Origin of the sequence: Chryseobacterium sp. X308 (assembly GCF_020733145.1) — a bacterium.
Taxonomy (GTDB): domain Bacteria; phylum Bacteroidota; class Bacteroidia; order Flavobacteriales; family Weeksellaceae; genus Chryseobacterium; species Chryseobacterium cupriresistens.
The window spans coordinates 1-107,965 of sequence record NZ_JAJFZH010000018.1 but is presented as its reverse complement, the minus strand read 5'-3'; the positions used below and the strand labels follow the sequence as shown (position 1 = coordinate 107,965).

Annotated in this window: 99 protein-coding genes; 45 read left to right on the top strand and 54 right to left on the bottom strand. The window is 37.1% G+C overall.

The window, feature by feature from the left end:
• Positions 1-233 precede the first annotated feature (233 nt).
• Both LIV57_RS17685 and LIV57_RS17680 read right to left on the bottom strand, forming a co-directional pair.
• Positions 234-1,901, bottom strand: a complete 1,668-nt coding sequence (locus tag LIV57_RS17685; protein ID WP_227943665.1) for a GLPGLI family protein — start codon at positions 1,899-1,901, stop codon at positions 234-236.
• A gap of 185 nt (positions 1,902-2,086) precedes the next feature.
• Complete coding sequence (locus LIV57_RS17680) at positions 2,087-3,292, bottom strand: RsmB/NOP family class I SAM-dependent RNA methyltransferase (RefSeq protein WP_227943664.1); 1,206 nt, start codon at positions 3,290-3,292, stop codon at positions 2,087-2,089.
• Between the two features lie 583 nt (positions 3,293-3,875).
• Between LIV57_RS17680 and LIV57_RS17675 the strand changes: the two genes are divergently transcribed.
• Positions 3,876-4,220 (top strand): zinc ribbon domain-containing protein YjdM, encoded by a 345-nt coding sequence (locus LIV57_RS17675; RefSeq protein ID WP_062675403.1) that lies wholly within the window; start codon positions 3,876-3,878, stop codon positions 4,218-4,220.
• A gap of 249 nt (positions 4,221-4,469) precedes the next feature.
• Here LIV57_RS17675 and LIV57_RS17670 read toward each other — a convergent pair whose 3' ends face one another.
• Positions 4,470-5,405: a sulfate/molybdate ABC transporter ATP-binding protein gene (locus tag LIV57_RS17670; protein ID WP_227943663.1), complete on the bottom strand. Its 936-nt coding sequence runs from the start codon at positions 5,403-5,405 to the stop codon at positions 4,470-4,472.
• 75 nt (positions 5,406-5,480) lie between these two features.
• Between LIV57_RS17670 and LIV57_RS17665 the strand changes: the two genes are divergently transcribed.
• Both LIV57_RS17665 and pheS read left to right on the top strand, forming a co-directional pair.
• Entirely contained in the window at positions 5,481-6,140 is a 660-nt protein-coding gene (locus LIV57_RS17665; RefSeq protein WP_034697022.1) for a YceI family protein, read from the top strand.
• Between the two features lie 126 nt (positions 6,141-6,266).
• Positions 6,267-7,277 (top strand): phenylalanine--tRNA ligase subunit alpha, encoded by a 1,011-nt coding sequence (gene pheS / locus LIV57_RS17660; protein ID WP_227943662.1) that lies wholly within the window; start codon positions 6,267-6,269, stop codon positions 7,275-7,277.
• Positions 7,278-7,684: 407 nt separating this feature from the next.
• Here pheS and LIV57_RS17655 read toward each other — a convergent pair whose 3' ends face one another.
• Positions 7,685-8,455 carry a DUF3108 domain-containing protein gene (locus LIV57_RS17655; RefSeq protein ID WP_227943661.1) on the bottom strand — a complete coding sequence of 257 codons (771 nt, stop codon included), beginning with the start codon at positions 8,453-8,455 and terminating at the stop codon, positions 7,685-7,687.
• 153 nt (positions 8,456-8,608) lie between these two features.
• Between LIV57_RS17655 and LIV57_RS17650 the strand changes: the two genes are divergently transcribed.
• Both LIV57_RS17650 and LIV57_RS17645 read left to right on the top strand, forming a co-directional pair.
• Positions 8,609-9,664, top strand: coding sequence for an NAD(P)/FAD-dependent oxidoreductase (locus LIV57_RS17650; RefSeq protein ID WP_227943660.1), 1,056 nt, complete (start codon positions 8,609-8,611; stop codon positions 9,662-9,664).
• A gap of 12 nt (positions 9,665-9,676) precedes the next feature.
• On the top strand, positions 9,677-10,006 hold the full coding sequence (locus LIV57_RS17645; protein ID WP_034697026.1) for a 2Fe-2S iron-sulfur cluster-binding protein: 330 nt from the start codon (positions 9,677-9,679) through the stop codon (positions 10,004-10,006).
• A gap of 64 nt (positions 10,007-10,070) precedes the next feature.
• Here the strand turns inward: LIV57_RS17645 and LIV57_RS17640 are convergent, their stop codons facing one another.
• The 6 genes from LIV57_RS17640 to LIV57_RS17615 form a co-directional block, all read right to left on the bottom strand.
• The gene (locus LIV57_RS17640; RefSeq protein ID WP_227943659.1) at positions 10,071-10,439 is read right to left on the bottom strand and encodes a hypothetical protein; all 369 of its coding nucleotides are present in this window, start codon (positions 10,437-10,439) and stop codon (positions 10,071-10,073) included.
• A gap of 18 nt (positions 10,440-10,457) precedes the next feature.
• Positions 10,458-11,039 (bottom strand): TIGR00730 family Rossman fold protein, encoded by a 582-nt coding sequence (locus tag LIV57_RS17635; protein ID WP_227943658.1) that lies wholly within the window; start codon positions 11,037-11,039, stop codon positions 10,458-10,460.
• A 1-nt stretch (position 11,040) separates the two neighbouring features.
• Positions 11,041-12,009: a hypothetical protein gene (locus LIV57_RS17630; RefSeq protein ID WP_142018736.1), complete on the bottom strand. Its 969-nt coding sequence runs from the start codon at positions 12,007-12,009 to the stop codon at positions 11,041-11,043.
• Between the two features lie 66 nt (positions 12,010-12,075).
• Entirely contained in the window at positions 12,076-13,518 is a 1,443-nt protein-coding gene (locus LIV57_RS17625; protein WP_227943657.1) for an aminoacyl-histidine dipeptidase, read from the bottom strand.
• A gap of 80 nt (positions 13,519-13,598) precedes the next feature.
• Positions 13,599-14,090 carry a hypothetical protein gene (locus LIV57_RS17620; protein ID WP_110010882.1) on the bottom strand — a complete coding sequence of 164 codons (492 nt, stop codon included), beginning with the start codon at positions 14,088-14,090 and terminating at the stop codon, positions 13,599-13,601.
• Between the two features lie 23 nt (positions 14,091-14,113).
• Positions 14,114-14,719 carry a hypothetical protein gene (locus LIV57_RS17615; protein WP_202843335.1) on the bottom strand — a complete coding sequence of 202 codons (606 nt, stop codon included), beginning with the start codon at positions 14,717-14,719 and terminating at the stop codon, positions 14,114-14,116.
• A 237-nt stretch (positions 14,720-14,956) separates the two neighbouring features.
• Here LIV57_RS17615 and recR point away from each other — a divergent pair, with 237 nt between their 5' ends.
• Complete coding sequence (gene recR, locus LIV57_RS17610) at positions 14,957-15,568, top strand: recombination mediator RecR (protein WP_202843333.1); 612 nt, start codon at positions 14,957-14,959, stop codon at positions 15,566-15,568.
• Between the two features lies 1 nt (position 15,569).
• Positions 15,570-16,403 (top strand): glycosyltransferase family 2 protein, encoded by an 834-nt coding sequence (locus LIV57_RS17605; protein ID WP_227943656.1) that lies wholly within the window; start codon positions 15,570-15,572, stop codon positions 16,401-16,403.
• Between the two features lie 51 nt (positions 16,404-16,454).
• Here the strand turns inward: LIV57_RS17605 and secG are convergent, their stop codons facing one another.
• The 3 genes from secG to LIV57_RS17590 form a co-directional block, all read right to left on the bottom strand.
• Entirely contained in the window at positions 16,455-16,796 is a 342-nt protein-coding gene (gene secG / locus LIV57_RS17600; RefSeq protein WP_227943655.1) for a preprotein translocase subunit SecG, read from the bottom strand.
• 133 nt (positions 16,797-16,929) lie between these two features.
• Positions 16,930-18,975: a M16 family metallopeptidase gene (locus tag LIV57_RS17595; protein WP_227943654.1), complete on the bottom strand. Its 2,046-nt coding sequence runs from the start codon at positions 18,973-18,975 to the stop codon at positions 16,930-16,932.
• A gap of 52 nt (positions 18,976-19,027) precedes the next feature.
• Complete coding sequence (locus LIV57_RS17590; protein WP_047429324.1) at positions 19,028-20,341, bottom strand: M16 family metallopeptidase; 1,314 nt, start codon at positions 20,339-20,341, stop codon at positions 19,028-19,030.
• Positions 20,342-20,632: 291 nt separating this feature from the next.
• On the opposite strand from LIV57_RS17590, the gene LIV57_RS17585 reads away from it, so the two are divergent.
• Positions 20,633-22,963: an ATP-dependent helicase gene (locus LIV57_RS17585; protein WP_110010888.1), complete on the top strand. Its 2,331-nt coding sequence runs from the start codon at positions 20,633-20,635 to the stop codon at positions 22,961-22,963.
• Positions 22,964-23,380: 417 nt separating this feature from the next.
• Positions 23,381-26,149 (top strand): TonB-dependent receptor plug domain-containing protein, encoded by a 2,769-nt coding sequence (locus LIV57_RS17580; protein ID WP_227943653.1) that lies wholly within the window; start codon positions 23,381-23,383, stop codon positions 26,147-26,149.
• 76 nt (positions 26,150-26,225) lie between these two features.
• On the opposite strand, the gene LIV57_RS17575 is transcribed toward LIV57_RS17580, so the two are convergent.
• From LIV57_RS17575 to LIV57_RS17560, 4 genes are all read right to left on the bottom strand, one after another.
• A complete protein-coding gene (locus tag LIV57_RS17575; RefSeq protein ID WP_227943652.1) occupies positions 26,226-28,067 on the bottom strand; it encodes a carbon starvation protein A in 1,842 nt (613 codons plus the stop codon).
• A gap of 196 nt (positions 28,068-28,263) precedes the next feature.
• Entirely contained in the window at positions 28,264-29,298 is a 1,035-nt protein-coding gene (locus LIV57_RS17570; protein ID WP_227943651.1) for an alpha/beta hydrolase, read from the bottom strand.
• A gap of 19 nt (positions 29,299-29,317) precedes the next feature.
• On the bottom strand, positions 29,318-29,701 hold the full coding sequence (locus LIV57_RS17565; RefSeq protein ID WP_227943650.1) for a DUF3037 domain-containing protein: 384 nt from the start codon (positions 29,699-29,701) through the stop codon (positions 29,318-29,320).
• A complete protein-coding gene (locus LIV57_RS17560) occupies positions 29,688-30,461 on the bottom strand; it encodes a HipA family kinase (RefSeq protein ID WP_227943649.1) in 774 nt (257 codons plus the stop codon). Before LIV57_RS17560 ends, LIV57_RS17565 begins: the two co-directional genes overlap by 14 nt.
• Positions 30,462-30,586: 125 nt before the next feature.
• Between LIV57_RS17560 and LIV57_RS17555 the strand changes: the two genes are divergently transcribed.
• Entirely contained in the window at positions 30,587-31,429 is an 843-nt protein-coding gene (locus LIV57_RS17555) for an alpha/beta hydrolase family protein (RefSeq protein WP_227943648.1), read from the top strand.
• 48 nt (positions 31,430-31,477) lie between these two features.
• Entirely contained in the window at positions 31,478-31,987 is a 510-nt protein-coding gene (locus LIV57_RS17550; protein WP_227943647.1) for a hypothetical protein, read from the top strand.
• A 173-nt stretch (positions 31,988-32,160) separates the two neighbouring features.
• Here LIV57_RS17550 and LIV57_RS17545 read toward each other — a convergent pair whose 3' ends face one another.
• The 9 genes from LIV57_RS17545 to LIV57_RS17505 all read right to left on the bottom strand — a co-directional run bounded on the left by LIV57_RS17545 (position 32,161) and on the right by LIV57_RS17505 (position 42,195).
• Positions 32,161-32,985: a flavin reductase family protein gene (locus LIV57_RS17545; protein ID WP_227943646.1), complete on the bottom strand. Its 825-nt coding sequence runs from the start codon at positions 32,983-32,985 to the stop codon at positions 32,161-32,163.
• 60 nt (positions 32,986-33,045) lie between these two features.
• Positions 33,046-33,453: a GxxExxY protein gene (locus tag LIV57_RS17540; protein WP_227943645.1), complete on the bottom strand. Its 408-nt coding sequence runs from the start codon at positions 33,451-33,453 to the stop codon at positions 33,046-33,048.
• 31 nt (positions 33,454-33,484) lie between these two features.
• Entirely contained in the window at positions 33,485-34,732 is a 1,248-nt protein-coding gene (gene fahA / locus LIV57_RS17535) for a fumarylacetoacetase (RefSeq protein ID WP_227943644.1), read from the bottom strand.
• A 52-nt stretch (positions 34,733-34,784) separates the two neighbouring features.
• A complete protein-coding gene (locus LIV57_RS17530; RefSeq protein WP_137905145.1) occupies positions 34,785-35,246 on the bottom strand; it encodes a hypothetical protein in 462 nt (153 codons plus the stop codon).
• 69 nt (positions 35,247-35,315) lie between these two features.
• Complete coding sequence (gene hppD, locus LIV57_RS17525) at positions 35,316-36,446, bottom strand: 4-hydroxyphenylpyruvate dioxygenase (RefSeq protein WP_202843296.1); 1,131 nt, start codon at positions 36,444-36,446, stop codon at positions 35,316-35,318.
• A gap of 237 nt (positions 36,447-36,683) precedes the next feature.
• The gene (locus tag LIV57_RS17520) at positions 36,684-37,475 is read right to left on the bottom strand and encodes a hypothetical protein (RefSeq protein WP_202843295.1); all 792 of its coding nucleotides are present in this window, start codon (positions 37,473-37,475) and stop codon (positions 36,684-36,686) included.
• Between the two features lie 139 nt (positions 37,476-37,614).
• Positions 37,615-38,889, bottom strand: a complete 1,275-nt coding sequence (locus LIV57_RS17515; RefSeq protein WP_227943643.1) for an acetyl-CoA hydrolase/transferase family protein — start codon at positions 38,887-38,889, stop codon at positions 37,615-37,617.
• A gap of 219 nt (positions 38,890-39,108) precedes the next feature.
• Complete coding sequence (locus LIV57_RS17510) at positions 39,109-40,620, bottom strand: succinate CoA transferase (protein WP_227943642.1); 1,512 nt, start codon at positions 40,618-40,620, stop codon at positions 39,109-39,111.
• A 423-nt stretch (positions 40,621-41,043) separates the two neighbouring features.
• Positions 41,044-42,195 (bottom strand): homogentisate 1,2-dioxygenase, encoded by a 1,152-nt coding sequence (locus LIV57_RS17505; RefSeq protein WP_227943641.1) that lies wholly within the window; start codon positions 42,193-42,195, stop codon positions 41,044-41,046.
• A gap of 122 nt (positions 42,196-42,317) precedes the next feature.
• On the opposite strand from LIV57_RS17505, the gene LIV57_RS17500 reads away from it, so the two are divergent.
• The gene (locus LIV57_RS17500) at positions 42,318-44,387 is read left to right on the top strand and encodes a TonB-dependent receptor plug domain-containing protein (RefSeq protein ID WP_227943640.1); all 2,070 of its coding nucleotides are present in this window, start codon (positions 42,318-42,320) and stop codon (positions 44,385-44,387) included.
• On the top strand, positions 44,384-44,845 hold the full coding sequence (locus tag LIV57_RS17495; RefSeq protein ID WP_227943639.1) for a thioredoxin fold domain-containing protein: 462 nt from the start codon (positions 44,384-44,386) through the stop codon (positions 44,843-44,845). Before LIV57_RS17500 ends, LIV57_RS17495 begins: the two co-directional genes overlap by 4 nt.
• Before the next feature lie 199 nt (positions 44,846-45,044).
• Here LIV57_RS17495 and LIV57_RS17490 read toward each other — a convergent pair whose 3' ends face one another.
• Both LIV57_RS17490 and LIV57_RS17485 read right to left on the bottom strand, forming a co-directional pair.
• On the bottom strand, positions 45,045-45,518 hold the full coding sequence (locus LIV57_RS17490; protein WP_227943638.1) for a cupin domain-containing protein: 474 nt from the start codon (positions 45,516-45,518) through the stop codon (positions 45,045-45,047).
• Positions 45,508-46,503 (bottom strand): NADP-dependent oxidoreductase, encoded by a 996-nt coding sequence (locus tag LIV57_RS17485; protein WP_227943637.1) that lies wholly within the window; start codon positions 46,501-46,503, stop codon positions 45,508-45,510. The genes LIV57_RS17490 and LIV57_RS17485 overlap by 11 nt, the downstream gene beginning before the upstream one ends.
• A gap of 92 nt (positions 46,504-46,595) precedes the next feature.
• On the opposite strand from LIV57_RS17485, the gene LIV57_RS17480 reads away from it, so the two are divergent.
• On the top strand, positions 46,596-46,979 hold the full coding sequence (locus tag LIV57_RS17480; protein WP_227943666.1) for a winged helix-turn-helix transcriptional regulator: 384 nt from the start codon (positions 46,596-46,598) through the stop codon (positions 46,977-46,979).
• 284 nt (positions 46,980-47,263) lie between these two features.
• On the opposite strand, the gene LIV57_RS17475 is transcribed toward LIV57_RS17480, so the two are convergent.
• The 4 genes from LIV57_RS17475 to LIV57_RS17460 all read right to left on the bottom strand — a co-directional run bounded on the left by LIV57_RS17475 (position 47,264) and on the right by LIV57_RS17460 (position 51,081).
• Positions 47,264-48,118, bottom strand: coding sequence for a glycine betaine ABC transporter substrate-binding protein (locus LIV57_RS17475; RefSeq protein WP_227943636.1), 855 nt, complete (start codon positions 48,116-48,118; stop codon positions 47,264-47,266).
• Between the two features lies 1 nt (position 48,119).
• Positions 48,120-48,947, bottom strand: coding sequence for an ABC transporter permease (locus tag LIV57_RS17470; protein ID WP_110367868.1), 828 nt, complete (start codon positions 48,945-48,947; stop codon positions 48,120-48,122).
• 1 nt (position 48,948) lies between these two features.
• Complete coding sequence (locus LIV57_RS17465) at positions 48,949-50,199, bottom strand: glycine betaine/L-proline ABC transporter ATP-binding protein (protein WP_227943635.1); 1,251 nt, start codon at positions 50,197-50,199, stop codon at positions 48,949-48,951.
• A gap of 516 nt (positions 50,200-50,715) precedes the next feature.
• A complete protein-coding gene (locus tag LIV57_RS17460; protein ID WP_227943634.1) occupies positions 50,716-51,081 on the bottom strand; it encodes a DUF1304 domain-containing protein in 366 nt (121 codons plus the stop codon).
• Between the two features lie 65 nt (positions 51,082-51,146).
• Between LIV57_RS17460 and LIV57_RS17455 the strand changes: the two genes are divergently transcribed.
• The 3 genes from LIV57_RS17455 (at position 51,147) to LIV57_RS17445 (ending at position 52,666) form a co-directional block, all read left to right on the top strand.
• The gene (locus LIV57_RS17455; protein WP_227943633.1) at positions 51,147-51,719 is read left to right on the top strand and encodes a Crp/Fnr family transcriptional regulator; all 573 of its coding nucleotides are present in this window, start codon (positions 51,147-51,149) and stop codon (positions 51,717-51,719) included.
• Positions 51,720-51,782: 63 nt separating this feature from the next.
• Positions 51,783-52,214 carry a DoxX family protein gene (locus tag LIV57_RS17450; RefSeq protein ID WP_227943632.1) on the top strand — a complete coding sequence of 144 codons (432 nt, stop codon included), beginning with the start codon at positions 51,783-51,785 and terminating at the stop codon, positions 52,212-52,214.
• Between the two features lie 8 nt (positions 52,215-52,222).
• Positions 52,223-52,666: a carboxymuconolactone decarboxylase family protein gene (locus tag LIV57_RS17445; protein ID WP_227943631.1), complete on the top strand. Its 444-nt coding sequence runs from the start codon at positions 52,223-52,225 to the stop codon at positions 52,664-52,666.
• 470 nt (positions 52,667-53,136) lie between these two features.
• On the opposite strand, the gene LIV57_RS17440 is transcribed toward LIV57_RS17445, so the two are convergent.
• From LIV57_RS17440 to LIV57_RS17415, 6 genes are all read right to left on the bottom strand, one after another.
• Positions 53,137-54,105 (bottom strand): cyclase family protein, encoded by a 969-nt coding sequence (locus LIV57_RS17440; protein ID WP_227943630.1) that lies wholly within the window; start codon positions 54,103-54,105, stop codon positions 53,137-53,139.
• A gap of 219 nt (positions 54,106-54,324) precedes the next feature.
• On the bottom strand, positions 54,325-55,308 hold the full coding sequence (locus LIV57_RS17435) for an aldo/keto reductase (RefSeq protein ID WP_227943629.1): 984 nt from the start codon (positions 55,306-55,308) through the stop codon (positions 54,325-54,327).
• 219 nt (positions 55,309-55,527) lie between these two features.
• Positions 55,528-56,280 carry a type 1 glutamine amidotransferase domain-containing protein gene (locus tag LIV57_RS17430; RefSeq protein ID WP_227943628.1) on the bottom strand — a complete coding sequence of 251 codons (753 nt, stop codon included), beginning with the start codon at positions 56,278-56,280 and terminating at the stop codon, positions 55,528-55,530.
• A 2-nt stretch (positions 56,281-56,282) separates the two neighbouring features.
• Positions 56,283-56,570: a putative quinol monooxygenase gene (locus LIV57_RS17425; protein ID WP_110010915.1), complete on the bottom strand. Its 288-nt coding sequence runs from the start codon at positions 56,568-56,570 to the stop codon at positions 56,283-56,285.
• A 2-nt stretch (positions 56,571-56,572) separates the two neighbouring features.
• Positions 56,573-57,457: an NAD-dependent epimerase/dehydratase family protein gene (locus LIV57_RS17420; protein WP_227943627.1), complete on the bottom strand. Its 885-nt coding sequence runs from the start codon at positions 57,455-57,457 to the stop codon at positions 56,573-56,575.
• Positions 57,454-58,071, bottom strand: coding sequence for an NAD(P)H-dependent oxidoreductase (locus LIV57_RS17415; RefSeq protein ID WP_227943626.1), 618 nt, complete (start codon positions 58,069-58,071; stop codon positions 57,454-57,456). The genes LIV57_RS17420 and LIV57_RS17415 overlap by 4 nt, the downstream gene beginning before the upstream one ends.
• A gap of 318 nt (positions 58,072-58,389) precedes the next feature.
• On the opposite strand from LIV57_RS17415, the gene LIV57_RS17410 reads away from it, so the two are divergent.
• Together LIV57_RS17410 and LIV57_RS17405 are read left to right on the top strand one after the other, a co-directional pair.
• The gene (locus LIV57_RS17410; protein ID WP_227943625.1) at positions 58,390-59,136 is read left to right on the top strand and encodes a metallophosphoesterase family protein; all 747 of its coding nucleotides are present in this window, start codon (positions 58,390-58,392) and stop codon (positions 59,134-59,136) included.
• Between the two features lie 40 nt (positions 59,137-59,176).
• Positions 59,177-60,073 (top strand): LysR family transcriptional regulator, encoded by an 897-nt coding sequence (locus LIV57_RS17405; RefSeq protein ID WP_110010919.1) that lies wholly within the window; start codon positions 59,177-59,179, stop codon positions 60,071-60,073.
• Here LIV57_RS17405 and LIV57_RS17400 read toward each other — a convergent pair.
• Both LIV57_RS17400 and LIV57_RS17395 read right to left on the bottom strand, forming a co-directional pair.
• Positions 60,050-60,517: a GNAT family N-acetyltransferase gene (locus tag LIV57_RS17400; protein WP_227943624.1), complete on the bottom strand. Its 468-nt coding sequence runs from the start codon at positions 60,515-60,517 to the stop codon at positions 60,050-60,052. The genes LIV57_RS17405 and LIV57_RS17400 overlap by 24 nt on opposite strands.
• Positions 60,517-60,951: a GNAT family N-acetyltransferase gene (locus LIV57_RS17395; RefSeq protein WP_227943623.1), complete on the bottom strand. Its 435-nt coding sequence runs from the start codon at positions 60,949-60,951 to the stop codon at positions 60,517-60,519. Before LIV57_RS17395 ends, LIV57_RS17400 begins: the two co-directional genes overlap by 1 nt.
• A 341-nt stretch (positions 60,952-61,292) precedes the next feature.
• Between LIV57_RS17395 and LIV57_RS17390 the strand changes: the two genes are divergently transcribed.
• The 3 genes from LIV57_RS17390 (at position 61,293) to LIV57_RS17380 (ending at position 64,085) form a co-directional block, all read left to right on the top strand.
• A complete protein-coding gene (locus LIV57_RS17390; RefSeq protein ID WP_227943622.1) occupies positions 61,293-62,168 on the top strand; it encodes an aldo/keto reductase in 876 nt (291 codons plus the stop codon).
• A 169-nt stretch (positions 62,169-62,337) separates the two neighbouring features.
• Positions 62,338-63,396, top strand: coding sequence for an NAD(P)H-dependent flavin oxidoreductase (locus LIV57_RS17385; RefSeq protein WP_227943621.1), 1,059 nt, complete (start codon positions 62,338-62,340; stop codon positions 63,394-63,396).
• A gap of 74 nt (positions 63,397-63,470) precedes the next feature.
• Entirely contained in the window at positions 63,471-64,085 is a 615-nt protein-coding gene (locus LIV57_RS17380; protein WP_227943620.1) for a hypothetical protein, read from the top strand.
• 46 nt (positions 64,086-64,131) lie between these two features.
• On the opposite strand, the gene LIV57_RS17375 is transcribed toward LIV57_RS17380, so the two are convergent.
• From LIV57_RS17375 to LIV57_RS17340, 8 genes are all read right to left on the bottom strand, one after another.
• Positions 64,132-65,469 carry a UDP-N-acetylmuramate--L-alanine ligase gene (locus LIV57_RS17375; RefSeq protein ID WP_227943619.1) on the bottom strand — a complete coding sequence of 446 codons (1,338 nt, stop codon included), beginning with the start codon at positions 65,467-65,469 and terminating at the stop codon, positions 64,132-64,134.
• 6 nt (positions 65,470-65,475) lie between these two features.
• Complete coding sequence (locus LIV57_RS17370) at positions 65,476-65,913, bottom strand: hypothetical protein (RefSeq protein WP_227943618.1); 438 nt, start codon at positions 65,911-65,913, stop codon at positions 65,476-65,478.
• Positions 65,914-65,929: 16 nt separating this feature from the next.
• The gene (locus tag LIV57_RS17365) at positions 65,930-66,736 is read right to left on the bottom strand and encodes a lysophospholipid acyltransferase family protein (RefSeq protein WP_062675350.1); all 807 of its coding nucleotides are present in this window, start codon (positions 66,734-66,736) and stop codon (positions 65,930-65,932) included.
• Positions 66,737-66,763: 27 nt separating this feature from the next.
• Positions 66,764-67,393 carry an NUDIX hydrolase gene (locus LIV57_RS17360; RefSeq protein WP_110011656.1) on the bottom strand — a complete coding sequence of 210 codons (630 nt, stop codon included), beginning with the start codon at positions 67,391-67,393 and terminating at the stop codon, positions 66,764-66,766.
• A 104-nt stretch (positions 67,394-67,497) separates the two neighbouring features.
• On the bottom strand, positions 67,498-67,965 hold the full coding sequence (locus LIV57_RS17355; protein ID WP_227943617.1) for an OsmC family protein: 468 nt from the start codon (positions 67,963-67,965) through the stop codon (positions 67,498-67,500).
• 187 nt (positions 67,966-68,152) lie between these two features.
• On the bottom strand, positions 68,153-69,712 hold the full coding sequence (locus LIV57_RS17350) for a ribonuclease E/G (RefSeq protein ID WP_110011658.1): 1,560 nt from the start codon (positions 69,710-69,712) through the stop codon (positions 68,153-68,155).
• A gap of 368 nt (positions 69,713-70,080) precedes the next feature.
• Positions 70,081-70,371 (bottom strand): HU family DNA-binding protein, encoded by a 291-nt coding sequence (locus LIV57_RS17345; protein WP_002984212.1) that lies wholly within the window; start codon positions 70,369-70,371, stop codon positions 70,081-70,083.
• A gap of 319 nt (positions 70,372-70,690) precedes the next feature.
• Positions 70,691-71,362, bottom strand: coding sequence for a response regulator transcription factor (locus LIV57_RS17340; RefSeq protein ID WP_047429454.1), 672 nt, complete (start codon positions 71,360-71,362; stop codon positions 70,691-70,693).
• 179 nt (positions 71,363-71,541) lie between these two features.
• Here LIV57_RS17340 and tssO point away from each other — a divergent pair, with 179 nt between their 5' ends.
• The 19 genes from tssO (at position 71,542) to polA (ending at position 96,033) form a co-directional block, all read left to right on the top strand.
• Positions 71,542-72,078, top strand: a complete 537-nt coding sequence (tssO, locus tag LIV57_RS17335) for a type VI secretion system TssO (protein ID WP_110011659.1) — start codon at positions 71,542-71,544, stop codon at positions 72,076-72,078.
• A gap of 11 nt (positions 72,079-72,089) precedes the next feature.
• Positions 72,090-72,614: a type VI secretion system transmembrane protein TssO gene (locus LIV57_RS17330; protein WP_110011660.1), complete on the top strand. Its 525-nt coding sequence runs from the start codon at positions 72,090-72,092 to the stop codon at positions 72,612-72,614.
• A gap of 48 nt (positions 72,615-72,662) precedes the next feature.
• Entirely contained in the window at positions 72,663-73,574 is a 912-nt protein-coding gene (locus LIV57_RS17325) for a PKD domain-containing protein (RefSeq protein WP_110011661.1), read from the top strand.
• Between the two features lie 47 nt (positions 73,575-73,621).
• The gene (gene tssR / locus LIV57_RS17320) at positions 73,622-76,027 is read left to right on the top strand and encodes a type VI secretion system protein TssR domain-containing protein (protein ID WP_227943616.1); all 2,406 of its coding nucleotides are present in this window, start codon (positions 73,622-73,624) and stop codon (positions 76,025-76,027) included.
• Positions 76,028-76,384: 357 nt separating this feature from the next.
• Positions 76,385-76,792, top strand: a complete 408-nt coding sequence (gene tssD, locus LIV57_RS17315; protein WP_110011663.1) for a type VI secretion system tube protein TssD — start codon at positions 76,385-76,387, stop codon at positions 76,790-76,792.
• A gap of 174 nt (positions 76,793-76,966) precedes the next feature.
• Positions 76,967-78,898: a type VI secretion system Vgr family protein gene (locus LIV57_RS17310; RefSeq protein WP_227943615.1), complete on the top strand. Its 1,932-nt coding sequence runs from the start codon at positions 76,967-76,969 to the stop codon at positions 78,896-78,898.
• A gap of 62 nt (positions 78,899-78,960) precedes the next feature.
• Complete coding sequence (locus tag LIV57_RS17305; RefSeq protein WP_227943614.1) at positions 78,961-80,307, top strand: hypothetical protein; 1,347 nt, start codon at positions 78,961-78,963, stop codon at positions 80,305-80,307.
• Between the two features lie 2 nt (positions 80,308-80,309).
• Positions 80,310-80,924, top strand: coding sequence for a hypothetical protein (locus LIV57_RS17300; RefSeq protein ID WP_227943613.1), 615 nt, complete (start codon positions 80,310-80,312; stop codon positions 80,922-80,924).
• Positions 80,925-81,019: 95 nt separating this feature from the next.
• Positions 81,020-81,643: a hypothetical protein gene (locus LIV57_RS17295; RefSeq protein WP_227943612.1), complete on the top strand. Its 624-nt coding sequence runs from the start codon at positions 81,020-81,022 to the stop codon at positions 81,641-81,643.
• A 293-nt stretch (positions 81,644-81,936) separates the two neighbouring features.
• A complete protein-coding gene (locus LIV57_RS17290) occupies positions 81,937-84,435 on the top strand; it encodes an ATP-dependent Clp protease ATP-binding subunit (RefSeq protein WP_227943611.1) in 2,499 nt (832 codons plus the stop codon).
• Positions 84,436-84,495: 60 nt separating this feature from the next.
• Positions 84,496-85,359, top strand: a complete 864-nt coding sequence (locus LIV57_RS17285; RefSeq protein ID WP_110011671.1) for a lytic transglycosylase domain-containing protein — start codon at positions 84,496-84,498, stop codon at positions 85,357-85,359.
• A gap of 344 nt (positions 85,360-85,703) precedes the next feature.
• Positions 85,704-86,117 carry a type VI secretion system tube protein TssD gene (gene tssD / locus LIV57_RS17280; protein ID WP_053328223.1) on the top strand — a complete coding sequence of 138 codons (414 nt, stop codon included), beginning with the start codon at positions 85,704-85,706 and terminating at the stop codon, positions 86,115-86,117.
• A 193-nt stretch (positions 86,118-86,310) separates the two neighbouring features.
• Positions 86,311-88,497 (top strand): type VI secretion system Vgr family protein, encoded by a 2,187-nt coding sequence (locus LIV57_RS17275; protein WP_227943610.1) that lies wholly within the window; start codon positions 86,311-86,313, stop codon positions 88,495-88,497.
• Between the two features lie 33 nt (positions 88,498-88,530).
• Positions 88,531-89,388: a hypothetical protein gene (locus LIV57_RS17270; RefSeq protein WP_227943609.1), complete on the top strand. Its 858-nt coding sequence runs from the start codon at positions 88,531-88,533 to the stop codon at positions 89,386-89,388.
• A 17-nt stretch (positions 89,389-89,405) separates the two neighbouring features.
• Positions 89,406-90,656: a PAAR-like protein gene (locus tag LIV57_RS17265; RefSeq protein WP_227943608.1), complete on the top strand. Its 1,251-nt coding sequence runs from the start codon at positions 89,406-89,408 to the stop codon at positions 90,654-90,656.
• A gap of 1 nt (position 90,657) precedes the next feature.
• Positions 90,658-91,575 (top strand): ankyrin repeat domain-containing protein, encoded by a 918-nt coding sequence (locus tag LIV57_RS17260; protein WP_227943607.1) that lies wholly within the window; start codon positions 90,658-90,660, stop codon positions 91,573-91,575.
• Between the two features lie 272 nt (positions 91,576-91,847).
• Positions 91,848-92,261: a type VI secretion system tube protein TssD gene (gene tssD / locus LIV57_RS17255; protein ID WP_053328223.1), complete on the top strand. Its 414-nt coding sequence runs from the start codon at positions 91,848-91,850 to the stop codon at positions 92,259-92,261.
• A 365-nt stretch (positions 92,262-92,626) separates the two neighbouring features.
• Entirely contained in the window at positions 92,627-93,040 is a 414-nt protein-coding gene (gene tssD / locus LIV57_RS17250) for a type VI secretion system tube protein TssD (protein ID WP_062675327.1), read from the top strand.
• 158 nt (positions 93,041-93,198) lie between these two features.
• Positions 93,199-96,033 (top strand): DNA polymerase I, encoded by a 2,835-nt coding sequence (polA, locus tag LIV57_RS17245; protein ID WP_227943606.1) that lies wholly within the window; start codon positions 93,199-93,201, stop codon positions 96,031-96,033.
• Between the two features lie 75 nt (positions 96,034-96,108).
• On the opposite strand, the gene LIV57_RS17240 is transcribed toward polA, so the two are convergent.
• From LIV57_RS17240 to LIV57_RS17225, 4 genes are all read right to left on the bottom strand, one after another.
• On the bottom strand, positions 96,109-96,819 hold the full coding sequence (locus LIV57_RS17240) for a hypothetical protein (RefSeq protein ID WP_227943605.1): 711 nt from the start codon (positions 96,817-96,819) through the stop codon (positions 96,109-96,111).
• A gap of 12 nt (positions 96,820-96,831) precedes the next feature.
• Positions 96,832-97,287, bottom strand: a complete 456-nt coding sequence (locus tag LIV57_RS17235) for a hypothetical protein (protein ID WP_227943604.1) — start codon at positions 97,285-97,287, stop codon at positions 96,832-96,834.
• A gap of 18 nt (positions 97,288-97,305) precedes the next feature.
• Complete coding sequence (locus tag LIV57_RS17230) at positions 97,306-98,040, bottom strand: protein phosphatase 2C domain-containing protein (protein WP_227943603.1); 735 nt, start codon at positions 98,038-98,040, stop codon at positions 97,306-97,308.
• A 138-nt stretch (positions 98,041-98,178) separates the two neighbouring features.
• A complete protein-coding gene (locus LIV57_RS17225) occupies positions 98,179-98,577 on the bottom strand; it encodes an immunity 22 family protein (protein ID WP_227943602.1) in 399 nt (132 codons plus the stop codon).
• Positions 98,578-98,797: 220 nt separating this feature from the next.
• Between LIV57_RS17225 and LIV57_RS17220 the strand changes: the two genes are divergently transcribed.
• A complete protein-coding gene (locus LIV57_RS17220) occupies positions 98,798-99,445 on the top strand; it encodes an MgtC/SapB family protein (RefSeq protein ID WP_227943601.1) in 648 nt (215 codons plus the stop codon).
• A 41-nt stretch (positions 99,446-99,486) separates the two neighbouring features.
• Here LIV57_RS17220 and LIV57_RS17215 read toward each other — a convergent pair whose 3' ends face one another.
• Positions 99,487-99,972, bottom strand: coding sequence for a copper resistance protein NlpE (locus LIV57_RS17215; protein ID WP_227943600.1), 486 nt, complete (start codon positions 99,970-99,972; stop codon positions 99,487-99,489).
• A 291-nt stretch (positions 99,973-100,263) separates the two neighbouring features.
• On the opposite strand from LIV57_RS17215, the gene LIV57_RS17210 reads away from it, so the two are divergent.
• From LIV57_RS17210 to LIV57_RS17200, 3 genes are all read left to right on the top strand, one after another.
• Entirely contained in the window at positions 100,264-102,402 is a 2,139-nt protein-coding gene (locus tag LIV57_RS17210) for a S46 family peptidase (protein WP_227943599.1), read from the top strand.
• Between the two features lie 71 nt (positions 102,403-102,473).
• The gene (locus tag LIV57_RS17205) at positions 102,474-103,472 is read left to right on the top strand and encodes a polysaccharide deacetylase family protein (RefSeq protein WP_227943598.1); all 999 of its coding nucleotides are present in this window, start codon (positions 102,474-102,476) and stop codon (positions 103,470-103,472) included.
• Positions 103,469-104,545 (top strand): GNAT family N-acetyltransferase, encoded by a 1,077-nt coding sequence (locus LIV57_RS17200; protein WP_227943597.1) that lies wholly within the window; start codon positions 103,469-103,471, stop codon positions 104,543-104,545. The genes LIV57_RS17205 and LIV57_RS17200 overlap by 4 nt, the downstream gene beginning before the upstream one ends.
• Before the next feature lie 79 nt (positions 104,546-104,624).
• Here LIV57_RS17200 and LIV57_RS17195 read toward each other — a convergent pair whose 3' ends face one another.
• On the bottom strand, positions 104,625-107,492 hold the full coding sequence (locus LIV57_RS17195; RefSeq protein ID WP_227943596.1) for a M16 family metallopeptidase: 2,868 nt from the start codon (positions 107,490-107,492) through the stop codon (positions 104,625-104,627).
• Between the last annotated feature and the right edge of the window lie 473 nt (positions 107,493-107,965).

Here is a 107,965-nt window from a genome sequence, read left to right as displayed (position 1 = left end):
ATAAAAAAAAGGTTAAAAATTTTAACTATTTATTTGAATTAAGATGTTTTTGATTAATTTTTTTCGTCGCGACTAAAATTGCATAATCTCTATACGAAATAAAAATGACATATTTATTAATCTATGGTAAGTAATTATATAAATTTTACCCCTTACTTTGTGGCTCGAAATAATTTTTTTTCATCATTTGTGTTTTTACCTTCTTGCAATTCTCATGCAAGAAGGTTTTGTTTTTATTGAACCCCCAGTAATACACCGGAAACATTCCATGAACTGAAGCTTGTTCCTTCGGTAGGACCTTGTGGAATTTTTACCTGAATCGTATGTTTACCTGCTTTCAAATCTCCAAGAGGAATGAATTCAGGATTGGTAACCGTTCCCGGGCACCAGTTTGATCTGCTGAGGTCTGATGACGAAAGACCATCCTGGAAATTTCCGGAGGCCGGATTGTATAAACGGTATGAACCACAGTCTGTTCTCCAGGGTACAAATGAAAATACAGGTTTTCCATCCACCAATATAGAATTGACTTTTGGAACAAATTCATCACCATTTTCCCAACCGCCATGCCCTGTTGTGGTATATCTTAGCTGAGCGTTTTTCAAATCTTTATCCAAAGTGAAATCAACAAGAAGACCTTTGTCCTGACTGAACATGGTAGAATAGTCCTGTCCGGCCATTTCCATAATGTTTAAAGTGTTGAATAACGGGATGGCTACATTATTTTTATTAACGTTTTGATCGCTTTTATGAATCGTAATATCAAGACTTACTTTGTGTCCTCCTTTATCATAATTTCCAATAAAAGTTCCTATCCAAAGCTCTTTTCCGGATAAAGCAGGTTTTAATTCTGTAATATCCTGCCGGTAAGGGCTGATGGTCTGCCAGTCTTTTCCTTTAAGCTGAATATGATTAAATTTCTGAATGCCAAAAGCGGTAAAGAACCGCATCATTTCCATAGCAGGGCTGTAGCTGCCGGTAGCTGTTACCCCGTAATATTGTTTTCCGTTTCCATTGTCGTAGACAGGAAGGGTTTTTGCTCCGTTTTCCAAGCCGTCAAAAAACGACTTTTCTTTATCCTGCGGAATAAAAAATACAGTTCCGGTTCTGTCATAAGCATCTCCGTTCGACTGCTGTTTTAGTTCTGCAAAAATAGCCTCTCCCTCTGTAATAGCAGGAAATTTTACTTTTTTTAGGATAATAGTTCCCTTGGCGTATCTTTTTATCTGGCCGTCAGATTTTGAGGCATCAGAGAAGTTGATGATTTCGTTTTCAAAAACATTCAGCGTGGTAAACCTGCTTTTCCATAAAAGGTCTTTATATCCCAGTTGATCAGTTGTCTGTATTTCTCCTTTTATGATACTTTCAATTCCGGTATTCTTTATTTTTTTAATTGATGCGGCAGTTGTTAAAGAGTTTTTATTTCTTTCCACTTCCAGTACCAATCCTAAATTCTGGCCCAATACAGATGGGCCGCCTTTCAGCTTCAGATCATTCGTGTACCATACTTCAATGGTATTGGAATTGACTTTTGTGACGGCTTTTTTGCAGTTGTATCCCAGAATTTTTTTCGTTTCATTGGTCAGTTCAAAATCCTGTTTTCCTACAGATTCAGCATCTGAGGTTGAGATGATTGAGCCGGGTTTTAAAAAGGCATAAGAAACTATAGTATTGGATGGCTTTTCCACCTTAGTGATTTCATAAGGATAGCTGCTTTTTTGTTCTTTGATCGTGCTGTTAAGAATGAAATTTTCTTTTTCATTGACCCAGATAATTGTAGAAGGCTGATCTGTTAATGCTTTTCCGTTATAAGAACTGGAGTACTGAATTTCATAGGTCTGTGCAGAAAACAGACAGTACACAAAAACAGCGAGAAAATTGAAGACAATTCTTGTATGCATAAATAAATGAGTTTGCTGCAAAGTTACTCTTAACTTCTCACAGCGTCAAACCGGTTTAATCTATACAGTTAGTAGAAAACGTACTGTAAATGTTACAAAAAATGTTACATTTTTTTGAAAGATTTTAAATAAAAAAAACTACTCCAGAAAATAGAGTAGTTTAAATATCGTTTAGTGTATTTGGATTAAGAAACTCTCTCAATCAAAGCCATGTAGAATCCGTCGTATCCTTCACTAGGCATTACTTTTTCATCTTTAATCATCTTGAATCCCGGATTGTTTTTGATGAATTCTTCTACCTGAAGGTTGTTTTCAGATGGAAGGATAGAACAGGTAGCATATACCATTTTTCCTCCTTTTTTAAGCATTTTAGAGTAATCCTGAAGGATCTGTTGCTGTTCCTTTTTAATTCTGTCAATAAAATCCTGATCAATTTTCCACTTACTATCCGGATTTCTTTTCAAAACACCAAGACCTGAACATGGTGCATCAATCAGAAGTCTGTCAGCCTTTTCATGAAGACGTTTGATCACCTTGTTATCAGAAATCATACGGGTTTCAATGTTGTGGGCTCCGGCTCTTTTGGCACGACGCTTCAGTTCTGCAAGCTTCCATTCAAAGATGTCTAATGCTACGATCTGACCTTTGTTTTTCATTAATGCAGCTAAGTGCAATGTTTTTCCTCCCGCACCTGCACAGGCATCTACGACTCTTTGTCCTTCTTTTACATCAAGGAAATATCCGATTTTCTGAGAAGAAGCATCCTGAACTTCAAATAATCCTTCTTTGAAAGCTGTGGTAAGGAAAACATTTTTCTTTTCTTCCAGCTGAACAGCGTCAGGATAACCTTTAACAGGATAAGAAACAACACCCTCATCTGAAAGATCAGAGATAAGCTCTTTGGTGGTTGTTCTTAAAGAATTGGCTCTTAAAACCGTAGGAGCCTGCTCGTTTAAAGCAATCATTTCTCTTTCCCAGCTGGCACCCAGTTCTTTTTCAAGAGTTTCAGCAAGCCATTCAGGAATAGAGTGTTCTATCGCTTTTGTAGGAACAGTGTTCTTTTTAAGTTTGGTAAGAATATCGGCGATTTTGATTCCGTCAAATTCTTCAAATTTTTTATAATTGGTTTTACTCCAAAGTAAATACGCAATAATCAGTTTGTAGATATTGTTGGGTTTTACACCTTCACCCATATAGTATTCAAGGCGTTTCTTCCAACGGATAATATTGTAAAAAATTTCAGAAACAACGGCTCTGTCCTGGCTTCCCCATTTTCTGTTGGCTTTCAAAAGTCTTTCAATAACTTTATCGGCATATTTGTTTTTCTCAAAAAATGTCTCCTGTAAGGCATCGTGAATTCCGATTGCCAAGTTTCTGTGAATAAGTTCCATAAATTTGCTTCGCTGTTTGAATCTGCAAAAATACGACTTTTAATTGAGAGTTTGGAATTTGGGGTGGGGGAGTTGATGAAGGGTTGTGAATTGTGAATGATCAATTCGCTTCGCTTGTGAATTTTTGGTTTCGGGTTGAGGATATGAGTAATTATATATTGTACAGATCGGTTTTCTAATGGAAGGTTGCGCATTCACGATTCACTTTTCAAAGCAAAAACTGACTATTGACAATCTGAGATTCAGTAGTGAATGGCCTGTATGTTTATTAATTTTTATATAGTGGAAATAAATTTTAATGCTGAATTTGTAAAGATTTTCCGATTATTTGTATTTTTTATTTGTTGAAGATAGCCTTTTACTATAAGACGAATAAACCTGTGTTTTTTGCTTAATGAAAAATATTTGTTAACAAAATATACACTGTTCATTATTATACTTTATTTTCTTTGCAGCAAGTTTATTTAATTTGTGTTAATTCACTTGTTTGTGTAAAATTAACAGGCGCTTATGATCTACTATACTGAGCTTTATCTATTGACTTCAACCTCTAAAAAGTTCTACCTTTGCAAAAAATAAAAATATGAGTGACACAGTAATTTGTCCAAAATGCAGCTCTGAGTTTACATACCCGAGCGATAATATGATGGTATGTTCCCAGTGTTTCTACGAATGGGATCCGGCAGAAGCCGCTGCTGAAGCCGCAAATGAAGGAAAAATCCTGGATTCCAACGGAAATGAACTTCAGGATGGTGATTCTGTAGTGGTAATAAAAGATTTACCTGTAAAGGGAGCACCAAAACCGGTAAAAGCCGGAACTAAAGTGAAAAATATCCGTCTGAGACCCGGAAGTGATCACAATATTGACTGTAAAATTGATGGTTTCGGAGCAATGGCTCTTAAGTCAGAATTTGTAAAGAAAGCATAAGAAAACTTTGTTTTTCTATGCCCTGAAAATAAAGAAAAGGAAAAAATTGGACAGTGTAATCTTTCAACAGACTTAATTGCAAGATTGCTAATGTCCGTCTGGAAGGCAGAAAGAGAATTAACCAAAAATTTCCTTATACTTTAGAAGTACAAATGTAAGAAAAAGTTTTAAAACAGCTTCTTACGTTTGTGCTTTTTTTATTGATAAGTATAAGTGAATGTATAAGTTATGTGTAATTTGGTTTTTCGCCTACATAAACGAAATACAGATCGTTCCTGATATTTTCTCATCCGTATACACAACAAGCTCTTTTTCTTTTGCTCTTAATTTATTCCAGTAATAATTTCCTGCAAACCTGCTTTCAAGGACTTCGGCTTCAAGACCGGTTTCTGTGATTTTGATTTCTTTGGGATAATAAGAGAATTTGGTAAGCTGGAAATTTTCAGCTTCTGCTTCACTGAAAATATTCACTTCCCCGAATAGCTTAGCAACATAAGGATTGTAAGGATGTCTGTAGGTTTCCTCCGGACTGTCATTCTGAATCAGTCTTCCGTCCTGCAGAATGACAATCTGGTCCAGCCATGGCATAATATCCTGAAGCTCATGCGTCGAAATAATCAGAGAAACTCCATGCTGTTTTACATATCTGAAAAGTCTTTCCCTCAGTTCAATTTTTCTAGGAAAATCAAGATTACTGAATGGCTCGTCTAAAATAAGAAGTTTGGGAAGTACAGATAATGCTCTTGCAATAGCCACTCTCTGCTGTTGTCCGCCACTTAAGAATTTAGGAAGTACGTTGGCAAATTCCTGAAGTCCCACCACCTCAAGAAGCTCCGTTACGGTTTCTTTTTTCTGTTTTAAATTGATATTAGAAATAAATTTTCCTACGTTTTCGGCAACCGTAGCGTAAGGCATAAGATCAAAATTCTGGGCTACGAATTTCATTTCAGGTTCTCCGGGAACAAGATTTCCTTTCGGTCCCAAAAGCTTTGCTCCGTTAAAAATGATCTCTCCTTTTTCCCAATCCAAAAGACCATAGATAAGGTTAAGAAGAGTAGATTTTCCACATCCGCTTTCACCGGCCAGCGCTATAATCCTGTTTTCTTCAAACCTTAGGTTAAGGTTCTGAAACAGGGGATTTTCTTTGTTGTGAGAGAAAAATAAATTGTTTATTTCTAATAGCATATTACAAATGTAAGGTTTTTATGAAAACATAATTTTTTTTATTATATTAGCGGAACTAATAAAAATAAATCAAAAATGAGAAAAAAACTGTTTTCGTTAGCTATTCCTGCATTATTTATTGCTGCTGTAATGGTTTCTTGTAAAAAAGACAAACCACTTACGAGTGAAAGTAATGAGGTGACAACTACCAAAGAAGGTAGCCAGTTCACTTTGGATACGCTAAACAGTAAGGTTGAATGGAAGGGATATAAAGTATTTAAATCTGAGAATACAAGCCATTTTGGAACCATCAGGTTTGAAAGCGGAGATGTGACGGTGAAAGACGGAAAACTGGAAAGCGGAAAATTCGTTGCTGATATGAACTCTTTAACTTCTGTGGACCTGAAAGACAGCCCTGAAGATTTAGGAAAATTAAACGGCCACCTGAAAAGCGGAGATTTCTTTGAAGTTGAAAAATTCCCGACAGCTTCTTATGAGATTACAAAGGTTACTCCGGCTACAGAAGGTGATTATAATACTCTTTTAGATGGTAATTTAACGATTAAAGGAATTACAAAACCTGTTCAGTTTAAAGCTAATGTTTCTGTAAAAGATGGAGAGGTGAGTGTAGCTACTGAGCCGAAAGATATCAAGAGGGAAGAGTTTGGAGTAAAGTTCCAGGCTCCTGCTGAAAACGGTGTAATCAAAGACGAGGTAACTCTTCAGATCAGCGTTAAAGCTTTAGAAAAGAAATAATTTTTTTATTTAAGTGAAATAAGTGATTGAAGTCTGCCTCCCGAAAAAGAGGCAGATTTTTTTTTGACGGACTTATTATTCAACTTAAAATCGTATTTTTGCAAAACATTTTGAAAGGGTAAAATAATGATAGAAAAGATAGAAGAACTACTGGTCGAAGTAAACGGCTTCAATGCTACCTCTAAGGAAGAGATCGAAAACTTCCGAATCAAGTACAACGGTAAAAAAGGGGTTCTTAATGATTTTTACGAAACATTAAAAGAAGTTCCTAACGACCAAAAGAAAGATTTCGGACAGAAAATCAATACTTTGAAGCAGGCAGTGGCTGTAAAACTGGAGGATTTGAAAAATGCTTCCGCATCGTCTGTTGTGGTTGAAAAAGAAGATCTTACAAGACCTGCATTTCCATTGGAATTAGGTTCAAGACATCCGATCAATCTGGTAAAAAACAGAATTATTGAAATCTTCAAATCTATCGGTTTTGCAGTAGCAGACGGACCAGAGATTGAAGATGACTGGCATAACTTTACGGCGCTTAACCTTCCGGAATATCACCCGGCAAGAGATATGCAGGATACATTCTTCATTGAGCAGAATCCGGATATTCTTTTGAGAACGCATACTTCTTCTGTACAAACGCGTTATATGGAAGAAAACCAGCCGCCTATCAGAATTTTATCTCCGGGAAGAGTGTTCAGAAACGAAGCAATCTCTTCACGTTCTCACTGTATTTTCCATCAGATTGAAGGACTGTATATTGATGAGAATGTAAGCTTTGCAGACCTGAAGCAAACAATCCAGTTCTTTACGACTGAGCTTTTCGGAAAATCTAAAATCAGAATGAGACCTTCCTTCTTCCCTTTTACAGAGCCAAGTGCTGAAATTGATGTGTATTGGGGATTAAACTCAGAAACAGACTACAGAATTACCAAAGGAACAGGATGGCTGGAAATTATGGGATGCGGAATGGTAGACCCTGCCGTATTGAAAAATGTGAATATCGATGCTGAGAAATATTCAGGATATGCATTCGGAATGGGTATTGAAAGAATCACGATGCTTCTTTACCAGATGAGTGACATCAGAATGTTCTTTGAAAATGATATCAGAACACTTGAACAATTCAAAACGCTATAAAAAATCAAACCTCCGGAGCTCCGGAGGTTTTTGTTTTTAATTACTGACCTAAGAAACAAAACGTAATTAAAAACTGATCTTATTGAAAAATTTACACGTGTCTGTTTCTTATGCCCATACTTCGGTTCGGAACCGCCAGGTACCTCAAATGAAGTATTGACATGCTGCAACTGTAGGGCCGCCTCTATAATAAAGACAATTTGTAGCAGGAATATATTACATTGAAAATAAAAAAGCCTGTCTCAAAAGTGTCATTCTGAACGAAATGAAATGGAGTGAAGAATCTCAGGTTATTAATTATCGATGAGATTCTTCCTTCGTCAGAAATCGAAGATTCGACGTAGTCAATGACAAAAATCAAATTATTTGACTTTTGAGACAGGTTTTATCTTTAAAAATAAGGATTGTTATTTAGTGAACTTTAAAGGATACTTCACATTTTTATAATCATCAATACTCGCTTTCAGTGATCCTACTGCAAGTTCAGCTTTCAACAGCATAGGAATGTGGTTGGAATCATTGGAAACCCACATGGTTACGCCTTCTTTTTCCTTAAACACTCTTCCGCTTTTTACAGAAGGAATAATTTTTAAACAGTTAATAGTTCCAAATTTGGTTTTTAAATTTTCTGTTCCTATTACTTTCAGCTGGAAAGGAAACATTTCATCATCAATCCACACATTCATATTGATAACCGTTCCTACTTTCAATTCATCGGGACTTTTACTTCTTAAATAATAAAAGCATGAAAGCATATCCTGAACACCTTTTACTGATTTCAGAACTTTAGAACCATTAGCCGGTGTCTTTTTATCTGTTAAAATTAAAGTGCTGTTATCATGATTAAAAACGGTTTCAAAATGCTGGCGGTAACTTCCTTCACGTACATTTCTGACATAAAAGCTTGGTAATCCCGTCTGTGTATTGATGAAACTTTCATATAAATCTTCTACTTTGAAGAATGCTTTTACGGCACCTGTGGTCTGTCCTGTCCCTTTCACGTAGAGATGTGGTACTCCTTTGTAAGTGGTTTGCTTGGTTGTAAGATTGGCAGTTCCCGCATTAAGGAAACCATAGTGGATTCTAAGAGTAATAGATTCGCCATCTGCGATATTATCAATCTGGGCAGAGCCTAAAAAGAATATAAATACAGCAAAAAGGTTCAAAAGTTTATTCATAACAAGACATTTACAAAAATATTGCCAAATTTAAAATCTTAAATGATAGATATTTGACAAATCTCAGGTTTTTATTTAGAATCAATTAAATATGCTTCGCATTAAAATTAGTAAATTTGCAGTTACATGTATAATTAAATTATCTTAAAGATTATGATAACCACTGATATATTGATCATAGGTGCGGGACCTACAGGACTTTTTGCAGTTTTTGAAGCTGGTTTATTAAAAATGAAGTGTCATATTATTGATGCACTTCCACAGCCGGGAGGGCAATTGGCTGAACTTTATCCTAAAAAACCTATTTTCGATATCCCTGGTTATCCTTCTGTGAATGCAGGAGAATTGGTGGATAATCTGATGGAGCAGATCAAGCAGTTCCAGCCTGGATTTACCTTAGGGGAAACCGCTGTTTCTTATACAAAAATAGATGATGAATGGTTTGAGGTGGTTACCAACAAAGGAACCGTTCACAGATGTAAAGCGATTGCCATCGCTGGAGGTTTAGGGACTTTTGAACCAAGAAAACCTACGTTTGAAAATATCGCTGACTATGAAGAAAAAGGTCTTGAATATTTCGTTAAAGAACCTGAACACTTCAGAAATAAAAAAGTGGTGATTGCCGGTGGAGGTGACTCCGCGTTAGACTGGAGCATCTTCCTTTCCAATGTTGCCAGTGAAGTAACTTTGATCCACAGAAGAAACGAGTTCAGAGGAGCTTTGGATTCTGTAGAGAAAGTTCAGGATCTGAAAAACCAGGGGAAAATCAAATTAATCACTCCTGCTGAAGTTACCGGTATTAAAGGTGACGGAAAAGTAGAAGCCATCACGGTAGAAGTAGAAGGCCAGGAAGCTTACGATATTGAAACAGATTATTTCATTCCTTTATTCGGATTGACACCAAAATTGGGTGAGATCGGAAACTGGGGATTAAATATCGAAAAAAATGCAATCGTTGTAAACAATGCTCTTGATTATCAAACTAACATTGATGGGATCTACGCTATCGGAGATATCAACACATACCCTGGAAAACTGAAGCTGATCCTTTGTGGTTTCCACGAAGCGACTTTAATGTGTCAGAGTGTGTACAACAGGCTAAATCCTGGTAAAAAATTCGTGTTAAAATATACAACGGTAAGTGGTGTAGACGGATTCGACGGAAGCCGTAAAGAAGCTGAGAAGGCAGTTGTGAAAAAAATTGACTAATTTTGCAGAATTATGTCAGACGTTAATATTAAAATCACCGACAGAGAAGGGGTAACCCACGATGTCGTAGCTCCTACGGATATGTCCATGAACTTAATGGAAATTATCCGTTCCTATGAATTGGCAGAAGAAGGTACTATTGGGGTATGCGGAGGAATGGCGATGTGCGCTTCATGCCAGGTATATGTAATCAATGATCCGGGTCTGGAACCGATGGGAGATGAAGAAGATGCCATGCTGGCTGAAGCTTTCCATGTGAAAGACAACAGCAGATTGGGATGCCAGTTACATATTGCCGATGCTATGGAAGGGCTCGAAGTGGAAATTGCTCCTTATCCTTAGAAAATATTTTTTAATCTTAATAAGAAACCCGTCCGGATTTTTCGGACGGGTTTTGTTTTTATATTTATTTCTGAGAACATATATATTCGTGTCTGATTAGAGTGTCTTCTTTAATGATTTCTAAGTAACTTTCACCTTCATTCTTTATAAAGTAATCTCCCGGTTCTATTTCATCTTTATAGGAAATCCACCATTGGCCGTTGTCATAACATTCACAAGGCTGATTGCTTTCAGAAATAGTTCCCTTTAATTTAAGAGATTTTATACCTTCAATACTTTCAACTCTCATTTTACATTTTTGCTTCTTGACTCTTTCCATCGCAGTCTTACAATCTTCCATAAAATAAGAGGAAAGAGCAGGAACAATAACGAATATAGTTACAAATGCTGTGGCAACTCCAAGCATTTCTTTATTAACGTTGTAGTTATTCATATGAAAGACTATAAAAACTTAAATTTCCTCCTTAGAAATCCACTTTCCAACCGTAGGCGCCTGATAATTTCTCATCTTTTCCAGCAGATCATCAATGGTATCGCTGATCAGCAGCATATCTCTGTTTACCTGCTTTAAAAATCCTTTATCTACCATGGTCTGAACCAGTTTGATCAGATCATCATAAAATCCGTCAATATTCAGAATTCCGATCGGTTTTTTGTGAAGCCCGAGCTGTGCCCAGGTGATCATCTCAAAGAATTCTTCTAATGTACCATATCCGCCGGGAAGAACGATAACCCCATCACAAAGGTCATTCATTTTGGTTTTTCTTTCGTGCATGGTTTCCACGATGATAAGCTCTGTCAGGTTTTTGTGAGCAATTTCTTTAGACTGTAAAAACTGGGGTAAGACTCCTGTTACTTTACCTTTTTCACTTAAAGCACCGTTAGCAATTGTTCCCATTAAACCAGTTTCCGAACCACCATAAACCAGTTGTATATTTTGTTTTGCTAAGGTTTGCCCCAGCAGAAATGCTTGCTCTTCATATATTTTATCTGTGCCGAAGCTTGAGCCGCAGAATATGGTGATACTTTTCATATTATTTGCAAAAATCAATTAAATAGTTTCTAACTTCAAAATCTGTTAAACCTCCAGCTTTTTTGAAGTTTGTACATGCCTGTTCAATTTTTCCAACTGCAAGATATGATATTCCTAGTTTAATATAGCCCTCACGAAATCTCGAGATGAAGCGATTATCTTTAATTTGTAATTTGTCCAACTTACTGAGGTTTTCAATCGCTTTATCAAATTGATTGTTATTATAGTATTCAAAACCATTCCCAATAATATGATATAAATCTTTCTCTGATTTATCGCTCAAATCCTGATACCATTTTAAAAAATAGTTTTCTTCAGTTACTAACATATTTATTCCATAAGGATTTTTAAAATATTTTTCTGCCTGCATTAATGCTTGCACAAATTGTGTATCATATTGAGGGGTACGCTTGTCAAGTATTTTAATACTAGTAATCTTATTATCTTTTGTTAAAATATATTCAATTTTAAAATATAAGTCATCCATATCTTTTGAGTTTTCTTGTTTCATTAAGGGTATTATGAAGTCATCAAAACTTTTTTCATGATTAAATATTGGACGAATTACCTGATTAGCAATCAATAAGCTATCGTTGTTTCTTACTTCGATTTTGGGTTTAAATTCCGGAAACTTTTTTATAAAATCTCCTTCCTTTAATAATAAAGATATTTCATTTCCTTCTTGTAGGACTAGATAATTATCTTCAAACCAGTATTTGAAAGTACGATTTTCAAGAATAATCTTGTCAGTATAAAACTTCGCTTTGAATTTTTGCTTAGAAATTACAAATTCATCTTGATTAATTTTGTAAAAAAGACTGAAGGAATACTTGGGATTATTTATTTCTAAATTTTTCCCATCAGGTTGTACAATTTTATCTAAAATCCATTCGCCCATTAATCTCTGTGACTGAGAATAAGTTTTAATACAAACGATCAAATAAAGTAATAAGAGTAATTTTATTTTCATCTTTAAAAAAATTAAAATATCCAAAATCATAAGACTTTGGATATTGAATATAGCAATTTTAATGTTCTATTTCTGAGGAATATTCGCTAAAATATCTTTCAGGAAGCTCCAGAATTTCTGAGTTGAAGGAATATTCGCTCTTTCATCAGGAGAGTGTGCGCCTCTGATAGTAGGTCCGAAGCTTACCATTTCCATTTCAGGATAGTTGGCACCGATGATACCACATTCAAGACCTGCGTGGCATGCTACTACATGAGGTTTTTCAGTGAACTTTTCAATATAAAGTTTCTCCATCAGCTGTACAATCTCTGAACCAGGTTTTGGCTTCCATCCAGGATATGAACCGCTGAATTCAACATTCATTCCAGCAAGCTCTGCTACCGATTTCAATTGTTCTGCCACTGAATATTTGGAAGAATCTACAGAAGATCTCGTAAGGTTTAAGATCTTAAGTTCTCCGCCTTTCAGTTCTACTCTTGCTACATTGTTGGACGCTTCTACAAGATCAGCCACATCAGGGCTCATTCTGTATACTCCGTTGTGAAGAGCCTTTAAAGTAAGGATCACTTTCTTAGAATCTGCTTCTGAAATAGCTTTGTCGGAAGACGTAGAGTTTTCAATATTGATCTGGATTCCCGGTTCTACAGCAGCAAATTCTTCTAAGATCTCTTTTTTAAGAACCGTTACATTTTCAATAAATTCCTGAGCATTTCTCACTGAGATTATAGCAACTCCTTCTCTTGGAATAGCGTTTCTCAAACCTCCGCTGTCGATAGAAACCAGTTCAATATTTTGGTTGTCCAATCCGCTGTAAAGAAGTCTTCCCAGAATGATATTGGCATTTCCGAAACCTTTATGGATATCCATTCCGGAGTGCCCTCCCTGAAGTCCTTTTACTTCAAGTCTTACAATTTGTCCTTTTGATGCTTCTGCAGCGTAAGTCTGAGTGATGGTTACATCTACACCACCCGCACAGCCGATATCAATTTCATCATCCTCTTCCGTATCAAGATTCAATAGGATTTGTCCTGTCAATTGTCCTGGTTTTAATCCTAAAGCACCTGTCATTCCGGTCTCTTCATCAATCGTGAAAAGAGCTTCCAATGCAGGGTGTGGAATATCAGAACTCTCAAGGATAGACATGATGGTTGCTACTCCTAAACCATTATCAGCGCCCAAAGTAGTTCCTTTTGCTTTTACCCAGTCACCGTCAATTTCCATTTTGATTCCTTCCGTTTCAAAATCAAAATTGACATCATTGTTTTTCTGGCAAACCATATCAAGGTGCGATTGAAGCACAATAGATTTACGGTTTTCCATTCCTGCCGTGGCCGGTTTCTTAATAATAACGTTTCCTACTTCATCTACCGTAGTTTCCAGTCCTAAATTTTCACCAAATCCTTTGATAAAAGCTATTACTTTTTCCTCCTTTTTTGAAGGTCTTGGAACAGCATTTAATCTGGAGAAATTTTTCCATATAATCTGCGGTTCTATATTAGATAATTCCATTGAAATTTATTTTTCTCAAATTTACGAAATAAAAAATGCTTCCGTGAGATACAGAAGCATTTTTGTAGGATTTAGCTTTATTAACATCCGCATTCTCCATAGATCGGAGTGGTAAATGTAGTTCCGTCCGGTTTCTCTATAGTCAGAGTTCCTTCAAACAGTAAAGCCTCTTCGCCCTTTATTTTTTTACCTTTTACAGAAATTTTGTAATCATCATTTTCTATTTCTTTGGTCAGCAATTCATCTACTTCCATGTCACTTGATGAAATGAGATTCATCGCCAGTCTTTTACCGTCAAGCATCATGTATGCTGTTTTTCCGGCATCATCCGCATAGATATATCTTTCATTTTCAAAATCAGATTTGCTGGCTGCAAAATAGCAGGAACATTCTTTGATTTCTTTTGGAAACGGAATGGTTCCCACCAGAATATTTCCTGAAGAAGGTCCGATAGAAGCAGTATCTTTAGTGATATGTAAAGAATCAGCAGGAGCAGAACCTGACACAGTTTCTTTTTCCTTTTTACAGGCTACCAATAGAAATGCGGAAAATACAATGATTACATATTTCATGTCTTTGTGGTTTTATTATTTGTTTATCCTCTTGCTCTTTCAAGAAGTGTCATCATCAATAAAGAAAGGATTACCAGGCTTTCTTCCTCATCATCAATATCGATCAGTCTGTCCAGCTGAAATCTTCTTCCGAAGAATGAAGGCATTTTTTTTAGCTTAAAATAAGCCTTTCCATCAATCCCTGTCACAGTATAGGACGGATTAAGGAAATATCCTGTAAACATCCCGATGATAGGAAGTTCTCCTACAAAACTGTCCCAGAATCTTACCCATGCACTATCTTCCTGAATTTTAAACTTAGGCTGATCATGTGCATCCAGGATATCATAACTTGCTTTCCACAGAGAACGCATTCCTTTTCTTGCCAGCCTGCCGAAGTTTTTGTTGTCGATGAGGTCGTTCAAAGAATAAGAAGCGTTGAAATCAATCCATTGGTTAGCTTTAATTCTGAAAAGTTCCTTAGACTTGCTTTCATCATTAAAAACAATAACATCTTCTTTTAACTTGAACATTTTCTGACGGACATATGCCACATAATTTCCGTTTTTGTCAGTAATGTTAAAGTCACTTGCTAAAGTAGTGATTTTGAATTTGAAATCCAGTGGATAATTAAGATTGTTAAGTACCATATCAGTTTATTTTTTTCATATTTAATTTAAGCCGCAAATATAAAGGTTTTTTTAGTGTTCTCAGATACACGGGAAATATAAAATATCATAATGGGACATTAATTTCATGGTCAATTGTCAATTTTTACTGCGCAAAGTCAATAGTCAATAATCACTTTATACAAATTCACAAACGAAGTGAATTGACCATTCACGATTCACTATCAATTATCAACTTTAATCCTTATTTTTGTACTTATGGATTACCCTAGTAAAGTATTGGCAAAGGCAGTAGATGAAATTTCCGGGCTGCCCGGAATTGGCAGGAAAACGGCTCTGAGATTAGCATTACATTTGCTGAAGCAGCCCAATTCCAGAGCTGTAAGCCTTGGCAACTCCCTGATTAATCTTGTCAATGAAATAAAATATTGTAAAGAATGTCATAATTTTTCAGATTTTGACATTTGTGAAATATGCAGCAATGAAAAGAGAAACGGTGAACTGATCTGTATTGTAGAAGATGTAAGAGATGTGATTGCGATCGAAAATACAGGAAAGTATACAGGAAAATATCTGATTCTCGGTGGGAAAATTTCTCCCATGGAAGGAGTAGGGCCAGGCCAGCTGAATATTCCAAGCATAGAAAAGAAACTGAATGACGGACAGGTAAAGGAATTTATTTTCGCACTGAGTGCTACGATGGAAGGAGATACCACCGCCTATTATATTTACAAAAAATTTAAAAATTTCAATGTGAATTTTTCCAGCATTGCAAGAGGAATTTCTGTAGGGGATGAACTGGAATATGCAGATGAAATTTCTTTAGGAAGATCTATTATCAACAGACTGCCTTACAACGAAAAGGACTAATATGAAGTTATCTGTTATTATAGTTAATTACAATGTTACCCAATTGCTCAGAAGCTGCCTCCTGTCGCTCCGGAAGTATATACAGGATATAGATTATGAGGTGATTGTCATTGATAATGCTTCTGCAGATAGCTCATGGCGAGATCTTATTTCTGAATTTCCCAACGTACATTTTATATCTTCTGCAACAAATTGCGGGTTTTCAAAAGCGAATAACCAGGCTGTCCGGAAGGCAAAAGGAGAATATATTTTGCTTTTGAATCCTGATACGGAATTTGAAGGGTTTTATATGAAAGAACTGCTGGATTTTGCAGATGCACAGCCTTCATTCGGATGTCTGGGAGTAAGAATGCATGATGCCGGAGGAAATTTCCTTCCTGAAAGCAAGCGATCGGTTCCGGATATGTTCAATTCATTTGAAAAGCTGTTTACCAATTTTAAAAATAACAACTCGAAATCCTATTACAGAAACGATATAGAAGAAAATGCTATTGCTGAAGTGGAAGTAATCACCGGAGCATTTTTATTGGCTAAAAAAGACGTTTACGAGAGAATAGGAGGATTGGATGAAGCTTATTTTATGTATGGAGAAGATATTGATCTTTGTTATACCTTTTTAAGAAACGGATATCAAAACTTCTATTATGGAAAAGTTTCAATTCTTCATCACAAAGGGGAAAGTACCATTAAAGATGAAGTATACCTCAACAGATTTTACGGAGCCATGCAGATCTTTATTGATAAATATTATAAAGAATCAAAGCCTGTACAGTATTCATTTTTAAAGGCAGGATTAAAGCTTCGGCATCAGATTGAAAAGATCAGGTTAAAATAAAAAAGCAACTCAATCTGAGTTGCTTTTGTTGTATGTAAGATGATATTCTTCTTATTTTGCCGGAGCTACCGGAGTAGTTGTAGTAGAAGAAGCAGGAGCTGACTGTTTTGCCGGAGCTTCTTTCTTAGCAGGCTGTTGTGTAGGAAGTGCCTGAGAAGGCTTACCTGTAATAACAACGCTTAAAAGGATAAGAACGATGATAGTTCCGCCCAGAGTCCATGTTGCTTTTTCCATGAAATCATTGGTTCTCTGTACCCCGAACTGTGCAGATGATGCACCTCCGAATGTACTGGAAAGGCCTCCTCCTTTTGGATTTTGTGCCATAACAATAATTACCAATAAGACACTGGCAATCATAATAAGAACCATCAATAGTGTAAATATAGTATCCATTAATTCTGATATCTTTTTGAATGGGCAAATTTAATCTTTTTTTACTGAATTACAAAAAAAGATATCGCCAAATGTTGATAAAAATAAAAACGGCAACATTTGTTGCCGTTTTTTCTATAAAAATAGGATGTTATTATTTAAAATCAGCATCTGTAGCCTTATTGATCTCATAAGACTTTACAGTCATGGTCATATCCATTCCCATCTGGCTTACAGAGATCGTGAAAGGCATTTTTACGCCTTCTACATCTTTGTAATTAGAGTAGGTTGTCGGAATGGTCATTTCCTGACCTTTAGCTTTTATTTTTTTAGTCTCTCCGGTTTTTAATCCCGTTGCCACACTGTAGTAATAGGTTGTATTTCCACCTTTAATAGCATAAGAATCTTCCCCGCCAATTTTCTCAATTCCTCCTAACTTATAGTCGGGAGATTTTGCAAACCCCAATTCTTCGAAAATCTCAGGATTTTTTTGTTTTTCGGCAATTTCCTCCGGTGTGATGTCAACCTTTTGTCCCATTTGCATAGAATAGCCGGTTTTCCCGTCGAATACCTGCTTCTGAACAACCTGTCCCATTGCCGTTACCGTGGTAAGTTCTTTTCCGCCTTGTGCTTTAACGATTTTAAAATCGATGTTTTGCCCTTGCATAGACATGGAAGCATTGGTTATATAAGACGTGATTTTTGCAAGATTAGCTTTTCCTCCGATAGCATTGATGTATTTGTCAACAACAGATGCAACGGTTACATTGGCATCCACTTTTTGTACAGTTGGTTTTGCAACGGGGTTGGCTTCTGTATCGAAATATTTTACAGGATAACCCAGTTTTTCCAATCCTTCAGAAATATCAGATGCCTTACCAGCGATGAAAATTCTGCTCTGGTTGGGCAAAATTGTAGCTTTTACAGCATTGGAAACATCTGCTGCAGTTACCTTATCAATAGATTTTAAGTAATTGGTATAAAAATCAGCAGGTAAATCCTGAACCTTCAGGTTTAAAGCAAATCTTGCGATATTGGCAGGCTGTTCCAGGGCAAGAATGAAAGCTCCTTTTAATTTAGCTTTAGCGTTCGCTAATTCTTCTGGTTTTATGGTAGAGATCGCATTAAGTTCATTCATGAATTCCTTAACAGCTTTGTCTGTAACCTCATTTCTTACACTTGCACTCGCAGAGAATTGTGGAGAATATTTGCTGGCCACCATTTCTGAGTAAGCCCCATAGGTAAATCCGTTTTTCTCACGAAGGTTCATGAAAAGTCTGGCTTCACCGCCACCACCAAGGATGTAATTGGCGATTGTAGCAGGGAAGTAGTTGGCATCTTTCATTTTCAGGGTGTTCAGGTTGTTTAAAGAAACAACAGACTGTACTGCAGAAGGAACATCTACTACGTTGATCTCTGTTTTGGCAACATTAGAAGCAGGTTCCAATGGTGTGATAGGAGTGTTTGCTTTTTTCCAGCCACTGAAAGCTTTTTCGATCAAAGGCTTTACCTGATCAAACTTTACGTCTCCTACAATTACTAAATAAGCATTATCCGGAGCGTAGTATTTTTTATAAACATTTTGTACGTCAGCAAGCTGGATCTTGTTGATAGATTCAACCGTTTCAAACTCACCTCTTGAAGTATTTTTTCCATACATCAAAGCGTTGGATACTCTTTCAGCAATAGAAGAAGCATTTTTTTCATCAGCTTTTAATCCTTCAATCGTTCTCTCCTTAGAGTTTTGAATTTCTTCAGCAGAAAATTTAGGATTAATAATGGCATCAGCCATTAAACCTAAAACTTCAGGGAAATATTTTGAAAGTGAATTGGCAGAAGCACCTCCCGAAGAGAAATTAAGGTTTGCTCCAAGATAATCTACTTTTTTGTTGAAGTCGTCTTTACTGATGTTGGTAGTTCCGTTTTCGAACTGCTCAGCCATAATGCTGCTTACTCCGGTTACTGCTCCTTCGTTGTATGGAGGTCTGTCCATAGAAAGGCTGGCACTTACTCTTGGTAATTTGTTGTTCTCAACCACCATTACCGTAAGGCCGTTGCTTAGCTGGAAAGTTTTTGGCTTCGCAATGTTAATCGCAGGAGTAGGTCCTGGTTTTGGCATTGCATTAAGATCTATTTTTTGTGCTGAAACCATTCCTGTAAAGAAAAATGCTGCAGCTATATATGTTAATTGCTTTTTCATTTGTAAAAATTTAATTTTTAATAATCATATTATCTCCTAAGAAGCTAACTAATTACTTTTTCTCAGGTACGTAATTGATGATTATTCTTTGGTTGGAATTAAGATACTTTTTAGCAGCATTTTGAAGATCCTGTCTTGTGATAGATCTGTAAATGTCGATTTCTTTGTTGATCAGATTTGTATCACCCATCAATACGTGGTTGGTTGCCAGTGAAGCGGCAATTCCCTGAATGCTTGAATTGGCATTTACAAACTGGTTTTCGTACTGGTTTTGAAGTTTTTGATAATCCTCTTCAGAAATTAAAGTAGTCTGAAGCTTTTTGATTTCAGCATCAATGTCAGTCTGTAAAGCTTGTTTTGTAGTTTGTCCCATTGGAATCGCGAAGAACGCGAAAATACTGTAGTCTTCAAGTCCCTGGTTGAAAGCAGCCACCTGAAGTGCTTTTTTGTCCTGGTCTACTAATTTTTTATATAAAACCGAAGACTTACCGCTGCTTAAATAAGAAGAAAGCATATCTAAAACATAAGCATCTTTCTCTTTGTTAGCCGGAGTTCTGTATGCGAACACATAAGCCGGAAGCTGGATGTTAGGATCTGTAGCAGTTACTTCTTTTTCCTGAGTGATAGGCGTTTCTTTCGGGAAATCTTTTGGATAAAGGGTTCCTTTTGGAATGCCTCCATAGTAGGTTTCGATCCATTTCTTAGTCTGCTCAGGCTTGATATCTCCTGCAACCACTAAAGTAGCATTATTCGGAACATAATATTTTTTGTAGAACGCCTGGAATTCCTCTAGTTTAGCAGAGTTCAAATCCTCCATAGAACCGATTGTCGGCCAGTTGTATGGGTGGTTTGTGAATAAATTTTTCTGAATAGTCGTGAAAAGATTCCCATAAGGCTGGTTATCCATTCTTAATCTTTTCTCTTCTTTTACAACCTCTCTCTGAGTATCTACACCAATTTGGTTGATAACAGCGTGACGCATTCTTTCTGCCTCCATCCAAAGACCAAGCTGTTCATTGTTGGAAGGGAATGTTTCATAGTAATACGTTCTGTCATTGGTCGTGTTGGCGTTGTTCTGCCCTCCGTTTGAAGAAACGATTTTAAACCAGTCTCCTCTCTTGATGTTAGGAGTTCCTTCGAATAAAAGGTGTTCAAAGAAGTGAGCAAAACCTGTTCTGCCTTTTACTTCATCTTTTGCACCTACATGATACATTACACCTGTCGTTACCACCGGTGCCGAATTATCCTGATGAAGAATTACATGCAGACCATTGGGAAGGTCATACTCTTCGAATTTGATTTGCTGTGCATTCAGCATGAGCCCGAAGAAAGCTACGGCAGCAGCAGAAAGAAGTCGCTTTTTCATAAAATTTAGAAATTGTTTACCAATTAGTATGAAAAGTGAATTAAATGTTACAGAATGTGTATAAATATAAAGGTGACGGTGAATAGTGAATGATGAATTCGCTTCGCTTGTCAATTGGTTACGTGATTCGGGTTGCGGGATTTGAGACCAAGAATAATCATTCACCATTCACTTGCGAAGCAAAATTGACTATTGACAATAATATTGATTACCAAAATCCCTAACTTCTACATGAAAGTTTGAATTCTCCTCCGAATACCTTAATTTTGTGTTCCCAAAATTTTTTGCTGTATGGACTATTTGAAAGGACTCAACGAATCACAATATGAAGCTGTTACCTCTTTACAGGGACCTTTGATGGTACTTGCCGGAGCAGGTTCCGGTAAAACGCGTGTACTGACCATGCGTATTGCCCATTTGATACACAACGGAATAGACCCTTTCAATATTCTGGCGCTTACCTTTACCAATAAAGCAGCACGGGAGATGAAAGAACGTATTGCAAAAGTAGTAGGGGACAGCAATGCAAGAAGCCTTTGGATGGGAACCTTTCACTCTGTTTTTGCAAGAATTTTAAGGATTGAAGCCCATTATCTCGGGTATCCTTCCAATTTTACCATTTATGATCAGCAGGATGCCCTGAATGTGATTAAAAAAGTACTGAAGGATATGAATATTGATGCTGATCTTTATAAACCTAAAAAAGTTCAGGCAAGAATTTCAACTTATAAAAACAATCTGATTACCGTAAAAGCTTATTTCAACAATCCGGAACTGATGGAAGCGGATGAAAAAGCGAATATGAAATTCATCGGGCAGATTTATCAGAAATACGTAGATCAGTGTTTCAGAAACGGATCTATGGATTTTGATGATCTTTTATTGAAAACCAATGAACTATTGACCCGTTTCCCGGAAGTACTGGCAAAATATCAGGACAGATTCAGATACATCATGGTAGATGAGTATCAGGATACCAACCACTCTCAGTATCTTATCGTAAAAGCTCTGGCTTCGAAATTTGAAAATATCTGTGTGGTAGGAGACGATGCACAGTCTATTTACTCTTTCCGTGGAGCGAATATCTACAATATCTTAAACTTTAAAAAAGATTATCCCGATGCTATAACGGTATCTCTGGAGCAGAATTACCGCTCTACACAGAATATTGTAAACGCAGCTAATGTTGTTATCGCTAAAAACCTGCAGCAGTTTAAGAAAAATGTATTCAGTGATAATGAAGAGGGAGATAAGATCAAAATATACCGATCTCTTTCCGATGCTGATGAAGCCAATTTCGTGGCAGGAAATATCTGGGAACTTCGTAACCGTGACCAGAGAAAATACAGCGATTTTGCTATTTTATACAGAACCAACTCTCAGACACGTGCTTTTGAAGATGCCCTGAGACGTAAAAATATTCCGTACAAAGTGTATGGAGGACTTTCTTTTTATCAAAGAAAAGAAGTAAAAGATCTTATTGGATACCTTCGTCTGCTGATCAATGAAAATGATTCTGAAGCATTGATGAGGATAATCAATTATCCTGCAAGAGGAATTGGAGAAACGACACAGAATAAACTGATCGTTTTTGCTGATGCCCACAATATTGCTGTTTCAAAAGTATTGGAGAATCTTCCGATGTATGCGCCGCAGCTAGGTTTGAACAATGGAGTTTTAAACAAACTGAATGACTTCTGGTCAATGATCAAAGCTTTTCAGGTATTGCTGAAAACAGAAACGGCTTACAGTGTTGCTATGGAAGTGGCAAAACGAAGTGGTTTAATCAAGTTTTTAAAAGATGATCAGACTCCTGAAGGAATTTCCAGAGTAGAAAACGTACAGGAATTGATGAACTCTATGCAGGGGTTCATTGAAGAACAGATGCAGCTTGAAGATGGAGATCCGAGTCTTTCCAATTTCCTGGAAAATATTGCCCTTTCTGCAGATACTCAGGATAAAGAACTGGAAGATGATATGGTTTCTCTGATGACGATCCACCTTTCAAAAGGACTGGAATTCCCGGTGGTTCACTTAGTGGGACTTGAAGAAAACCTTTTCCCTAGCTTTATGAGCTCTGCAACCAGAGAAGACCTGGAAGAGGAGAGAAGATTATTCTATGTGGCATTGACAAGAGCAGAAAAACAGGCCTTCTTCTCCTATGCTGTTTCCCGTTTTCAATGGGGAAAAATTACGGATGCTGAGCCTTCAAGATTCTTAAGTGAAATTGATGATGAATATATTGAATTCCTTAATCCTGCCCTGGAAAAAAGGTTTATCAATAATTCAGGCGTGAAATCCAATATCTTTGATGAGCATCCATCTGAAATGAGATCTTTCAAAAAGGTTGAGAAAAAGACCATCGACAGAGGAGATACTTCCAAGCCTGCTCCTGAAGTCAGAAAGCTGAAACCGGTAAGCACGGCTAAAATTATCAACCCAAGCGGAGCTTCTTCTCAGGATATTGAAGTAGGAGACAAAGTGAGACATGACCGTTTCGGAATTGGAGAAGTGACTTTCCTGGACGGAACAGATCCACAGAATATCAAAGCAAAAGTAGTTTTCATGCACGAAGGAGAAAAAAATCTGATCCTGAAATATGCTAAACTGACTAAGATTTAATTTCAAAATAAAAATATAAAAGAAACGGATTCAAAGTTTGAGTCCGTTTTTTATTGTTTAAGCGCTAAGTTCACAATGTAACTATTACGGTGTTTAGATCTTTTCGATCGCAAAGGCGCTACACTTAGCAGAGATAATTTTCCTTGCTGAACGAAGTGTCCTTGCGATCGTAAAAATAATTACTAAGTAAGAATTTCTTAGCGTACATCGCGTTTTTCAAAATTTATTTTACTGTTAATCTTTTATAAAACAATGTTTTTTATTGAAATGTTCTTAAATTATCATAACTTTAAATACGGGATAGAAAGAAACGATAACTATTTTTTATAAAAACAAAGTCTATCTATTTTGTAGACTAATAAATAAATTTTACATTTGCACCCTGTAAAAACATAAATGTTATCAAAATTCTAAACTATGAAAAATAAGAAAACTATTCTTTCGGCCTCTGTTTTATTTTTCCTCGGTGTATTTACTTATGGACAGGAAAAAGACAGCATAAAAACAAATAAAGACAGCATAAAGACCAATAATGTTGAAGAAGTAGTCGTACTGGGTTCAAGAGCCGGTGCCAGATCCAAAACAGATAGTCCGGTTCCTGTAGATGTATTTAATGTTAAAGAATCTTCTATTATCCTTCCACAAACCAATATTGGACAAATTCTGAATGCGGTTGCCCCTTCATTTACTTCCACCATTCAGACCAATTCAGATGGAACAGATCACCTGGATCCTGCACAGTTGAGAGGCTTGGGACCTGATCAGGTTTTGGTCTTGGTTAACGGAAAAAGAAGGCATACTTCAGCACTGGTAAACGTAAACGGAACACCTGGAAGAGGAACTGTTGGTACAGATTTGAACGCCATTCCTTCTTTTGCTTTAAACAGAATTGAAGTATTAAGAGATGGAGCGGCTGCACAATACGGATCTGATGCCATTGCCGGTGTTATTAACCTGGATCTTAAAAGAGATACAGGGAAGTTGGCAGGGCAGATCAGCTATGGCGGAAACCTTACGCCAACGGCTAATGATCATACCGGAGATTTTGACGGCCAAAATATCCAGCTGGATTTGAACTATGGAAATAAAATCGGAACCAAAGGAGGATTTTTTAATATTACATGGTCTTCACAATTCAGAAATCCGACGTATAGAGCAGGAACAGAAAGTGGTCCTATTTACAACGCTTACAATGCCATTGAACAGCGTGCATTGAATGACGGAGTGAACCTTTCTTCTCTTTTTACGAATATTAACAATACACCTAACTCACAGCAGCTTGTGAATTATATTCATCAGTATGCACAGAATGTGAGCTATTTTTCTCAGGATTTACAAAATTCAATCCAGGGAGCGAATACCATTTCTGCACTACAGAATGTTTTGAAATCTGCCAATTTTACCAGAGATCAGCTTAATTATTTTACGGATCAGGAGCTGGCTTACCGAGGACAGACCAGAAAGGACTTTAATATGCAGGTAGGGCAGTCTAAACTTAACAATCACCAGCTTTTTGTGAATGCAGAAATCCCTGTAAGTGACAACTGGAAAGTATATACTTTTGGTGGTTATAGTATAAGACACGGAACTTCCGGAGGTTTTTACAGAAGACCAAGTGAAAGCAGAACTTTTACAGGATTGTATCCTAACGGTTATCTTCCACAGATCGGAACAGATATTCAGGATATTTCATTAGCAGCGGGAATTAAAGGAAACTGGGAAGGCTGGAATATTGATTTCAGTAATACGTACGGACAGAATTCATTTACCTATAATATTCAGAATACAGGAAATACCTCTTTGCGTTTTGCTTCACCAAGGGAGTTTAATGCAGGTGGTTTAAGATTTTCTCAAAATACGATCAATTTAGATTTTTCTAAGAAATATGATGTATGGGAAGGAATCAATGTAGCCTTTGGAGGTGAGCACCGTTATGAGAATTTTAAAATTACCCAGGGAGAAGAAGCTTCTTATGCGACCTATGATGTTTCTGGAAATGTCTGGAACGGAAATTCTGTAAGACCTACAGATTTTTTCGGAGCATTGCTTCCGGGAGGATCGCAGGTATTCAACGGGTTTAAACCTGGAAATGCAGTCGATAAAAACAGACAGTCGGTAGCAGCGTATGCAGATGTTGAATTCAACTTTACCAATTGGTTATTGGTAGATGCAGCGGCGAGATATGAAAACTATTCGGATTTTGGGTCTACATTCAATTATAAACTAGCTTCAAGAATCAAGGTTGCCCCTAATTTCAATGTAAGATTTGCGGGATCTACAGGATTCAGAGCACCATCTATCCACCAGATCTATTATAATGTAACCTCTACGTTGTTCACCAATAATCAACTGTTGGAAGTAGGAACTTTCAGCAATGATTCTCAGCTCGCAGGGCTTTTGGATATGCCAAAGCTGAAGCAGGAAACTTCCAAATCAGCAAGTGTAGGATTTACTTACAGAATTCCTTCGGTCGGTCTTAGCTTTACAGCAGACGGGTATTTCACGAGAATTGATGACCGTATTATTCTTACAGACCAGTTCTTAAAAGCAAGCGTTCCTCAGAAAGCACAGGAAGCTTATGATCAGTTAGGAATCAATGCTGCGCAATTCTTTACGAATGCTATTGATACGGAAACAAAAGGTTTAGATGTTGTGATTTCACACAATGCCAGATTCTCAGAATTTAAGTTGGATAACAACTTTGCTATCAATCTTAATAAAACAAAACAGGTTGGGGATATCCATTCTGCAGGTCTTCTGCAGTCGCCACAATTAGAGAAAGTATATTTTTCTGAGAAATCAAGAGTGTATCTGGAAGAAGCTGTACCTAGAGTAAAAGCAAGTCTTTCGCATACGCTTTCATGGAAGAATGCCACTTTCTATCTGAGAAATACTTACTTCGGAAAAGTAACAGGCGCTGATATTATTGATGTAAACGGAGACGGAATCATTGATTTTAACGAACACCAGCAGATCGGAGATAAGATCATTACGGATTTATCTGCTGCTTATCAGTTTACTAAAAATGTAGGACTGACTTTAGGAGTAAACAATTTGTTTGATATCTATCCAACGAAAAACCTTCCCGCTTCTACTAATAATGATCAGTTTATCTATTCCCGTTCCACTTCTCAGTTTGGACAGAATGGTAGATATGTCTTCGCAAGACTTAATTTTAATTTTTAAATAAATCAAAATATAGTGCTTATAAAAAAACAGTTCAGAATTTCTGAACTGTTTTTTCTTTATTTAATGACTGCCTTTATCTTTCCACAAGTTCTTTCACTGGTTCACCATAATGGTCAATTTCAGTTGTTTTGATTTGAAGCAGCTGATACCACTTTCTGAAAGCTCCTGCAAATACAATAAGCATCAGAACCATGGCTGTTACTGCTAAAGTTGCCAGTAAATACTGTCCTTTAGGAATGTAAATGGCGGTCACCTGAATATAACCCGCCCAGAAGGTAATTCCAGCCATGAATACACCCGGAATAGCCGAGCATAAAGCATATTTTCCCCTGTTCATTCTGATCAGCATCGTTGTACAGACGATAAGCCCACAGGCTGCCAGCAGTTGGTTACTGATTCCAAATAACGGCCAGATACTGTTTACATTTCCGGTATATACCAGATATCCCCAGGCAAAAGTGAAAAGAAGACTGCTGATAATGATTCCCGGAATCCAGTTTTTATCATTAAACTTTGGAACTACGGACCCCAGCATTTCCTGTAAAAAGAAGCGTCCGACTCTGGTTCCGGCATCAATGGCTGTAAGAATAAATACCGCTTCAAACATAATCGCGAAATTATACCAATACGCGGTAAGCTGATCCATATACGGGATTTTATTAAAGATATGGGCCATTCCCACGGCCAGAGATACTGCACCTCCGGTTCTGCCATACAGATCAATACCTATTTTCTGGGAGTAATAATCAATATCCACTCCGTGCAAAGAAGGATGCGCTGCCAGAAATGAATCATAGGCTTCTTTGGGCGTGTTGATGGCAAAATAATCACCCGGCATCAGTGTACAGGCTGCGATAAGCGCCATTAATGCGACAAAACCTTCTACCAGCATGGCTCCGTAACCAACAAAAAGAATTTCTCTTTCTTTATTAAGCATTTTCGGAGTGGTTCCCGTAGCAATCACCGCATGGAACCCGGAAATCGCTCCGCAGGCAATTACAATGAAGATAAAAGGAAGTACCGGACCGCCAATAATAGGGCCGCCGCCATTAACAAATGCTGTGATAGCCGGCATCTGTATCGTTGGATGGATAACGATTACCCCTATAGCCAGCATAATAATAGTTCCGATTTTTAAATAAGTTGAAAGATAATCTCTTGGAACCAAAAGAAGCCATACCGGCAATACAGAAGCAATAAAACCATAGAGAGGAATCGCTATAGAAATCGTTTTAATATCCCAGGAAAATAAACCATTCATCGTAGGATTCTGCATCAGAGTGTGTCCACCAATAATCCCTGCAATCAGAAGAATTCCTCCCAAGATACTTGCAAAAAGTACACTGTTCTTTTTATAGCGCATAATCAGCCCCATAATGATGGCAATAGGCATCGTAATGATTACTGTAAAAAGAGACCATGAAGCTTCATGCATCGCGTTGATGCAAGCTAAAGATAGACCTGCCAGTGTAAGAATCAAAATGAAGAGGATCGCAAAACCTGCTACCGTACCCGTTGCTTTCCCGATTTCTTTGGAAGCAATCGTGGCTAGACTTTGCCCTTTATGTCTCACTGAAGCAAAAAGAACAATCATATCATGAACCCCACCTCCCAGTACGCATCCTATCAATATCCATAAAGCTCCCGGAAGATATCCGAACTGTGCAGCAAGAACAGGTCCTACCAAAGGCCCGGCAGCAGCAATAGCTGCAAAATGATGCCCGAAAAGTACATTTTTATTGGTAGCCACATAATCTTTACCATCTGCAAATTCTACAGCAGGTGTTGTATTCCCGTCATTAAGCCGGAGAACTTTATTGGCAATGAAAATACCGTAAAAACGGTAAGCTATCGCAAAAAGAAGAACAGATACAAAGATGAGCGTAAGTGCATTGATATTGTTTAAAGATTCCATACTGCTTATTTTTGTTGATAAAAAATTAAACTATTGGTGTTTTTGTTGTTAATAATTTAAACAATAGCCAAGGTAATTAATTCTCAATGAAAAAGTAATAATATGTATATCAATCTAGCAAATTTGTATTTGTTCTTTATGTTATTAATTTGATTTATAGGATTTTGTGTTGTGCTCTGATAGATAAATATATATCTTATTTCTTTTGTGAAAGAACAAAATCTACCATCTTATCTGTAAGTTGGTCCAGATAAGCTTTATCAGTAGTGCCAAAGCCATGCACTCCGCCATCAACGACGATCAGGGAGTTCTGTATTTTGGCTCTGTTTAATTTTCTGTGGAGCTTTTTAGACTGGCTTAAAGGAACAATTTTATCATTATTCCCCTGGACAATTAAAGTTGGAACTCCTCCGGAAACAAAATAGACAGGGGAAATCGTTTTAAGATAATCAATAGCGCTGTCCTGATCTTTTCTGATATTATATCCGGAAATTCCTTTGACAAGATTTTCCTGTAAACCGACAATTTTTTTAGACATTAATCCGATCATTCCCACCGGAATTGTTCCTAATCTTGTATGGAAAAGTTTGTTGAGGTCTGCAGGGCCATAATGATCAATCACATAATTCACTTTAGCCGAATAAGAGGAAAGTTCAGGATTACCCAGATAAGTATTGTCTGGTGTATAGGCTGCCATCAGAGAAAGATGGGCTCCGGCTGAAGCCCCGAAAAGTCCGATATTGTTGGTGTCAAGGTTATATTTTTCAGCATTTTTTCTTACCCATCTTATGGCATCTTTGGTATCTTCCAACGGCATAGGAAAATGAATGCTGTCACTTAAAAGCGTATAATTGATACTGATCACCGCATACTGTTTGTCTATTAGTTTTTTTACAGTTGTTTCAAGATAATTATCTGCATTTACCACTTTGTCACCTTCTACCCATCCGCCTCCATGAACGTAGATCAATACCGGAAGTTTTTCAGTGGTGGCATTCTTGGGTGTATAGAGATCAAGAGCGAGAGGTTTGCCCTTTCTGTTTGTTTTGTACACGATATCTTCGGAAACTGTTGCAATTTCAGGAAGTAATGTACTTTTTACAGCAGAAGGTTTGTTTGGTCTTAATGGTAGGTCTTGTGAAAAAAATAAATTTGTAAAGCTTAAAAATAAAATAAAAAACAGGTTTGTGAAAAACCTGTATGTTGATATGTTGTTGATGTGTAATTTCATAATAAATTTTTAAGGAGTGTTATTTTACTAACTCCTCAAAAAGCTTACCAAAAGTGGCATTCAGATCCTTTGATTTTCCCGGATGAGGTCTTGAGGTCTGTACGACAGAACTTCTTACCGCTGTCAGCCATCGGAAACGTTCCGGAATATCAAGCAATGCAATAGGACCGCCATCTTTCTCACCGTTAGCAATTTTTTGAAAGCTTTCCAGATTGTGGATGATATCATCGTAATCCAGTTTGCTGTGCATCAGCTTGAATTTGTCCGGACACAAATAGAATTCCACTCTGATGAATTTTTCCTTCTTGGAAAACATCACCAGTCCGATATTGAAAAATTCTTCTCTTTCAACTTTAGGTACCAGGCGTATTACCGCATATTCATATATTTTATCCTCTTGCATTTTTCGCTTCGTTTACAAAGATTTGAGAATTTTCTAATCTGGTTTTCATAAATTGAAAATAGATCTCACGGATTTCTTCCGGTGTTTCGTCGGCATCATTCCAGTGCAGCCAGTCTTCAGGAATCATATTCACAATGTCTCTGAAAAGAGTATCATTCAAAACTTCATGAGCAAACTTATCAGCTTCGTCAAGCATTTTGGCCTTAGGAAGAAGCACATGATCTTTCACATATTTGAAAGGCGTTTTAGCCGCTGCATCAAAATTCTGCCAGGAGTGGTGGAAGTAGAATGAAGCACCATTATCGATGATCCAAAGTTCTTTATGCCACATCAGCATATTGGTATTTTTAAAAGTACGGTCGATGTTGGTAATATATGCATCCAGCCATACTATTTTTGAGGCCAGAAGCGGATCCACACTTACTCCCGGGTCATAGGTGATAGATCCGGAAAGATAATGCAGTCCAAGATTCAGTCCTTCGGAAAACTTAAGAAGATCCTGTATTTCCTCATCGGCTTCCGTTCTTCCGAAATCAGCATCAAGATTAACGAAAACAAGTTCAGGAATTTTAAGTCCCAAAGCTTCGGTAATTTTCCCGCCCAACAGTTCGGAGATCAGCATTTTTACCCCATGGCCTGCACCACGGAATTTTAATACATATTTGAAATCATCATCAGCTTCTGCCAGAGCCGGAAGAGATCCTCCTTCTCTCAGTGGCAGAATGTAACGCATCACGGTTACAGTTCTTAAATTCTGCATGATGCAAAAATATGCTATTTTTAGAAACTTTGACTTGACTTTTAGTAAAAGAAATAAGGAATTAAATACCGGGAAACATAGTTTTTTTCATAAATTACCATTTTAAAAGGAAAGAAAAATTTGTTATGAATCTGATTACCGAAAAGAATGTATACCTGGAAAATAAAGAAACAAAAGGTTTTCTTGCTGATATTTTTTATCCGGCTACGGAAAAAAAACTTCCCCTGATTATATTTGTTCATGGATATAAAGGGTATAAAGATTGGGGCGCCTGGAACCTGATGGCTGAAAAGTTTGCGGAAGCAGGTTTTTTCTTTGTCAAGTTTAATTTTTCACATAACGGAACAACAACAGAAGATCCGTTTAACTTTGGAGACCTCGAAGCTTTTGGAAATAATAATTATTCTAAAGAACTTTCTGACCTTGGAGTAGTGATTGATCATTTCAGTAAAGATCCTCATGTGGATGATGAAAAGATTGTACTGATCGGACACAGCAGGGGAGGAGGAATATCTATTATCAAAACTTTTGAAGATGAAAGAATCAACGGTTTGATTACATTGGCCAGTGTTGACACATTAGATCGTTTTCCAAAAGGAGAAGCTTTTGAGAACTGGAAGAATAATGGAGTGTATTATGCGCTGAACGGCCGTACAAAACAGGAAATGCCTCATTATTATCAGTTTTATGAAGACTATGAAAAGGATATTCACCGTTTTGATGTAGAACGAGCTACAGAAATGGCTAAGGCTCATATGCTGATTATTCATGGAACAGAAGATGAAGCGGTAGAAGTAAAACAGGCAGAACATCTTCATATTCTCCATCCCAATTCTGAATTGTTTCTGATTGAAAATGCCAACCATACTTTCGGGGCAAAAGAACCATGGGAAGGAAATGATTTACCAAAAGATCTCAATACTGTAACTGAAAAATGCATTGATTTTATCAAAGAAAAATTGAAATAAAACGTTTAAAACTACGTTATTATATAGTAACCACCATACAATATAATTATGAAAAAAATTATTGCAGGCGCATTTGCGCTTTCATTATGTGTTGTTTCATGTAAAAAAGAAACAAAAACAGAATCATCTGTAAGCAGTGATACTTTGGCAACGGTAATTCCTAAGGATTCCGCAACAACTCCAAAAACAGATTCAGCAGCAACTGCAGCTCCTTCTGCTCCTGCTCCGGATAATGTTATTACCAAAAACGTTGGGAAATATCCTCATGATATTAAATTCTTTGAAGATAAAGGTATTTCAGAAAGACTTAAAAAGCTTACTGGTGCTCAGTATGATGAGATGGTAAAGAATTTCAATGTGGAAAGTCCTGTTGTATCAGAAAATGGAATCTACAAACTGACAGGATGCAAACAGCACGACTGTCCGGGATACGCGACAAGCATCTATTACGATGCTAAAAATGATAATCTGAACGTTTCCATAGATAAAAACGGCAAGGTAACAGAATTTGCTGAAAAAGGGAAAATTACGGTCTCAGAATCGCTGAAAGCAAAATAAGAAAGTAAGTGAGAAGCTGGAAGATAATAGTATTCAGTATCTATTGAAATCAAAATGGAACTATTTTCCAAAGGGTATTAATTTGGACAAAAAGCTATTCATAAGACTTTATATACTTCCAGCTTCTTACTTCCAGCATAAAAAAATAAGCCTGAAATTTCAGGCTTATTTTTTTATTTAATAGTGAGTAAAACCCACGCTTCTTCCACTTTGCTTTCCAGAAGTAACTTCTGTGCGTTGAGATGAATATTTTCATCAGCATGAAAGTCACCTTCAGGCAACACTTCCGTATTGGCAAGCATTCCAAGGTCATTTCCTGTAAAGACTTTACTGTATTTGATAGAATCTGGCAGCAGATCAAAACCGATTCCTTTTGTTACCAAAGGTTTAGGTACTTCAAAAAGACTGTTTTCATTGCTTCTGGAATACCAGTTGCTGCCTAAACGGGCTACCATATCCAGTTTTTTCTGATCCAGATTTCCGGCTTCATTCAGATATTCTTCCCTGATATGGATTTTCTGAACTTCACAAATTACCAGATTTCCTGCACCGCCCTGATCTCCCAATGATTTTACTTCTAAAACTTTGCATTCAAAGTTAACAGGACATTCTTCAATAAGTTTAGGCTGTACAAGATCTGCATCTTTCATGGTAAGACCGGATTTGATAAACTCATTCACTCCGGTTTCGTATTCTGTAGACGCTAAAGAGATCTGTTGTACAATCGGAAAATTGACTGTTCCGATGACCACTTCCGGTACTTCAAGAACATTTTCCAGCGTATGTTTTGTAGTATTGTCACGAACCCTTCTCGATGGTGAAAAAATCAAAATCGGAGGAACCGTACTGAACATATTAAAAAAACTGAACGGAGATAAGTTATTATTACCGTCTTTATCTACCGTAGAAGCCAATGCAATGGGACGTGGTGACACGGCGGTCTGCATGATGGTCTGTAGTTGTACGGAGGTTATCTCGGAGGGGATTACTGTTTTCATATTCTATTTAACCACAAAAGGCACAAAAGTTTTAAGTAAAATACTTTTAATCATTAAAGTTTAAAAAAGCATATCGTAATATTGATTTACAAAGGTTTCTTGCCCTTCGTGATATAGATTTTTCACATTAAAATTGACTAAAATGCCTTTGGGTTTCTTCATTAAGTTAATATAGTTAAGAAGTTGAGCTCTATGAATATCATTAAGCTTCACAACTGACTTTAATTCTACCACAATTAGGTCTTCAATTAAAAAGTCACAAAAGAAATCACAGTTAATTTCTTTTCCTTTGTAATGTACAGGAACTTTCAATTCAGATTTAAAATTAATATTTCTTAATCTAAATTCTTCTTCCAGACATTTATGATATACGCTTTCCAATAAACCAGGCCCTAAAATTTTGTGAACTTCTATACAAGCACCATTTATTTTATAGGTAAGATCTGTTAAAAATGATTGCGTAATCATAAATTCTTTTGTGACTTTTGTGGTAAAAAAATTAAAGTGCTGGAATAATTTTACCGGAAACTTCACCGAAACCTACTCTCACACCGTCTTTTTCAGCCCAAGCTTTCATGGTAACCGTATCATTGTCTTCAATGAATTTTCTTTCTTCTCCGTTGCTTAATGATAAAGGATTTTGTCCTCTCCATGTAAGTTCAAGCATAGAGCCGAAAGATTTCGGATCACTTCCCGAAATAGTTCCGCTGGCATATAGGTCACCTACTTCCACATTGCATCCGTTTACGGTGTGATGTGCCAGCTGTTGGGTCATATTCCAGTACATGTGTTTGTAGTTGCTTTCGCAGATCAGGTTTTGATCTCCGTTTTCAGGCTGGATATATACTTCAAGGTTGATATCGTAATTTTTATCACCTTCAAATTTTAAATAGTCTAAAACCTCAGGATCCTGCACCGGGGAAGCGGTTCTGAACGGCTCCAAAGCTTCAAGGGTAACTACCCATGGAGAAATGGATGAACCGAAGTTTTTCGCAAGGAAAGGCCCTAGCGGAACATATTCCCAGGATTGGATATCTCTTGCAGACCAATCGTTGAAAACGACCATTCCGAAGATGGCATCTTCAGCGTCTTTAGTAGAAATACTTTCTCCCATCTCTGTATTTTTATTGATGATGAAAGCCATTTCCAGTTCGAAATCCAGTTGTTTAGATGGTCCGAAAACCGGTTTATCTGCATCTGCAGGTTTTGTCTGACCTTTCGGACGATTGATCTCCGTTCCGGAAACTACGATAGAGGATGCTCTTCCGTGGTAACCTACCGGTAGATGTTTCCAGTTGGGTAATAAAGCGTTTGCCGGGTCACGGAACATTTTTCCTACGTTGGTAGCATGTTCGATGCTGCTATAGAAGTCAGTATAGTTCGGGATGTGAACAGGCATCATCATTTTTACTTTATCCAGGTCATAGAAAGCCTCTTCAATAGTTTTCTGATCTTTTGATAAAGTGGATCCTTCCAGTAATAGGGTTTGGATTTTAGTACGAACAGCATTGGTAACAGGCTTACCCAGCTCGATAAATTCGTTAATGGTATACGCTTCAAAAACATTGTCGTCTAATCCTTCAATATCTTCAAAATATCCAAGATCGTACAAGGTAGCAAGATCAATGACCTGATCTCCGATTCTGGTACAGCATCCGATATATTCTTTGTTAAAAACTGCGACTCCGAAAGGAATATTGTGTATAGAAAAATCCGAATTTGAGGAATAGTCTACAAATGATTTCATAAGTTTAGATTTTGGTTAGATTCAATATCATCCGGAGAATTCCCCGGAACATTTATTTGGTCTTTTTTGAGTAAGAGGCTTCATCAATCCATCTGTCTCTGGTATTGACATCGATGAGGTATAAAATATTGTCCTGTTGTGTCAGCAGTAAAGTCTTCGTGACAGGCATTGGGATTTTTTTGTTTTCAAGCATGTCTGCCCGTAAAGAAATAATATTTTTTTTCCTGATGATATCACCGGTAAAAACATTGGAACTGCTTTCTCCAGTTGCTTTATCATCGAAAACTTCTACATACGTGGCATTATTTCCTTTGATGATAATAAAGTCCCGTTCCGTATGATCGGCTTCATCTTTAATGAAAACAAACTTTTTGTTATCAATATTTACATTTTCAAGATGCTGATTGATGCCTTTTCTTTGCTCAAGTCGGTTAAGGATTTCATTCAAAGTTCCATATTGAGCTTTAAGCCCTAAGGTTCCCAGAAGGAAAATCCCGATAAAAAGTTTTCTCATATACTGTGTTTTATAAAAAAGTTTTGCCAGAATACAGTATTCTGACAAAACTTATATTTTATTGTAAAATTAAAGATTACCTCTTCTTTCCTGTTCTCTTTCTAATGCTTCGAATAACGCCTTGAAATTTCCGGCACCAAAACTTTGCGCACCATGTCTTTCAATAATTTCGAAGAATAGAGTAGGGCGGTCTTCTACAGGCTTCGTAAAGATCTGTAATAAATACCCTTCTTCATCATGATCAATAAGTATACCTAACTCCTGAAGTTTTTTAAGATCTTCATCAATATGACCTACTCTTTCAGGAACCATGTCGTAATAAGCTTCCGGTGGAGCAGAAAGGAATTCAACACCACGTTTCTTCAATTCAGTTACGGTGTGGATGATATCTTTCGTCGCTACAGCAATGTGCTGTACCCCTTCTCCTTCATAGAAATCAAGATATTCTTCTACCTGAGATTTCTTTTTACCTTCTGCAGGTTCGTTGATCGGGAATTTTGCATATCCGTTTCCGTTTGACATTACTTTAGACATCAGTGCAGAATATTCTGTGTTGATCTGCTTATCATCAAAAGAAAGGATGTTTACAAATCCCATTACTTTTTCATACCATTCTACGGTCGGGATCATTCTGTTCCAGTCAACATTTCCTACACAGTGGTCTACGTATAATAACCCTGCTTCTTCAGGCTTATAATCACTTTCCCACTTTTCATAACCAGGCATGAAAGCTCCGTTATAATTTTTTCTTTCCACAAACATGTGAACGGTTTCTCCATAGGTGTAGATACCGGACATTCTTACCTCACCCTGCTCATCAGTTAACGTTACAGGCTCTAAATAAGGTTTTCCTCCTCTTTTAGTTGTTTCTTCGAAAGCTGCATAAGCGTCATCTACCCAAAGTGCCAAAATTTTTACTCCGTCACCATGTTTTTTTACGTGCTCACTGATAGGAGAGTCAGATTTAAGTCCCGTCGTTAATACCAATCTGATTTTTCCCTGTTGAAGCACATAAGATGCACGGTCTCTTACTCCTGTTTCAGGACCCGCATAAGCTACAGACTGAAAACCGAAAGCGGTTTTGTAATAATGGGCAGCCTGTTTTGCATTTCCTACATAAAACTCAATATAATCTGTACCATTAATTGGTAAGAAATTTTCTGCTTGAGCTATTTTCTCGGCAAATGTAAGTGTTGACATATTTTCTCTTTTACTTTTATTTTATTGGTATGCAAATTACAAAATTCTTAGACATTGCGAAAATATTCCCCCGGATTCATTGAATATATTTAACATAACGTTAAAGAAGAGTTTACTTAAGTATATTTAAGTTTCATAAGTTTAAAATCGTCTGCCTACATTTGTTATACAAAAAGACAAGTGAAAAAAAAATATTTCGAAACATGAAAGCCGTAGATTTCTCTGCGGCTTCTTATTTTAGATTGTTTCAATTTTTCGGTTGAGCATTCCTGCGTCGGGATTATAATTATCCCATATCTTCCAGGTATCATTTATTTTTCGGATAAAATAGATCTGGGTACTGAGTTGATTCACGAAATGCTCTTCGCCGGTTTCTCCAACTTTGAACAAAAGGTTCCAGAACTCCTGAGACTCCAGTATTTTTTTGTCCGGTTCGTCTGTGACAACGTGAATATCAAATACTTCGTAATTGGATCTGTTGTTTTTTGTAACCAGGTGAAAATCTTTATCACACAACTCTTTACTAAACTGTGAAGCTCTTTCCAGAAAAGGAGAGTTGTCAAATACCAGACCTTTTAAAAGTTCGGTATTGTGAGTCGGAAACAGCTTATAAAATTCAAAAACGGCAGCACAGTAATCATACACCATCTGTGTAAGATAGGATTGGTCATCGGTTCCCTCATCATTCTCTTTTCTGTACCTTACCGTAAGGATGTAATCATTAAGATCTTTATATCCTAAAAAGATACAGATTTTATCCAGTGTTTTTAAAAATCTGAGATCACTGTGGGTTTTATCCTGATAATCGTTTTCAAAAAAGCGTTGAAGGGTAACATGGGAAATGGTATTTCCGATTTCAAATTTTTTTCCTCCCTTCAGTTCTTCAGCCTCAGAGAGTTCATCTTTGATAATTTCGGAAAGAATAATATAGTGGCTTCTCTTCCATTCATTCACATTCCCCAAAACAGAATTCCTTACCTTGGAATGTTTTACAATTTCGTCTCGTATCGAATTATATATAGTTTTCAATTTCCTTGTTTTTGAATGAATTTTATCAAATATACTGCCAAAATATTAATGTTTTTTTATGTTTTAGGGATGTACAGTTCAGAATTTGTTTTAAATAATTAGTTTCAAAAACAGTTTTTTATGCTTTATGATTTGATTCTCAATGTTTAAATCTTTCAAAGGCCGCTCTCTCCAGCATCTCTCTGTCATCAGGATGAGCAATGCTGATAAGCTCCTGTGCTCTCTGGCGAAGATTTTTTCCGTACAGATAGGCAGTTCCGTATTCAGTAACGACGTAATGAATGTGACCTCTTGTTGTTACTACGCCAGCTCCCTGTTTAAGGAAAGGAACAATTCTTGAAACTCCCTTTTTGGTTCTGGCCGTAATGGCAATGATGGGCTTTCCGTCATCACTTAAAGCTGCACCACGCATAAAGTCCATTTGTCCTCCGATTCCGCTGTACTGAAGTGTTCCGATAGAGTCGGCACAAACCTGTCCTGTAAGGTCTATTTCAATAGCAGAATTGATGGCTACCATCTTTTTGTTTCTCATGATATTGATCGGGAAATTGACTTCACTTACATCCCTGAAAGCAAAAACGGTGTTATCATCCACATAATCATAGAGTTTTCTGGTTCCGAAGCAGAAGCTTGTAATGGTTTTATTATCGTTGTACCCTTTATATTTGTTGTTGATTACGTCATTCTGAATTAAATCAATAACACCGTCGCTCAGCATTTCTGTATGAATTCCGAGGTCTTTGTGATTGGTAAGGCATTTCAGAACCGCATCAGGAATGGTCCCGATACCCATCTGAAGAGTAGACCTGTCTTCAATAAGTTCAGCAACATTCTTTCCAACAAGCATTTCCTCAGGCCCAACTTTTGAGCCATAGTCTACCGTTGGAAGTTCCTCTTCATGCCAAACCAGTTTGTGGATTCTGCTGATGTGGATCATCCCGTCTCCATGGGTTCTCGGCATTCTTGGATTAACAATGGCCACAATGATTTTTGCCGTATCTACTGCTGCTCTGGCAATATCTACAGAAGTTCCCAATGTGCAGAAACCATGTCTGTCCGGAGGAGAAACGGTTACCAGGGCCACATCAAGGGGTAAAATATTTTTTCTGAATAAAATAGGAATTTCGCTTAAGAAAACAGGAACAAAGTCTCCGCGGTCAGAATTCACAGCATCGCGCACAGGCGTTGAAACAAATAAAGAATTGATGAAAAAACTGTCTTTGTATTGTGGTTTTGCAATTTCTACATTTCCCTGCTGGGTAATGGAAACCATTTCCACATTTTGCAGCCGGCCGGACTGTCTTGCCAGCTCATCAATCAAATAATTCGGTGTACAGGCACTGCCGTGAAAAAACACACGGTTTCCGCTTTTTATCATATATATTGCTTCTTCTGCGCTGATGTAATTATTCATATTTTGTTTTTTTTAAAATGTGTTCAATGTATTTTAAATCTCATAAAAATACCGCTCTCCTTTCAAAGATAATCTTTATAATGTTATATTCATATAAATATTTTGAGGATATTGAACAGATTTTTGTCATATGAATAAACCCATTTTGATTTAAAATAAGAAGGACCAAATGCATTGGCATTCAGTCCTTTCGTTTTATTTTCTGTTTTGATGTAAATCTTAATTAGCAGTTTCTACAGCTGTTTTCTGTTTCATGCTTCCGGTTTCTACAAATCGTAGATGCCAGCTGAAGGCTTCCTGTAATAAATGAGGAGTATGACCTCCTTTTTCGCAGGCTCTGTCGAAATAAGATTGCAATTCTTCTTTATAATCCGGGTGAACACAGTTGTCAATGATTTTCTGGGCTCTTTCTCTTGGCGCAAGCCCTCTTAAGTCAGCTAATCCAACATCTGTTACCAGAATATCAACATCATGTTCCGTATGATCGGTATGAGAAACCATTGGAAGCACGTGAGAAATATTGTTGCCTTTTGAAGCAGCCTGAGTTACGAAAATACTTAAATAAGCATTTCTTGCGAAGTCTCCGGAACCTCCGATTCCATTCATGATTTTGGTTCCTCCGATATGAGTGGAGTTTACATTTCCATAGATATCGAATTCAATGGCGGTGTTGATGGCGATCACTCCCAATCTTCGGATCAGTCCCGGTGTATTGGAAATATTCTGAGGTCTTAAAACAAACTTGTCTTTATATTTTGAAAGGTTTCCTAATACTCTTTCATAGCATTCCTGAGAAACGGTAATGGATGATGCCGAAGCAAAACTTAGCTTACCGGAATCGATCAGATCAAATGTACTGTCCTGAAGTACCTCAGAAAACATGGTAAGATCATAAAAATTACTGTCTTTGAAACCTGTCAGAACAGCATTGGCTACTTTACCGATACCAGCCTGAAGAGGAAGTAAACGGTCTGTGAGACGACCTAAAAGAACTTCATTTTCAAAGAATGCCAGAAGGTGTTTAGCGATAGCGGTAGTTTTTTCATCCGGTTCTGCAATATCTGCCGGACTGTCTTTGCGGTTAGTAAAAACAATGGCTTCAATTTTATCGGGGTCAACGGGAATGCTTTTTCTTCCGATTTTATTCCAAGGAGCTACAATTGGGATAACATTTCTGTAAGGATAATCTTCTGCCTGGTAAATGTCATGGATTCCATAAACTTCTTCAGGAACTTCGGTATTGATTTCAATAATAACCTTTTTAGCCAAAGCCGCAAAAGTCACAGAATTTCCCACAGAGGTGGTAGGAACAATACTTCCGTCTCTTTCAATATAAGCAGCCTCAATAATGGCCACATCAATGCTCTGAAGGTTTTTAGTGTGAAGAAGCTCTGCACTTTCGCTTAAATGCTGGTCGATGAAGAGAATTTCACCATTGTTGATTTTGTTCCTTAGAATAGGATCTACCTGGAAGGGCATTCTTTTTTTCAGGACGTTGGCTTCTGCCAGTTTTCCATCGGTACCGTGGCCTAGTGAAGCTCCCGTCATTAAAGTGACTTTAAGGTCTTCGGTTTTTCCTCTTTCAGCCAGTGCCGGCAAAATGGCTTTGCTGTCACCTGCCTTTGTAAAGCCGCTGGACCCAATAGTCATACCGTCTTTGATAATTTTTACTGCATTTTCCGCGGTGGTTACTTTGTCGCGTAGACTTTCTAATCTGATTCTTTCTAACATGTAATATTGATTTTGTTTTAAACCACCATTACTTAGGATGCGTCATGAAAAATAATGATGGTCAATATGTTTAACCATACCTTACAAATTTACGAAAAAAGACGCTTTAAATAAAGGATTTAAAGCGTCTTTTGTATGTATTCAGTAATACTTTTTGATATGAACTTAATAGACTTTTTTAATATTAAAATAAATCTATTTGAATTTTTAACCACAAAAGTCACAAAAGCTTGGTTAAATACTTTTGTTTAATGAAAAGGCAGTATTAATACTGCATAAAGTTCACATTAGAGGAAAATCTTCGATTTTCAAAACTTTTGTGCTCTTTATAATTAATAAAGATTCACCTATAAACTTTTAGCATTTATATCTTTTGTGACTTTTGTGGTTGATAGTAAAGTTTAAAACTGTTTTAATTGTAGACTATTCTAACCATGAAGTTTTATAAGATGGATCTTCCACTTTTAAAGCTTCTTCTGTAATTTTTAACGGACGGAAAGGGTCAACCATTACTGCATATTCTTCTGTGAATTTTTTTCCGATACTTCTTTCCATAGCACCAGGGTGAGGTCCGTGTACAATTCCTCCCGGGTGAAGGGTAAAGTCCATCAAATCAATATGGTTACGGCTCATAAAATCACCTTCTGTGTAGAACAATACCTCATCAGAATCAATATTGGAATGATTATAAGGTGCCGGAATCGCCTGTGGATGGTAGTCATACATTCTTGCGCAGAATGAACATACTACGAAATTGTGTCCTTCAAAATTCTGGTGAACCGGTGGCGGTTGGTGAATTCTTCCGGTAATCGGCTCAAAGTTTTTAATATTGAATTTATAAGGATAGAAATAGCCATCCCAGCCCACCACATCAAACGGGTGTGTTGCATAGATGAAATCTGTAATCTGATTTTCTTTTTTTACTTTAATCAGGAATTCTCCTTTTTCGTCAACGGGTTCTTTGAAAGTAGGAGCAATTATGTCTCTCTCACAGAATGGAGAATGTTCCAGAAGCTGCCCGAATTCATTTCTGTATCTTTTCGGAGTATAAATAGGAGAGTGACTTTCCAGTACGAAAAATACAGTATCATCAGACTTCAGTTCCACCTGATAGATAGTTCCTCTCGGAATAATAAGATAATCTCCTGTTACGAATTCAAGATCACCTACAAATGTTTTTAAAATTCCCGTTCCGTTATGAACGTACAAAAGCTCATCACATTCCGCATTTTTGTAGAAATAATCCATCGAATTTCTAGGTTTTGCCAATCCCATTTTCAGGTCGTTGTTCATCAAAAGGATTTTTCGGCTGTCCAGAAAATCGTTTTCAGGAGTTACATTCATTCCCTTAAACATTCTGGGAGTAATGTTTTTTTCCACTGCGATCTTAGGAGTCACATCTTTCGGCTCACCGATAGATTTGATCTGTGTAGGGCGGTGGATATGATATAACAGAGAAGAAATACCATGGAAGCCTTCTGTACCGAAAAGCTGTTCATAGTAAAATTTATCTTCAGGAGACTTAAAGATCGTATGTCTTTTTGGTGGGATATTTCCCGATTGATGATATCTCATTTTACTTTCGTATGTAGTTTCTCAAATTTAATCATTTTTCATGAATTGGCTCAATCTATATTTTTATGCAAAGTTTTGTATTTGAAAAATAATTGTTAGATTTGTCTAACAATTTTAATTTCATGAAGCGAATATTATTTTCTATTACTTTTTTATCTACCTATTGCTTTGCACAGGAGATGGACAGTTTGAGTTTACAGCAGACTAAAAGTCAGGATTCTGCAAAAGTTATGAAGAGGGAATTTAAGACCAGTACCATTGAAGATGTAGTGGTTACCGGAACCATAAAACCGATGAGCAGGTCGAAAAGTCCTGTCGCTGTAGAGATTTATAGTCAGAAATTTTTCCAGAAAAATCCTACTCCCAGTATTTTTGAGGCCATTGCCATGGTGAATGGAGTAAAACCTCAGCTGAACTGTTCTGTGTGCAATACGGGAGATATTCACATCAACGGACTGGAAGGGCCTTATACCATGATCCTGATTGACGGAATGCCGATTGTAAGTTCACTTTCCACCGTATATGGATTAAGCGGAATCCCCAATAGTCTGGTAGACAGAATTGAAGTTGTAAAAGGTCCTGCGTCTTCTATCTATGGCTCTGAAGCGATGGGAGGTGTGATCAATATTATTACCAAAAATGCTTTGACTGCTCCTAAACTGAGTGTTGATATGATGACCAGTACCTGGAGTGAAAATAACCTGGATCTTTCCACAAAGTTCAATGTTGGAAAAAAGGCCGCTTCATTATTAAGTTTAAATTATTTCAGTTTTCAGGAGAGGATAGATCAGAATAAAGATAATTTTACAGATGCTACGCTGCAAAGCAGGATTTCGGTTTTTAACAAATGGAATTTTAAAAGAAAGGAAAACAGACAGGCAAGTTTTGCCATGAGGTATCTGTATGAAGACCGCTTTGGCGGTGAAATGCAGTGGAATAAATCTTTCCGTGGCAGTGATGAAGTATACGGAGAAAGTATTTATACCAACAGGGCAGAGATTTTCGGATTGTACGAATGGCCCATGAAAGAGCATATCGTGACTCAGTTTTCTTATAATTATCATGATCAGAATTCTTTTTACGGATCAAATCCCTTTAATGCCACGCAAAAGGTAGCCTTTGTACAGACGTATTGGGACAGAAGCTTCGGGAAGCATGATGTTACTGCCGGGATTACTTTTAAAAGAACATTTTACGATGATAATACCCCGGGAACACTCGATGCGGACGGAATTACCAATGCACCGATGAAATCTCCTATCTGGGGCACCTTTATTCAGGACCAGTGGGAGATCGACGATAAAAATACCTTGTTACTTGGGTACAGATACGATTATGATAAAGTGCACCATTCCGTACATTCACCAAGGTTTGCATGGAAATTTAACCCTAATCCTTATCACACTTTGCGTTTCAATTTTGGAACAGGGTTCAGAGTGGTTAATTTGTTTACGGAAGATCATGCTGCTTTGACAGGTTCAAGGGAAGTGGTGGTAAAATCTGACCTGAAACCGGAAAGATCCATCAACGGAAATCTGAATTATATCTGGAAAATTCCTGTAGGAAACCGAATGGTGAATCTCGATGCGTCGGCATTTTATACGTATTTCAGTAATAAAATCGTGGGAGATTTTGATTCGGACCCTGATAAAATTATTTATGACAATCTTCATGGGTACGGAATTTCACGGGGAGCTTCCCTGAATGTGGATTTTAGCTTTCAATTCCCTTTTAGTGTCAATCTGGGAATAACGTATCTGGATGTCTATCAGAAATTTGATAATGAAAATCAAAAAACACAGCAATTGCATGCTCCGAAATGGAGTGGTACTTATAATCTGACATATAAGTTCGCCAATAATCTGACCATCGATTTTACAGGACAATTCTACGGACCCATGAGGCTTCCTGTTCTGGTAAACGACTACCGTCCTGAATATTCACCGTTTTATTCTCTGGCCAATATTCAGGTGTCTAAGAGCTTTAAATCCGGATTTGAAGTGTATTGCGGAATAAAAAACCTATTCAATTTCAGACCTAAAGATCCTTTGATGAGACCGTTTGACCCGTTTGATAAATATGTTGATGATCCTGTCAACAATCCTAATCACTATACTTTTGATACGGCATACGGTTACGCCCCGATGCAGGGAATCAGAGGATTTCTGGGTGTAAAATATACTTTGAAATGAAAAAAATAGCTTTATTTTTAATGTTAGTGCCCTGTTTTTATCTGTCTCAGATGAAGACAGGCACTTTTTCTGATCTTGAGGTTCAGCAGAAAGAAAATCCTAAACCGGTTGTGATCCATCTATATACAGATTGGTGTGCGGTCTGTAAGATTGAGTCTTTCCGTATGAATAAAGATAAAGAGTTGGTGAGTATGATCAATGATCACTTTTATTTTATCAACTTTGAGGCAGAGAAAACGAAGGAGACCATTCATTTTCAGAACCAGGATTTTGAATATCTGCAGAATGGAAATTCGGGAATTCATGAGCTGACGCTGGCATTGTCAAAAAATAAAAATCAGCCTGTTTATCCTTTGTGGATATTTCTGGATAAGCATCAGAATCTGGTGTATTATCAGGAAGGGCAGATGACGACTGAAAAAATGAAGCAGAAACTGCTGGAGATTTCTGCTTTGTGAGTTGTCCTTTGTTGGAAAACGCAAAGTCGCAATTTTTTCTTTTTTATCTGTTTTTAAGACGCGAGGATTTTATCTTCGATAAAATTATATATTTCTAATACTTTATAAATAATTCCTGGCTGAAAATCTTTGATTTTCTTGCGCCTTAAAAACAATACATTAATTATTTTTCCTTGCGTCTTTGCGTTTTTCCAACAAATTAAATTTCTGCATCAATCAAAACCGCCAGCTGAATGCAAGGCTCGTCAGAACGGTTGCTCCATGCATGATTCGTTCCTCTTTGAATAACAACGTCGCCAGGTTTCAGAAGCGTTTCTCCTTCTTCCATGATAAGGTAAAGCTCGCCTGAAAGGATGATAATATAATCCAGTGTTAGCGTTTGATGCATCATCGGATGAGGTTCGTTCTTTTTCCATTCTATGCCTAAATTTTTATCGGGAGGAACAACGACATACCGGAAGTAAGTTCCATTTTTAGGAGTCTGTGGAAATCCCAGGTTGGGAATTCTGGCTTCAAAATCCAGACTTGCAGGCATTGTTTGCGTATTCCATATATCTGAAATGATAAGTCCCGGAAAATGTTCTACAGCATTTTCAACCTGCTGGTCTTCTATAATAACGGATTTTCCATCTTTAATTCCTGTAACAATTCGTCGTGGTATTTTATTCATCATTTCTCATGATAAGTTTATGACCCTGAGTCTGATTATTTTTTAATAGAGAATGCGCCTTCAGAACAGTTTCTAAAGAAAGGTTTCCTATGATTTTATGTTGAGGAGGAAGGATCGTTTCGTTTTCAATGAGTCTTTTTATTTCTAATAAACTGTTTTTATAATACTCATATTTTTTAATCATTCCGTAAGTGTAATTGGAAATATTCATAATCAGAGTTCCTTTGTTGAACAGCATTTCATGAGCTTCTTTTGTTACCAAAGCCGTGACATCCACATAAGTTCCGTTGATTTTCAAAACTTCTGCAGTCACTTCCGACATATAGTTTCCAACCAGATCAATTCCATATTCGAAAGGCTGGTTATTATTGGCTTTTAAAATATTTTGGATAAGATTCTCTTCTTTATAGTTGATGATCTGATGTTCTTTTAAACCCAGTTTAAGAAGGATCTGTCTGTTTTCTTCACTGCCCACTGTGGTTGTGATCTGTCGAATATTATGTGCTAATAAAAGTTTGATCAGAAATGAACCGACTCCTCCGGTTGCTCCTGTTACCAAAACTGTATTTTCGGGGTTTAATTTCAAACGGTTAAAGATCTGTAAAGAAGTAAGCCCTGCTGAAGGAATGGCAGCCGCCTGTTCAAAAGAAATATTTTTTGGTTTAAAGGAAACAATGGCTTCAGGAACTGCAATATATTCAGCGTAAGTGCCGTTGCTTCCCATGGAACCGCTGCCACAATAGACTTCATCTCCAATATTGAATTCTTTAACTTCTGAACCTTTACCCACTACAATTCCGGATAGTTCTCTTCCTAATATCGGGGAACTGATCAGTTTCCGTTCCAATTCATTTTCCAGCATCTGATAATCGATGGGGTTGAAACCACTTGCTTTAATCTGAATTAAAACTTCATTGCTTTTGGGTTTTGGCTGTTCTGCAAATCCGTCTTCCAGCTTTCCGTTCTTATTTAAAATAACTGCTTTCATACTTTAAAATTTGATACACAAATGTAAAGCGGGAATAGTTTATATTTGCTACTAGTTAACCAATGGTAACTAGTTACCTTCATGAAACTATTATGGCAAAAATCATTGAAAACGGCATTGAAAGAGAAGCCAGCTGCACAGAGGAATTGTTCGCGATGCGGGACAGTCTGGACGTTTTAGGAGGAAAATGGAAACTGATGATTTTACGATATCTGACGAACAGACCAGATCAGAAGATTCATTTTAAGAAACTGGAGCGAAGTATTGAAGGAATCTCTGCGAAAATGCTGAGCAAAGAATTAAAAGAACTGGAAACGAATCTCCTGATCACCAGAACCATTCAGGATACAAAGCCGATTACGGTAACGTATGCAGTGACTGAGTACGGGAAATCTGTATTTCCGGTCACAGAAACATTGGTGAATTGGGGGATCATTCATCGTGAGAAAATCAAAGAATCAATGGGATCGTTATGAGATATTGAAAAACGCAAAGACGCAACAATTTTCTTTTAAATATGCCTTAAGGCGCAAGGATTTTATCTTTGATAAAATTTAATTCTGTTGAATTTTAACTGAAACAAACTTGCTGAAAATCTTTGATTTTCTTGCGCCTTAAAGCAGTATATTATTAAATTTCTTTGCGTCTTTGCGATTACTAATAATATGGCTTCATAGAGAAAAAATCAACTAATCTATGTCGATAAAAAATCCTCAGCCCATGTTGAGTTGAGGATTTTTAAATAATACCAAACTGTTTATTAATTTTTATCTAGCCAGGACTGTACCAGTTCCGGGTGATCTTTCACCCATTCTTTGGCGGTGGCTTCTTTATTTTTACTCTGTTCCATTTTCATTAAAAGATCAGACATATTCTCATCATCAAAATGGAGTTTTGAAAAGAATTTGGCCAATTCAGGATGATCTTTTGCAAAGCTTTTTCTGGAGTAAGTTTTAATCTGTTCTGCTTCACCATATATCTTTTGAGGATCATCAAGAAATTTAAGCTTCATTTTTCCAAACATCCAGTGAGGCTGCCATCCGGTTACCACAATCCATTCTTTACGTTGGATAGCGTTCTGTAATTCGGTGATCATGGCAATGGTAGAAGAGTTGATCTGATGATAATCCAGTTTATAGTCAATAATTGCTTTATCCGTTCCGGTGGTTAATCCGGCTCCTTTTTCAATTCCAATGATTCTTTGATTGAACTGATTTTTATATTGATTGAGCTCCTCAATGGAGTTAACAGGAACGTAATCAGGAACCACCAGTCCTATACGTCCGTTGTCGTAATTGGTTCCCAGATGAACTAATGCCGGAAATTTGGCCAGTTTTTTAGCATGAGTATAAGGCATCCAGACTCCCATGAAAAGGTCTGTATCTTCATTATTCATCGAAGCCAGAATCATATCCGTAGAGGCTTTTTGGATAATAACGTGATATCCCTGCTCGTCCAGAATGGCTTTTGCAACATGCGTCATCGCAACATCTTCCGCCCAGCCATCTACCATTCCGATGGTAATGTATTTTGAGTTTTTTATGTTTTCACACGAACTTAATGCTGTAAATAGTAACATTAAAACGGGCAAAAACAGATATTTAAATTGTTTCATCTTATTGCTTTTTCTTTACAAATCCCTGGGTAATACGGTCGAGGATAATGGCCAATATCACTACGGATAAACCACTTTCAAATCCTAATCCGATATCCAGATTATTAATTCCTTCCAGTACTTTCTCTCCTAAACCGCCTGCAGCAATCATTCCTGCAATAACAACCATGGATAAGGATAACAATATGGTTTGATTAATTCCCGTTAAAATCGTTTTCATCGCTAAAGGAAGCTCTACTTTGAACAGGATCTGACGGTTGGTGGCCCCAAAAGCTCTGGCAGCTTCCACAATATCTTTCGGAACGGCTTCAATTCCCAAAGTTGTTAATCGAACTGCTGGCGGCATGGCGAAAATAATCGTTGCAAAAGCACCCGGTACTTTACCGATACTGAAAAACAGTACAGCCGGGATCAGATAGACAAATGCGGGCATAGTCTGCATCAGATCCAGTAAAGGACGAATGATTTTGTCAGCTATTTTGCTTTTAGCGGCCAGAATTCCCAATGGAATAGAAAGGATAAGGGCTGTAATGGTGGAGACAAAGATCAGAGCCAGCGTTTCCATGGTTTCTTTCCATAATCCCATTAAAAATATTAAACTTAATCCGGCCGCCGTTACTACAGCAATGCCTTTTCCGGCTTTCCATAGTGCCAGCAGGGTAAAAAAGAGAATGATTACATAAAAAGGAGTGTTTGTTAAAACCCATTCAATCCCCATAATAGAGGAATTTCCCAGATGCTTTATGACATCAAATACAGGTTTTCCGTTTTCTGTGAGCCAATTGATTGCAGTTTCTACATATTGACCTATATCTATAGTTTTATTCATCTTATTGGTTGTTTGCGATTTCTTTTAATTCAATAATCTCTTCTTCGTTAAATTTGGTCGCTTCTATGACCAGTGATAACTGAGTGACAAGACCTAAAAATTTATTGTCTTCATCGATTACAGCGATGGATGATTTATTTTCAGAGATCAGCGGCAGCATTTCTTCTACCGTTACTTCAGGATACACCGAAGGAACATTACTGTTGATAATAGATTCTACCGTAGGTTCTTTCTTTTTGGCAATGCGGACAACATCATTAAGGGTTACAAAACCCAGAAATTTATTTTGAAAATCCACTACAGGTAAGTTTTCCAGCCCCGTAGCTCTCATTTTTCTTAAAGCTCCTTCAGGACCGTCTTTTCTGAAACGTACAACTGTCGCTTTGTCAAACATTAAAGATCTGGCGGTAATAATCGTTTTACGGTCTACTTTCTCTACGAACGCTTTTACATAATCGCTTGCCGGATTGGTTAGAATATCTTCAGCAGTTCCTATCTGTTCTATAACACCGTCTTTCATGATGACGATACGGTCTCCGATTTTAATGGCTTCATCCAGATCGTGCGTAATAAAGACAATGGTTTTTTGTAAGGTATTCTGCAGTTCAAGCATCTGATCCTGCATTTCAGATTTTATCAGCGGATCCAGTGCAGAGAATGCTTCATCCATAAGCAAAACTTCAGGATCATTGGCCAACGCTCTTGCCAATCCTACTCTCTGCTGCATTCCTCCGGAAAGCTGTGAAGGATATTGGTTTTCAAAACCGGTTAATCCTACGATATCCAGCGATTTCTGTGCTTTTTTATCGCGTGAAGCCTTGTCTTCTCCTCTTATTTCTAATCCGAAACCAGCATTGTCTAAAACCGTATGATGAGGCAGTAATCCGAATTTCTGGAATACCATACTCATTTCCGTTCTTCTTACTTGTAAAAGTTCCTTGTTGTTTTTACTGGTAATATCATCGTCATTGATGAATACTTTTCCTGACGTGGGTTCATTCAGTCTGTTCAAACAGCGCAGTAAAGTAGATTTTCCACTTCCTGAAAGTCCCATGATCACAAAGAATTCTCCTTCATAGATTTCAAAACTGGCTTTGTTTATCCCTATGGTGCAGCCTGTTTTTTCAAGAATTTCCTTTTTGGAAAAACCTTTGTCCAGAAGTTCCTGTGCCTTTTCTTTGTTTTTACCAAAGATGATGGTCAGGTCTTCCACTTTAAGTTTTACTTTTCGAGTGTTTTCATTTTTTTCCATATTCAGAATTTTTCAGTTAATAATTTGATATAAAAAATTGTACACCAATTCATTTTATATATTTAGCTTTCGTTGTTCTGCTGTTGGTAATAGGATAAAATAATTTGCCAAGCCTTTGGTGATAAAAGCTTTAAACAAAAAAATAATAGCATAAAGACCAGCTGGCCTTATGTTTATTTTAAATATTTCAATAGATTATACTCTAGAAAAAGAGTGTATTATGTAAAAAGAAACTGATCTTTTACATAGATTCTACAATTAAATTACTGATGAGGTAATTACAGATATGTATACTGAACAACTTGAATGGCTACATTTCATCAAAATGCTTGCCAGCATCAAAAAACTGTATATCAATTTTTTATGACGGTGCAAATTTACGAATTTTATATTAAATGGATTTTTCTGGTTGTAATATATTGATTTCCAGTAGCGTTTTTAAATGAGGTTTCATGTAAATTTTTTCCCTTATCATCAAAGTTAAGAGAAGATTGACTGTCTATATAATCAGGTGAATTATTTCAGCAAAACGGCTATGATGGCTAACAGGGCAGGCAGTGCCTGAACGAAAAATATTTTTTTAGTGGCAGAGATTGCTCCATAGATTCCTGCAACGGCTACACATCCTAAAAAGAATAATGCCACATTGGTCTGCCATTGCGGATCTTTAATCAGGAATGACCAGATCAGTCCGGCAGCGAGGAAACCATTGTAAAGTCCCTGGTTGGCAGCAAGTCCTTTCGTTGGTTTAAACATTTCTGCAGGCAGAGCGGCTTTGAAAACTTCTTTTCCTTTGGTTTCCCATGCGAACATTTCCATCCAAAGAATATAAAGGTGTTCCAGTGCAACGACAGCGATCAGAATTTTAGCAACGATTTCCATGATTCAATATTTTTCTCATTGTAAAACTAAAAAAATAAAGTTAAGTTTGAGTATTAATTCTTACCATGGACTTATTCAAATCACATTTAAACAAATTTATTACGGTAACTGACGAGGAATATACTTCTATTGTATCATTTTTCGAGGTAATGGATGTAAAAAAGAAGCAAAATCTGGTGCTGGAAGGTGAAGTCTGCCGGACCATGTATTTTGTAGTGAAAGGATGTCTGAGAAAGTTTTTTATCAATGAAAAAGGGGTAGAGCAGACAACGGAATTTGCCATTGAAAACTGGTGGATTACAGATACATTTGCTTACGAAAGGCAGATACAAACTAACTTTTCTATACAGGCGGTGGAACATTCTTCCGTTTTGGTGATTGATCTGGAGCGACAGGAAGAATTATTACAAAAGCATCCTGTTATGGAAAGGTATTTCCGCATGATCTATCAGCGGGCATATGCTGCTGCGGAACGCAGAATCCGTTATTTGTATGAGATGTCCAGAGAAGAACTTTATATGCATTTCAGTACATTGTATCCGTGGTTTATCCAAAGGATTCCTCAATATCTGATTGCCTCATTTTTGAATCTTACTCCAGAATATCTGAGTGAAATCAGAGCAAAATTACGATCTTAAACCAGTTTAAGTTTTTTACGGATCAGAAGCCGGAAATTTGTCATGTAATTAGAAACCAATGCAATGACAGATACAAAAAATCATTTTCCGCAACTTTTTTTAAGGCTGGCTCTCGCCGTTACGATGCTTTCTGCAGTAGCAGACAGATTCGGATTATGGAGCAAAGAAAATTCTTCATGGGGAAACATGGAGAGTTTTAAAGAATATACAAGACAGCTTACCTTTTTTCTTCCGGAAGCTTTAAGTACGGTTTCAGCGTATGCCGCAACCTTTTTAGAAATTCTTTTTCCTTTGATGCTGATTTTTGGATTTAAAACAAGAATTGCGGCCTATGGAAGCAGTGCACTGCTGTTAATTTTTGCCATCTCTATGACCATTGCATCAGGTCCCAAAGCCCCACTAAACTATTCTGTATGGGTGGGAAGTGCAGCCGCTCTTTTACTGGCGGTACAGCAGCATTATTCTTTAAGTATAGATCAATTAACCAAAAAATAATACATATTATGAGCGCAAGATTAAATATTGCAACAGTAGATTCAGCAGCTTACAAAGCAATGATGGGATTAGAAGCATACTTACAGACCACTTCTTTAACCCATATTCAGAAGGAATTAATTAAAATCAGGGCTTCACAGATCAATAAATGTGCGTTCTGCCTTGATATGCACACCAAAGATGCCATCAAATACGGTGAAAATCCTCAAAGAATCTTTATTCTGAACGGATGGACAGAAGCGAAAGAATTTTTCACTGAAGAAGAGCAGGTACTTTTGGCAATGACAGAGGAAATTACACTGATCAGTCAAAACGGATTAACAGAAGAAACTTTCCAGAAGGCGAAAAGATTCTTTGATGAAAACCAGATCGCTCAGATCATTATGGCGATCATTACCATCAATGCCTGGAACAGAATTGCAGTGAGCACGCATATTCCAATTGCAAAATAACGGAGTCAGGAAGTTGGGTGATGGAAGATGGACGTTGATGAAGACTGCGTAATTACGGATGTTTACTTTTTATCAAAACGGCCTTTCAAATTTTTGAAAGGCCGTTTTGATGCAAGATGCAAAGTGGCAGTGTAACACGGTTCAGGTATTAATTCTAAAATAAATTCTTTGGTTCATTTTATTTTTTAAACCGGAATTACATTGTCTCTTCGTTTCTCGGATATAAAAGTTGTTTGAATTTTACCAAACCACAAAAGTCACAAAAGGGTTCATTTTAAAACACTTGAGTTCACTTAAGTAAGTTTAAAATGATACTGCAGAAAAGTTCACACAAGATGAAAATCAGAGATTTTCACAAAACTTAGGTGTACTTTATTACGTATGAGGCTTGGTTCTGAAAAAACTTTTGTGCCTTTTGTGGTTAAAATAATAAATATAAATTTTTAAACAACCTACTGTAAGCATTTAAATTAATAAATAGCCACAGGATTTACATTCACCTGCGTAGAACCTACATATAAAGGCTGGCCCAGTACGAATAGAAATTCCCAGACTTTTTGTTTCACCAATGGACGGCTGTCAATCAGCTCCAGGTTATAAATTCCTTTTTTTGCCAGCATGAACTGGTTGATGGGAAATTCTTCCTTACTTTTCGGGTTAGGATATACTTCGGAAGCCCAGGTGTCGCCGCCAAAAGCTACGATTCCCTGATCGGCAAGCCATTTTGCGGCATCCATACCGATTCCGGGTTCTGTTTCCAGGAATTGCTGATTGTTTTTACCGATCAAGTCAAGCCATCCGGTATTGAAAAGAACGATATCACCTTTTCTCAGGGTAAGGCCCTGTTTCTTTAAAACAGATCTGATGTCTTCTACAGTAAATTCTGTTCCTCCGGGTACTATTGATTTACCATAATGGGCAGTCATATCAAGGACCACACCACGGGTTACAAAAGGAGGTACTTTTTCGACACCCAGTTTTTTTACGCCTTCTACCGTTACAAAGTCTGTTGCTTTATTTCCATTGTAGTAAGTATTGTCAATACCAATGTGTCCGATACCGTTCAGCTGTGTTCCTACTCCGGTCCATCCGTTCACCAGTTCATCATTGAAAGTAAATTTATTGGGACCAATACTTTTTCCTCCCTGTTCTCCGGGCTGGATATTGTATAAATTAAAACTCCTGTGTCTGAAAGCAGGCAGGTTTTTATCAATAGGAACGGCAAGCGCTAATGTTTTACCTTGTTTTACAAGTCCCAAAGCCTGTTTGACAACTTCAGGAGTCAACAAATTGGCTGCTCCGATCTCATCTTTCGCACCATAAGCAGAAGGATACCATGATTGGTCTTCCGGATTGACAAGTGTCTGTGCCTTTAAACTAATGTTGTTGATAGTCAATAGAGTGGCTAACCCGAACATTTTGATCAGATTATTTTTCATTTTTATAAGGATTGAGGTTAAAAGAAAGGAAGCTGGAAGCTGGAAGAGGGAAGTTTTATTAGTGTATTGATAATTAGGTGGTTTCTATACACTTTTCTGCATGTAACAAAGAGATTCCTCCTTCGTCGGAATGACAGTTGAAGTTCAATCGTAAACCAATCTATTGGTTATCCAACATCAATAACTTCCTTCTTCCAGCCTCCTTCTTCCAGCTTTGTATTATATTTCGCTTAGCGCTGAATTGATGAAGTTCAATTCTTCCTGTGAAAGGTCGATAGACATTGCCTTTGCGTTTTCGATGGCTTGCTGTGCATTTCTTGCTCCCGCCAGTACTACTGTAATTGCAGGTTGTAGTGTCGTCCATCTTAATACCAGCTGAGAAAGGCTGGCTCCTTTTTCCTGTGCAATAGGCTCAATTTTTTCTAAGAAAGTTTTTACCTTATTCAGATCAAACTGAGAGAAATATCCGTTTCTGTGATCGTTATTTTTCAATTGGGTTTCCTTGAAATATTTACCGGTTAAAAGACCTCTTTCCATCGGACTGTACACGATAATTCCAGAATTGTTTTCCAAAGAATACGGAACAAGATCATTTTCGATTGCACGGTTGAGCATACTGTAAGAAACCTGGTTGCTGGCAAGCTTTAAAGTCCTGTTAGCTTCTTCCATCTGAGTCACACTGTAGTTGCTTACTCCTGCGGCACGGATTTTTCCCTGCTGGATCAATAGTTCCATAGCTTCCATGGTTTCGCAGATAGGCGTAGTACTGTCCGGCCAGTGAAGCTGTAAAAGGTCGATATAATCTGTACCTAATCTTTTTAAACTCTCTTCAACTTCTTTGATGATGTTTTCTTTTGAAGCCAGCTTATAAACCGGAAGAATTTTTCCTTCGTCTTCTGCATCAAAGAAAAATTCTCCTTTTCCGTTGTTGCTTCCGTCCCATACCAATCCGAATTTTGTCAAAAGCTGGATTTTTGAACGGTCTTTTCCTTTGATCGCTTCACCGATCATTTCTTCACTCAATCCGAAACCATAGAATGGAGCCGTGTCGATAGAAGTTACACCATGATCTAATGATGCGTGAATAGAATTGATAGAATCCTGTTTTTCATTACCGCCCCACATGTTTCCACCGATGGCAAAAGCTCCGTGTGTGATTGCTGATAATTCTAAATCGGTGTTTCCTAATTTTCTGTATTCCATTTTGTTTTAAATTGTTATGTGTGAACCACCCCGTCAAAAATTCTTTGAATTTTCGCCACCCCTCAGTAGGAGAGGAATTCTCGCTGTTCCAGTAGTGACCCTTTTAAGAACTTTTCGGATTTAAAAAGAACTTAAGTGTTCTTCTCTGTATTCTGAATAGCATCTTTTTTTACTTAAGTGTCTGAAAACTATTGTGGCTTTGTGGTTAAATATTGTCTGTTATTTATTTAATTCCTTTACGATAGCTTCTCCAACGCTTTTTGCAGACTGTGGATTCTGTCCTGTGATCACTCTCTGATCGGTTACCACATGATTCTGCCAAAGTCCTGATTTTTCAAATTTTGCTCCTCTTTCTTTCAGTTTATCTTCCAGTAAGAAAGGAACAACGTTGGTTAATTTTACTTCAGATTCCTCTTCATTGGTAAAAGCATTGATTTTTTTACCGTCTACAAGATATTTCCCGTTATTCAATTTGATATTTACCAAACCTGCAGGACCGTGACATACAGCGGCTACAATTCCTCCGTTTTCATAAATTTTGGAAGCGATATCTGACAGTTCTTTATTGTCTGCAAAATCCCACATTGCTCCGTGTCCTCCTGCATAAAAGATGGTTGAGTATTCTTTAGGATCGACCTGTGACGGTGTCATAGAATGGTCAATTTTGTTTTTGTATTCTTTATTTTCCCAGAATTCTTTGTTGACAGGATCTTTCAAATCGAAGCCGTCTACCGGAGGAGTTCCGCCTTTCGGACTTACAAAATCTATTTCATATCCTGCCTTGTGAAGAACTTCCCACGGATGAGAAACTTCACCCAGATAATATCCTGTATCTTCACCTGTACTGCCTTTTTTGTCATGACTGGTAACGACGAATAAAATTTTCTTTTTCATATTCTTTGATTTTTTGGTTTGTGCCTGTACGAATCCTATCGTAAAGACCGCAAGCATTAAAAACGCTAATTTTTTCATTGTTAAATAAGATTGGTGGTATAAATCTGTGGTTTTTCCTGAAGTTTCTCCTCAACCAAAGCTCCGAAAGCCTGGATATAAGGCTGCTGATTGTGCTGATCCAGTCCTTCTTTACTTTTCCAGATTTCATAGAAAACAAATTCATTTTTGTCTTCAATTCCCTGATGAAGGCTGTAAAGCTCGCAAGCTTCTTCTTTTCTTGTTTCTTTTACCATATTCTGAAGAACTTCCAGTACTTCTGCCTGATGTTCCTCCTTGGATTTTATAATGGCTGTAAGATGAATTTTCATAACTAAATAAAATTTTCAATAGAGTTATAGATAGGTTTCCAATCCAGTTCTGCTTTGGCTTTATCTGAACTGCATCTGCTGTTGGATGCAAAACCGAAATAACCTCCTGCAGGACCAAATTTGTCAACCGCATCCTGTATGCTTAATGATTTAGCTGACTGTAAATTATATTTTTTACTGATCTTTTCTGCAATGTTTTTCAGAGAAGATGAACCGTTTTCTGCATAATAGATAGAGCCTCCTTTTGCTTTTTCCAATGCAAGCACATACAGATCTGCGAGATCTTCAATATGTAAATTGGACCAGATATTTTCACCTTCACCAAAATAAACACCATGCCCTTTCTCCTTAGAAAAGTTGATAAGAGCCGGAACCTGAATGCTGTCTTTTTTTATTCCAAGGCCTTCTCCGTAAACCATGGTAGGAACAATAACAATACTTCGTATGCCTTTACTGGCAGATTGCAGGACGTAATTGTTGATTAATACTCTTGATGCCATTTCCAGCCTTGGCTGCAAAGGGAAATCTTCTCTGAAGATAAAATCACTTTTTTGACCATTCTCCTTTCCTCCAAAAATGGCAGACCCTGAAGTGAATATAAACTTTTTCTGACTTCCTTCCAGTGCTTTGATAAAGTTATCTGCTGCATACGCATCATCTGCTGAATCTGCGTTATGGATTACAGCGTCAATATCAGAAACCGCTGTTCTGATAAGATCTTCATCATGAATATTTCCCACAATGGTTTTGATTCCTAATGATTGCAGTTCCTGTACATGGGTTTCATTACGAACCAGTCCTGTCACTTCATAATTCCTGTCAAGGAGTCTTTTTGCGATAGTTCCGCCTATATAGCCGGTAATACCTGTGATCAGTATTTTTTTCATGATACCAGTTCAGATCTTAATTCTTTTTCAAAAACATTTCTCACATGTTCTCTGTAAAGCTTCATATCGCGTTCAATGTTGGCGTTTTTCTCCACATCGTGGAAGTGGAAGCTTTCCATTTTTTCCATAGAAACAAAGGCATTCATTCTGTGGAACCCAAATAAAGGACCTTCGTCCACGCTTTTTTCATTAAAGAATTCTCCGGGAAGTGTGAAAGCAGTTGCAGGAGCATTCCAGCTTGTTGTTAACATATATTTTCTCCCGCCAAGCATTCCTCCTGTACCATAGTTGATTTCCGGATTCTCAGCCTTTCTTCCGTCGCTCATATAAATTCCTTTTGCATGACCTGCAGTGAAGACTTCGTCAATATATTTTTTCAATCCGTTCGGAAGCTGGAACCACCAGATAGGAGTGTGGTAAATGATGTAATCTGCCCAGACAAACTTCTGCACTTCTTCGTGTTTGTCATAATTTTCACTTACATTGGTGATCTTTACTTCTACATTTTCAAATTCTTTAAGAACGGCTAATGTATTGTCTGCGATAGTCTGATTATATTTTCCTCCGGAATGTCCGAAATTCTGTCCTCCGTTGATGATTAGTACTTTTTTCATTTTTTTTATGATTGTTTAAATTTTACTCTGCAAAGTTAGATCAGATGATTGTATAATAAAAATAATATAAATTATAGGATGTTATTATTTTTGTGATAGCTTGTTTTTTTGATTCGGGTTATGAGGTTCGGGTTGCGGGTTACGGGTTATGGGTTGTGGGTTTCGAGGTTATTTTAACCAGCAGCTAATCATTCACTATTGACTTTACGAAGCAAAAATTGACGATTGACAATTTCCCATTTCATGGTAAAATATCATATCATTCCTGAGCCGGAATTATTTTCCGACAGGTAAATTTGCCTAACAAATTGAAGGACAATGATACAGATAGCTGTTTTTAGTGATGTGCATGGAAATCTTCCTGCATTGGAAGTGGTGTTGAAGGATATTGAACAGAGAGGAATCAGCCAGAAGTTCTGCCTGGGAGATCTGGTAGATTTTGCGCCCTGGGGAAATGAAGTAATAGAAAAAATAAGAAGTCTGAACATTCCATGTCTGATGGGAAATCATGATGAAAGAATTGCTTTTGATATTCCTGTTGTTCCTTTGCCTAAGCATTCAGAAGAAGAGACGAATGCCAGATTCATTGCGATAGATCATTCTAAAAAATATATTACGGAACCGAATAAAAAATTTCTTTCCGGGTTGCCTTTCCACTTAAAGTTAAATTACAAAACAGGTAAAAAGCACTGGAACATCCAGCTGGTTCATTCCAGTCTTGAAAGCAATGATACTTATTTGTATGAATCAGAAAATGATGAGGTTTTTACATCTATGCTGGAATGGGCAAAAGCCGATCTGATTGTAATGGGACATACCCATTTATCATTTAAAAAACAGTTCGGAAATAATACTTGGGCCGTTAATTGTGGTTCTGTTGGCCGCTCCAAAGAAGAAAACAGACTGGCTTCCTATATGGTACTGACTTTGGATGAAGAAAAAATCACTCCTGAAATTGTACAGTTATCTTATCCGATTGATGAAACTGTCCGACAGATACATGAAAGCGGGATTCCGGATTATTATGCTTCGTTTCTTAAGAATGAAAATGTATTAATATTATAATTATTTTGTAACTTTGCATTATAATATTAATAATTAAGTCATGGTTAATTTAGAATGGTATCGTACTTTTAAGGCGATCTATAAAACCGGGACATTGACGGGTGCTGCTGATGCTTTATTCATATCACAGCCGGGAGTAAGCCTTCACTTAAGTTCACTGGAAGCTTATGTGGGTTACAAGCTGTTTGACAGGACCGGTAGAAAAATGATCCCGACAGAGCGTGGTAAAGTATTGTTTAATGCAGTTGCTGAACCGCTCACTAAGCTGGAAGATGTAGAAAAGAATTTTCAGAAATCTACAGAGAAACATACACCTACCATCAGTGTAGGGATGTGTTTTGAGACTTTTCAGACTACTCTGGAGCAATATGTTTCTTCATTACCTTTTAATCTGATCATCAGTTTTGGAGAATATCCTGAAATGCTGGATCAATTGGATAAAGGAATTCTCGATCTTATCATCACTCCTAAAAAAGGGTCTTCACCCAATATCGAACATGAAGCCTTCTCTTCGGAACAAATTATTCTGGTCGGAGGGAAAGATGTAGATAAAGCAGCTTTCAATAAAGTGCTGAAAACAAAAGATGCAGAGCAGATTGAAGAGTGGTTGAAGAATGAAAAATGGTACGGAACCACCGGAGATATGGAACACCTTTTCCAGTTCTGGACCTTAAATTTTGGTCATAAACCGAATTTCCGCCCTAATTATATCGTTCCCAACCTGAATTCAATTATCCGCTGTCTGAAGGGAGGAACAGGATTAGCTGTTGTACCTGATTTTCTGTGCAGGAATGATATCGAAAGCGGTGAAGTACAGCTGATCTGGGAAGGAAAAAAGAAACTGGAAAACACGCTGTATTTCGGATGTCGTAAGAAAACCAATTACCAGACTGAAATAGAGCATATTAAAGGTTTATTCCGCCAGGTGATGGCTTAAGACAATCATATCGCGCATCTGTAAACCGTTTTCATAGATTGGATCAGGATAATTTTTAATAAAAAAGTCTTTCAGTATTCCACTTCTGATGAATCCGTTTTTCTCATAAAATCTGATCTGTTGGAATCCCGTATCCGAGGTTCCGACAGTCAGTATTTTATAGTGGTTTTCTTTCGCAATTTCTTTAGCCTTGTTCATCAGGATACTTCCGATTCCTTTGCTTCTGTAGCTTTCAATGACAGCAACATTTTTTATTTCCAGTTCGGTATTGCTTTTCTTGTACAATGCCATCACTGCAATGTTTTCAGTACCGCTATGCAAAAGATAAATATCGGAATTGAAAATATATTGATTAATCGCTTCCTTGGTTTCATCCGCCAATAACAGGAGATGATAGGGAATTTCCGAATCGGAATTTAATTGATGAAAAGTGAAATCTTCCATTACAGACTCATATGAATAAGTGGATAATCTTTTCCTGAACCATCTTTTTCAGATCTTCCGACTTTTTTGAAACCCATTTTTTCATAAAAACCGATAGCCTGAGGGTTTTGTTCATTGACATCTACTTTGGTCAGTCCGGTTTTTTCTTTCATAAACTGATAAAGTGTTTTACCATAGCCTTTTCCACGTGTATCGTTGTGGATGAAAAGCATTTCCAGGTTGCCTTCTGCTACGGAAGCAAATCCTTTAGTTTCATGATCTTCAGTAATTAAATACACTTCCAGATTAGGAAGATAGTCTCTTGGAATGGCTTCTTTGAAATAATTGAAATCTTCCTCAGCAAGAAAATCGTGTGTTGCTTTTACTGCTGATTCCCATATTTCCATAATTCTCGGATAATCCTCTGCTGTAGCCAATCTGATATGTTGTGACATGATTTTTAAATTTTGAGCAAAAATAGGGAAAATAGAGGTGAGATGCCAGGAGAAGGGTGAATTTTGAGGCTGGAAGCTGGAAGTTAGAAGTTAGAAGTTAGAAGTTAGAAGTTAGAAGTTAGAAGTTAGAAGTGAACATAGTAGGTTTTATCGACTACAGACATTCCCCTTCTCTGAAGAGGTGGATTTTTGTGAAGCAAAAAGACGGGTAGTTTATACATCATCTTAAACCTTATGAATAAGAATTTTTTAACAGAAACAGTAAAAATGGTAGGCAGAATTTTCAATTTTTTATTGCAAATTTGTTTATCACTTTATATTAATCATTAAAATAAAGATTTATGCAAAAGAAAACCTATACAGGACAGCCTGTGGTAACATTAAATAACGGAGTGGATATTCCGGCCTTAGGATTTGGAGTATGGCAGATGGAAGATCTGAAAGAATGTGAAAATGCAGTAATCAAAGCTATTCAGACAGGATACAGAATGATTGATACCGCTGCTATTTATCAGAATGAAACTGCAGTAGGTGCAGCCGTAAAAAATAGTGGTGTCAAAAGAGACGAGCTGTTTATCACCTCCAAAGTATGGGTTCAGGATCATGGATACGAAAAGGCGAAAAGCGCTTTTCAGAGAACATTAGACAGATTACAGATGGATTATCTTGATATGTATCTTATCCACTGGCCGTATGGAGATTTTCTGGGAACATGGAAAGCTTTGGAAGAACTTTATCAGGAGGGGAAGATCAAAGCAATAGGAGTATGTAATTTTACCGTCGAAAAACTTGAAGAATTAAAAGCAAATTCAACTGTTTTACCGGTTATCAATCAGATTGAGCTGCATCCTGTATTTCAGCAGAAAGAACTGCAGGTGTATGACAGAGAAAATAATATCATAACACAGCCATGGAGCCCGCTGGGAAATGGTAACGCTAATCTTTTAAGCAATCCTGAACTGAAAGCTATTGCCGAAAAATATGGTAAAACAGTAGCTCAGGTAATCTTGAGATGGCACCTTCAGGAAGGTTTCGTTGTGATTCCAAAATCGGTGACACCGTCAAGAATTGAAGAAAACTTTAATGTATTTGATTTTGAGCTGACAGAAGATGAAATGAATGTTGTCCGTTCTTTAGATACTGGAAAAAGATTGTTCTTTGATCCTAAAGATCCTGAATGGGAACAAAAAATGCTAAATTCTGTAGCAGATATTTAATAAAAATAAAGAATCAAAATATTCCCGCAGTTTTCACTAGTTCAGATTACGATCTGTGACATCCGTGTGATCTGTGGGAATTGTATTTTCATTCAGGGTGAGGAATATCATATCCTGTTGAAAATGAGGGGCTCTTATTTTTTGTACCTTTTAATTAAAATAATTTTTTATGTTCTGGCCCGATACAATCAGTAAAAAACTAGGAATACAATATCCTCTTATTCAGGCTCCGATGTTTGGGGTAAGTACTGTACAAATGGCTGTTGCCGCTGCAAAAGCAGGCTGTCTGGGATCACTGGCACTGGCTGATCTTTCTGCAGACCAGTCTGTGGAATTAATCAGGGAAACAAGAAAACTGACTGATAAGCCATTTGCTGCCAATATATTTGTCCATCACATTCCTGAAGTGACGGACGATTTAAAAGAAAAATATAGCAAAACCAAGCAATTTATCGAAGAACTGGCCAGAGAAAATAATATAGAAGTAAATCTCCCCGACATCGAAGAAATCAGTGTCAACAGCTATCATGAACAGGTTGATGCCATTATTGAAGAAGGATGTAAAATTGTAAGCTTTACATTCGGAAATCTTGATGATAAAAGTATTCAGAAATTACATGAAAACGGAGTTACTCTTATTGGCACCTGTACTTCTGTGAAGGAAGCTTTGTTGCTTGAAAAATCCGGTATTGATATCATCTGTGTTCAGGGTATAGAAGCTGGCGGCCACAGAGGTAGTTTTGAAGCTGAAAATATTCCTCAGATCGGAGGATTATCTTTATTGTCACAGATCTACGATCAGGTAAATGTTCCTTTGATTTATGCAGGAGGAATTTATGGAGCAAAAACATTACAAGCCGTTAAAGACTTAGGTGCCCAGGGTTTTCAGGTGGGTAATCTTTTGCTGGCTTCTCAGGAAAGTGCTTTACTGCCTTTTGAAAAAGAAAGATTGAAAAGGGTAAGAGAAGAAGAAATTGTTCTCACGAAGAGCTTTTCCGGGCGGTATGCAAGAGGAGTGAAAAACAAATTTATAGAAACGGTTGAAAATTCAGAGTATATTTTACCATATCCTTATCAGAACAAACTGACCAATGCCTTACGAAAAGCAGCTAAAGCTCTGCAAAATCCAGAGTTTGCAGGAATCTGGGTGGGACAGTCCATTCACCGGTACAGCGAACAGTCTACAGAGGAAATTTTAAAGAAACTGATCAAAGAATGTGAAATGTAGATCCATATGTTTTCCATTTGCTGGTAATTTTCTATTTTCGTGAAATATAAAAACTAAAACCAGCCAATTTATCCATGAAATATTCAGAAGGAATTCAGAGATCACTTCCATTCGGATATCTTTTTCTCGTCATAATGGGAATACTAAAAGAAAGTGTATTCTACTATCAGATCAATATCAATATTCTCAAGTATTCAACAATCATGGACATTCTGATAAGTCCGATTGCTACTTTAACAGCTCATCCTATTATATTGATTGCCCTGATTGGGGTTGTTGTATTTTCATTTGCTTTTCCCTCTTTTTTATCGAAACAAGCTAATAAAAATAAACGTTGGGCATTACAAATGGCATCTCTCAAAGAACATGAAAACATGAGTAAAGAAGCTATTGAGAATCATTTTACCAATATGTTTGTGAGATTTCTTGCCATGATGTTATTGTCTTTCTTTGTAGGAATAGGATGGGGGGAAGGTCTTGGGCTCACCAGGAAGATCAAGGAGAATAAGCTTAAATATGACTATAAATTAAACTATGGAGATGAAAGCTTTGATCAGGTACATCTGATAGGATCCAACAGTATGTATTATATTTATCTTGCTAAAGGAAATAAAACGATAAAAATAGCACCGGTAGGGTCCATAAAAAGTATTGAACTGACCAATAACAAAAAATTGAATGATAATTAGTATACGTAATAAAAAAGCTTCAGATTGAATTTCTGAAGCTTTTTATTTATTTTGTTAAGTCTAATCCACCAAAATTTCCGGAACTCATCATGAGATAAACACCATCTGTTTTATCTAATGTATTCCAGTAAGCATGCAGATCTTCAGCATTGGTGAAAACCCTTAATTTTTCATTTCTGAATTTTTCTTTAATAAATTCAGGAGAGATAGGTTCCATTCTCTTGATCTTCAAGGCATCTTCAGAATAGAAAACAATGGCTTCCTCCAAACCATCCATGGCGTGGTCATACTGCTCAAGGAAAGCAGGATTTAAGCTGGAATAGGTATGAAGCTCCAGGAATCCGTATTTCTTATTATTTTTAAATTGCTCGGCAAAGGCTTTTACCGCAGCCTTTACCTTACTTGGTGCATGGGCAAAATCTTTGTAAAGAATTCCCTTATCTTCTCTTTCCACTTTTTCAAGACGTTTGGATGCTCCTTTGAAGCTCATGATCGCCTCATAGAAATCTTCATCCATAATTCCCAACTGCTGGCAGATATGTCTTGCTCCTTCAAGGTTCAGCAGGTTGTGTGCTCCAAAAACAGAAAGCGGAACATCTCCCATTTCAGTTTTTAAATATACTTTACCATTATTGATTTCATATTCAGGAGTTTTGTAAGGGATTTTTCTGAAATAATTTTCTGCATTTTCCACTACTTTCACTACTTCCGGATCTTCTTCATTATACACAAGAACTCCGCCTGCCGTAATGCTTGCCACAAACTTTCTGAACTGATCAATATAATCATCAAATGTTTTGAATACATTGATGTGATCCCATGCGATGCCGCTCATTAAAGCGATATTCGGCTGATACAGTAAAAACTTAGAACGTAGATCAATAGGAGAGGAAAGGTATTCATCACCTTCCAGTACCATGAAATCATTATCCTGAGTCAGTTTTACCATACAGTCAAAACCTTCAAGCTGCGCACCTACCATGAAGTCCACATCTTTCTGATGGAAATTCAAAACGTGAAGAATCATTGACGTAATGGTTGTTTTACCATGTGATCCTGCAATAACAACTCTTGTTTTGTTTTTAGACTGTTCGTACAGGAATTCAGGGTAAGAATATATTTTCAGACCCAGTTCTTTTGCTCTTGCCAGCTCAGGATTATCCTGGTGGGCATGCATCCCGAGAATAACAGCATCAATATCCGGAGTAATCTTTTCCGGGAACCAGCCCATTTCCTGAGGCAGAATTCCTTTCTTTTCCAAACGGGTTTTTGAAGGCTCAAAAATAGCATCATCAGAACCTGTTACCTGATATCCTTTGTCTTTTAATGCGATGGCGAGATTATGCATGGCGCTTCCGCCAATGGCAATGAAGTGGGTTTTCAATTGTATTTACTGTTTTTTAACATTAATATTAATGATCTGCTGGAAAGCTTCAAGAATATTGTTCCAGTTGGTCTGATAATTCGGAATGATCATACTCGCATCCGATTTACTGCCTTCATTGGGACCTTTCTTGACATTGATGGACGTTGAAATATTGTCGTACAATTTTTTACGGTCTTCCTGTATTCTTCTGAAATTATTCTGAGAAAGAACCTGATCCAGTTTCTTTAAATCTTCATCTGAAATTTTAAAATCCTGTTTATATTTCTTTCCCTGGCCTTCAAAAGAGTAGTGTACATTATTCCCTTTGATCAGAAGATTTTCATATACAGGAGCAAAGCCTCCGCTTTTCGAATAACTGATATCAAAATCCGAATATACTTTCTGGCTGTTGCATGAAACTAATACTATGATTGCGAATAATATTCCAAGTATTTTTTTCATAATTTTTCTATTTACTTTAATTATTTGAATCCTTTTGTTCTAATTTTTTAGCTTTAAGTTCTTCATCATAACTGTGTAATAGATTGAAATCTTCTGTCTGCTCAATGGCAGTCATAATTTTCAATAAAATTTCCGGTGCTTTTTCATTATCATAATCAATATCCAGAGGAGCTTTGAATTCCATCGTAGGTTTTACACCGGTTACCTTTACGCGGAGTCCTTTTTTATCAAAAGCTCTTCTGAATCCGTTTATTTTGATTGGAATTACAATAGGACGCTGGTTTTTTACCAGTTTGGCAGTTCCTCTTCGTCCCTGTGCAAAAGCCGATGTAGTTCCTTGAGGGAAAGTAGCTACCCAGCCATTGTCCAATGCTTTCATAATATTATCTACCTCGCTCATGTCTACCATTCTGTTGACATTTTTCCCTTCAGATCTCCATGTTCTTTTTACCGTTACAGCACCTGCAATTTTGAAAATTTTGGGAAGAATACCTTTGTTCATGGTTTCCTCTGCTGCCACATAGTAAAAATCGATCTTCGGATTCAAAAGATAGATCGGGTTTTTTATTGTATTGAGATATCCGTTGTTCACAGCGCAGAAGGCATGGTACATGGCCGCCACATCTGCAAAATAGGTCTGATGGTTGGATACAAACAGTACGTTAGAGTCCGGAAGATCCACAAGGTGTTCTGTACCGGTTATTTTTAACTTATTAAAGCCATTGAATCTTCTGTAAGAAACAATTCCTAAAATAAAAATAATAAACCTTTTCAAAAAATAAGGAGTTCCGAATGCATCGGTGAAAATATTTTTCTTCGCCATCTCTCAATTAAACACGGTAGTGCAAAGTTACATTTTTTTCAGCAACTGACTGAATTCACTTAATATCATCGCTGTAGCTCCCCAGATAATGTATCCGTTGAAATTAATCACTGGCACTTCATGTCCGCCCGCACTTGGCAAAGCCATGATTTCCGGGGTATCCGACAGATTTAAAAAGGAAGTGATCGGAAATTCTATGGTTTCCACAGCTTCCGTCTGTTGAAGAACGAAAGCAGGATTCTTTATTGTATAAGAAATATAGGGATAAACATAAAAATTGCTTGGCGGAATATAAATCGGCGACATTTCTCGGATGATTCTTACATAATGTTTATCTATTCCGATTTCTTCGGAGGTTTCCCGAACTGCCGTTTCAGCAAAATCCCTGTCCATTTCCTCACGCTTTCCTCCGGGAAGAGATATCTGTCCGCTGTGTCTGTCGTGTTCATTAATCGTCCTTTGGATCAATGGAAAATACCACTCGTTGTCTTTCAGATATAAAACAATATTAACAGCCGCAAATTTAGGATTCTTTGACAATACTTCATCATACGTAAAAACGGGGCGGTAGGGAGGTGAAAATACTCCATGGGCGTGTTCACCGGGAAGTTCCACGCTTTTTATTTTTCTCAATAAATCTTTTCCAAAATTTTCCATAGCTCAAATTTAGCAATATATCTCGAAGAAATAAATGCCTTAACATTAATTAACCTGTGAAATATCAGGATTTAAAGCTTTAAACCCTTAATCTGACAGGGTAATTATTTAACTGAAATAACAGGGAGATGTTGTACCGGAAAATTGACGGAATTGGCAATGAAACAATATTCGTTGGCTTTATGATGAAGTTGTTCTGCTTTTTCTTTCATGGATTCTGCTGCAACAGTTACCTTAGGATGTAAAGTTACTTCTGTGAAGTGGCCGCTGCCACCGGCTGTCTCTGCCATGATGCCCGTTGCTTCGTCAGTGTAATCTGTAACAATAATGCCTGCTTCAGAACAGAAATGAAGGTACCAAAGCATGTGACAGGAAGAAAGGGAAGATAAAAACATTTCTTCAGGATTATATTTCGTCCGGTCGCCACGGAATGCCGGATCAGATGATCCTTCAATCACAACTTTATTCTCTGCTGAAATGGTATGGCTTCTCCCGTAATCTCTGTAATCGCTGGTTCCTGTCCCCTGGTTTCCCGTCCACCGGATGGTAATTTTGTAATGATGGTTTTTCATACTTTAAAGATAAAAGATAAAAGATCTTGCTGTTAAAATTCAATAGGGGTGGGCTTTAGCCCGCCTGATATAATAATCTCATTGTCCATTGGCTTCAGCCAAAACTTAAATTATTAATCATGTTCTATACTTGCAAATATATTATAAAAACGAAAAAACCTCCAGAAAACTGAAGGTTTTAAATTTTTTAATTAGAGAATTCTATCAATTCTTCTTTTTTGGCATTGTAGATTTTGTATTCTAAATATTTAAAAGAATCCCTTGGAACAATGGTTACCCACTTTTTGTATTTGATAAACCATTTCATCTGGATACTTTTAATGCCTTTTGTAAGGTAGGCTTCCACAAATGGGTGCACGTGCAGGTAGATTTTTCCTTTTTCTTTCTGCAGGATATTTCTTAAGGTTTCACCCATTCTTTCCACGATAACAATAGGAGCTACAATTTCTCCGTCTTTGTTCGGGTTTTCTTCTTTGGTGTCGATCTGTTTTTCCGGACGGTTTCTCTGTCTGGTGATCTGGATCAGACCAAATTTACTTGGAGGAAGGATTTTGTGGCGTGCTTTGTCGCGCTTCATTTCCTCTTTAAGATGCTCGTAAAGATCTCTTCTGTGATCAGAATTCGGCATATCTATGAAATCGATAACGATGATCCCTCCCATATCGCGGAGGCGAAGTTGTCTTGCGATTTCTGTAGCAGCCATTTTGTTCACTTTTAGTGCATGCTCTTTGTTGACAGCTGCTCCGGTTGTAATATTGTTTCCGGAGTTGACGTCCACTACGTGAAGTGCTTCTGTGTGCTCAATAACAAGATAGGCTCCTTTGGAACTCGGAATGTTGACGTGTTTTCCGAAGCTCTGTTTAAGCTGTTTTTCAACATTGTAATATTCCAGAAGTGGAATATGGGAATCATAAAACTGGACAATATTTTTCTTTTCAGGAGCAATTACTTCAATGTAATTTTTCATTTCGTTCACCATTTGCTCATCATCGCAAATGATATTGACGAAGTCCTGATTAAAATTGTCTCTTAAAATAGCTGAAGCTTTGTCTTCTTCGCTTAAAACTTTAGACGGAACTTTATTTCTCTGGATGTTTTTGAAAGTACTTTCCCATTTCTGAACCAGCTGGTTCATGTCATTATGCAGGTCAGCTACTTTTTTTCCTTCTGCCACTGTTCTGATGATCACTCCGAATCCTTCAGGCTTAATGCTGTCGATAAGGGTTCTCAGTCTTTCTTTTTCCTCAGAACTTCTGATTTTTTTGGAAATAGAAACTTTATTGTCAAAAGGAATTAACACCAGGAAACGTCCTGTTAATGAAATCTGGGTAGAAATTCTTGGACCTTTGGTAGAAATAGGTTCTTTGGTAATTTGTAACAGAACAAGATCGTCCTTGGCAATTACTTTGTCTACCGTTCCGTTTTTGTCTATTTCGGGTTGTATCTCGAAATTTTTTAAGCTCGAAGTGCTTTGTTTTTTAGAAATAGTATCTTTTAAAAACTTTCTGTACGTAAGATACTGAGGTCCCAGATCCTGATAATGCAGAAATGCATCTTTGTCATATCCGATATTGACGAATGCTGCATTCAGGTTTGGAGCAAGTTTTTTTACTTTTCCTATAAACAGATCTCCAACTATAAAATCGCTTTTGTCTTCTTGCTCATGAAGTTCACATAGTCTTCCGTCTTCCAGCAGCGCAATCTTTGTAAGATCATCTTCATGCGAAACTATTAGTTCTTTCTTCATTTTTTAATAAGATAAAATTGTTAAGATTATAGGAAGTGGATGTTTTTTATCGATTAATTCATCTATTAAATATAAGGATTTTGAATGAAAACCATTATATTTTTATTAAAATAATATTTGAAACCCTCCGTTTTCCGCGGAATCTTATAGTTGCAAACAAAAATATAGTTAGTGAACTTTAAAAATTTAAATCCACCAACTATATTATTATATTGTAAATCTCGAGAAAAAGAGATTATTTTTTCTTATGTCTGTTTGCTCTTCTTCTTTTCTTTCTTTTGTGAGTCGCAACCTTGTGTCTTTTTCTTTTCTTTCCGCTTGGCATAATTTTAATTTTTTAGTAACTAGTTAATATTCAGTTAATGTTCTTATTTTACTGCAACTTTAGTTTTTACTTTCTCAACAAAAGATTTTGAAGGTTTGAAAGCAGGAATGTTATGAGCAGGAATCTCAATTGCAGTGTTTTTAGAAATATTTCTTCCTGTTTTAGCAGCTCTTGTTTTAATGATAAAAGATCCAAAACCTCTTAGATAAACGTTATCCCCATTATACATAGAAGTTCTGATCTCCTGCATAAAAGCTTCTACAACTTTCTGTGTTTCATTCTTTTCTGTTCCCAACTTATTTGAGATGGTGTTTACCAATTCTGCCTTTGTCATTTCCTTATTTTAATTTTAAATTTTAGGTGTGCAAATTTAGTTAAAAAAATTGAATACTAGCAAATTAGTGGCAAAATATTTTTATTCAAAGAGTTGGACTTTTTATGTATACACTATATTAAGGCAGGATGGTGATAATTTAACAATAAAATAATGTAACCGGATAAAGGTACAAAAAATTGATGAACAAAATTTAATAAATGCTGGTTATAACAGGTCTGGCAGCACTTTATGGTCTTTAGCATACTATTTTTGAGATCCGTTATCTGCCCTTGACCATCCGCCCGGAATTGAATTTTTCAATTGAAATCAGATTTTTTTATAAACTGGAATTATAATATCCGTTTTCTACGCAGAAGCGGATAAGATGAAGTTTGGTTTTCAATCCCAGCTTTTCTGTAAGTCTGTTGATATAAGTATCAATTGTTCTGGTACTGAGATTGAGTTTTTCTGCAATTTCTTTATTGCTGAATCCTTCATAGCAGAACCTCATGAGCTGTATTTCAGATGGGGAAAGCTCTTCCTGTCCTTTTTTCTGCCTGTCCATATATTCCTGTACGGCTAGCGGCTGCTGTTCCCATTCTTTGGAATAAGCCTGATAGTCGAAGTCGTCAGACGCAATACTTCCTTTAATAATATCCTTTATAATGGTGCTTTTTTTCTGACAGTAATAGATATTGGGAATCTTTGAAAGGATTTCCGCCATATCTTCCTGATAAGTGCCGGAATACGTAATAATAGGGGTTTCAGTATTGTTTTTTCTGATATACTTAATAGCTTCAATTCCACTTAATACCGGCATGAAGAGCTCAATAATGAACACATCTTCCTGTCTTCTGTAGATTCTGTTTACCAGCTCATGCCCATTGTTACAATCATTCAGAAGCATATAGAAAGGATTTTCCATAAGTGTTTTGATCATTATTTTTTTAAAATAAAAATCACTGTCAGCAATGGAAAAACGTACGGTATTAGATAATATTTTACTCATTCTTAATATCGATTTGGCGAATGATATTTAAAATTCAGAGGTCTAATTTATGAAAAACTTATCAAAGTGAAAATTAATATTAATTTAATCAGGGTTTTCACGAAACAGGGTTGGGGAAATTACGTATTGTGCATAAAATTTTTTTTTTATATTTTCACAGGCCAAACAAATCGCAAATTATGTCTTCTAACAGGGAAAAAAAATTAAACAAATCTGACGTCAGAACGGGCATTTGGAAGTTTATTCTGTCATTTGTCGTTTTGTCGGTTGTATCTTTTGCTTGCTTATTTCTCTTCTTTAAGAGTTATGATATACAGCGGGAAGGAATTAGCCGTGAAGCTGAAGCGTATAAAGAACTGATGCTTCGAAGTGACGTGCTTAAGGATCACATTGATGATATTTACGACAAAATGAACCAGCTTAGCATCAATAAGGTGGAGAATGAGGTATTTCTGAGAACCAGTATTATGGATAATGTGAGAGATGCCAAAAATATTATGGGTAAAGACAGTGTGCAGAGCTTTAAACATTATGCCGTACTGATGAAGCAGATTGTACCGATGATGAATTTAAAAGCAAAGATCATCGAAGTAGAGTATCAGAAAAAAACCGTTTTACGGGATCTTGATGAATGCATGGGTAAGATTAAAGTAACCAATAATGAACTTCGGAAAGACCCTACGAGAAATTTCACAGGAAGTAGAAGAAGAAGATAAAAAGAAAAGATATGCAAGGACAAATCACATTATCGAAGAAAGAAAGGCATTATCAGTTTTTTTATTTAATACTGATGCTGGTGACTGCCATGTTATTTTTGGGAGTGATCTTTTTAAAAGGATTTGAATCCCCTTTTTCTGATGAAGATGTAAGAGGTATTCAGAATCTTGAGCAGAAAGCAGAGTTTGAGCAACACCAGAAAGTTGTTCTTCCCATCATGGACAGTACCTATACCATGATTACAAAACTTACTGATGACGGACCCCAGCCTTTTATCGAAAACAATATCCAGCTGGGTGTAAACGACCTTAACAGCTATTTCAACAGTACCGATGTTGTGGATATCCGTAAAGATGCCTATCCGCAGATCGCAAAATTCTATAAAATGTATTTTGATGACAAAAAAGTCATTTCAACAACCTCTGAAGACATTAAAATTTTCCAGAAACAGGTGGATGAATGCAGAATCGGATTTAAAGATAAGCAGAATAAGCTTTATCAGCGCGAGCAGGATCTGAAAGCAAGAATGCAGTAAGCAAATAAATACTAGGAACATACATAAAACACATCACAATTACTAACTATGAATTATTTTCAAAAGAACAAGAAAAACATTATTATCGGTGTTATTGCAACTTTGCTGATCGCAGCATTGGTTGCTCTGTGGCTGCAGAAAAAGGTAATACATTCAGCAGATGATATTGTTGGGGTGGTTTATCCGTCTTCACTGGCGGTAGGAGACACGCTTTTATTCGAAGATAAAACCCAGTTTGCCAAAACCAAGAGATGGAATTTCGGAGATGGGACAACTTCAGATAAAAACAGTGGTATTCACTTCTATAATAAACCGGGATATTATCAGGTGATTTTGATCGTCGACAACAAGTACACGAAATCTTTCCCTGTAATGGTAAGCGCAAGAAGCGTTCAGAAACCAAAAGATACTGCAACGGCAAAAACAACGATCGAAGCTGTAAGTCAGGCAATGCAAAATGAAAACGTGACCTTCCGTGCTATTTCTGATGCAAAACAGTTTGCATGGAAATTCGGTGAGTCCGGAAATACAGATGCCAAGGATAAATTTACCATCTATTCCTATAAAAAACCTGGAGAGTATCTGGTGACTCTTTACACAGAACAAAGCCAGGATCCTATCTATCACCGTATCAAAATTCTTCCGGCTTATGATGCTCTTGCTGAAGATGAAGTTTCAGTAGAAGACTCTTATGCCAAAGTAGACAATGATTTCAAATATCACCTGCAGCAGATTGCCAACGGAAACAGTTTCAATATGCATTACAATTACTTGCTGAAAACCTATCTGTGTAACAATGAAAATACAGTGGTAAAAGTAAATGACAGCAAAGTGAATAACTTCTACATGTATTGTGCAGGCCTTCAGTTTGACAAGAATACAGTGATTCAGACGGTAAAAGTAAACCTGGACGACACACAGAACTGTGTAACTAAAGTAGATATTAATCAAAGCAAATAATTTTGTCCGGTCTTACGGATGTACCAATCATAAAAAGATTAAATAGGATGAAAAATAAATTTCCTCTAGCAGCATATTATATAGGGTTAACAGTATTATTGACGAGTTGCCAGGTAAAACTGCCGTCAAAGAAAACCCCGGAGCCTTCACAGTATGGGCAGGTGGATGCATCCCCTGTCGTTAACGGATATCCGAAAAAGTCAGTGCCATGGATCGTTATTTCAGACCGGTCAAGAAATACGGCTTATCTGGATAAAGATGATGAGAAGTCTTACAAAGAAGTAAAATTCCTTGAACCTTTAATGGTTTTAAAACATAGAGACGGAATGGTAAAAGTAGCGGAATATGTTCCGGATGCTTTAATGAAGAAAGTTTCGTCAAAATCGATCAAAACATATGGCTGGATTCAGGAGTCTGATCTCCTTCTCTGGAATAACGCTTTAAAAAGTGAAAAGACAGGTTATCCTGTAAGAGTGGCAGTAGTACCTAATAACAGCGAAGTCATCAGAAATGCTGAAAGATACTATAAAAACGACTCTATTATGGTGTTCAACTCACCAAGCCTTATTGAAACAGCCAATGTAAAAATTCCTAACGGACAAATTGTATATGTGTACAAGATGGCCGAAAATAACAAACGTTTTCTGGTAGGTAAAAAACCGTCTATTGATATGGACAGTATCAATAAAGGACTTTACGGCTGGGTAAGCTCCAATGTAATCTCCACCTGGGGAGAACGTTCCGCTATCAGACTTAAAAATACAACAGGAATTACCGATACAACGCTGGGAATTCATGAAGGGCATCCGGGTGGATCAGCATCGGATGCGTCCAACAAAACAGCTATTCTTCTTACCGATGTGAATAAGAGAACACAGCTGGAAAATATCTTTCCGGTAAATCTTCCTTTAGAAGAAGCTCCGACTCCTGATACCAAGACAAAATATTTCACCAATATTTTAGATTACAGCAAGAATTTCGTATCCAATGTACTGGGTGAACCGATTTATTTTGACCGTTACAGAGAGATCACGGAAAAAGATAAAAATATCAATATTGTTTTTGCATTGGATGTAAGTGCCGGTAATGCGCCTTATGCACCTATTGTAAAATCATTGTTACAGGATCTTCAGCTCAGGTTTGAAAAGCCTTCTTATTTTAGCAATGTTAAATATGGAGCGGTTTTATACAAGAACAATCCTTGCGGAGATAATGTTTCTGTCTCCAGCTTAAGCACAGATTACAGTAAGATCTCATCATTTATTGATCAGAAAACGAATGAAATGAACTGTGCCAGCAATAGCGGCTATCAGCCGGTAGGAGAGGCTCTTACGGCAGCAGGAAACCTTCTTTCCAATGTTCCTGATGAAACCAATATTGTTGTTACTGTAGGAACTTCTGCCAACCAAAGCGGAAATATGTACAGTGTAATCAGTTCTCTTACCCAGGCTCAGGCAAGATTGATCATGTTCCAGACCAGTGCAAGATCATCAGATACCTACAATGATTTTGTATTGATGGCGGAAAATGTGGTTACCAATACAGCCAAAAATATTGCTGAACTTAAAAAACAAAAGATCATCAACCAAAATGATGTGCTTACCAAGAATAATTTCAGCCTTGTGGAAGGAGATACAGGATTCTTCTCTTTAGCTTATCCTAAACAGAGTATGTCTCAGGGATTCGTTATTTTCCCTAAGAAAGGAGACATTACAACTCCGGGATTCCTGAAAAAATCTGTTGACAGCCTTATTGCACAGGTTACTCTGGATAATCAGACTATTGATAAATCTCTTAATGAATACTTCCATTCATCCGTAGGAGCAGGTAGAACAGATGTGGATTTAAAATATAAATATCTGTATCCGGGACTTACCAATCCGGTTTCTGCAGGAATTGCCGCACAGCTGATTAACTATGGAAGCCCATTCCTTGTAAAAGGATATATTCCAAAAGATCTGAAAGATTTTACTCCGGCAATAGAAAAGGGAATTCTTATTTCTGAATCGGAATATGATAACTTAAAAGCTTTCTACACGGAAGTATACAGAAATACTCAGGCAGATCGTGCAGATTTTAATCAGGGAAGAGCTATTAAAGAGTATGTTAAATTACTGAAGAAGTACAATCCTACGATAAAATTCTTAGATAAAGGAGCACTTTATGAGCTGCCAATGTCTTATGCGATCGGAATGAGTACCGGATTTGATCTTTCTGAAGAAGAATTGATGGCTAAATATAAGCTGAAAGGTTGGAAAAAATCAAAAGTAGTTCCTAGTGAAACGGTAAAAAATTATTTCCAGCACTATAAAAATTTAGCAGACAGAATGCTTGCCAACAGAAACAACCCGGCTGTAAAAATTCAGCAGAACGGACAGACTTTCTACTGGCTTAATGAGTACTTTACTCCATCCAGAATTCCAACAGAACAACCGGAATACACAAAGCATTAAAAACATTTTTTTATGATATCAAAAGCAGGAGTATATACTTCTGCTTTTTTTGTAGTATAAAGACAGATCAACAAACCTTAAACCTTAAATTTTTAAACTTTGAACCCTCATTATTTCTCTTTGATGTGTGAAATTATTTTTTATCTAAAAAAAGAGAAATAATTTAAAACGCTGTATTTATGGTTGTTATCGTATGGTTGATAAATCCATTGTCGTAGAATTACGACAAGAAATCGTAGAACTACTACAAAATCTCAGATTTATAGGGAAAAGTTTTTTTTAGCGGAAAAGAGCCTCTATATTTGCTAACACAATCACCGAATCACAAAATATTACTAACGATTAAATTTACTAATCATGGCCGAAAGAAATTCAAGAGGAATCTTAAAATTCAATAATGGAGAAGGGCAAAAGCTGTTAAAAATGAATTACAGCGTTTCCAGATCTACAGATGTTTCAGGACGTGTAGCATCAGATCCTTCCAACGCATTAATCAAGGTTACAGTAGAAGCTACTGAAAAATCAGATATCCTTGAAAGCTTGCTGAACGGTAAATATAAGCCAACTGTAGGAGAGATTACTTTTAACAAATCTCACGAAGAAGGAACATTGATTACACTGAAATGGCAGAACGGATATGTAATCCAGCATCAGGTAGATTTCGATGCAATCGACAGCAACAGTATGCTGATCAGCTTCGTAGTAAGTGCAGAGACAATCGATTATGGTACTTCTCAATACGCCGGGCTATGGCCATCCAGCTAAATACTGACACACATTATCAACATTCATAAGAAGAAAGACTGTCCCTATTTAAGACGGTCTTTTTTTGCCTGAAAGAAAAATTATAACCTGAGAATTTTATTTTATAACGTGTTTATATAATGTTTGTTATATAAAATATTGTTATCTTTAATACTAAACACAAACACAAAGCATATGAAAACCGAATCAAAGACCAAAGGATCTTCTTTCCGCCCATCTCAGAATGCAGACGGGATATCCGAGAATCATCACGCAGGGATCAACCGGCTGGTCAAATTATCACTGGTTGTAGAAGGTAAAATTATTAAGTACTATAAGCATTTCACTCTTAAACAGAAGGCGGGTCACCACCACGAATTCAACCTTATTCTTGCTCACGATGCATTGGGAGACCGGCAGAGCCATACCCTTGAGGAAGCCAATAAATTTCTGGGAAAACGTCTTACAGCTGTTATTTCCTACAAAGATATTGAGAAAAGTCCGGAAAGGAATTTTGTTGGGGTTATTACCAAAGTAGGATTCAGTCAGGAAAAAATGAGTCTGGGAAATATTGTGCTTTCCGGATACAGCCCGACGATCCTGCTGGACGGTGCTCCGCATATCCAGAGCTTTGGCGGCAGCCAGCCCGTTAATATGGGAATCATAGCCAAAGAAGTAATACAGCAGGGAATAGATAAAGAACGGTTTGATATAAGAGTCGATACCAATGATTATTCCCAGATCATTTACAGCAGCCAGTATAACGAAACCCATTATAATTATCTGTCGAGAATGGCAGAAGCTTATGGAGAACAATTTTATTATGATGGTGAAGTTTTGCATTTTGGAAAGCTTCCTCCACAAAATAAGCCTATAAAATTATTATATGGGAGCAATGCGGATAATATCAGGGTAGAACTAAAAGCGGTTCATACAAAACCTCAATATTATGGCTATAACAGCAGTAAACATGAAAAACTGACTTCCGGGGAAACTCCGGTTGACCATTTAGGTGATCTGGCCCGTACAGCATATAGCCATAACAATAAAATATATAAAACTCCGGCACTGCAGGTTGCACCTATCAAAGCATCAACACACCTGGATGTGGAGCATTCTCAAAGAAGCGCGTCAGGAAGTGAAGCAGTTAATGTATTTTCGGTTTCCGGATCTACAACCGTTCCTTTTTTGCATCCCGGATGTATTGCTGATATTCATATGAGAAAACCGGACAGCAGTGAAACATCTTATTTTACGAAGGTTATGGTGACAGAAGCCGTTCATGAAATTGATACGATCGGACATTACACAGGAACTTTCAAATCCATTGCCGCAGACACGGGTTTTCTGCCCAAACCGGAATTTACGGTACCGGCTGCCCAGCCACAGATCGCAACTGTTATCTCCAACACGGATCCGGAAGGTCAGGGAAGAGTTCAGGTAAGATTCGACTGGCAGATGAATGATAACACTCACTTTGTAAGAGTAATGAGCCCTGATGCCGGAGGAACCGATCAGATCACACAAAACCGTGGTTATGTTGCTATTCCGGAAGTGGGTGATCAGGTAATGGTCAATTTTGTACACAGTCATCCGGACAGACCCTTCGTGATGGGAGGAATGTTTCACGGAGGAATAGGTCTTGGCGGTGGAGCTGACAACCGGGTAAAATCTATACAAACGCGAAGCGGTCACAGGATCGTTTTCACAGAAGATGAAAGTATCATTATTACAGATAAAAGCGGAAACGAAATTCATCTGGATACAACCGGAAGTAATATCAATATCACGGCACCGGAAACCATGACCCTGAACTGTAAGAATATGAATATTAATGTAGGAGAGAATATGACGACGACGGTGGGAATGAATAAGTCTGATAGTATCGGACTAAATAATACTGAGACTGTAGGCGCTATGAAACTTACTTCAGTCATAGGAAATGTAAGTACATTCATTACGGGTAAACTTACTGAAATTATTGAAGGAGATGTACACAGCGAAACAAAGAAGGAAAGAAATGAAATTTCAGAAAAGGAAATTAACATTACCTCCAATGCTTCCATCAACAAACACGCCCAACAAGAAGTACAGAACAACAGCGGAGAGAGATCTAAAGCCTATTAATTATGAGCAGAACGAGAATTGTAAAAGGCACCTACAACAAAATCTCTCATGAAAATCATAATATGTATTCTCAGGAGAGTATTATTTCACGTGCCATGAAATGGATTTCTGAAAAGGGTAATGCTAAAGGAGTGAGTCATAATACGCCACAATCTCCACCACTACAACAGCTTATACAATTGATTGTACAATTCCGGCCGAATAAAAACTGGAAAGGAGAGTTTGGCTTTGACTGGATAAGATTGGCTGATACTAAACTTTTTAATGATAATTCATTTAAAAATATAGTTGCTTATCAGTATTTTGATTCAACTTATGCAAAAAAGGTAGATAATTCTAACAGTAACTATGTTAATAAATATGATGGATCTTTTAAAGCTGATGAAGCTATGTTTAACAACCTTAAAAAAGAGTATAATCCCTTTTCCATCCCATGGAAAACCTATAAAGATAAATCAGGAAAAGAAATAGCTGAAGAATATTATATTCCATGGCTTTCTCTGAAAAAAGATAAAGAAGCAAAAATTACTTTCTTTGCAGAAATTAAAGATGAAGCAGATTATCTGGAGTTTACAAAATCTGATTACTTTAGTTTTACTCCTGATAAAATTGAGATTAAGGGGAAGAAGAAAATTTCATTAGATGATTTTGAGGTAACTATTAAATGTATTAAAGAATTTACCACAGATCAGACAATAGAATTAAAGGCTTTTAAGGCTGAAAAAGGTACAACTATAGAAGCAATAGTGGGAAAAATAAATGTCTGGGCAAATGATGTAACAAAGCATAAGAAAAAGGATGTTGTATTTGTCAAAATAAAAACTCCTGAAATAAAAATAGGAGATGGTGAAAGGGTACCAAGTGTAACAGATGAAAAAAAAAGAATTAATCAATATCTGGAACAAGCATATATACAACTTTCTGATTCTTCTATTATCGTAGAACTGGATCTTACTGCTGAAAAAGATTTCAATGATTTTATAACGAGCAGTCAAATTGATTCTGATAAGTCTAGTGGAGGCAAGTCATTAGATAGTTATTTAAAAAGTAAACTAGAGAAAGCATATCCGGGTAAATACAATAAGCATTTTAAAGCTTTCTATTTTGCAGAGGACGGTTATAATGCAGGTGGAGGGCATGTATCGGGGTATTCAGCTCCCAGAGCTGATTATGTTGTAGTATTTAAAAGTAAAAATGACCAAACTGCAGCCCATGAATTTCTGCATGCTATGAATTTACCTCATACTTTTACCAATAAAGAAACAACTTCTGATGCATTGTTTACATATGAATTTACGAAGACTGACAATTTGTTAGATTATTCTCACCGTTTAGGGTCAGGTAATAATAGTAACAGGTGTTCATTATTTTATTGGCAATGGAAACAGGCTAACAATTCAATCAAATAGATATGAAAAAATTATTAATAATAATCTCATTTAGTGTTTTTGCAACATGTCAAACCCAAATAAAACAAAAAAAAATGATGCCCCAAATAAATAATAAGTTTGAGAAATTTGATATTAAAACTTTCAATGAGAATATAAACCCAGATGAATCATTTATTTTATTAAAAAGTGCTGACGGTATTCAGCAATTACAGGAACAAAGTTATGGTTTTATTAATAGACTATTTTATCAGGAAAATCAATTTGTTCTTATAAAAAAATTTTATAAGAATTATAATTTAAAAGAAAAAGGGTTACTCTTCAATGAAGGTTCTCCTATTGGCATCTGGTATTATTTTGATGAATCAGGCAGGCTTATTAAAGAGGAAAACACAGATGAAGGGTATAGCTTTACTCCTGAAAAGATAGTGAAGTATTGTGAAAAGAATAAAATTGAGCTTCCGAAAGGGTATCATGAATCCGGGTTTTATACCCGGGTTAGAAAAGATGTTCTTAATGGTAAAAAAGTTTGGGTAATAGAATACCTTATCCCGGATGGAGATATTCAAAAAGTTGTTTTAGATGGTCAATCTGGTGCAGAACTGGAGAAAAAAGTGGTTCCGTTTGTAAGCAGTTAGTTAATGATTAATGGCCTAGCTGTTTACAGGTTTAACATAAATCTACCAGAAAGATTACAAAAAGAAGACAGTATTTTTTTATAACCCATAATTATATGATTGATAAAAGATTTATAGAAAAACTATTTATAGTATTGTTGTTAGGTCTTTTTCTACAATGTCAATATCAGGAATTACAAAAGACCGTGATTCCAAAAATTAGTAATGAATTTGAAAAGATTACCATACAGAATTCTAAGAAAAAAGATGATGACAGATGTATTGAAACTCCGGAAGGAAGAAAAGAAATATTTTCTGCATCTAAAGGTGGATATGGATTAAGTATTTACTATGAGAATTCTTTTTATAAATCAGATAAATTCTATTATAAAAATGGGTACATAAAAAATAAATCATTGTCATTTAACATGGGCCCGCCTGTAGGAATGTTATATTATTTTGATAAATCAGGTAAGCTTATTAAAGAAGAAAATACAGATGAAGGATATAGTTTTGCTCCGGAAAAGGTAGTAAAGTATTGTGAAAAGAATAAAATTGATCTTCCGAAAGGATATCATGATTCTGGGTTTTATACCCAGGTTAGAAAAGATGTTCTTGATGGTAAAAAAGTCTGGGTAATAGAATACCTTATCCCGGATGGAGATATTCAAAAAGTTGTTTTAGATGGTCAATCAGGTGCAGAACTGGAGAAAAAAGTGGTTCCGTTTGTGAGCCGTTAATAAATCTCTGAAAAGGTTAATCTTTTTCTATTTTGGCCGGAAAGAGATCCAGAAAAGTAATTTACTACAATAGTTCACCATCAGAACTACGATTAAAAACAAAAAACACCGTTGTTACTTCTCTATTTGAAGAATTAACTATCTTTATATCATTTAGAATAAAATAATTAATTTTAGCATCACAAAAAGAACGATTTTTTATGTCTTGGTAAAAGGGATGAAAAATAAAGATCAAAATCATCAAATCTGCATAATAAACAGAACGCAAATATATTAATATAAGAAAATTATAAATGGGAGTACTAGTAACCAACGAAACAGTAAAGCAACTATTTCATATTGCTCAGTCGATAGCGAAGGAAAACTATAATGGAACGTATGGAGGCCCGCATATCCTGCAGGCTTTAATGCATAAAGATATCGGCCTTAATGAATTCCTGAAAAGTATAGATAAAGATCCGGGTTATTTCTATGAATGGGCAGATGTCCGTATCGAAGAATATCCGAAAACCAGCCATCTTCCCGATGAAGTAGGACAGGATGATGCAGTGGATACCCTTATTGAAGAAGCTGATGATATCCGTTTAAAGCTTGGACTGGATGAGATTACTCCTATCTGCATCCTTACAGCCATTGTAAAACCACAGGTTGTATTTTCTCTTCAGCAGTTAAAATCACTTCCTTTGAGAGAACATGAGATCTTCAATCTGTACAGAAAAGATACTCCGTTTACTGTTTCAGAAGATGGAGATTTTTCATCATTATTTTCAAATGGTTCAGCAGATTATTCAGACTCTTCCTTTCCTTCCATTAAAAGCTATTGTGTAGACAGAACAGCGCAGGCGAGAAAAGGAGAAATCGAAAATATCATCGGAAGAGATAAAGAACTGAGAATGCTGGTGGAAATCCTTTGCCGAAGAAGCAAACCGAATGTGATCATCATCGGGGAGCCGGGAGTAGGAAAAACAGCTTTGGTAGAAGGTTTTGCTACAGAAATTATTAAAGGAAATGTTCCTGAAATGCTTAAAAACGGGACCCTTTTAGAACTGGACACCGGAGCATTACTGGCGGGAACTTCTTATAAAGGTGAAATTGAAGACCGCCTGAAAAAAGTAATCAATGAATGTAAGAAAATTGAAAAAGCCATTCTCTTCATTGATGAAATCCACACCCTTTTAGACCCGAAAGGAAGTATTGGAAATGTTGCTAATCTCCTTAAGCCTGAACTTGCGAGAGGTGAAATTACCGTAATCGGAGCTACAACGCAGGAAGAATACAGAAAAATTATAGAGCCGGAACAGGCTTTCAACCGTCGTTTTGAAGTGTTAACCGTTCTTGAACCGGATGAGAAAACCTGTGTCAAAATGATTGATGTACTATTGGAAGGCTACAAAAAACATCACGGAATTGAAGTGGAAAAAACAGCCCTTCCGGAATGTGTACGTCTGGCAAAAAGATATGCAAAAGGAAAAAAATTGCCGGATGCCGCTATTGACTTATTAGACAGAACAATGGCAGCCATCAAAATGCTTGATGAACTTTCCGAAAAGGAACTTGAAAGCTGGAAAGAAAGTTATGATGCGATTTTAACAGAAGAATATGCCGACAGCAAAGATAAAGCGGATGAACTGATCTGGACTTACAACCTGCTGAGAGATAAAATAAGCCCGATTCTCTGGGGATCACTGAGTGAGCAGCCGTCCATCGACAACTCTATGCCCGTAGATCAGATCCAGAAGATTATTGAAGATACTTACGCAGAACTTTTACAGCATGCCGCCAAAAAAAGAGAAAAAGTAGACAGATTGGAGCTTGCTGCTGTAATGGCCGCCAAAACCAATATCCCAATCGGGAAAATCCAGGCTCAGGAAAAAGAAAAACTCCTGAATATGGAATCTCTTCTGTTGAACAGAGTCGTAGGACAGAATCATGCACTAAAAATCCTTTCCGATGCTATTGTTGAAAACCGAAGCGGATTGAACAAACCGGGACAACCTATCGGATCCTTCTTCCTTCTGGGACCTACCGGAACCGGTAAAACAGAACTGGCGAAATCAATGGCAGAATTACTTTTCAATGACGAGAAAGCCATGGTACGCTTTGATATGTCAGAATTCAAAGAAGAACATTCTGCAGCTTTGCTATACGGAGCGCCTCCGGGATACGTAGGATATGAAGAAGGTGGTATGCTGGTAAACAAAATCAGACAACAGCCTTATACCGTTGTGTTATTTGACGAGATTGAAAAAGCTCACCATTCCGTTTTTGATGTATTCCTTCAGATTATGGATGAAGGAAAAGTTCATGATAAATTAGGTAAGGAAGGAGATTTCAGCAATGCACTGATCCTGTTTACCTCCAATATCGGAAGTGAAGAAATTGTAAAACAGTTCGAAGAAGGAAAAATTCCGGAATCATCTTCACTGATGCAGATTATGTCAAACTCCGGACGATTCAGACCTGAGTTCCTGGCAAGAATTACAGAGATCATTCCTTTTGCACCGATCACGGAATCCATTGCAGAAAGAATCTTTAACATTCAGCTGAAGTCACTTCATACTTCATTAACAAGATTGGGAATTGCTTTAAAAATTACTGATGAAGCGGTTAAAAATCTTGCATTAGGAGGATTCAGCAGCAAATATGGAGCAAGACAGATCTCTGGAGTCATCCGTGCACAGCTTGCAAGACCGATTTCTAAAATGATTGTCAGAGAAGAAGTAAAATCCGGACAGACGATTCATGTAGACTGGAATAAAGACGAAGAAAAACTAAGCTGGAAAGTAGATTAAGTATAAAGCAAAGGGTATTTGCAGCCAGCTTTTACCCTTTTGCTTATAAATAAAATTAAAATGAAAACAATTGTCAGAAATATCTTTACAGGTTTTCTATTATTAGGATCCGTGATTATGATCAACGGACAGTTTCTTGCTGCTTCCGACACTTCGGAAAGCAGTGTGAAAAAATATAAGGGTATCATTAATGCCAATAAAGATCTTGTAGAATTTATTGAACAGTTACTCCTTCAGAAAGGTCTTCCCAAACATTTGAGAAACCTGGCCCTGATTGAGTCCCATTTTGACAGAAATATTACCTCAGGAGCCGGAGCTGTAGGGATCTGGCAGTTTATGACAGCCCATGCCAACCAATACGGACTTACTGAGCAGGGACGTACCGATATTTATAAAAGTACCAAAACAGCTGCTATTTCACTGAGTAATCTTTATAAAAAGTACAATAACTGGGTAACAGTAGTCGCTGCTTACAACTGCGGAGAAGGGAATATTGCCAAAGCGATGGAAGCTGCAGGTTCTACCCAATACCATGAATTTTATAAATACCTTCCGGGAGAAACCATTAATCATGTGAAGAAATATCTTAATGCATGCTATGCAACAGGAGAACTTCAGAGTGTACTGAATAATTATAACTCTGCAAGAATCAACAAGATTTTCTTTCAGGGAGACCGGAAAGAGACTGCTGCAGCGCTTTCGGAAACAGAGATCAATGCAGGTTTCAACCTGAACATTGTTGCCGCTGAACTGAATGTAGAAGTAGATAAAATTCTTGCCTGGAATCCCGGAATTATGGAAGAGCTTCAGAAAAAAGGAGAAAGCCCCTTCTATCTTCCGATGGATCTGATGCCGGACTTTCTGCTAAGGAAAAATAAAATATTGGTTCGCTCCCTAAAAGAAGGAGGAAAAATTCAGCAGTAAAATATATCAACGATATAAAAAAGCAATCAGCCAAACTGATTGCTTTTTTTATGGTACAATCTGTTAAAAACAGACCGATTTTTTACTAATAAAATCTTAATATTTCTCAATGATGTGGAAAATTATTGATTTTTCATGCTTGTTTTTAATGAGTTAAAATCCTGTGTTAATAAAGTTTGTGGTAGGTTTTTTAAATCCAATGTCGTAGAATTACGACAAGAAATCGTAGAATTACTACAAATTTTCAGATTTCCATTCAAAAGCTTTGTTTAGCGGAAAAGAGCCTCTATATTTGCTAACACAATCACCGAATCACAAAATATTAACGATTAAAATTTACAATCATGGCCGAAAGAAATTCAAGAGGAATCTTAAAATTCAACAACGGAGAAGGGCAAAAGCTGTTAAAAATGAACTACAGCGTATCAAGATCTACAGACGTTTCAGGACGTGTAGCATCAGATCCTTCCAACGCATTGATCAAAGTTACAGTAGAAGCTACTGAAAAATCAGACATCCTTGAAAGCTTACTGAACGGTAAATACAAACCGACCGTAGGAGAGATTACTTTCAACAAATCTCACGAAGAAGGAACACTGATCACTTTGAAATGGGAGAACGGATACGTAATCCAGCACGAAGTAGATTTCGATGCTATTGACAGCAACAGTATGCTGATCAGCTTCGTAGTAAGCGCTGAAACCATCGACTACGGTACTTCCCAGTACGCAGGACTATGGCCTTCAGCAGGTAAATAAGCCTATTCATCATCTTAGTAAAAATAAAATTGGTACAGAACAGCTCTTGTAAAAGTTTGCTGTTCTGTTTTCTGCTTTACAATAAGTTTCAGATAAGCATCACTTACAGAAACCAATATCTGGAATTTACAAAGCCTGTAATGATACCTACAGCATCAATTCAACATTTATTAACTTAAAAACACGTAACACTATGTTTCAAGATGATAAAATTAGAGTAAAGAATTCTCAGCAATCTATCAGCCAGGATACAGAGAGGATAAAAAAAACTGCGCAGGAAAATGCGGTTACGAAAGCAGAGGAAAAGGTAAACCAGGCAGGGAATAAAATAAAAAAGACAGCAGAAGCGGCACAGCATTTAAATTCAGCACAGGAAACAGGAAAGTTTCTGAATCAAACGCTGGTTTCTAACGACCCTTCCGTTGTTGAGACAAAAGTATGGGCCAAACAGCCTACTTCAAAAATACATAATGCAGAAGCAATTTCTCAGAGCTATATAGCAGGAATCAACCGGGTGATCAAGCTTGATGTAATCATAGAAGGTGAGATCATTAATCATTTCAAGCATTTTAAGCTGATACAGAGTGCTACCAGGCACCATGAATTCAGTCTGATGCTGGCCCATGACACTTTGGGTAAACCGGAAAATCACAACCTGGAAGAAGCTCAGAAATTTTTAGGAAAAAGAATCACAGTTGTTTTCAAATATAAAGATATTGAGAAAGGAGCCGAACGTAATTTTGTAGGAGTGGTTACAGAAGTAGGCTTCAGCCAGGAGAAAGGAAGTCTTGGAAATATTATCATCAAAGGCTACAGCCCAACTGTACTTCTGGATGCTGCTCCTCATATTCAGAGCTTTGGAGGAAGCCAGCCTGTAAGTTTGAACAGTATTGCTGATCAGGTAATTAAAGAAGGGCTGGGACAGCATAAATTTGATTTCAGAGTAGATGCCCAGCATGGAAATATATCGTACAGTTCACAGTATGAAGAAACTCATTATAATTATCTCGCAAGAATGGCAGAAGCTTATGGAGAGCAGTTTTATTATGATGGAGAAGTTCTGCACTTCGGAAAGCTGCCGCCACAGGAGAAACCTGTCAGGCTTACCTATGGAAGCAGTGTAAGTGACATAGCCATCAAAATGAAGGCCCAGCATGTAAGTCCCACTTTTTATGGTTATAATAGCAGTAAAAATGAGAAGCTGACAGCTGGCAGTTCGAAAATTAACCATACTTCAGATATTGCAAGACGTGCTTACGAAATATCAGAAAAAACTTTTACCACTCCTTCTTTGAGAGTGGCGCCTATTAAAGCATCTTCCTTTATGGATATCAATGCTTCCCAGAAGGGAACCGCAGGAAGCAAAGCTGCAGAAGTTTTCGTTACTTCGGGAACTACAACAGTTCCTTTCTTATATCCGGGATGTATCGCAGATATCGAAATGCGTAAAACAGAGAGTAATGAAACCTCTTATTTTACAAAACTGATGATTATTGAAGTTTCTCACGAAGTGGATGCCAGAGGCTATTATGATGGCAAATTTGAAGCAATTGCAGCAGATACAGGATTTATTCCTCGTCCCGAATTTCAGATGCCCAAAGCAGAAGCCCAGTTTGGAAAAGTAATTTCAAATACAGATCCTTTAAATCAGGGAAGAGTACGTGTGCAGTTCGATTGGCAAAGCGGACCTGATACTACTGAATTTGTCCGCGTAATGACCCCGGATGCAGGAAGTAGTGATAAAGTAAATAAGAACAGAGGATTTATGGCTGTTCCGGAAGTGGGAGACCAGGTTATTGTCAATTTTGTACATCAGCATCCGGACCGTCCGTTTGTGATGGGAGGAATGTTCCATGGGGGAATAGGTGGCGGTGGCGGAGCCGGTAACAATATCAAAAGCCTGAGCAGCAGAAGTGGAAATAAATTAGAATTAAATGATGGTGAAGGCTCTGTATTTCTGACGGATCAGGGTGGGGCCAACATGAAGTTTGACGGGGCAGGAAATGCCCAGACGAATGCCAATAACAATAAAACGGTTAACGTAGGAAATAATAATACGGTAAATGCCGGCAGTACAAATTCTATTAATGTCGGAGGAAAAGAAGGCGGGGCAGCCAATTCAGTCCTGACAATGGACGCAGCCGGAAATATTGCTCTGGAAGGAAAAACAAAAATTGAATTAAGAGTTGGTGAAAACAGTATCACAATCACTAAAGAAGGGATTACTATCTCTGCAAAAGAAGGAATGCTGGATTTGAATTCATTAAAAAATGCATTACTGGTAACACAGGATAACCTGAGTATTCACAGTAAAGCAGTCACTTCAATGAATGCTACAGGAGATATATTTATTACCGGAAGTACTGTTGATATCAACTGATGTCGCGAATATATTCTAAAAACGTATTAAAACATGACTTTGGAACCGAATAAAGTTGAAAAAAATGACCAGCTGGCAGGATTCAAATATGCCTGGTACAAAAAAAGAGAATATAATATCAATATAAAATCCTATCTTACTTTAGGAACAGGAAAAGCCAACCAGACGGAAATAGAAGAAGACTGGGTAGTAATACCGGGAGAATATAATCATATTACCATACAGTCTTCTACCCAGCGATATATTCAGGCAGACGGGCAGATGCAGCCATTTTATGAAATTCTTGAAAAAATAAATAAAGCGACTGAGGTTGTTGAATTATCTTTAAATACGGATAAAAGTATCCACGAAGTAACCAATAAAAATGAAATTGTAAGCAGGTGGGAAGAGATAAAGAAGGATCTGCATTTTTTTGAGCTGGTAAAAGAAAGTTATAAGGTATTTATTCAGATCTATGATAAAGAGTTTAACAATATAGATCGTAATATCAGACAAAACTTTTTGTATCAGATCATGTTTTATCCTTTACCGGCATTCAGCGGGGGAAGTTTTACAGATGAAATTCCTGTAAGAACAGCTTTGTCAACCCTTTTCCCGGGAGAAGAACTTGAGTATAGTTCCTCGTATAAAATTTTAAAAAACAAAGAAGGAGGTTTCACTGTGAAACTGGATGGAAAAAGTAAAGGAAATCAGTCCCGCTTTGAAAGTATTTATAAAGATAAATATCAGAGAACGCTCGGAAATGCTCTGGAATATAAGTATGCCATTGAGGGAGAATATCTTTATAATGAAGATTCTGTACTATCAGAGGTCATATTTCATGTGAAAGAAGAACTGAATGAAAAGATGATCTATGTATGCAGGTACCACATAAGATTAAGTGAAAAATAACAATTAATACGATCACTATGAGTCAATTATATATCGCACAGGATACTCCGCTTACTTGTAGTAAAGGCCGAAGACTTATAGGAATTGGAGTCAGTTCCCAGTCTTCTGTAAAATTGAAAAAAGGAGCTAAGCTGATGGCCACGGAAAAGGACCGTTTTAAAGACAATTTTATCTGTCCTGAAATGATGATGGCAGGAGCATTAGCAGGGGTAGCAGTAGCGGCAGCTTTCTCTGGTGGGCTTTTTGTTTTAGCGGCAGCCGCCTGGGCAGGAAGTGCCCTCATAGATGACTGCCTCAATATCTGTTCATTTCTATGCAAGGGAAGCGACTGGCAAAATACCCATCCAAAAGTAAAAATTGAAAATAAAAAACCTCTGTTGCAAAATTCCAGTCTACACTGTTTCATAGGAGGTAAAATCACCTTTCATTTACCCGTTGCCCAGCTGCAGGAGGCCTCTATTGCCAGTAGAATGGCCCAGGATTCTTACGAGGATAATAATGGGAAGAATACCAGTATTGATGGGTACACACGAATCAATACAGATGATCAGGCTGAGCTGGATAAGCTGTTCGGTCCGGGAGTGTTAACCAGCAAAGATTTCAATACTAATAAAGATAACGGCTTCTTTTCCTCTTTATATTATAATAAAGAAACAGGAGATTATTTTGTGGCATTTAGAGGTTCAGAACCTAAAGGAATGCAGTTTTATCATGACTGGTTCATCGAAGATGGAGGACAGGCGCTTGGTTTCGCAACGCCTCAGATAGAAAAAACGAGAATGCTTGCGGAAAAAATGGATAATGCGACCGGAGGAAAAGTGAAATTTACCGGACATTCATTAGGAGGAGGAAACAGTGCCATGGCTTCCTATTACACAGGACTTCCGGGATATACCTTCAATGCAAGAGGAGTACATGGCAATACACTCGATTATCTCGATAAAAAAGGAGCCGTAAAATCAACTTCAAGCATTATCAATTACAGTACAAGTAATGATATTCTTAACGGGCTGCAAAATAACAGGGAAGGTTTGCTCTCTACATTAGCTTTATCCAGAATTCCGGGGCTCAATAAAATTGCAATTTTCGGAGGTCTTACAGGAGGTGTTCCGAGAGCGCTGGGAGAACAGAATGAAATCTTCGGGTACATTGATGATAATGAAGGGCTTGGCCTAAAAACCATTGGAAGCGGACATAGCGCATATAATGATGCGTTTCAGGCGATGCTGGCCACTATAAATACTGATGTTGTAGCTAATAATATATAATATGAAACCATTTATTTTAATAATACTTTCTATCATGACACTTTTTTCCTGTTCAGATTTTAATCTTAGGTCGCGTAAAAACGAAAATAGAAATCAATATCCTCCTTCAAGAATGTTTACAGGAGACGGTTTATCAGCTGCCCAGAAAATGTTTGATGGAGATCTGAAAGGCATGGAAGAAATTATTAAGGAAAAAAATATTGATATCAATAAATTACAGGAGAACACAGGGTATACTTTACTGATGTATGCTTCTATTATTGAAGATTTGAAAGCTATGGAAAAGCTTTTAGAGCTGGGAGCTGATCCCAATATTATAATACCTCATGAAGGTTTTGAGTCTCCTCTGAATCATGCTGTAGCACTTAATAATTACGAAATGCTGCAATTACTTTTCAAATATAAAGCCAGTCCTAACCCAGCTGTAGGGAATTCCCCGTTATCTGATGCAATGACCCTTGGAGGTGAGGAAAGTACCGAAAAGAAAATGATTGATTACTTACTTCAGAATGGCGCTGACATCAATAATGTTTCTTATAACGGAAGCAACATTATGGAAAGTGCAGCCAGGGATGATCTGGATATGGCAGAATACTTTCTGTCCAAAGGAGGATTGCCTAAAATAAAAGGAACAGACCTTTGCCCAATGGCAGATTATATTCAGTATAAGGAAAAGCAGAAAAGTGACCGTAATCTGCCAGACTCTCCTTATTATCAAAAATTATTCGGAATTAAAAAACAGCTGGTTGATCAATATAATGTAGCGTTCCCGTATAAGAAAGACACAATAGAAGAAGCAAAACTTAGAATAAGACAGTATGAATCTTTAAGTTCTAAAGACAAGCTATCCGTGAATTTCAAAAAAAATTACGGAGAAAATCTTTATCAGGAAGATTTAAACAGAGTTAAAGGAAAATGACAGTGTTTATAACATGATTATTCCGGACGATTTTTTGTCTTTGACGTATGAAATATTTTAATTTCAAAGATTTTCTGTTTTTGATGTAACGTGTTTATAACTAGTGTGTTAATTTAATATATAAATCCATTGTCGTAGAATTACGACAAGAAATCGTAGAATTACTACACTTTTTCAGATTTATATTCAAAATTTTTTTTAAGCAGTAAAGAGCTTCTATATTTGCTAACACAATTACTGAATAACAATATTAACGATTAAAATTTACAATCATGGCCGAAAGAAATTCAAGAGGAATCTTAAAATTCAACAACGGAGAAGGACAGAAGCTGTTAAAAATGAACTACAGCGTATCAAGATCTACAGACGTTTCAGGACGTGTAGCATCAGATCCTTCCAACGCATTGATCAAAGTGACAGTAGAAGCTACTGAAAAATCAGACATCCTTGAAAGCTTACTGAACGGTAAATACAAGCCGACCGTAGGAGAGATTACTTTCAACAAATCTCACGAAGAAGGAACACTGATCACTTTGAAATGGGAGAACGGATACGTAATCCAACACGAAGTAGACTTCGATGCTATTGACAGCAACAGTATGCTGATCAGCTTCGTGGTAAGTGCTGAAACCATCGACTACGGTACTTCCCAGTACGCAGGACTATGGCCTTCAGCAGGTAAATAAGCCTATTCATCATCTTAGTAAAAATAAAATTGGTACAGAACAGCGGACAAGAGACGCTGTTCTGTTTTTTATTTAACAGGATCAGAATTTTTAAAATCATATCAAAGTAATATATCTCTTGAAGGTGTAATAATAAATTTCTGTTTATGCCCTTAATATATTTGTTATAAGGTATTTATATTCCGTTTTTAAATCTAATGTCGTAGAATTACGACAATAAATCGTAGAACTACGACATCAAATCGTACAATTACGACACTTTTTCAGATTTCCTTTCAATTGCTTTTTTTTCAAAACCAGGGGCTTTATCTTTGTTATATAATTATTGAATTACAATTTATTACTAACGATTAAAATTTACAATCATGGCAGAAAGAAACTCAAGAGGAATCTTAAAATTCAACAACGGTGAAGGGCAGAAACTGTTAAAAATGAACTACAGTGTATCAAGATCTACAGACGTTTCAGGACGTGTAGCATCAGATCCTTCCAATGCATTAATCAAGGTGACAGTAGAAGCTACTGAAAAATCAGACATCCTTGAAAGCTTACTGAACGGTAAATACAAGCCGACCGTAGGAGAGATTACTTTCAACAAATCTCACGAAGAAGGAACACTGATCACTTTGAAATGGGAGAACGGATACGTAATCCAGCACGAAGTAGATTTCGATGCAGTAGACAGCAACAGTATGCTGATCAGCTTCGTAGTAAGTGCTGAAACCATCGACTACGGTACTTCTCAGTACGCAGGACTATGGCCTTCTTCAGGTAAATAATCCCATAAACTTAAATAAAAAAAGGAACAGTGTACCTTCGGGTATGCTGTTTTGTTTTTTTAACCCCATCCCGAACCTCACATCCCAATACCCCGAAACCCTTCCTCAAACTATCAACTTTTACTCCTATTTTCTTATATTTGTTCATTATTCAAAATATGGACGCAACACAAGATAAAAGGCTGTTTCTCATCGATGCTTATGCGATGATTTTCAGAGGATATTACGCATTAATCAGGAATCCGAGACTCACCAGCAAAGGTCTGGATACTTCTGCCATCTTCGGTTTTACCAATTCTCTCATCGAATTGATCAGAAGAGAAAAACCAACACACCTGGCAGTAGTTTTTGATGTTGGACAGGCCAGTGTAAGAACTGATGATTTCTCAGAATATAAAGCCAACAGAAGCGAAACTCCCGAAGCAATCAAAATTGCGATTCCATATATTCACAAAATTCTGGAAGCAATGCACATCCCGATTCTTGGGGTAGAAGGATATGAAGCCGATGATGTCATTGGGACTATTGCATGCAAAGCCGAAAAAGAAGGATACACCACCTTCATGGTGACACCGGATAAAGATTTTGCACAGCTGGTTACGGATAAAATTAAAATTTATAAGCCAGGTTTAAAAGGCGGTGACATTGAAATTTTAGGAGTAGAAGAAGTAAAGGCAAAATATGAGATTGATGATCCTAAGCAGGTGATTGATTTCCTTGCAATGATGGGAGATGCCGTAGATAATATTCCTGGATTGGAAGGAGTAGGAGAGAAAACTGCTATGAAATTCCTGAAAGAATTCGGCAGCATTGAAAATTTATTAGCCAATACGGATAAACTGAAAGGAAAACTGAAAGAAAAAGTAGAAGCTTCCGCAGAACGTGGTATTATGTCTAAAAAATTAGCCACTATCATCTGTGATGCTCCTGTAGAATTCCATCAGGAACAATACGACCTGGAAACTCCGGATTTTGAAAAAGTAAAAGAGGTCTTTGACGAAATAGAATTCAGAAGGTTATACGAAAACCTTTACAGGGCTTTTGCTCCTGCTGCTGTAGAAACAGTAGTTGTAAGCGAGGTAGAAGTTAAACAGACTCCGGCCGGAACCGAAGTAAAAGGACAGGTTATGCAACTTGATCTTTTTGCCAATTTTGAGGAACTGGATCAGGCAACTTCTACAAAGTCTACGATTGAGAATAATGATCATCTGTATCAGTTTATCAATAATCCGAAGGCACAGAAAAAGCTGGTTGACAACCTGCTGCAGCAGAAAGTGGTGTGTTTCGATACGGAAACGACATCATTAAATGAACTTGAAGCAGAACTGGTAGGAATGAGCTTCTCTTATAAAAAAGGACTTGCCTACTACATTCCTCTCTCTGAAAACAGGGAAGAAGTGTTGCAGACCCTGGAGATTTTCAGACCGTTTTTCGAAAAAGAAGACCTGCTGAAAGTAGCGCACAACCTTAAATTTGATTACAAAGTTTTAAAACAATACGACATCACCGTGAAAGGCGCCATGTTTGATACCATGATTGCCCACTACCTCCTGAACCCGGACGGAAGGCACGGGATGGATTATCTCTCAGAAGTATATCTGAACTATAAACCGGTATCCATTGAAACCATTATCGGAAAAAAAGGGAAAAAACAGGGGAATTTCAGAGATGCTGATCTGAGAACACAAACAGATTATGCAGCAGAAGATGCAGATGTAACTTTCCAGTTGTATGAGCTATTCGCACCACAGCTGAAAAAGGAGAACCTGGAAGAGCTTTTCTTTAACATTGAAATGCCTCTTATGGAAGTACTGGCAAAAATGGAACTTGCAGGAATTTCTCTGGATGAAAAATGGCTGGCGCAGGAAAGTGTTGACCTTGAGAATGATCTGAAACAGCTTGAAACAAAGATTTTTGAACTTTCAGGAGAAGAATTCAATATGAATTCACCGAAGCAGCTGGGAGAGATTCTGTTTGAAAAATTACAGCTCGATCCAAAAGCGAAGAAAACAAAAACAGGGCAATATGCAACATCAGAAGATGTGCTTCAGAAGCTGAATTCAAAACATGAAATCATCAAACACATCCTGGAATACAGAACGTACCAGAAATTAAAATCAACCTATGTAGACGCTCTGCCTTCACAGATTGAGAAAAAAGATAACAGAGTACACACCAATTTCTCACAGACCACAGCGGCTACAGGCCGTTTGGCAAGTGTAAACCCCAACCTGCAGAATATTCCGATCCGAACGGTGAGAGGACAACAGATCCGTGGAGCTTTTGTTTCCGGAGAAGGAAAGAAGATTATTTCTGCCGATTATTCACAGATTGAACTTCGTTTAATTGCTGAAATCTCAGGAGAAGATAATATGATCAAAGCCTTCCAGGATGGAGAAGATATCCACGCTTCTACAGCAGCAAAACTCTTTAAAATTCCTTTGGCTGAGGTATCCAAAACCCAGAGAAGCCAGGCTAAAACTGTAAACTTTGGAATTATCTATGGACAAGGAGCTTTTGCTTTGGCAGAACAAACCGGATTGTCCCGTACAGAAGCTAAACAAATGATCGAAGCATATTTCGAAACCTATCCGAAACTGAAGGAGTATATGGCTGAGCAGGTGAGCAAAGCACGCCAGTTGGGGTATGTGGAAACCATATTGGGAAGAAAGCGTCATCTGAAAGATATCAATTCCAACAATTTCGTGGTAAGAGGTCATGCAGAAAGAAATGCGGTAAACGCACCGGTTCAGGGAAGTGCTGCCGATATCGTTAAAATTGCCATGATCAAAATCGCCAGAGAGCTTGAAGAGCAGCAGCTTACAACAAAAATGCTTCTTCAGGTACATGACGAACTTGTTTTTGAATCTCCGGTAGATGAGATTGATGCCGCTTCAAAACTGATCAAAACTGAAATGGAAAATGCCCTGAAAACACAGGTTCCTTTATTGGTAGAGATTGGTGTAGGAAATAACTGGCTTGAAGCACATTAAATACTTAAAATTATACCTTAAATAAAAAACTTCCGTCTTGTAGACGGAAGTTTTATTTTGTTAGAACTGGAAAGCTTACTCCTGTTCTACAGAATTGTAAACATTGGTAACAACTTCATCAGGAGAAACATTTTCAAATAAGAATCTTTCTTTTTTTACCTGTACTTTTTTAGTTTCAGACGGCATTTCTTCTTCCATGGTATTTACTGTTTCCAGTGTTACTTTGCCTTTCATAGGCTCATAATAGAGGGCAGAGTGAGAACCCGCACCCATATTATACGTTTCAACATAGGTAAGAATCAGGTTGTCATTTATATATTTGAATTTACTGAACTGATTACCGTAAGGTCCGATATCATAAAGATTGATATTCAATATTCCTTTTTCAATACTGATGTCTTCAGGATCGTGTATTTTATAGCCAGATTCATTGTATTCATCGGGAAGAACGGTTTCAGAACTTTTAAATAACCGGTATGTTTTGTCAGGATTCTTTAGAAGGACTATCATAGTTCTCTGTGCTAAAGTGTCGTCTTTTTTTCTTAAAACCAAAGCTTTATCAGGAAGTCCGTCATGGTTGAGATCACCTTCGGTTTCGTATTGAATTTCATATTGACTGGATACAAAATCTGAGACTTGTTTTCCTGCTGTCGACTGTTCCTTCTCAACTGGTGCCGTATCCTTTTTTATAATGCCCGAAGAGTTTTTCGGAGCCTGCGTTTTGGTTTTGTTACATGAATAAGCAATTAAAGAAGCAAAAAGTAAAGTAGAAATGATTTTTTTCAATGGTTTTTGTTTTTAAGATACAAATCTAGCTTTTATTTCCTGATAATGTAAAATTACAACACACAAACATCCCAGTACGGTAACAGGTAGAAAGGAAAGTGAAATTGTATATTGGATTTCCGAATTGAAATCGTAAGTACTCCAGGAAGATTCCCTTTCTACAAATAGGGTGTAGTTCCAAAATAACCAGACAAAGATCAGGAATAGGAACTCGACTGAAGCCTTGAAGACAATCTTTTTAACAAAGAAAAGCAGAGAAAAGACAATTGATAAGAACCCACCGGCTATAAGGGATATATACACCGCATCTTCAAAAAATGAACAGTCTATACAGCCGCTTGAAACACGTTCTGAAAGGGTTCCCATTGACCAGTAAAATTGTAAGAATGTAACCACTGAAATAAAGGTGGTACTAATGAACCATCTTTTCAAAAAAGAGTAGAATTGATGAGGTTTGGATTCTTTCATGATATTCAAATATCTGAATTATTTTATTATTCTTATCATGGCTAAATCATCTGTAGGTTTTACTCCGTATTGATGTTCCAACTGCTTTAGTTTCCTGTTAAGCATTTCTTCAGTTTCGCTATTCTGACGGTCTATCATTAAATATTCAGCAAAATTGATCATTTCTTCAGAATTCGTTTTTTTAATTTTTGAAAAGCTCAAAATACCATCAGTAGCAATGGAAACATCATCCAGACAATCAAAAAATAATTTCTGAGACTGACGGGGATACCATTCTTCAAAGTCTTCATAAAGATGATAAGCTAAATAATCCGGTCTATTATTACGGTCAAATTCTGTGATATTTCCATTGATACAGACAACTCCGTCACCAATGGTTAGGATGAATCCTTCGTCCTTTGTGATGTCGTAAACCAGGATTATGAGAGTAGATAACAACTCTTTTTCGTCCAGCATCAGATGATTTTTTACAAATTTGAGTTCATTGAATAAACCTTTTATGATTTTTTTGAGCTCTTCTTCCAGACTCTGCTGGCTGCCTTTTTCATATAAAGCCTTGTAACCGTTTTCAATAATGATTTTACGTAAAATCTTTCCAGTAAGTGTTGACGCAAAATGACTGTCCATAGCTGTAGAGCATCCATCCATCACAGCACACAAAATCTTATCAGAACTGATTTTTTTGATGAGAAGATCATCTTCACAATGATTAATATGATAATCTCCGATTTGTAGAGTAGAATATAAATTCATTACATGCTAAAATAGATTTATTTTTTTAAATGTAACCTTATTTCATCCTCATTATAGGTATAAAAATAGCAACAAGTGATCACACGTCTCATGAAATCACTTGTTGCCGGTGTTGAGAAAGCAGTTTTGCTTTGGTTATTAAATATCGTATTCTATTTCTCCCACATAATGCAGTGAAAAATCATCATTTTCTACAGAAACCGGATTAGGAATGACAAATCTTGTGGCGAAAATAATAGCATTTACGGGCGTATCCAGACTGAGTTCGTTTAATTTATTTTCCAGAGCCGGAAGCCATTGGTCAGCATAAGAATACTCTGCAAACTTATCATAAAGACTAAGGCTTTCATCCTCAAAGCCATATTCTATAAAATCATCATCAAACCATTTGATGTTCTGTGATTCTGCAAACCTGGAAACATACTGATCATCAGTTTCTTCCTCTATATAATAATTTTCATCCTCTTCTACAAAGTTGTAAAAATCTTCTTCCTTCTTGAAATATCCTAACCAGAAGTGTGAAATTTCTTTATCCATAATTGTATATAAGTATTATTTTTTTTGATTTTTTTTAAGTGACATTTTTCTGCGTTGATGAATATCCCTTTTATACAAGAAAATTTCCGCAATTAAAATGTAACATTACAAAAGTTTTTCGTGAAACAAATTTTTGGGGCAGCAACGCAAAATCTCCTCAGCAAAGATAGTTCCTTAATAGGATTTATTGTAAATTTATTCTCTGTTTAAATTATAAAAGATGGATTTTCTTCAGGACCATTATATTATTAAAAATGAATTGCTGCTGATCCTTATTTCAGTTATTCTGGGACTGTTTATTGGTGCTGAACGTGAATACCGTAATAAGTCGGCCGGTCTCAGGACCTTTATTCTCGTGTGCTTCGGTGCCTGTCTGTTTACCATACTTTCTATAAAAATAGGCGTGGAAAATCCGGATCGTCTTGCCGCCAATATCATTACAGGAATCGGATTTCTGGGCGCAGGAGTCATTTTCAAAGGCGATAATAAAATTGAAGGAATTACCACAGCAACCACTATCTGGGCAACTGCTTCTATTGGAATGGCTGTAGGTTCCGGCTATGTTTATATTGCATTGTTGGGAACTACGTTGGTATTACTTATTTTAAGCGCTCTGACTTATCTCCAGAATTTTATTGATAATTATAATAAAGTAAGGGAATACAAAATTGCCGTAACAGACTCGCAGGATATTAAATATTGTGAAAATATATTTAAAGAAAATCATTTAAGATATCAGATGCTTAAACAGCAATATTCCCAGGAAAGCTTTACCGTTATATGGAGGCTTACCGGGAAAAATAGTCATCATGAGGAAGTCATCAGCCGTCTGGTGGATGATCCGAAAATTAAAGCGTATCAGTTTTAGACCGTAAAAGAGCAAAAAAATAAAGGCCGAAGCCTTTATTTTTATTTTTTCTTAAATACATAAAGATCTTTGTTAGGGCCATCGATCTCTTTTCCTTCCATATCCAGTTGGATCAACATATTCTCACCCACTTTATATTTATATTGGGCTGTTTTCCCTTTTAAAGTAATCATGCTTCCTGTAGCATCCCATTCAAAAGAACCTTTATCCTGATTTTTTGAATTTCTCTCAAGATATTCCTCCGTAATACTGAATGTTTTATCATCATTCAATGTTAAAGATGTCTTTATTCCCGGACAGTCTGCACAAGGAACTGTTGCTTCATAAGTTCCGGCCCAGTCCAGAGCATTTTCAGACGTATCACCAGCAGCTGTAGGAGTAGCTTTAGTGATGCTGTCTGCAGCAACAGGTTGTACAGCCGTAGCAGAATCTGTAGTCGCTGTTGTTTCAGTGGTTTCTTTTTTAGAACATGAAGCAAGGAACAGAGCTGATGCCATTCCCAACATGAGCATTTTAGTTTTCATCATAATAATTAATTTAAGGATGTTTTTAACAATAAAGTTACTTCCAATCAACAAAAATTGAGCCAGAAGAATATTGAACAGCAGATTGAGCAATGGTGAATAGTCAATTCGCTTCGCTTGTTAATTTTTAATGAATTTACTTACTGTTTGATTATAAAAATTCACTATTCACTTGCGAAGCAAGATTCACTATTGACCATCTCTATTTTCAAAAACGAACTCTTAGTAACTTTTCCGCCCGTTTTATAAAGCCTGTTCATATTTTTCTTTGTAAATTGGGGCAAAATTTTGATTATGACAAAAAAGATACTTTTATCTGTATTTCTTTTGCCAGCTGCAATGGCATTTGCGCAACAATATGGAGGAATGTGGATTCCTACAGAGCTGAATGAAAAGGAAATGAAGGATTTAGGAATGAAGATTTCTGCAAAAGATATTTTCAATCCTCAGAAACCAAGCATTAAAGATGCGGTTGTACAGTTTAACGGCGGATGTACTGCAGAAATTATTTCGCCTAAAGGATTGCTTTTAACGAACCATCACTGTGGTTTTGGGCAAATTCAGGCACACTCTACCGTTCAGAATGATCTTCTTTCAAACGGATTCTGGGCAAAAAATACAGAAGGTGAACTTCCTAACCCGGGAGTAAAAGTAGATTTTATTGTAGATATAAAAGAAGTTACTGATCCTATTTTAGAAGGTACGGACAATCTTACAGAACCTGAACTTACTAAAAAGATCAACAACAATATTGAGGTGTATAAAAACTCTCAGAAAATTGAATCTTACCAGTCGATCATGGTAAAACCAATGTATTATGGAAACAAATACTATGCTTATACCATCGAAACGTATAAAGATATCCGTCTTGTAGGAGCTCCTCCTCAAAGCATCGGTAAATTCGGAAGCGACACAGACAACTGGGTTTGGCCGAGACACACCGGAGATTTCTCGATGTTCAGAATTTATGCAGACAAGAACAACAAACCTGCAGAATATTCAAAAGACAATGTACCATACGTTCCAAAGCACTATTTACCGGTTTCTATCAAAGATAAAAACGAGAACGATTTTACTTTTGTTTTCGGATTCCCGGGAAGAACTACAGAATACCTTCCTGCAATCGCTGTAGAGAAGATCATGAAAGATATTGACCCTGCAAGAATTGCGGTACGTGATGTGGCTCTGAAAACGTTGGACGAAAAAATGCGTGTTGATAATGAAACCCGTATCAAATATGCGTCAAAATATGCTTCAGTAGCCAACTACTGGAAAAAATGGATCGGTGAAGTAGAGGGATTGAAAAAATCCAATGCTGTAGAAAAGAAAGTAATGTATGAAGGTTCTTTGGTCGCTAAAAATCCTGAGATCAAAAATACTTTGGATCAGCTGAATAAACTGTACAACGATCAGGCTCCTTATGCATTAAACAATGCTTACTATACAGAAGTAATCAAAAATGCGGAGACTTTGAAGCTAGCTGGTGATTATTATGACTTCGTTGCGTCTGTAGAAGCAGGAAGAATGGATGAAAAGGAACTTTCAAAGTTAAAAACAAAATTAATTTCTTTCTATAAAGATTACAGTGCAGAGCTTGATGCAAAAGTAACTGCAAAACTATTGGCTTTATACGTTAACAAAACTGCACCTCAGTTTTTACCGGCAGGATTCAGCAAATATAAAGATGAGAACGCTAATATTCCTGTTGTAGAAGATATGTCTAAAAACTCTGTCATTACAGGAAGAACTGCTGTAAACGGAGGAACTTTAACTGCTGATATTGATAAAGCATTTTCTAATCAGGATAAACTGATCAGAACTTTAAAGAAAGATCCTATTTATCAATTATATGTTTCGATGAAAGAAACCTATATGAAAACTGCAGATCCGCAATACACTTCAATGCAGGCAAAGATTGATGCTTTGCAGAAAAAGTTCATGGCCCAGCAGATGCAGACGGATAAAGACAGAAAATTCTTCCCGGATGCCAACTCAACACTTCGTGTAACTTACGGTAAAGTAAAAGGTTCCACTCCTAGAGATGCTGTTTCTTACGGGTACCAGACTCACCTTGCAGGAGTAATGGAAAAGTATGTTCCCGGAGATTATGAATTTGATGTTCCAAAGAAACTGATTGATCTTTACAACAAAAAAGATTTCGGAATCTATAAAGATAAAACAGGTGATGTTCCTGTAGGATTCACTGCTACCAACCATACAACCGGAGGAAACTCAGGAAGCCCGGCTCTTGATGCCAACGGAAACCTTGTCGGATTGAATTTCGACAGACAGTGGGAAGGAACAATGAGTGACATCAATTATGACCCGCGTTTCAGCAGAAACATCATGGTAGATACAAAATATATTCTTTTCATTATCGATAAGTTCGCAGACTCAAAGTGGATTGTTGATGAAATGAAGATCATAAAATAATTTTAAAAGTTATACCTTTAAGAATCTATTTGAATTTAATTTTGAATAGATTCTTTTTTATTTACAATAGGATGAAAGAAAGGATCATCAATGTTTTGGCAGCTTTTGAAACTGGGAATATCGGAAAATCATTTCCGCTGGATTACTGTCTGCCTCTTTATCACAGTGTTTCCGACAAAGAACTTCCTCATTTAAAACATGTGATCCGTTATAAGACTACTCAGCAGTTTGAAGACGATCTGGACCATATGGCCAGTAATTTTCAGTTTGTGAACTGGCAGGAGTTTAAGGATTACAGGGCCGGAAGCTTTAAACCTTCAAAAAAAATTGCCCTTTTAACTTTTGATGATGGTTTCAGAGAGTTTTACGATATTGCGGCTCCCATTCTGGAACGAAAAGGAATATATGCCTGTAATTTTATCAATCCGGCTTTCATAGACAATAAAGAGATGATGTTCAGATGCAAAGCGAGCCTTCTTGCCGATGCTGCTGAAAAAATAAAAACCATAGATCCCGAAATTTATTTTATCCTGTCATTGAAAAATATGGATAGAAGGGTTTTACAAAAGAAAATTTTATCCATAAATTATCAGGAAAAAGATATTCTGGATCTGCTTGGTGAAAAACTTGAGGTAGATTTTAAAGCCTATTCAAAACAGTACCAACCTTATTTAAGTACGGATCAATTAAAAGGACTTACCCGTAAAGGTTTCGGAATTTCTTCGCACAGCTGGGATCATCCCAAATATGGCGATTTGTCTTTGAAAGAACAGATGACAACAACCGACAGAACCTTTGCCTATTTAAAAGAAAATGGTTTTTTGTACGAAAGTTTTGCATTCCCTTTTACCGATTTTGAAGTAAAGAAAGATTTTTTTGATGAACTTTATAAAAATGAAGAGATCTACTGCAGCTTTGGGTGTGCCGGTATAAAACAGGACAGTGTGAAGAGAAATTTTCAAAGAATTCCAATGGAAATGGGAGAGAGCGGAGCACAGATATTGAAAAAAGAAACAGCTTACTTCAGATTGAAAAGCCTGATAAATAAAAATACGATTGTGAGAAAATGATAACGCTGAAAACATTCAATAGAAATGAACTGGAAGATTTTATATCCTCCGGAGCTTTCCGGCAGTATGATTTTCTTCCGGTTACCAGACACCGTGCGCTGTCTCATATTCAGAATCCAAAAGCAGCAGACGAAGATACACTTCTTATTCTTGCTTTTTATGAAGAAAAACTGATCGGTTATGTGGGATGTTTTCCGGATTGTTTTATCATTGATGGAAAAGAAATCCGCTATGCCTGGCTCAGTACCCTGTATGTAAACCCGGAATACAGAAAAAAAAGACCGGCGAAAGCATTGCTGAAAAAAGTTTTTGAAGAATACGAAGGCCGGATTGCCATTACAGAATTTACCAAAGAAGCAGAAGCACTCTACAATATTATGGGTGTTTTTGAATATGTCTTTCCCAAAGAAGGCAAACGCTACTACTTCAGAACCGATGCTGCTAAAATGATTCCTGAAAAGAAACCGGGAACACAACCGTTGAAACCTCTTTTTCAAATTCTGGATGCCGCTGCCAATGGAGTGATCTCAATAAAGAACCTGGCCGCACCAAAACCAGATTTTAAATATGAAATTCTGGATCACATCGACAAAGAAAGTGCAGATTTTATGAACAGGTTTCCCGGGATGCGCAATGCAGACGAAATCAATTCTTTTATAGAAAATCCCTGGGTTTTGGAAGGCAAAAAAGATGAAAAATACCTGTTTTCAAGTTTTGCTGACAGCTTTAAATATTTCTGGATAAAAATTTTAAATAAAAATAATAAGATTACATCCTGTTTTCTATTACAGCTTCGTGATGGCTATCTTAAAATACCTTACCTTTTTACGGACGGTAATTTCGATGAGGTTATCCGGTTTTTACAGTATTTCATTGTTACCCATAAAGTAAAAGGCTTTACTTCTTACCAAACCGCACTGAACAGCGAAATACAACAGTCAAAAGTATTTTCCCCTATCTATGAACGTGATTTTAAAAGGGACTACCTGTTTCATAAAAATCTTTTGGAATTGCTTCCCGGTCATTTTAACCCAAACTATCAGGATGGTGACGGAGATTGTATGATGACGTAATAGATTGATAAATGATGAATTATCATTCATCACTTATAAAAAAACAAACCGCCCAATAGAATGATCAGGCGGTTTGTTTTTAATGTCCGAAAATATCTTTCAGACTTACTTCTTTAAATATTCCCATTTTGTTGACAGCTTTCATATCAAGATTCTCTTTTTTGCCGATAATAGCGGTGTTAAAATGTATTGATTTGACTTCTGTCTGATAAAAATGTTTGATATCCTCAAATGCCAGCTGCCGGATCTGTTCGTAAATATCTTTTCTGAAATCATGATAGATATTTAATTTCTGTAGTCTTAAGGTATTGAAGAATATATTGTTTCGGGTAACCCTTGTTGAAGCAATCTGTTTCAAAGCTGCATTTCTGGCATTCTCAAACTGAATAGGGACTTCCGGAAGCTCGTTCATCAGTTCATTCAGGGTATCCACCGCGATCATCAGCTTGTCAGGCTGGGTTCCGATATAAGTCGTTACATAATCAGGATGGTTCAGCTCAGAATTTGCCGCGTAAGATACATAGGCAGAGTAGGCAAGGCTTTTACTTTCCCGCATCTCCTGGAAAACAATAGAAGATAATCCTCTTCCGAAATATTCATTGAAAACATTGATCTTTCCGAAATGAAGCGGGTTCACCTCGTTTCCTTTACCAATCTTGCTCATTTCCATCTGAACCATATCATAGTTGATGAAATACACGTTTCCTCCGGTTGCCGGTTCCGGATACAGTTTGGCTTCCGGTATCTGAAGGCTTTCAGGTTCTATGTACTCACCAATGTATTTTGTAAAGGTTTCAAAATTTTTACCATAGAAAAATACCTGATAAGGATATTGGAAAAGCTTTTTCATTCTGTCTGTAAAAACTTCAGCACTGCTGTTTTCAAGCTCTTCCTTAGAAATAACATCCGTAAAACGTGAGTTGCTGCCCAGCTTTGTATAATTGTTCAGGGCTGTTATAATCCGGTTTTTATCTTTCTTCATGGCCTGACGGTTTTCCAGTACTGTTCCCACAAACTGATTATAGATTTCCTGATCAGGCTGCACATCGCGCATCCAATGCTGAAGAAGGGCAATTCCTTTTTCTATATTTTCTTCCAGTCCGCTCAGCGAGATGGTCAGCTGATTGTTCGTTGTTTTAAAATCATTGCTGATTCCGATTTTGAAAAATTCCTTTTTTAAATCCTCCGGTGAAAGGGTATCAGTTCCCAAATACTGAAGAAGCTGAGTTGAAACCCCTAAATCTCTGTCATGATCACTTCCAAAAGAGAAAATAAAATGTACCTGAGCAATATCGTTGTATTTATTCTTTACGAAACTTAATTTCTTTCCGTTAAGCTGATCTGTAACGATTTCTTTTTGATAATCAATAAATTCAGGCTTGATATCCTCAGTTTTATCCGCTAAAATCTCTTTCAGAAACTCTGACTGCGTATCACGGTTGATCTTAACAGGAGTGATTCCTGGATTTTCAACCCTGATCAGTTTGTCGTTTACCCCTTTTTCTTTATTCACAACCACATAGTTTTCCTTGAAAAACTCATTGGCAAAATTCACTACGTCATCTTTGGTGAAAGAAGCATACTCATCCATTTCATTCAGTTCCTCTTCCCAGGTTCTTCCTTTTATATAAGAATCGTAAAGATTGGTGGCAAGACCTTCGGCGGTTTCAAGACCTTTCATTCTCTGCAGTTTGAAATCATTGATGATAGCTGGCAGCATCCAGTCCGGAAAATCTCCTTTCTTGATCAGTTCAATTTCATCCAGTACCATATTCTTTGCTTCCTCGAGAGTCTGTGTTTCCTTAGGAACCGCAACAATAGAAAAATATCCATATTGTTTTAACCCTACAGAAAAAGCCTGAGCCCAAAGCATCTTCTGAGTCTGATTAATATGTAGATCCAATAATCCGGCTTCCCCTCGGTTGCTGAGAATATTGGCAACTATATCAGCCAGCATTGCTTCTCTTGTTCCATAGCTATCCGTTCTCCATGCAAGCTGAGTACGTGGAGTAGTAGGGCTTTTTACCGTTCTGACTACAATTTCTGTAATAGGCTGTTCAGTAATGGCTGTCTTTTTAGGAAGCTCCTTATAAGGTAGAGTCCCGAAATATTGATCGATTAATTGGATTGTCTCATCGAAGTCAAGATCCCCGACTAGTACCATAGCATAATTATTAGGAACATAATATTCATCAAAATACTTATGAATAGCCTTCATCGATGGATTTTTCAGGTGTTCCGGTTTTCCCAGTGTCGTTTGCTGTCCATTAGGATGAGTCGGGAAAAGAGCATCCATCAGTTCGTAGCTCACAAGTCTTGTGTCATTGTCCTGCGCTCTGTTGAACTCTTCATACACGGATTCCAGCTCAGTATGGAAAAGACGAAGTACAATTTCAGAGAACCTTTCCTTCTCTATTTTCAGCCATTTTTCAAGTTCGTTATTCGGAATATTGTTTTTGTAAACCGTTTCATCAAACCAGGTATGCGCATTGGTACCACTGGCTCCCAGAGAAGAAATCGCTTTATCATATTCATTGGCAATGGCATATTGGCTGGCTTCCTGGGAAACTTCATCGATCTTCTTGTAGATTTCCCTTTTCTTTTCAGGATTCTGTTCCGCTTTATGTTCTTCATATAAAGCCGAGATCTGATCAAGAAGTTCTTTTTCCTTTTCCCAGTTCTGGGTTCCGATTTTTGAAGTCCCTTTAAACATCATATGCTCAAGATAATGAGCCAGCCCCGTATTATCAGCAGGATCATTATTGCTTCCTGTTCTTACCGGAATGAAGGTCTGTATTCTTGGAGCATCAAAATTCTGAGCAAGAAAAACCTTTAATCCATTGTTCAAAGTATAGATTCTGACGTTATTTTCGTCATGGGTTACCGTAATATATTCGTATTGGTTTTTATCCGTATGTACCGTTTCCGTATATTTTCTGTCTGTCATATAAAACTCATTTCATTCCTTAGAAACCGGAATGGACTACAAATGTAAGGATTCAAAAAAAATGTTGATCTTTTTTTATCATTATTACATCTATTGCTGCAGTTGAAAAAGTGAATTATAAGCAAGAAACAGCTATGCAGAAGAGAAGAAGCTTTTTAATTCCTCATCCCAAACCCTCAAACTTTTTCACTCTCCAACACTCCAACACTCCAACCCTCCAACACTCGAACTTTATTAGGAGCTATTTCCTGCTATCCATTCATACTCCTCGCGCCCTCGCACTCCAACGCTGTCACCCTGATCGAAGCCGAAGGGCCCCACACCTAAAACCCACCACCCTCCAACCCAAGCTGCGGGGTAACCATTGCTATCAGGGCTAGGGTAGGAGTCGCGAATGATAAGTGATGAATGATAAATGATGAGGTTCGGGTTATTGTGTTGCGAGTTTCGGGTTTCGGGTTTCCAGTTAGAAA

Coding starts and splice junctions, on each gene's coding strand:
- LIV57_RS17685 (WP_227943665.1), bottom strand. CDS start 1,901: ATGCATACAAGAATTGTCTTCAATTTTCTCGCTGTTTTTGTGTACTGT.
- LIV57_RS17680 (WP_227943664.1), bottom strand. CDS start 3,292: ATGGAACTTATTCACAGAAACTTGGCAATCGGAATTCACGATGCCTTA.
- LIV57_RS17675 (WP_062675403.1), top strand. CDS start 3,876: ATGAGTGACACAGTAATTTGTCCAAAATGCAGCTCTGAGTTTACATAC.
- LIV57_RS17670 (WP_227943663.1), bottom strand. CDS start 5,405: ATGCTATTAGAAATAAACAATTTATTTTTCTCTCACAACAAAGAAAAT.
- LIV57_RS17665 (WP_034697022.1), top strand. CDS start 5,481: ATGAGAAAAAAACTGTTTTCGTTAGCTATTCCTGCATTATTTATTGCT.
- pheS (WP_227943662.1), top strand. CDS start 6,267: ATGATAGAAAAGATAGAAGAACTACTGGTCGAAGTAAACGGCTTCAAT.
- LIV57_RS17655 (WP_227943661.1), bottom strand. CDS start 8,455: ATGAATAAACTTTTGAACCTTTTTGCTGTATTTATATTCTTTTTAGGC.
- LIV57_RS17650 (WP_227943660.1), top strand. CDS start 8,609: ATGATAACCACTGATATATTGATCATAGGTGCGGGACCTACAGGACTT.
- LIV57_RS17645 (WP_034697026.1), top strand. CDS start 9,677: ATGTCAGACGTTAATATTAAAATCACCGACAGAGAAGGGGTAACCCAC.
- LIV57_RS17640 (WP_227943659.1), bottom strand. CDS start 10,439: ATGAATAACTACAACGTTAATAAAGAAATGCTTGGAGTTGCCACAGCA.
- LIV57_RS17635 (WP_227943658.1), bottom strand. CDS start 11,039: ATGAAAAGTATCACCATATTCTGCGGCTCAAGCTTCGGCACAGATAAA.
- LIV57_RS17630 (WP_142018736.1), bottom strand. CDS start 12,009: ATGAAAATAAAATTACTCTTATTACTTTATTTGATCGTTTGTATTAAA.
- LIV57_RS17625 (WP_227943657.1), bottom strand. CDS start 13,518: ATGGAATTATCTAATATAGAACCGCAGATTATATGGAAAAATTTCTCC.
- LIV57_RS17620 (WP_110010882.1), bottom strand. CDS start 14,090: ATGAAATATGTAATCATTGTATTTTCCGCATTTCTATTGGTAGCCTGT.
- LIV57_RS17615 (WP_202843335.1), bottom strand. CDS start 14,719: ATGGTACTTAACAATCTTAATTATCCACTGGATTTCAAATTCAAAATC.
- recR (WP_202843333.1), top strand. CDS start 14,957: ATGGATTACCCTAGTAAAGTATTGGCAAAGGCAGTAGATGAAATTTCC.
- LIV57_RS17605 (WP_227943656.1), top strand. CDS start 15,570: ATGAAGTTATCTGTTATTATAGTTAATTACAATGTTACCCAATTGCTC.
- secG (WP_227943655.1), bottom strand. CDS start 16,796: ATGGATACTATATTTACACTATTGATGGTTCTTATTATGATTGCCAGT.
- LIV57_RS17595 (WP_227943654.1), bottom strand. CDS start 18,975: ATGAAAAAGCAATTAACATATATAGCTGCAGCATTTTTCTTTACAGGA.
- LIV57_RS17590 (WP_047429324.1), bottom strand. CDS start 20,341: ATGAAAAAGCGACTTCTTTCTGCTGCTGCCGTAGCTTTCTTCGGGCTC.
- LIV57_RS17585 (WP_110010888.1), top strand. CDS start 20,633: ATGGACTATTTGAAAGGACTCAACGAATCACAATATGAAGCTGTTACC.
- LIV57_RS17580 (WP_227943653.1), top strand. CDS start 23,381: ATGAAAAATAAGAAAACTATTCTTTCGGCCTCTGTTTTATTTTTCCTC.
- LIV57_RS17575 (WP_227943652.1), bottom strand. CDS start 28,067: ATGGAATCTTTAAACAATATCAATGCACTTACGCTCATCTTTGTATCT.
- LIV57_RS17570 (WP_227943651.1), bottom strand. CDS start 29,298: ATGAAATTACACATCAACAACATATCAACATACAGGTTTTTCACAAAC.
- LIV57_RS17565 (WP_227943650.1), bottom strand. CDS start 29,701: ATGCAAGAGGATAAAATATATGAATATGCGGTAATACGCCTGGTACCT.
- LIV57_RS17560 (WP_227943649.1), bottom strand. CDS start 30,461: ATGCAGAATTTAAGAACTGTAACCGTGATGCGTTACATTCTGCCACTG.
- LIV57_RS17555 (WP_227943648.1), top strand. CDS start 30,587: ATGAATCTGATTACCGAAAAGAATGTATACCTGGAAAATAAAGAAACA.
- LIV57_RS17550 (WP_227943647.1), top strand. CDS start 31,478: ATGAAAAAAATTATTGCAGGCGCATTTGCGCTTTCATTATGTGTTGTT.
- LIV57_RS17545 (WP_227943646.1), bottom strand. CDS start 32,985: ATGAAAACAGTAATCCCCTCCGAGATAACCTCCGTACAACTACAGACC.
- LIV57_RS17540 (WP_227943645.1), bottom strand. CDS start 33,453: ATGATTACGCAATCATTTTTAACAGATCTTACCTATAAAATAAATGGT.
- fahA (WP_227943644.1), bottom strand. CDS start 34,732: ATGAAATCATTTGTAGACTATTCCTCAAATTCGGATTTTTCTATACAC.
- LIV57_RS17530 (WP_137905145.1), bottom strand. CDS start 35,246: ATGAGAAAACTTTTTATCGGGATTTTCCTTCTGGGAACCTTAGGGCTT.
- hppD (WP_202843296.1), bottom strand. CDS start 36,446: ATGTCAACACTTACATTTGCCGAGAAAATAGCTCAAGCAGAAAATTTC.
- LIV57_RS17515 (WP_227943643.1), bottom strand. CDS start 38,889: ATGAATAATTACATCAGCGCAGAAGAAGCAATATATATGATAAAAAGC.
- LIV57_RS17510 (WP_227943642.1), bottom strand. CDS start 40,620: ATGTTAGAAAGAATCAGATTAGAAAGTCTACGCGACAAAGTAACCACC.
- LIV57_RS17505 (WP_227943641.1), bottom strand. CDS start 42,195: ATGAGATATCATCAATCGGGAAATATCCCACCAAAAAGACATACGATC.
- LIV57_RS17500 (WP_227943640.1), top strand. CDS start 42,318: ATGAAGCGAATATTATTTTCTATTACTTTTTTATCTACCTATTGCTTT.
- LIV57_RS17495 (WP_227943639.1), top strand. CDS start 44,384: ATGAAAAAAATAGCTTTATTTTTAATGTTAGTGCCCTGTTTTTATCTG.
- LIV57_RS17490 (WP_227943638.1), bottom strand. CDS start 45,518: ATGATGAATAAAATACCACGACGAATTGTTACAGGAATTAAAGATGGA.
- LIV57_RS17485 (WP_227943637.1), bottom strand. CDS start 46,503: ATGAAAGCAGTTATTTTAAATAAGAACGGAAAGCTGGAAGACGGATTT.
- LIV57_RS17480 (WP_227943666.1), top strand. CDS start 46,596: ATGGCAAAAATCATTGAAAACGGCATTGAAAGAGAAGCCAGCTGCACA.
- LIV57_RS17475 (WP_227943636.1), bottom strand. CDS start 48,118: ATGAAACAATTTAAATATCTGTTTTTGCCCGTTTTAATGTTACTATTT.
- LIV57_RS17470 (WP_110367868.1), bottom strand. CDS start 48,947: ATGAATAAAACTATAGATATAGGTCAATATGTAGAAACTGCAATCAAT.
- LIV57_RS17465 (WP_227943635.1), bottom strand. CDS start 50,199: ATGGAAAAAAATGAAAACACTCGAAAAGTAAAACTTAAAGTGGAAGAC.
- LIV57_RS17460 (WP_227943634.1), bottom strand. CDS start 51,081: ATGGAAATCGTTGCTAAAATTCTGATCGCTGTCGTTGCACTGGAACAC.
- LIV57_RS17455 (WP_227943633.1), top strand. CDS start 51,147: ATGGACTTATTCAAATCACATTTAAACAAATTTATTACGGTAACTGAC.
- LIV57_RS17450 (WP_227943632.1), top strand. CDS start 51,783: ATGACAGATACAAAAAATCATTTTCCGCAACTTTTTTTAAGGCTGGCT.
- LIV57_RS17445 (WP_227943631.1), top strand. CDS start 52,223: ATGAGCGCAAGATTAAATATTGCAACAGTAGATTCAGCAGCTTACAAA.
- LIV57_RS17440 (WP_227943630.1), bottom strand. CDS start 54,105: ATGAAAAATAATCTGATCAAAATGTTCGGGTTAGCCACTCTATTGACT.
- LIV57_RS17435 (WP_227943629.1), bottom strand. CDS start 55,308: ATGGAATACAGAAAATTAGGAAACACCGATTTAGAATTATCAGCAATC.
- LIV57_RS17430 (WP_227943628.1), bottom strand. CDS start 56,280: ATGAAAAAATTAGCGTTTTTAATGCTTGCGGTCTTTACGATAGGATTC.
- LIV57_RS17425 (WP_110010915.1), bottom strand. CDS start 56,570: ATGAAAATTCATCTTACAGCCATTATAAAATCCAAGGAGGAACATCAG.
- LIV57_RS17420 (WP_227943627.1), bottom strand. CDS start 57,457: ATGAAAAAAATACTGATCACAGGTATTACCGGCTATATAGGCGGAACT.
- LIV57_RS17415 (WP_227943626.1), bottom strand. CDS start 58,071: ATGAAAAAAGTACTAATCATCAACGGAGGACAGAATTTCGGACATTCC.
- LIV57_RS17410 (WP_227943625.1), top strand. CDS start 58,390: ATGATACAGATAGCTGTTTTTAGTGATGTGCATGGAAATCTTCCTGCA.
- LIV57_RS17405 (WP_110010919.1), top strand. CDS start 59,177: ATGGTTAATTTAGAATGGTATCGTACTTTTAAGGCGATCTATAAAACC.
- LIV57_RS17400 (WP_227943624.1), bottom strand. CDS start 60,517: ATGGAAGATTTCACTTTTCATCAATTAAATTCCGATTCGGAAATTCCC.
- LIV57_RS17395 (WP_227943623.1), bottom strand. CDS start 60,951: ATGTCACAACATATCAGATTGGCTACAGCAGAGGATTATCCGAGAATT.
- LIV57_RS17390 (WP_227943622.1), top strand. CDS start 61,293: ATGCAAAAGAAAACCTATACAGGACAGCCTGTGGTAACATTAAATAAC.
- LIV57_RS17385 (WP_227943621.1), top strand. CDS start 62,338: ATGTTCTGGCCCGATACAATCAGTAAAAAACTAGGAATACAATATCCT.
- LIV57_RS17380 (WP_227943620.1), top strand. CDS start 63,471: ATGAAATATTCAGAAGGAATTCAGAGATCACTTCCATTCGGATATCTT.
- LIV57_RS17370 (WP_227943618.1), bottom strand. CDS start 65,913: ATGAAAAAAATACTTGGAATATTATTCGCAATCATAGTATTAGTTTCA.
- LIV57_RS17365 (WP_062675350.1), bottom strand. CDS start 66,736: ATGGCGAAGAAAAATATTTTCACCGATGCATTCGGAACTCCTTATTTT.
- LIV57_RS17360 (WP_110011656.1), bottom strand. CDS start 67,393: ATGGAAAATTTTGGAAAAGATTTATTGAGAAAAATAAAAAGCGTGGAA.
- LIV57_RS17355 (WP_227943617.1), bottom strand. CDS start 67,965: ATGAAAAACCATCATTACAAAATTACCATCCGGTGGACGGGAAACCAG.
- LIV57_RS17350 (WP_110011658.1), bottom strand. CDS start 69,712: ATGAAGAAAGAACTAATAGTTTCGCATGAAGATGATCTTACAAAGATT.
- LIV57_RS17345 (WP_002984212.1), bottom strand. CDS start 70,371: ATGACAAAGGCAGAATTGGTAAACACCATCTCAAATAAGTTGGGAACA.
- LIV57_RS17340 (WP_047429454.1), bottom strand. CDS start 71,362: ATGAGTAAAATATTATCTAATACCGTACGTTTTTCCATTGCTGACAGT.
- tssO (WP_110011659.1), top strand. CDS start 71,542: ATGTCTTCTAACAGGGAAAAAAAATTAAACAAATCTGACGTCAGAACG.
- LIV57_RS17330 (WP_110011660.1), top strand. CDS start 72,090: ATGCAAGGACAAATCACATTATCGAAGAAAGAAAGGCATTATCAGTTT.
- LIV57_RS17325 (WP_110011661.1), top strand. CDS start 72,663: ATGAATTATTTTCAAAAGAACAAGAAAAACATTATTATCGGTGTTATT.
- tssR (WP_227943616.1), top strand. CDS start 73,622: ATGAAAAATAAATTTCCTCTAGCAGCATATTATATAGGGTTAACAGTA.
- tssD (WP_110011663.1), top strand. CDS start 76,385: ATGGCCGAAAGAAATTCAAGAGGAATCTTAAAATTCAATAATGGAGAA.
- LIV57_RS17310 (WP_227943615.1), top strand. CDS start 76,967: ATGAAAACCGAATCAAAGACCAAAGGATCTTCTTTCCGCCCATCTCAG.
- LIV57_RS17305 (WP_227943614.1), top strand. CDS start 78,961: ATGTATTCTCAGGAGAGTATTATTTCACGTGCCATGAAATGGATTTCT.
- LIV57_RS17300 (WP_227943613.1), top strand. CDS start 80,310: ATGAAAAAATTATTAATAATAATCTCATTTAGTGTTTTTGCAACATGT.
- LIV57_RS17295 (WP_227943612.1), top strand. CDS start 81,020: ATGATTGATAAAAGATTTATAGAAAAACTATTTATAGTATTGTTGTTA.
- LIV57_RS17290 (WP_227943611.1), top strand. CDS start 81,937: ATGGGAGTACTAGTAACCAACGAAACAGTAAAGCAACTATTTCATATT.
- LIV57_RS17285 (WP_110011671.1), top strand. CDS start 84,496: ATGAAAACAATTGTCAGAAATATCTTTACAGGTTTTCTATTATTAGGA.
- tssD (WP_053328223.1), top strand. CDS start 85,704: ATGGCCGAAAGAAATTCAAGAGGAATCTTAAAATTCAACAACGGAGAA.
- LIV57_RS17275 (WP_227943610.1), top strand. CDS start 86,311: ATGTTTCAAGATGATAAAATTAGAGTAAAGAATTCTCAGCAATCTATC.
- LIV57_RS17270 (WP_227943609.1), top strand. CDS start 88,531: ATGACTTTGGAACCGAATAAAGTTGAAAAAAATGACCAGCTGGCAGGA.
- LIV57_RS17265 (WP_227943608.1), top strand. CDS start 89,406: ATGAGTCAATTATATATCGCACAGGATACTCCGCTTACTTGTAGTAAA.
- LIV57_RS17260 (WP_227943607.1), top strand. CDS start 90,658: ATGAAACCATTTATTTTAATAATACTTTCTATCATGACACTTTTTTCC.
- tssD (WP_053328223.1), top strand. CDS start 91,848: ATGGCCGAAAGAAATTCAAGAGGAATCTTAAAATTCAACAACGGAGAA.
- tssD (WP_062675327.1), top strand. CDS start 92,627: ATGGCAGAAAGAAACTCAAGAGGAATCTTAAAATTCAACAACGGTGAA.
- polA (WP_227943606.1), top strand. CDS start 93,199: ATGGACGCAACACAAGATAAAAGGCTGTTTCTCATCGATGCTTATGCG.
- LIV57_RS17235 (WP_227943604.1), bottom strand. CDS start 97,287: ATGAAAGAATCCAAACCTCATCAATTCTACTCTTTTTTGAAAAGATGG.
- LIV57_RS17230 (WP_227943603.1), bottom strand. CDS start 98,040: ATGAATTTATATTCTACTCTACAAATCGGAGATTATCATATTAATCAT.
- LIV57_RS17225 (WP_227943602.1), bottom strand. CDS start 98,577: ATGGATAAAGAAATTTCACACTTCTGGTTAGGATATTTCAAGAAGGAA.
- LIV57_RS17220 (WP_227943601.1), top strand. CDS start 98,798: ATGGATTTTCTTCAGGACCATTATATTATTAAAAATGAATTGCTGCTG.
- LIV57_RS17215 (WP_227943600.1), bottom strand. CDS start 99,972: ATGATGAAAACTAAAATGCTCATGTTGGGAATGGCATCAGCTCTGTTC.
- LIV57_RS17210 (WP_227943599.1), top strand. CDS start 100,264: ATGACAAAAAAGATACTTTTATCTGTATTTCTTTTGCCAGCTGCAATG.
- LIV57_RS17205 (WP_227943598.1), top strand. CDS start 102,474: ATGAAAGAAAGGATCATCAATGTTTTGGCAGCTTTTGAAACTGGGAAT.
- LIV57_RS17200 (WP_227943597.1), top strand. CDS start 103,469: ATGATAACGCTGAAAACATTCAATAGAAATGAACTGGAAGATTTTATA.
- LIV57_RS17195 (WP_227943596.1), bottom strand. CDS start 107,492: ATGACAGACAGAAAATATACGGAAACGGTACATACGGATAAAAACCAA.